This window comes from Lentzea sp. NPDC059081 (assembly GCF_042738015.1).
Lineage (GTDB): Bacteria > Actinomycetota > Actinomycetes > Mycobacteriales > Pseudonocardiaceae > Lentzea.
Window position 1 is genome coordinate 237,189 of record NZ_JBHYGW010000003.1, and the last position, 112,384, is coordinate 349,572.

Genomic DNA, 112,384 nt, shown 5'->3' on the forward strand with positions numbered 1-112,384 from the left:
TTCAAGGGGGGGGTCGGGGGGGTTCGGGGGGGGGAAGCACCGAAACCACTGGCTGGGAGGAAAGGCGGGGGGGAGGGAAGGAGGGTTTGTTCGCCCCCCCCCGCGACGTTCAAGAGGAACGCGAGCCCGCGCCCCCGACAGGGCCCGCACTCCACAGATGCCCACGCCCCCACTGCAAGCGCACGCCCGCTACAAGCCTCCACTCACAGCGAGCACACGCCCGCCACGAGCAATCGCCCAGCACGAGGCCCCACTCACCACGAGCACACCCCCAACACGAGCAATCGCCCGGCACGAGCGCACGCCAGCGACGAGCAATCGCCCGGTGCGAGCGCACGCCAGCGGCGAGCTAGCGCTCATGCGAGTTCGCGCCGGTCGTCCGGTCACCCGCTCACGCCGAAATCGGCGAAGCCCATTTCGGCGTGAGCGAGTCGGCCGGACGACCGGCTAGAAGCGAACTCGCCGTCCCGCCGAAGGCGGGACAGAAAAACACAGCGGGACAGAAAACACAGCCAAGATCAGCTATTACCGTTGCACGCCACGTAAGACGGGTTGTGGTCGACCGTGAAGATCTCCAGCGGGCCGTTCCACTGCCACGGCGCGACGCAGGCGTTGTTCAGGACGCTGATGTCCGAACCGCCGTCGGTGTGGTTGTCGTTGCACGCGGCGTAGCCGGGGGCGTGGTCCTCGTGCAGCAGCGAGAGCGGGCCGTTCCACTGCCACGGCGCCGCGCAGAGGTTGTCGGCGACGCTGATGCCACCATCGCGGTCGTGCTCACCGGCGGAGGCGGGGGCCGCCGCGGCGAGCAGGGCAGCACCGATGACGGCGGTCGCGAAGAGCGTCTTCTTGATCATGAGTCGTGCATCGGGCGGCGGCGGTTTGTCCTTTATGGACATTCACCTCATGGGCTGGAACTTCACACCGGCAGGGTACGAGCGGCCCATTCGCCGTGCGGGATCAGCTGAGCCGTGCGAACGTCGTCGGCTCCGCGTTCGAGGCGGATCAGGAGATGATCCTCGTTGAGGCGCTCGGCGACGCCCTCGCCCCACTCGACCGCGACGACGGCGTCGACCAGGTCGGTGTCCAGGTCGAGGTCGTCCAGCTCGTCCAGGTGGCCGCCGAGCCGGTAGGCGTCGACGTGCACCAGCCGCACGCCCCTGCCGTCCTCGGCGGGCTCGTGGACGCGCGCGACGACGAACGTCGGCGAGGACACCCGGCCCTGCACGCCCAGGCCGCGCGCGAGACCGCGCACGAACGCCGTCTTGCCCGCGCCCAACGGTCCCGCGAGCAGCAGCAGGTCGCCCGCCCGCACGACTTCACCCAGCTTGCGGCCGAACTCCTCGGTGTCCTCCACCAGGGGCAGTTCGACGGTCTTCACGCTCGGCGCCACCACTTCTTCCGACTTCCTCCGCGATCGGTCGCGCAGCGTTCGACGAGCGCGACCAGGTGGTCGTTGACGAGGTCAGCCTGCTCCATCATCACCATGTGCCCGGCACCGGGGGCCCTCACGAGGGTGGCGTGGGGCATCTCCTCGGCCATCCGCTCGGCGTGCGAGAACGGCGTGAGCTTGTCCGCGTCGCCGCTGAGGATCAGCACCTCGCAGTGCCGCAGACCGGCCAGCGCCTTGTAGCGGTCGTGCGTGCCGAGGGTCTCCAGGAACTCGGTGAGCACCTTCACCGACGTCCCGTTGATCATCTGCTCCATCAGGTCCACGAGGGACGGCGCCACCTTGCGGTCGCCGAACGCCCCCAGGCGGATCCCGCTCCACGTCAGGCTCTTCGCGCTCCTGCGGACCCACTCGACGAGACCGGGCTGCACGCCCGCGAGCCGGCCGACGCCCAGCGTCACGGGGTTGTACCGCGACAGCACGGACTTCGGCAGCCCCGCGCCACCGACGGCACCGGCGGCCGTGCCGATCAACGCGACGCCGCGCACCCGTTCCTCGAAGAGCTCCGGCTGCTTCTCGGCCAGCGCCATGATCGTCATGCCGCCCATCGAGTGGCCGACGAGCACGAGCGGGCCGTCCGGCGCGATCGAGCGGATCACCGAGTCGAGGTCGAGCGCGAGCTGGTCGATCGTGCTGTTCTCGGCCGACGACCGCCCCGACCGCCCGTGGCTGCGCTGGTCGTAGAGCACCTGGTGGACGCGCGGGTCGATCAGCTCGGCGAGGTCGCGGCGCTGGAAGTGCCAGCAGCGGCGGTCCAGCGCGAACCCGTGCACCAGCACGACGGTGATGTCCGGCTCGCCACCGTCGGCGGGGTCGACCTCCTCGACGGAGATGGGCACGCCGTCCTCCGCGGCGACCGTCGACTCGCGGTCGGGCCGCAGCTGGCCGAGAGGCTCCTCGGCGAGGCTGTCGGTAGCGGTCTTGCGCTCGTGCGAGACCTTCGCGGTCTGGGCCACGGCCGCACCGGCCACGACGGCACCGACCGCGCCGCCGACCCACCCGACGACCTTCCACACCGGCTTCACGTGTAGATCCTCCGCACCCGCGGCCGGTACATCCCGCAGACGATCTCGTAGTCGATCGTCCCGGTCAGCTCCGCCCACTCCGTCGCCGTCGGCTCCCCCCGGCTCCCGTCGCCGAACAGGACGACCTCCGCACCCTCCGCGACCTGGTCGTCCCCGCAGTCCACGACGACCTGGTCCATGCACACACGGCCGACCACCGGACGGCGCCTGCCCTCCAGCAGCACCTCCATCCGGCCGGAGAGCGCCCTCGGGACACCGTCCGCATAGCCCGCCGGCACCAGTGCCAGCGTCGTGTCCTGCTGCGCGGTCCATGTCATCCCGTAGGAGACGGACTCACCCGCGGGGATACGTTTGGTGAGCGCCACGCGCGACCGGAAGCTCATGACGGGCCGCAGGTCGTGGTCGGTCGGCACGGGGTTGAGGCCGTAGATCGCGATGCCGGGCCGCACGAGGTCGAAGTGCAGGTCGGGCCTGGTCAGCAGGGCCGCGGAGTTGGCGATGTGCCGCTTCGGGTCGAGGCCGTGGGCCCTCGCGACCTCGTAGGCGTCGTCGAACCGCTTGGCCTGCAGGTCGATGGACGGGTCGCCGATCACGTCGGCGGACGCGAGGTGCGACCAGATGGCGACGACCTCGTGCTTGCTCGCCGCCTCGACCAGCTCGGGCCAGTCGTGCGGCTGGCACCCGTTGCGGCTCAGCCCGGTGTCGATCTTGAGGTGCAGCCGCGGCCGCGCGTCGGCCTCCCGCGCCGCCTCCTCGACCCTGCGCAGGTCGGAGAGCGACGAGACGGACATGTCGACGTCCGCGGCGATGCCGGCGGCGAGGTCCTCGTCCGGAGCGTCGAGCCAGGCCAGGATGGGTGCCTGGATGCGCGCCTGCCGCAGCGTCAGCGCCTCCTGCGTGGAACAGGAACCGAGCCAGGTCGCGCCGGCCTCGAGGGCGGCGCGCGCCACCTCCACGGCGCCGTGGCCGTAGCCGTCCGCCTTGACGACGGCCATCGTGTCGGAGGCAGGGGCCAGGCCGGCGAGCAGCGCGACGTTGTGCCGCAGCGCGCCGAGGTCGACGACAACTTCTGAGCGAGCCATAACCTGTTCATCGTTCCACAGCAGCCGCGAACAGGGACTATGGCGCAACTCGCATCCGTCCGGGTTTCACCGAACGCGAAGCGCGCACCGCTGCGGCCTCGGCGACTGGAGGGTCGACCCCGCCGTCCTCCAGGCCGTCGTCGCCCACTCCTCCACCGACGCGCTGATCACCACCGCGGCCGGGGAATGCGGCTCGACCGCTGGCTGCCCACCAGGACGTTCGAGCTTGTCGTGCACGGCTTCGACGTCGCCGCGGGCTTCTCGGTGGTCTAGCGGGCCGTGAGGCTCCTGATCGCGTCCGGGATCCCGCTCATCAACCCGGACGCGGGCACGGGCGCCCCGTCGGCCGCCAGTTCGGATGCCAGCACGTGCGCGTACGCCGCGTACCCGGCGGCCAGGAACGGGTCCAGCCCGCTCGCGAGCAGCGCGCCGATGATCCCGGACAGCACGTCACCCGACCCGGCGGTCGCGGGCCAGGACGACGTCGCCGAGTTCACCAGCGCCCGGCCGTCCGGCGCGGCCACGACCGTGCGGTGGCCCTTGAGCAGCACCACGGCGTCGAAGCGCTGGGCCGCCTTGCGCGCCGCCGCGACCCGGTCGGCGCCGACCGGACCGGCCAGGCGTTCGAACTCGCGGTCGTGCGGGGTCAGCACCAGGGCCGAGTCGGGGTCGCGGGCGTCCCACAGCCGCGGATTCTGTGCCAGCAGCGTGATGGCGTCGGCGTCGGCGACCACCGGGACGTTCGCGTCCAGCACGAACCGCAGCACCTCGGCCGACGAGTTGCCGGTGCCCGTGCCGGGGCCGACGACCCACGCCTGGACGCGGCCCGCGTCGGTGATCGAACCGGTGCAGATGGTCTCGGGCCAGCGGGCGCGGATCGCGTCGGCCGCGGGTCCGGCGTAGCGGACCATGCCCGAGGTCGCGAGCACGGCGGCGCCGGTCGAGAGCACCGCGGCGCCGGGGTAGGTGGAGCTGCCGGCGGCCACGCCCGTGACGCCCTGGGTGTACTTGTCGTCGGTGGGTCCCGGCAGGGGCCAGGCGATGTCGGACCGGTCGAGCAGCACGAAGTCGGGATCTCTCGGCCGCAGTCCGATGTCGACCAAGTGCACCTCGCCGCAGTCCGCCAGCGCGTGCACGGGCTTGAGGCAGCCGAACGTGACGGTGGTGTGCGCGCGGACGTGCGGACCGGAGATCTCGCCGGTGTCGGGGTCGATGCCGGACGGCAGGTCCACGGCCAGGATCGGAGCGGAGACGGACTCGACCAACGACGCCGCGTCCGGGCGCAGCGGCCCGCGTGCCGACAGGCCCACGATCCCGTCGATCACCAGGTCCGGGGTGCCGACCGACGACACGACCCGTCCACCGGCGCGACGGAACGCCGCGAGTCCCTCGGCGTGCGCCTTCTCCGACGCGAGCAGCACCGCGGCCACCGCGACCCCGCGGCGGCGCAGGAAGTACCCGGCCCACAGGGCGTCGCCGCCGTTGTTGCCCGCGCCCACGAGCAACGTGACGCGGCGGCGGCCCTGCAGGAGCCTCAGGGCGTGGGTGGCCACACCGAACGCGGCCTTGCGCATCAACGAGCCCGGCGGGACGACCGCCATGAGCTCCTCTTCAGCGGACTTGACGCGCTCGGTGTGCCAGACGCCTCTCACTCACTCGACGGTAACGGACTTGGCCAAGTTGCGAGGCTTGTCGACGTCGTAGCCGCGGGCGGTCGCGATCTCGGCCGCGAGCACCTGCAACGGGATCGTCGAGATCAGCGGCTGCAGCAGCGTCGGAACCGCCGGGACCTCGATCAGGTGGTCGGCGAACGGGCGCACGGTCTCGTCGCCCTCCTCCGCGATCACGATCGTGCGAGCGCCGCGGGCCTGGATCTCGCTGATGTTCGACACCAGCTTCGAGTGCAGGACGGCACGGCCCTTCGGCGACGGCATGACGACGACGACCGGCAGGCCCTCCTCGATCAGCGCGATCGGGCCGTGCTTGAGCTCGCCGGCCGCGAAGCCCTCGGCGTGCATGTACGCGAGCTCCTTGAGCTTCAACGCCCCTTCGAGGGCCACCGGGTAGCCGACGTGGCGGCCGAGGAACAGCACCGCCTTCGAGTCGGCGAGCTCCCGGCCCAGCGCCTTGACCTGGTCGATGGTCCCGAGCACGCGCCGCACGGCGTCGGGCATGGCCTCGAGCTCGTGGAACTCGCGGGCGACCTCGTCCGGGTACTTGGTGCCGCGGGCCTGCGCGAGGGCCAGGCCCACCAGGTAGTTCGCGGCGATCTGGGCGAGGAACGCCTTCGTCGACGCGACACCGATCTCCGGGCCGGCGTGCGTGTAGAGCACGGCGTCGGACTCGCGCGGGATCTGCGCGCCGTTGGTGTTGCAGACGGCCAGGACGCGGGCCTTCTGCGCACGGGCGTGGCGCACGGCCTCCAGCGTGTCCGCGGTCTCGCCGGACTGCGACACGGCGACGACGAGCGTGTCGCGGTCGAGCACCGGGTCGCGGTAGCGGAACTCCGACGCCAGCTCGACCTCGACGGGCAGGCGGGTCCAGTGCTCGATCGCGTACTTCGCGACGAGACCGGAGTGGTAGGCGGAACCGCAGGCGACGACGAAGACCTTGTCGACGTCGCGCAGGTCCTGGTCGGAGAGGCGCTGCTCGTCGAGGACGATCCTGCCGTTCGCGAAGTGGCCGCGCAGCGTGTTCGCCAGCGCCTCCGGCTGCTCCTCGATCTCCTTGAGCATGAAGTACTCGTGGCCGCCCTTCTCAGCGGCGCTGAGGTCCCAGTTCACCGTGAACGGCTTGGCCTCGGCGGGCACGCCGTCGAAGTCCAGGACCTCATAGCCGTCGCGGGTCAGCACGACCATCTGGTCCTGGCCCAGCTCGACGGCTTCCTTGGTGTGCGCGATGAACGCGGCGACGTCGCTCGCGACGAAGTACTCGTTCTCGCCGACCCCGACGACCAGCGGCGAGTTGCGGCGCGCGGCGACCACCTGGTCGGGCTCGTCGGCGTGCGTGATCACGAGCGTGAACGCGCCCTCGAGCCTGCGCGCGACCTTGCGCACGCTGGCGGGCAGGTCGCCCTTCGTGTCGCCCTCGGCGTAGGCGAACGCGACGAGGTGCGCGACCGTCTCGGTGTCGGTGTCCGACGCCATCTCGACGCCGAGCCCCTCGAGCTCACCGCGCAGCGCGAGGAAGTTCTCGATGATGCCGTTGTGCACCACGGCGACGCGGTTGGACGCGTCGCGGTGCGGGTGCGAGTTCCTGTCGACAGGCGCGCCGTGCGTCGCCCACCGGGTGTGGCCCATGCCGACGGTGCCCGCGAAGTTGTCGCGACCCACCTCGTCGAGCCTCGTCTCCAGGTTCTGCAGACGACCCGCCTTGCGTTCGACGGCGAGATCACCGCCCGCCACGACCGCGACGCCTGCCGAGTCGTAACCCCGGTACTCGAGCCGCCTCAGCCCGTCCAGCACGACGTCGAGCGCCGACTGGTGACCCACGTAACCCACGATTCCGCACACGCAAAACAGACTAGCTAGACCACGCCGCTAACCCTAATGAGTGAGCGACGAGCATCACCGCAGGTCAGCGACACGAGTGGTGTAGACCAATCTCCGGTGTGGGGCGGACGACCCGATCGACTACGGTTCACCCATGGCTCGCCGCGTGATCACGCTGACCGCGAAACAGGCCCTCGAGCAGCTCAGCAGGCCCGGCCCGCACCCCGTGCTGCGCGGCGACCTGGCGCTCGTCGGCCTGCCGGGCGTGATCTTCACGCCGCAGTCCGGGCTGGGCCTGCCGGCCGTCGCGTTCGGGCACGGCTGGATGCAGCCCGTACGCCGCTACCACGGCCTTTTGCGGCACCTTGCCTCGTGGGGCCTGGTCGCCGCCGCACCCGCCGTGGAGCGCGGCCCGCTGCTGTCGTCGCGGGTCCTCGCCGCGAACCTGATGACCACGCTGGACGTCTGCACCGGCGTGCGGCTCGGCGAGGGCGAGATCAGCGTCGACCCGGCCAGGCTCGCACTGGCCGGGCACTCGATGGGCGGTGGCGCCGCGGTGCTGGCCGCGTCCACTTCGGACCGCGTCAGGGCCGTTGTGACTTTGGCCGCAACGGAGACGCGGCCGTCCGCGCTCGACGCGGCCCGCGAGGTCCGCGTGCCCGGCCTGCACCTGGCCGCGGGCGAGGACCGCATCGCACCGCCCGTCGGCCACTCCGAGGCGATCGCCCAGGCGTGGGGCGGGCCCGTGCAGTTCCGGTTGCTGCCCAAGGCTTCGCACCTCGGGTTCACCGAGGGCAGGCACTGGAGCGAGCTCATGCTGGACGGCAGCTCCGAGCGCGGGTCGCACAAGCTCGGCCGCGCGTTCGTGACGGCGTTCCTGCTGCGCGTGCTGACCGGCGACAAGACGTACGACGAGCTGCTCGACGGCGACCTGAAGGCCGCGAACCTCGTCTTCCAGCGGGAAGCGCTGAGCACCCGCTAGGTTGCTCGGCGTGATGCCGGGAGCGCAGAACCAGGGCTGGCACCAGAACCAGCCGCAGCAGCAGTGGGGTCCGCCGCCGCAGCCACCGAGAGGTGGCAGCTTCGCCATGGCCGTCGTCGTCGCGGTGGGCGCGGCCGGGGTCGCCGTGTTCTGGGTGGTCCTGGGGCTGAAGGGGCTGCTCGGCAAGCGGCTGCACGACGTCGACCCCGAGGGCACCGCGGCCCGGCTGGCGAAGACGGGCGGCAACGGCGACCTGCTGGTGCCGCTGAGCGTCGCCGGCAACGTCCTGGACCTGCTCGCCGCGGTGGCGCTGGTCGTGGGCGCGCTGCTGATCGTGCTGCGCAAGAAGCCCGGCTCGTTCATCGTCGCCGGATCCGTCGTCCTGGCGGTGCTCGCCGTGGCGTGCCGGATCGTCTACTACATGCAGCTCGACTGGAGCACGCCGAGCGAGCCGTACATCGCGGCCGCGCTCACGCTCGTCGTCGGGGTGCTCGCCATCCTGCCACCGGTGACCGGCGCACTGCGTCCCGCCGTGCCGCAGTCCGGCCACCCGCAGCAGCAGTTCCCACCGCAGCAGCCGCCGCCCGGTTACGGCCCGCCCCAGGGACCGCCGCCGCACGGCTACGGCCCGCCGCGCTGACAGGCATGAGAACGCCCCCGGACCGCGTGGTCCGGGGGCGTTCCCCGTCTTCAGAGCAGGCACATCTCAGGACAGCCAGCTCTGGTTGCTCAGGTCGTCGTCATCGTCGACCGGCGGGCGCGGGCGCCGCGGCGGCGGAGGCTGGCGGACCGGCGGCGGTGGAGGCGGCTGTGGCGGCTGCTGCACGACCGGCGGCTGCCGCACCGGTGCCTGCGGTGCCGGGTTCGTTCCGCGCATGAAGGCCTCGGACGCGGCGCGCATCTCGCGCTGCTGCCGTTCCTTCTCGATCTGCGCGAGCTCCTCGGCGAGGTCGTCGTGCGGAGCCGCGGTCTCGTCCTCCAGCCCGAACGAGAGCTCCTTGTTCTTCTGCTGGCCCTCGCCGCGCTGGTTGCGGGCCATCTCGCGGAGCCGCGCGGTGAGCCGCTGCTTGCGGTCCGCGAACTTGTCGTGGCTCTCCTGCGTCGCCTTGGTGGACTCGTCGAACTTCTGCCGCGCGTCCGACATGCGCGCGGAGTGCTCCGACTCGATGCCGGAGAGCTTCGCCTTGAACGCGGCGAGGTCGAGATCGCTCACCAGCTACCTCCCCGGTTCCCGTCGTCCCCGCTCAGCACGCCGTGGGCGCCGCTCAGCGGGTTGTTGTCCTCGTCGAACAGCGATCCGGTGGTGCGCCACTGGCTCGCGCCGCGCTCGGAGTCGCCGCCCTGCTGACCACCGCCGGCGCCACCGCCCATCATGCCGCCCCCCATCATCCCGCCGCCCATCATGCCGCCGGACGCGGCACCGGACGTGGGCTGGCCGTGGGCGTCCTGCAGCGACGGCAGGTTCGCCGACCCCGCCTGACCGGCCTCGGAGGCGTTGGTGTCGAACGAGCCGCCGTTGTCGCTCTGCGACGGCGTGCTCCAGGCGCTGTCTGCCTGGGACGACCCGAGCACCGACTCGCCGGAGGAACCGCCGCCGGTGAACGAGACGCCGGACGTCATCGTGCTGTCCGACGAGGCCGCGTGCAGCGGGCCCTCCGCGGAGATCCTGGGCTCGCCGAGGCTCGGCATGATGCCGTTGTCCTCGATGAACCTGCGGGCCATCGAGTCCTGGAAGCGCTCGGCGACGTTCGGCGCGCTGTCCTGGCCGGGCGGGCTCCAGACCTGCTCCGCGGCCTGGGCCGGCATCGTCTGGAAGTCCGCCTGCGCGGGCATCGCCTGGAACTCGCCCTGCGCCGGCATGGTCTGGAAGCCCGCCTGGGCCGTCTCGAACTCGCGCCCGACCGCCTGCGGGAAGTCGCTGTCGCGCAGGTTCAGCGGCTGGCCGACGTCGCCGGACCAGGCCGTGCCCGTGGCGCCGCCGCCACCACCGTTACCGCCACCGCCGCCGTGGGCCGCGGGGTTCTCGTCCTCGCCGAAGGCCACGCCGATCTGGTCGGGCGTGCCGTCGCCGTTGTCCGCGGTCAGGCTGATCTCACCGGTCTGGGCGTTGACCTCGGCGGTGAAGCTGACGCCGTCCTGCTCGATGTGGATCTTGCCGTCGGCGCCGACCTCGACCGGGATCGGGTTCGACTCCGAGCCCAGCGGTCCACCGGCGACGACGCGCTCGCCGGCCATGCCCGCGGCGGGTGCGGCACCGGTCGCCGGGCCGCCCGTGGCCGTCGTGCCGGTGAGCTGGTTCGCCATGGCCGTGATGGCCTGCGTGCCGTTCTGGCCCATCAGCGCCTTGGCGGCCTCGGGGTTCTTGCTGAAGTCGAGGTCGTAGGTCTTCGGCTCGCCCTTCGGCGTGTCGATGGTCATCTTCACGTGCCCGTTCGAGTCGGGCTCCGTGACCTTGATCGTGTTGTCGCCGGCCTTGACCGTGACGGACTCGAGGTTCTCCTCCGGCTTCGGCTGCTGGTTGTCCGGCTTGCCGTCGCCGTCGAGGTCGTCGGGCTTGCCGTCGCCGTCGGTGTCACCGGGCACGTCCGGCTTGCCGTCGCCGTCCTTGTCGAGGCCGGTCTCGGGCTTGCCGATCTCCGGCATGCCGCCACCGCCACCGCCGCCACCGGGCGGGGTCCCGCCGCCGCCACCGCCGCCACCACCGGGCGGAGTGCCGCCGCCACCGCCGCCGTTGTTCTTGCCGCCGCCCCCGGTGCTGTCCCCCGGCTTGTCGGCGGGCTTCTCCTGCTGGGCGGGCTCGAACGGCTTGGTGTTGACCTTGTCGAGCTCGGCGCCGAGCGCGTTCCACGCGTCGTCGACGGACTTCTTGGTGTTCTTGCAGAGCTCGACGAAGTTCTTGTACTTGGTGCTGACGTCGTTGTGGAACGTGGTCTGCAGCCACTCGCGGCAGCCCTTGCGGACCTCGCCCTTCCACACGTCGTCGTCGCACGCGCCGTCGTCGACCTTGATGCCGACGTGCCCGGCGGCACGCTTGAGCAGGCCCTCGTCCTCGCTGTCCGCCGCCTGCACGACCTCGCGGATCTGCGGCGGCGTCTTGCCTGCGATGTCGAACGGGCTGCCCACGCCGTTGAGGACCGTGTTCGCCTTGTCGTTGACCAGCTGCGACACCGTGTGGCACGCCATGCGCGTCGCGTCGGCGATGTGGTTCACACCGTCGGCGACGGCGGCGGCCTTCTTCGAGAAGTCGCCGACGAACGCGCGCGAGTTGTCCGCGGCCTTGCCGTCCCACGAGGACCACAGCTTCGACATCGACTTCTCGGAGTCGGACTGCTGCGTGCGCAGGTCGGTGGAGACCTGCCGCATCTCGACGATGTCCTCGTCGATCTTGTGGAAGTCGATGTCGCGCTGCTCTTCGTAGAGCGTCTTGACGTTGTTGTAGTCGGTGTTGACGTCCGAACCGACGCCGATGACCGACTTCGCCTCCGCGTAGACCGGGAGGAAGTTCTCGAAGTACTTCAGGCCGGGCATGCCCGCGTCGAGCAGCTGGTTCGAGTTGGCGACACCGGCGCCGCCGTCGGCAGCGCGCTGTGCGGACTGGTCGAGGACGTCCTGACCGGACTTCTTCGAGTTGTTGTAGTCGTCGATCTTCTTCTGGCCGGCCTCGCCCGACTTCTTGGCCTCGTCGTAGGCCTTGTCCAGGCGGTCGTCCGAGCTGTCCGACCAGGGCATCGAGTCCTTGAACGCCTGCCACTGACCGTCTCCCCAGGAGACGTCGTAGTCGTCCAGATAGGTCTCGAGCTCGTCGTTGAACGTGCCGAACGGGTTGTCCCTGGCCTCGGTGGCGTAGTACGCCTCGAGCAGCGCCTTCTTCTGGTCGATCGGGACTTCGGGGTTGTCGCAGAGCTTCTTGACTTCTTCCCAGCTGGGCATCCGCGACTACCTTCCCTGCTTGTTCACGTTGGCGGCGTTGGCCTCGTCGGTCCACTCGTAGCCGTTCGCGGACTCGCGGAGCTTGTCCGAGAGACCCTTCATCGCGGCGGAGTAGGCACCGATCGCCTCGGCGATCTTCGGAAGGCCGGCTTTGTACTTGGCGCCGCCTGCGGTGTGCGCGCGACCGAAGTCCTTCTCGCTCACGGCACTCGCGGTGATCTTCGCCTTGTAGTTCTCGATCTCGGTCGCGATGCCCTGGATGGTCGTCGCGGACGACATCATTTCGCCAGCGTTCGCCTGAAAGCCAGACATGTGCTCCTGCCTCCCCTAGTCCCCCATCTGACGCAGTACGGCTCAGCGGGGTTCCGCCATACAGTGCCAGCTCGGATCACGTGCCGACCTGGGCTTCCGCGAGGTCGGTTGCCTTAGTAAACAACCACTCGTCGCAGGCCGCAGACGTTTCAGGGGTGATTGCCCGGTGCGGGCGGCTGCTGGGGCCACTGCTGTCCCGGCGGCGGCGCCTGCTGCGGGTACGGCTGGCCGGGGGGGCGGCCCCTGCTGCCACTGCTGCTGGGGCGGGTACTGCTGCCCGTAGCCGGGCGGAAGCGGGGGCCGGGCCTTGTTCTTCTTCGAGACCGTGACCGCGATGATCACCACCGCGGCCAGTCCGCCCAGAAGCACGATCAGCACCAACATCGACAAGACGGTCATCCGCCGGCCCCCTCAGTCCTCAGTGCACCGAGGAAACCACACCCGCGAGGCGCTGCGCGGCCGACTCGGCCTGTTCGTGGCTGGTGGCCTCGACCATCACCCGCACGAGCTGCTCGGTGCCGGACGGGCGCAGCAGCACGCGGCCGGTGTCGCCGAGCTCGGCCTCGACGGCGGCCACGGCCTCGCTGACCGACTCGGCCTTGGCGACGGCGGCCTTGTCGGACACCTTCACGTTGATGAGGACCTGCGGCAGGCGGCGCATCACCGAGGCGAGGTCGGCGAGCGACCTGCCGGTCTCGGCCATGCGGGCCATCAGGCGCAACGCGGTGAGCAGGCCGTCGCCGGTGGTGGCGTGCGCGGGCAGCACGACGTGACCGGACTGCTCGCCCCCGAGCGAGTAGCCGCCGGCCTTGAGGTCCTGCAGCACGTACCGGTCGCCGACCGCGGTGGTCCGCAGCCTGATGCCGGCGTCCTTCATGGCGAGGTGCAGGCCGAGGTTGCTCATCACGGTCGCGACGAGGGTGTCCTCGTAGAGCTCGCCCGCGTCGCGCATGGCGAGCGCGAGAACGGCGAGGATCTGGTCACCGTCGACCGCGTTGCCCTCGGCGTCCACGGCGAGGCAGCGGTCGGCGTCGCCGTCGTGCGCGATGCCGAGGTCAGCACCGTGCTCGCGGACGGCGGCGGCCACGACGTCGATGTGGGTGGAACCACAGCCATCGTTGATGTTGAGGCCGTCCGGGGTGGCGTTGATCGCGACCACCTCGGCCCCGGCGCGGCGGTACGCGTCCGGTGCGGCCACCGACGCGGCACCGTTCGCGCAGTCCACCACGACCTTGAGGCCGTCGAGGCGGTGCGGCGTGACCTTGAGCAGGTGCTCGACGTACTGGGTCTCGGCGTCGGGGACGTCGCGGACCCGGCCGATCGCGGCACCCGTCGGGCGGTCGAACCCGGTGCCCATGTGCTGCTCGATCTCGTCCTCGACGGTGTCGGGCAGCTTGTGACCACCGGCGGCGAAGATCTTGATCCCGTTGTCCGGCATGGCGTTGTGGGACGCGGAGATCATCACGCCGATGTCGGCGCCGAGCGCGGCGACGAGGTAGGCGACGGCGGGCGTGGGCAGCGACCCGACGCGCAGCACGTCCGCACCGGCCGAGGTGAGGCCCGCGGTGACGGCGGCGTCCAGCATCTCGCTGCTCGCACGGGGGTCGCGCCCGACGACGGCGACGGGGCGGTGGGAGCGGTCGTGCTCGGCGAGCACGCGGGCGGCCGCGGCGGCGACGGACATCGCGAGCTCAGGGGTGAGATCGGCGTTGGCGAGACCGCGCACACCGTCGGTGCCGAACAAGCGGGCCATGGATCCTCCGATATGGACACTGCGAGGCGGCGGGAAAAGACCCGGAAAACACTGCGGGAGCAGCAGTTCGAGGTGAACTGCTGCTCCCGCAGGTACAACTGGTGCGTCAGATCAACGCTTGGAGTACTGAGGCGCCTTGCGGGCCTTCTTGAGACCGTACTTCTTGCGCTCCTTGACCCGCGGGTCGCGGGTGAGGAAGCCGGCCTTCTTGAGCGCCGGGCGGTCCTCGGAGTCGACGGCGATCAGCGCACGCGCGATGGCGAGACGCAGCGCACCGGCCTGGCCGGTGATGCCGCCGCCACGCAGGTTGGCGATGACGTCGAAGGTCTCGGGCTTCTCCGTGGTGACGAGCGGCTCCTTGATGAGCTGCTGGTGCACCTTGTTCGGGAAGTAGTCCTCGAGGGCCTTGCCGTTCAGGGTGAACTTGCCGGTGCCGGGCACGAGGCGGACGCGGACGACGGCCTCCTTGCGGCGGCCGACGGTCTGCGCGAGGTGCGCGGCGCCGTTCAGCGAGGGCGCGACCACCGGTGCGGAGGTCTCCTCGACCTCGGCCTCGGCGGCCTCGGCCTCAGGAGCCTCGACGACCTCGGCCTCGACAACCTCAGCCTCGACCTCGGGGGTCTCGACCTCAGGGGTCTCGTTCTCAGGGGTGGTCACAGGAACTTCCTCGGTGTACTCGTCGCTCACTGGGCGATCTTCTTGATCTCGAAGGCCTGCGGCTGCTGCGCCGCGTGCGGGTGGTTCGGTCCGCTGTAGACCTTCAGCTTGTTCGCGATCTGACGGCCCAGGCGGTTCTTGGGCAGCATGCCCTTGATCGCCTTCTCCACCAGGCGGTCCGGACGGGTGTCCAGGACCTCGCCGAAGGACTGCTTGCGCAGACCGCCGGGGAAACCCGAGTGGCGGTACTGGAACTCCTGGTCCCGCTTCGAGCCGGTCAGGGCGACCTTGTCCGCGTTGACGACGATGACGAAGTCACCGGTGTCAACGTGCGGGGCGTAGGTCGGCTTGTGCTTGCCGCGCAGCAGCGTCGCGGCCTGGGTGGCGAGCCGGCCGAGCACCACGTCCTGGGCGTCGATCACGTGCCAGGTGCGGGTCACCTCACCGGGCTTCGGGCTGTACGTGCGCACGGATCTACCTCGTCGTCACTTGCGTCTGGGGTCACTGCGGCGGTTGCCCCAGACCGATCTTGGACTGGCCAAGCGGTGGTTCCGAGACAGGCGCGGCACACACGGGCGCCAGCTACCGCACAACAACGTCAGAAGATACCGGATGGGTGGTGCGGGGACCAAAACGGGTCCTCCGAAGGCACCTTTTCCCTGGACATACGCGAGCCCCGGACCACGTGGTTCCGGGGCTCGCGAGGGTCTTGCTGCGGTACTACGGGCTTACCAGCGCGAGGCGTTGGTCTGCTCGGCCTGGGCGTACGCCTCGGAGGCCTGCTGCACGGCGACACCGATGGCCGCGAGGACCTGGTTCAGGTCGTCGGACGCCGAGTCCCACGCCTTCTGCGCGCCCTGGTAGGCCTCACCGGCGCTACCTTCCCAGCCCGCGAGGGTCGAGGTGACCTTCTGGCGCAGCTGGTCGTTGATGTCGTCGATCGCCTTCGACGAGCTGGCGATCGTGGAGGCCGCGTTCGAGATCTCACCGAACGTCGCCTTGATCTGTCCACCCATGTCTATCTCCCCTTAAGCAAAGTCTGAAGTCTGGAAAGTTCGAGGTCAGGAAGCGAGCGTCAGAGGCGGTTGGAGATGCCGGTGACGGCCTGCTCCTGCTCCGTCTCGTTGCGGGCGTAGACCTGGGAGGTGCTGGCGATCTGCTCCTGGATCGCCTGCAGGGCCTGGTCGAGCTTGCGGACGTCCTCGTCCATGCGGACCATCAGGTTCTGGAACGCGGTGGCGGCCATACCGCCCCAGGCGCTCGAGACGCCCTCGGCCGCGCCCTTGACCGTGCGGGCCTGCGCCTGGATCTGCTCGCTGATGTCGCCGATGTGCTTGGCCAGCGCGTCGAGCTCTTCCGGCGTAGTGGTAAATGCACCCATGGGATAAGCCCCCTGTTGTCGAGTCCTGCGGGCGGTACTTCTTGCTTCGTACGCCCCTTACGACGGAGACCCTGCCACGCCGGTTCCGGTCTGTCGCGACTTCTTTCGAAGTAGTTGCGCTAGTAAACGCCTCGAAGTGAAACCGAGATGTCAGTAGAGGATTCGCGACTGCGAAAAGTCCTCGTCATCGTCACTCACACGGGGAAGCTGGCCACTCGGACCGGCGACGGCACTGGAACCGAGAGTGGCGGGCTCCGTCTCAACTGGACGGGCGGCTTCCGGGGCGACGAGCTCCGTGGCGGTGGGCACCTGCTCGACGGGCAGCCCGCGATCGTGGCGGAACCCGGTGGCGGAGTCCTTGACGTCGGCAGGAGTGACGCGAGCACCGGGCTCGACATTGCGCTCACGAGCCTGTCGGGCCAGGTCACGAGTGCGTTCCCGGAGCTTGGCATTGCGTTCACCTATGTCGCCGGCGGCGCGGCGGGCTCGGGTGACGGCGGCTCCGACCTCGGCGCGGAACCGGCTCATGGCCTCGGCGGCGGACATCGGCGACTCCCCTGGCAGTGCGGCTACGACTTGATGACCAGCGTGCGAACGACCTGCTCACAGGCGGTGCGGACCTGCGGCTCCGCGGCTTTCGACGCCTGACAGCCGACGCTCACCTGCACCCGGCCCTGGAACTGGATGTACCAGTCGACCCCGGTGGCGCCGACCACTTCGCGATAGTGAACAACAGACTTCCCCGCGAATGTGCGGTTATCGGTGAAGTCGGCGACGCCGTCGCCATTCCCCTTGCGTTCCTGGTACGTGTTCCGCAGCTCACTCAGCGCGCGAACCCGGTCTTTGTCGCTGTCATAAGTGAGGGTTTGCTCCTGCACAGCAATTCGCGCTTCCGGAGATTTGCTATCGGAATTCTTCCGGTCGACCGGTTGCAAGAGCACCTGCCGGTCCTGGGCGGCACCGCCGGTCTGCTCCCAGCCGTCCGGGCGCGTGAAGGCGTAGTCGTAGACGGCGATCTGGTTGCTGGGCGGGTCAGCCTGCTGCTGCGTCTTGTCCCGGTTCAGCCACAGGTAGCCGCCGACACCTGCCGCCACCAGCACCACCACGACGCCTATCGCGACGAACAGGGGCGTCCTGCTCTTCTTCGGCGGAGATGGCGGCGGCACGGGAAACGCGGCCGGGAACTGCGCGACCGGCGGCGGCGTGATCCGGCGGGTGATTTTGCGGGTGGTTTCCTCGGAGACCCGGAGGTTGTGAGTCACATCACCCGAATTGCCCTTCGCGGCTGCCTGCTGCTGGAGCATTCCGCCGGTCCGTTCGGGGTCGAGGCTGACCGCGCGGAGAGCCCCTCGCGCGACCACCGTCTCCGGTTGGTCGATGCTCGTCGGCACCACCCGGATGTGGTCGTGCACCAGCCGGGCGACCAACGGGATCCGGCTCGACCCGCCGACCAGGAACACCCCGGCGAGCTGCTGGGGCGCGAGCCCGGCATCCCGGACCGCGCCGGCCACCAGCGCGGCCGCTCTGCCGAGCGGCGCCGTGACCAGCTGTTCCAGGTCGGACCGCGTCACGTGCGCGTCGGGGAACGGTGGTGGCATCGGCACGTCCGTGTACGCGTGCCGGGACAGCGTCTCCTTGGCACCCCGTACGTCCTGACGCAGCACCCTCCGTTTACGGCGGTCAGCCATCTCCCGGCCCTCGACGAGCTGCCGCCACGCCTCGGGGTCCTTCGCCCCGACGAGCCCGCCGACGTGCTCCAGCAGGGCCTGGTCGATGTCGGCGCCGCCGAAGCTCGGATCGCCCTTCGCGGACAGCACCCGAAAGCTCCTGCCGTTCCGGGCCACGACGCTGGCATCGACCGTGCCGCCACCGAGGTCGAGCACGGCGAGCGCGGCACCGTCCGGAATGGAGTGGCTGGCGGAGTGGAAGACGGCAGCGGCCACGGGCTCCGGCACCAGCACCAGTTCGCGTCCGAGCCCACGCGCCGCCTGAAGCAGAACGCGCGTGCGCACCGTGCCCCAGTCAGCAGGATGCGTCAGCACGAGGAGATCGACGGGCGCACCGCCACCCACGCGCCGTGCCTCACCCACGGCCCGTGTCAGCACCGCGCGCACAACATCCACAACGGGCAGCACGGAACTGCCCAACAACAACTCACCCTCATCGACGCGACGCTTCGGGTGCGGCTCGTACCGGGCGGGGTCGACCGCAGCCTGCCGCTCGGCCTCCTGACCGACGAACAACGTCCCGTCGGCCGCAGCGAACACGGCGGACGGCACCAGCGGCTGGCCGTCGAACACGACGACCTGCGGCTCCCGCCCGTGCGCGGAGATCGCGACGCAGGTGCTCGACGTGCCGAAGTCGACCGCGACGTGCAGGCTCATGCACCTTCCCCTCTTTCGCGCACATGCTTACCCGATGCGACGGGCCGGGACGATACGGATGGCCAACTCGCCTCCTCGCGAACCGGGACAGGAAGGCTGTGCCGGAAAGTCGATCTCACCGCCCGGATCGGACGAACCCGCCATAAGCTGAGGAGGTGCTGGGGGCGGAATATCGCGTGCTGGGACCGTTGGAAGTGCGCTTCGACGGCGAGCCGATCGCCGTTCCGGCAGGCAAGGGTCGTGTCCTTCTGGCAACGCTGTTGCTGCGCCCCAACCAGTTCGTCTCCGTGGACGAGCTGGTCGAACGCCTCTGGGAGGGCGCGCCGTCGTCGATCGACCGAGCCGCGAAGACGTTGCAGATGACCGTTGCGCGACTGCGCCAGTCCCTCGGCCCGGCGAACTGCGTCGTCACCACGACGAACGGCTACCTCGCCCAGGTCGAGAACCTCGACCTGCTCCGGTTCCGCGCGCTGGCGGACCAGCCACATGCCGCGCTGGCCCTGTGGCGCGGCGCCCCGCTGTCGAACGTGAAGTCCGACTCCCTGCACCGCGAGGAAGTGCCGCGACTCGTCGAGGAGCAGCTGTCGGTGCTCGAGGACCGCATCGACAACGACCTCGCCGACGGGCGAGCGGAGGGACTGGTGGTCGAGTTGCGCGCGCTGACCGCTTCCCACCCCTTGCGGGAACGGTTCTGGGCGCAGTTGATGGTCGCGCTGTACCGGTCGGGCCGGCAGGCAGGAGCACTGGACGCGTTTCACCAGGTCCGAGAACTGCTGGCGAACGAGCTGGGCATCGATCCCGGCGTGGCGCTGCGCGACCTGCACCAGTCGATCCTCCGCGCGGACCCCGAGCTGAGGCCTCATCGGAACACCATCGTGCCGAGGCAGCTGCCGCCAGATCTGGCGAGCTTCACCGGCCGCGGCGACGACCTCGCGCAACTGGACCGGCTCCTTCCCAGGGGAGCAGCGGGAAGAGCCGTGGTCATCTCGGCCATCGCCGGCTCGGCCGGGGTCGGCAAGAGCACGCTCGCCGTGCGCTGGGCGCACCAGGTGCGAGACCGCTTCCCGGATGGGCAGCTCGCGGTGAACTTGCGCGGCTACGACCGCGAGGAACCCCTCGCGCCTCACGACGCGCTCGGCCAACTGCTGCGGGGACTCGGCCATCCCGTCAAGGAGATTCCCGACCACACCGACCAGCGGATCGGCCTGTACCGGTCGTTGCTCGCCGATCGCCGTGTGCTCGTGCTGCTCGACAACGCCCGTACGGCAGACCAGGTGAGGCCGCTGCTGCCCGCGAGCGGCCAGTCGATCGTGGTGATCACCAGCCGGTCCGACCTGCGGGGCCTGGTGGCGTTGAACGACGCGAAGGTGCTGGAACTCGGCGTGCTGCCCTTGGCAGAGGCCATGCGGCTGCTGGAGAAGGTGGTCGGCGCGGATCGCACGGATGCCGAGCTCGGGGCCACCGCGGAGCTCGCCCGGCTGTGCGCCTGCCTGCCACTGGCGTTGCGCATCGCCGCGTCGCTGCTCGTGAGCGAACCGCACCTGCGCGTGCGGGACCTGGTGGACAAGCTCAGCACGGGAGACCGGCTCGCGGAGCTGGAGATCGGTGACGACGGCGAGGCCGCGGTCAGAGCGGCGTTCGACCTCTCCTACACGGCGCTCACACCGGAGCAACGCCGAATGTTCCGCGCTCTCGGACTTGCTCCGCGCGCCGAATTCACACCGATGTCCGCTGGTGCGCTGGCACGGGTGCCGAGCAGCGAGGCGCTCAAGACCCTGCGTTTGCTGGCACGGGCGCACCTGGTCGAGGAGCACGCACCCCAGCGGTTCTCCCAGCACGACCTGCTGTGGTTGCACGCCCGCGAACGCGCGGCGGCCGAAGAGCCCGCGGAGGAGCGGCGCGCAGCGGTCGAGCGCTTCCTGGACCACCACCTCCACTCGGCCGACAGCGCCGAGAGCCTGCTCCTCGACAGCCGTGCCGAAAAGCCCCTGACCGAACACGACCCCGTGGTCGAGGTTGTCGAGTTCCGCGACAAGAACGCCGCTGTCGAGTGGAGCCGACGTGACTACGACCTCCTGATCGAGACGTGCGAGTTCGCACTGGCGAACGGGCATTTCGAGCACGCGTGGAAACTGCCCTACTCGTTGATCGGCCACGTGACGCTGTTCGGTTCCAACGACGACCGCCTCCGCATCTTCGGCATCGCGTTGCAGGCCGCCCAGCGGCTGGGCGATCGCCACGCGAAAGCCGTGGCGCTGCACTTGATCGGCATAGCGCACAAGAACAGGCACCAGTTCGACGAGGCCCAGCGCGCGCTGCGCGAAGCGCTCCTCATCCGGCGCGAGATCGGTTACACCCGCGGGGTCGCCATCACGGAGGCCGAGTTGGCGAGCACCTTCCTGTGGCTGGGAGACCACGACCAGGCACTGACGCACTACCGCGAGTCGATCGAGCAATGGCGGCTCACCGGTCATGCCAGGGGGTGGGCTACGTCGATGAACAGCCTCGCCTACACCCTCGTCCGCAAAGGTGACTTCAGCGAGGCGATCGAGGTCGTGACCGAGGCACTCGACATCCTCGGCGACGCCAGTCCTTTCACCATGGACACGCTCGCCCAAGCTCACGCCGGACTGGGCGACCTGGCCCGAGCGGTGCGGATCTACGGCGGCATCTTCGCCTCCGGCTCGCTCGACACCCTGGGCGCCAGGCCCAGGGCGGAGATCCTGTTCCACGGCTCCCAGATCCTCGCCCGTGCCGGCGACCGGGAAACGGCTCTGACCCACGCCCGTGAGGCGTTGACGCGCGCCGAGTCCAGCGCTCTGGCGATGGCGGCCACCATTCGCCGGTTCGTGCGGGAGCTCGAAGAGACACGCGGTTCCGGTACCACCGGGTGAGCTGTCACCGCCCGGCGAGCGGAGTTCGCCGCTCCGGCTCCGGAGAGACATCCGCACGTGGCACTCGGCTCGCTCACGTCCGTTTCATCTCAAACCGGGTGCGTGATCGCTGTGTGAGCGAAGTGTGAGCGGGCTCGTGCACAGTTCTCTTCGAGCGGTGCTGGTGGCAAAGGTTCCTGGGGGGCCACCAGCACCGCTCGTCAGTTGTCGGGAAGGGCGGCGAGCTTGACCCTCACCTTGTCGCCGTGGGGGTGCTGACGTGGCTCGTAGAAGCTCAGAGCCTCGATCCACCAACGGCGTGCCTCAGCCGCCTCCCCTCGTTTGAGGTGTGTGTCACCGAGGAAGTCGTACGTCGCGGCTCGATCCTCCCCACCGCCCATCTGGTCGAACCAACCGAGTGCGCGGTGCAGGAGCTCGACGACACCTTCGGTCTCACCCAGCCCGACCAGTGCCTTGGACCGGACAACCGCGACCTGCCCCATCGAGACGGGGCTCGTCTCGTGCACCCGTTCCAGCGCGTCCCACGCCGCGAGCTGAACAAGCGCCTCGTGGTACCGGCCGGCTTCGACCAGTGCGTACGCGACCTGGAAGAGCGCCATGGCGATCCGGTCCGGCGACGCGTCGGGGGCGCTGCGCTGCAGCTCGAACGCAGCCCGCGCGACCTGCAACGACTCGTGTGGACGTTCCACCAGTCCGAGCACCCACGCGACGCCGCTCCGAGCGCGGACCTGCTCGGCGACCACGCCCAAGACCTCGAAGGCCCGCCCGCAGTCCTCGAACAGCTCCATGCTCTGCTCGTACATTCCGTGCCTGGCGCAGCCGAACGCCTGCAAGAACAGCAGCTTCGCGGCCACCCACGGCTCGCCCGCACGAGTGGCGGCCTGCACGCCACGCCCCATCTGGGCGAGCCAGTCGCTCCAGCTGCCCGACCGGTCGATCTGCGGCGCGGCGAACCACGGGAGCTGCCAAATGCAGCGGTCCAGGCCCCGCCTCTCCGCGAGTGCGACCAGCGCGCGGACCACGGCGTGCTCGGCATCGAACCACCGCACCGACGCCGGTTGGTCGGAGAAGATCTCCGACGTCACCCGCGGATCGGGAAAGCCGTCGATCCGCCGCTCACCCCAGTTGTACTCGCGATCGATCCAGGCGAGCGTGTGGACGTAGTGGTCGAACAGCCTCGTTTCAGCCTCGAGCCGCGACTTGGCGGTCTCCTCCGCCTCCGCTCGATCGGCCGCGTACACGCGCACCAGGTCGTGGCACGAGAAACGGCCGGGCACGTGCTCCACCAGCAGGTTCGCCCGCACCAGCTCCCGCACGGACTCGCGCGTCGCGGCGAGGGGCCACCCGGCGAGGCTCGCTGCCGCCGGCACGGTGATGTCCGGGCCGGGGTGCACGCCGATGAGCCGGAACATCCGGGCCGCCGAAGCGCTGAGCTGCTGGTACGACCACTGGAAGACCGTGCGGACGCTGGTCGTCGCGTCGCCCGTGTCGAGCGTGTCGAGGCGGGTGCGTTCGTCGGCCAGCTCGGCGACCAGGGCGGACAGCGGCAGCTTCGGGGACTGGGCGGCGCGGGCCGCGATGATCGCCAGGGCCAGGGGCAGGCCGCCGCACCACCTGATCAGGTCGTCGGCGGCGCCCACCCGGGCCGCGCCCAGGCGGCTGACCAGCAGGGCGTGGGCCTCGGCTGGACTCAACACGTCCAGTGCCAGCTGCCGCATGCCCTCGTTGACCACCAGGCCGGTCAACCTGTCACGGCTGGTGATCAGCACCAGGCACCCGGAAGGGCCCGGCAGCAGCGGGCGGACGTGGTCGGCGTCGCGGGCGTTGTCCAGCACCACGAGCAGGCGGCGGTCGGCTACGAGTCTGCGGAACAGGGCGGACTGGGCATCGAGGTCCGCCGGGATGCGTTCGGGAGCAACGCCCAGGGCTTCGAGGAACCTGCTCAGCGCGTCGCCCGGCGTCATCGGGTCGCGGTGGCGGTCGAAGCCGCGCAGGTTCACGTGGAGCTGGCCGTCGGGGAACCGGTCGGCCGCCCGCGCGCCCAGTGCACGGCCAGCGTCGTCTTGCCCACGCCCGCGGTGCCGGTGATCGCGGCAACCACCAGGTCGTCGCGCACCAGGCCGGTCAGGTCGTCCAGCTCGGAGGTCCGGCCGACGAACCGCGGCACGGTCGTCGGCAGCTGGCGGGGCACCGGGCCGCGCACCCGCACGGAGCCGGACAGCACCTGCTGGTGCACCGCCCGCAGCTCCGCGCCGGGGTCGACGCCCAGCTCGTCGGACAGCAGCGCGCGCACGTCCTGGTAGACCGTCAGGGCCGCCGCCTGCTGCCCCGCCTGCGCGAGAGCCAGCATCAGCTGACCACGGAAGGTCTCGCGGAACGGGTGCTCGGCGGTCAGCGCGCGCAGCTCGGCGACGAGGTCGGCGGCTCGTCCCGCGTCCAGGTCGGCGGCGATGCGGCGTTCCAGCGCCAGCAGCCACTCCTCGGTCACCGGCGGGACGTCGTGCCGGTGCAGGGCGTCGGAGCGGACGTCCGAGAGCATCGGACCGCGCCACAACCCCGCCGCGGCGGTGAAGTCGCCCCGTGCGACCAGTGAGCGGAACCGCAGCAGGTCGAGCTCGGAGTCGTCGACCGAGGCGCGGTAGCCGCCGCGCGAGGTCTGCACTCGGTTCGCCTCCCCCAGCGCCTGACGCAGCCGGGCGACGACCATCTGCAACGTCTTGGCCGCCCGGTCCGCGGTCGGCGGCACGCCGTCCCACACCCGTTCCACCAGCTCGTCGACGGACACAAACCGGTTGGGGCGCAACAGCAACGTGGCCAGCAGCACCCGGCACCGCCCGGCGGGCACCGCGACCGGGACGCCGTCGTGGAGCACCTCCAACGGTCCGAGGACGCGGTACTCGGCAGCCACGGTCCCCCTTCCAGTGACGTGTGACCGAACTGTGAGCCAGGTCAGCGACTCTAGGGGTGGCCGGTCCCGCCGCAGTCACCTCCCTCTTCGGCTGCGGTGGGGCCGGCCTTCGCCGTGCAGGTGAGAGCACGCGCTCGGTTGTGTGACCGAAGTGTGAGCGCTGTCCGGCAGAGTTCTCCTCAGCCGGAAGACGACGGCGGCAGCGGAACCTGGGGGGTGCCGCGCTCGTCGGACTCCTCCCCGGTCGGCCCTCCCCAGTGGGTCGGCAGGAGAGGAACCGGTCATGGGGGAACCGGACAGTCCCCTGCTGTCCGGTCGGGCCCGCGGCGCACGCCGCGGGCCCATTTTTTGTGCCACAAACGACTCGTGGGTGGCCCCGCCACTCGGCGGAACCACCCACGACGTCGTCGGACGAGACCTAGTCCGGCTGGATCCAGGCGAACTGCATGCGCTGCTGACCGAACTTGCGGGTCACCATCGTGCCCCGGCCGGGAGGCTGCGGCGACGGCTTGAGGTTGCCGACGATGTTGCCCTCCTCCTTCGAACCGGAACCGACGAACAGCGGCGCCGAGATCTCCTTCAGCTTGCCGAGGACCGGGTCGTACATCGCGCGGGACGCACCACCCATGCGGCGGGCCAGGATGACGTGCAGACCGACGTCCTTGGCCTGGGGGATGAACTCCGCGAGCGGCTGCAGCGGGTTCGCCGCGCCCTGCGGGGCCACCAGGTCGTAGTCGTCGACGACGATGAACACCTCGGGGCCGGTCCACCAGGACCGGTTCCGCAGCTGCTCCTGCGTGACGTCCGGGCCGGGCATGCGCTTGGTGAGCGAGCCCTTGACCTCCTGGATGTTCTGCGTGAGCTGCGCGCCGGAGACGGCGTAGCTCAGCAGGTGGTCCGTGTCGATGAAGCCGAGCAGGGTGCGGCGGTAGTCCGCGAGCAGGATCAGCGCCTCCGAGGAGGTGTAGCTGGTCATGATGCCGCGGATGATCGTGCGCAACATGTTCGTCTTGCCGGACTCGCCGTCGGCCAGCGTGAAGAAGTGCGGGTCCGCGTCGAAGTCCATGTAGACCGGCGCGAGCTCGTCCTCGTTGACGCCGACCGGGACCAGGTGGCCGCGGTTCGGGTTCATCTGCTGGACCTGGGCCATGAACTGCCCGTAGTCGAGCAGGTCCGGCAGCATGCGGACCTGCGGCGCGCGCGGGCCCTGCCAGGACTGGTTGAGCTTGTTGCTGAGGTCCTGCACGCCCTGCGAGACCGACGTCGGGTCCTGCAGGGTGTCGATGCGCGGCAGACCGGTGAGGAAGTGCAGCTTGTCACCGGTGAGACCGCGGCCGGGACGACCGGGCGGCACGTTGACCGCGACCTTGCGGTCGATCTCGGACTCGCTCGGGTCACCGAGGCGGAGCTCGAACCGGGTGCCGAGGAGGTCCTTCATCGCGGGCCTGATCTCCGCCCACCGGTTGGCGCCGACGATCACGTGCACGCCGTAGGACAGACCCTGCGCCGCCAGCGCCTGGACCTGGGGCTCGACCATCTCGAACTCCTGGCGGAAGTTCATCCAGCCGTCCACGATCAGGAACGCGTCGCCGAAGGCGTCGTCGTTGATCTCACCGCGGCGCTTGCGGTTGCGGAACTCGCCCATCGAGTCGATGCGCTGGTCGCGCCAGCGCAGCTCGCGCTCGGTGATCAGGGTCTGCAGCTCGGCCACCATGCGGCGGACCTTGTCGACGTCGAGACGACCGGCGAACCCGCCGACGTGCGGCAGGTCCTCCATCGACGCGAGCGTGCCACCACCGAGGTCGATGCAGTAGAACTGCGCCTCCTGCGGGGTGTGCGTCAGCGCCATCGACGCGACGATCGTCCTGAGCAGCGTGGACTTGCCCGACTGCGGACCGCCGACGACCGCGCCGTGGCCGGCCGCACCGGAGAAGTCCGCCCACAGCAGGTCGCGCCGCTGCTCGAACGGCTTGTCGACCACGCCGACCGGGATCTGCAGCGTGCTGTTGGCCGGGTAGCCCGGTGACGTGAGACCGCGGTCCTGCGTCACGTCGAGCGGCGGCAGCATCGTGTCCATCGTCGGCGGCTCGTTGAGCGGCGGCAGCCACACCTCGTGCGCGGGCGGGCCCTGGCCGACGAGCCGGTCTACGATGAGCTCGAGCTGGGTCGGCTCGTTCGCGTCCTCCTTGACCGGCGCGGCCGCGACCGCGACCGGCTCGACCGGGCGCTCCGGCTCCTTCGGGATCTCGATGAAGTCCGGCACGAAGAACCGCGGGCGCTTGTCGCTGCGCACGGCCACCGACTCGCCGGCGGACTGCATGCCCGACGGGCGGTAGGTGCCCGAGACGTAGAGCGCCTTGAACCTGGTCAGCGGCATGCCCTGCACGCTCAGGTAGCCCGAGCCCGGGATCGGCGGCAGCTCGTACGCGTCCGGCACGCCGATCGCCGCACGCGACTCGGCCGCGTTGAACGTCTTCAGACCGATCCGGTACGAGAGGAACGTGTCCAGACCGCGGAGCTTGCCCTCCTCCAGCCGCTGCGACGCGAGGAGCATGTGCATCTGCAGCGACCGGCCGACACGACCGATCTGGAGGAAGATGTCGATGAAGTCCGGCTTCGCCGTCAGCATCTCGGAGAACTCGTCGATGCAGATGAAGAGCGCGGGCAGCGGGTCGAGCTGGGCGCCGTTCTCCCGAGCCTTCTCGTAGTCCCAGACGTTCTTGTAGTTGCCCTTCGCCAGGACCTCCTGGCGGCGCGACACCTCGCCGGCGATGGCGTCCTTCATGCGGTCGACCAGCGTGAGGTCGCCCGCGAGGTTGGTGATCGTCGCGGCGACGTGCGGGGCCTTGTCCAGGCCGAGGAACGTCGCACCACCCTTGAAGTCGACGAGGATCATGTTGAGCGCCGTCGACGAGTGCGAGGCCAGCAGGCCCAGCACCAGGGTGCGGAGGAACTCCGACTTGCCGGAACCGGTCGCGCCGATGCACAGGCCGTGCGGGCCCATGCCGTCTTCCGCCGCTTCCTTGATGTCGAGCTCGACCGACTGACCGTGCTCGCCGATGCCGAACGGGATGCGGTAGCGGTCGCGCTTGGGCCGCGGGCGCCACGCCTGCTGCACGTCGAACGTGATCGGGTCGCCGGGGATGCCCATGAACTCGAGGATCGGCGGGTTGTTGCTCATCGCCAACGGGTCCTCGCCGCTGTCGCCACCGGCCTCACCGGCGGCGCCCATGCGGTACGGGGAGAGCCTGCGGGCCAGTGCCTCGGCCTCGACGACCGACAGCCGGTCGGGTCCGCCGAACCACTCGACACCGCTCGCGGAACGGGCGCCGAGCTGGCCGTTCTCGACGACGAGGCGCAGGCCGCGGCGTGCCGTCAGGTTGCCCAGGCACTCGGAGAGGTCGAGCAGCGTGACGCCGACCAGGCCCTCCTCGAGGATGATCATCTCTTCGCGGCTGATGTCGCCGTCGTCGATGACGATCACGATGTGCGGCTGGTCGGGCGGCGGCGGGGCGTTGCGGGTGAACCGCTGCCGGTCGCGCAGGTTCTCGTCCAGCATCGCCTCGATCTCGGCGAGCGAGTTCGCCATCATGCGGCGCTGGCCGATGCCGTCGATGTCGGTGGGGTGCTGGGCGTGCGGGAGCCACTTCGCCCACTCCCACAGCTGCTTGGTGCGGCCCGCGCTGACGACCGCGATCAGCAGGTCGTCCGGGGCGTGGAACGTGACGAGCTGGGCGATGAGGGCGCGCGCGAGGTCGCGGCGGTCCTCCAGCTCACCGAGCAGGCCGACGGCGGCGAACCCGCGCAGTGCGATCGAGATCGGCAGGTCGGGGACGAGCGAGTGGGCGCGGACGAACCGGCGCAGCGCCAGCGTCGCGATCGGCTCGAGCTCCTCGACGGGACCGGTCTGCGGCGGCACCAGGCGCGTGGCGAGGCGCTGCGAGCCCCGGCCGGCGCGCAGGTGGCAGAAGTCCGGGTCGTTCTGACGGCGTTCCCACATGCGGCGCGTGGTGGCGAGCGACCACAGCATCTGCGGGTCCGGGTGGACCCACTCGCGCTCGGCGCGCTGCTCGTCGGCTGCCTCGCGGGCGCGGTCGCGCATCTGGCCGAGGTACCGCAGGTAGTCCTTGCGGTCCTCGTTCATCTCGGCTTTCTTCTGGCCCTTGCCGGACCCCATGCCGCTCGCCATCATGCCGATGGTCGAGATCATCATCATGCCCGGCATGATCATCGCCGCTGGCTGCCGCGGCGCGAACACGAACATCATGCCCATCATGCCGACGGACGCGATGATCATGACGACGGGCATCGCCTTCATCATGATGTTGCCAGGGATGATCCTCGGGACCTCTGGTGGCGGCTCGAGGTGGACCTCGCCGCCAGGAGGCCGGGGAGCCGCAAGGCGTGCCGTTCGCTTGAACTGCAGCGTGCTCAACTGACAGGCACCTCTTCGACATCTCAATACGCCACCGGTAGCAACCGACACTATTGCGCATTCGCGCGCGTCACGAAGGGCGGGTCGGAAAAAAACCCAGTCGAACGTGTTCTGCGAACCACACGTGCAACAGGCGTCGGTGCGGCCATACTAGGGCCGCCCGTGGACCGCCCCGGTGGGCCAATAGGCTCGGGCCAAGAGTTCGCAACACAGATCTGACTTAGGGGGCCCTGGTGGCGACCGGTACGACGGTGTTCAGCCGTGTCACGGTGGTGGCACCTCGAACGCGTATCGACGTCGCGCTGCCTGCCGACGTGGCGGTGGCCGATCTCCTGCCGATGCTGCTGGACATGGCGAGAGAGGCCACTCCGGACGGTGGCGTCAGGCACGGCGGCTGGTGCCTCGCGAAGCTCGGCGACAGCCCGCTCGACCCCGCGCGCACGCTCGCGTCGCTCGGTGTCGTCGACGGCGAGCTGCTGCAGTTGCGGCGCCGCAACGAGAACCCGCCTCCGCCGCTGTACGACGACGTCGTCGACGCGATCGCGGAGTCCGACCCGGACTCGTTCCGGCCGTGGACCAAGGAGACGGCGCAGCGGTTCGGCCACATCGCGGGCGCGCTCGCGTTGATCGCGGCCGCGGTGGCGCTGTTCCTGTCCGGCCCGATCTTCGCCGGTGACGAGGGCAGTGGCCTGGCCGCCGCCATCGCCGGCGGTGTCGGTGCCGTCGCGGCGCTGGCCGCGGGCGCGACGATCGCGCGGGCGTACTCGGCGGCGTCGACCGGCGTGCTGATCGCCGCGTGCGGTTCGCTGCCGCTGGCGTTCGTGGCGGGCTACCACGCGGTGCCCGGCGTCGGCTTCAACCCGAAGATGCTGCTCGGCTCCGCGCTGCTGATGATCTTCGCGTGGGGCGGCATCCTGCTGATCGGCTACGGCATCACGGTGTTCATCGCCGCGGCCACGGCAGGCACGTTCGTCTCGCTCGCGTTCCTCGTGGCGACGTTCGTCGAGCACCCGCTGCCCGGTGTGGCCGCGGCGACCGGCGCGGTCGCGCTCGGCGCGTTGTCGCTGCTGCCGAGGCTCACGCTGCAGCTGGCCAAGATCCCGCCGCCCGTCGTGCCGTCGAACGCCGAGGACCTCAAGGAGGACACCGGCTTCCCGGAGTACGCGGTCATCGAGCGCCGCACGGCCGTCGCCCACGAGTACCTGACCGGCATGATCATCGGCACCGGCACGGTCGCGGCGCTGGCCGCCATCGTGGCCGCGTCCGCCGGCACGATCTGGGGCCCGATCTACGGCATCGTCGTCGCGATCGTGCTGATGATGCGCGGGCGTGCCTACGCCAACGGCGCCCAGGCCGTGGCCCTGCTGTCGACCGGCATGGTGGCGAGCGCGGGCATCCTGCTCGGCTGGCTGATCTCGTCGTCGGAGTTCAACCGCATCGCGTTCGTCTTCGGCGCGCTGCTGCTGCTCGGCGCCGTCGCGCTGGTGCTCGGCGTCGTCTTCCCCGGCCAGAAGTTCTCGCCGCCGCTGCGCAGGACCGTCGACATCCTCGAGGCGATCCTGATCGCCGCGGTCGTGCCGCTCGCCCTGGCCGTGATGGACCTGTACTCCGTGTTCCGGGGCCTGATCTCGCTATGAGGTCCGGCATCAGGCGCACCACGGCGGCCGCTGCGGCCGGGCTTCTGCTGCTGACGGGAGCGCTTCCCCAGGCGTCCGCACAGCCGTCGTCGTCCGCCCCGGCCTCGGCGCGCCCGAACTCGGTGCCACCGGACCTCCCGCCCGGCACCCCGCCCCCGAACGACGAGGGCAGGCCGGACGTGAAGTACGAGCGCACCAACAAGGGCTGCGTCGAGTCCGACACCAAGAGCGAGCTGATCGAGACCATGCCCTGGGGCCAGGTCCAGCTGAACCTGGAGCAGGCCCACCGGTTCGCCAGGGGCAAGGGCATCAAGATCGCGATCATCGACACCGGCGTCGACCCCCGCAACCCGCGCTTCGGCGGCCGGGTCCAGGGCATCGGCGAGTACGTCGACGGCAACAAGAACGGCACGGACGACTGCGACGGCCACGGCACCGAGGTGGCGGGCGTCGCCGCGGCGGCCAAGACCGAGGGCGACTTCGTCGGCGCCGCACCGGAGGCGACGATCCTCGCGATCCGGCAGACCAGCGACCGCTTCGAGTTCAAGGGCGACGCGAACAACGAGAAGCGCACGTCCGCGGGCAAGGTCGGCACGCTGGCCCAGGCCATCGTCCGCGCGTCGAACCAGGGCGCCAGGGTCATCAACATCTCGCTGACCAACTGCAACCCTCCCAAGGGTTTCAGCGCGGACGACCAGAAGCTGCAGGCCGCGATCCGCTACGCGGTGGACGTCAAGGACGTCGTGATCGTCACCGCGGCCGGCAACAAGAGCGAGCAGGGCACGGGCTGCGGCAGGCAGAACGACAACCTGGACCCGACCAACGTCAACTCGGTGTCGTCGCCGGCGTGGTTCGCCAACGACGTGCTGTCGGTGGCGTCGATCGCCCGCTCGGGCGCGGTGTCGGACTTCAGCATCTGGGGCCCGTGGGTCAGCATCGCGGCGCCGGGCGAGGAGATCATCTCCGTCGACCCCAAGGGCACCGGCCTGACCAACGCCAACGTCACCGCCAACGGCGTGCAGGACATCAAGGGCACGAGCTTCGCCTCCCCGTACGTCGCGGGCATCACCGCGCTGGTGCGCGAACGGTTCCCGGACCTCAAGGCGCGCCAGGTGATGGACCGCCTCAAGGCCACCGCCCTGCACCCCGGCAACGTGTCCGGCAAGGACAACAAGACCGGCTTCGGCATGATCAACCCGGTGGCGGCGCTGACCGCGGTGCTGCCCGCCGAGTCGCCCGGTTTCCAGAAGGCGCAGCCGAAGGAGCTGAACACGGCCGTCTCCCCGCCGCCGGGGCTCGACTGGCCGCCGATCGTCGTGGCGCTGGGCGGCATCGGGGTCGGTGGCGCGCTGCTGATGCTGACCTTGATCGTCCGCAACTCGCTCAGCCGGAAGCGGCGATCACCCGCCTAGAAACGCTCGAACCAAGGCCCCGCCGGAACTGTCCGGCGGGGCCTTCGTCATTGATGTGAAACACATCACCGTCTCATTTGGTCAGCGAAAAGGCCCGCCGCGAAAAGCATTCGGCGGGCCGTTCTCGTCGTCTTGAAAAGATCTTCAGTCGTCGTCGCCGATCGTCTTCGGCGCGGCCTTCTTGGGCTTGCCGAGCAGGTCGTCGATCGAGCCGGTGAGCCGCTGCCGGGGCTTGTGCTCCTTGTCGCCGCCCTGCTGGCCGCCGCCACCGCCCATCATGCCGCCCATCATCGGCATGCCCATCCCGCCGGAAACGCCCCCAGGACGTCCACCAGCGGCCGCGGCGGCCGGAGCGGCGCCGGAACCCTGCTGGGCGGGTGGAGCCTGCTCAGCGACGCCTGTGGAGCCTCCGAACTGCATCGGCTGCGGGGTCGCGGACGCAGCCGGAGCACCGACCGAGCCGACACCGCCGCCGACCCCACCGCCGACGCCGCCAGAAGATCCGCTCGAAGATCCACCGGGAGCACCACCTGAGACACCACCCGCGGCACCGGTGCCCGCGGCCGCCGTCGCCGACGCCTTGGCCGGTTCCGGGAGCGCAGGACCAGCGGGAGCCGCGTAGGTCCAGTCCTTCTCGGGGTAGCGGTGCTCCATCCGCACGGCGTCGAAGCCGTCGTGCTCACCGGAGACCCCGTCGCACAGCTTGAGGAACGCCTCCATCACCTGGCGCGCGGACTCGTGCAGCTCGCGCACCGGGTGCTTGAGCTCCTCGATGTGCTTGACCGCGCGCTGGTCGCCGTCCAGGGGCAGCGACGCCGTGCCGGACACCGAGTCCGCGGCGTCCGCGAGCACGTGCGCCATGTCCTGCACGATGTCGCGCACGCCCTCGGCGGTCTCCTCCAGCGCCTCCGCCATGGCGGTCATCGCGTCGGACATGTCGCCGCCCGCGAGGCCCACCTTGCGCATGTGGTCGAGGAACGCGTCGGCGTCCTTGCCCTGCCACCGCGCGTCCACGCCGCCCAGCGGTGCCGCGACGTGCTTGGTGACCGCCTCGGTCACCTTCGCCGCCTTGCGCCAGCGCTCGGCTTCCTCGCGCAGGTCGTTCCAGTCGCCCACCAGCGGGTCGAAGAAGTCGTGCACGAGGTCCACGACCCCGAGCTTGCGGCTCACCCGCGAGAGGTAGTCGAGCTCGGGACCGACCTCGGCCGCGATCTGCCTGCCGTTCTTGGCCACCACGAGGTTCCCCCTACCGCCGGTCGGCCTTCTTGATGAGCTGCAGGGCCTCGTCGTCCTGGCCGCCGTGCTGCTTCGCGACGGCGTGCAGGCCCTGGGCGGCAGCGTCGAGCGTGTCGCAGGCGCGGGCGAGCTGCGAGTTGAGCAGTTCCGCCGCGCGTGCGTAGGCCTGGGCGGTGCCGACGGTTCTGCCGATCTCGCCGAACGACTGCGGGCGCAGCGGCGACACCTTCATGGCGTCCCGCACGCGCCTCAGGTCGTCCGTCGTGCCGTCGATCCGGTCGGCGTACTGCTCCAACCACTCGGGATCGACGGATATCCGACCGGCCACGGCGTTCCCCCAACAAGGTCCGGGTGCGTTTGTCCCGTTTCGACGGTGACGCACCCGGACCGGTTCCGCTACTTCTGCTGAACCGCCTGCGGGTCCTGGATGGAGCCCTTCGACGTGGTGATCGCGTCGTAGCTGCGGTTCGCCTCGTTCTTGTTGAGCTGCGGCCCCATCGGCAGCAGGCTCAGGATCTGGTTCGGTGCCGGCGGGAAGGTCCCGTCGAGGCCCAGCGCCGACGCGGTACCGGCGTCCGGGACGCCGTAGCGGACGCCACGACCCGTGACGACCTGCACCGGACCGGTCCCGAAGTCGCCCTTGCCCTGGCTCGCCCGCACGACGGCGGCCTTGCCCGGCAGCATCAGGAACTGGTCGACGATCTCGCCCGCCGCACCCGCCGCGTTCAGCGCGACCGGGGTCATCTCCTTCGGGCCGGGGAGCTTCGAGCCGATCGTAACCGAGGTGTGCTCGGCCTTGGTCTGCTCGGTGAAGTTCTCGGCCTTCCAGCCCAGGCACACCACGGTGTTGTTGGCGTTCGCCTCGAGCGTGGTGGGGATCTTCGCCGGGTAGGAGTCGAGCGTGAGCGGGTTCTTCGGGTTCTTGTTGTTCGAGACCGCGTTCGGCGAGACCCGCACCGGCTCCTTGGCGTTCGAGTAGGCGAAGCGCAGCAGGTCGCCGACGGTCTGGTCGACGTCCTGGAAACCGTCCTCCAGCGCCACCATGAACTGCGCGGTGCCGGTCAGGTTCACCTCGACGACCTCGCCGATGTTCACCTTGGTCTCGGTCACGTAGGTGGCCTGCTTGCCCTGGTTGGGGACGTTCGGCGCGGCCAGCGGCGCGACCTCGGGGATGGCGTTGAGCAGCGCGGTGCTGATCGCTCGCGGCTGCTTGCCCTTCAGCCGCAGGGCGTTCACGACCTCGTTGTCCTTGAGGTCGACCTCGGCCCTGACCGTGGACGACGAGATGTCGCGCAGGCTGTTCGGCTTCTTGTAGATCAGGTACGACTTCTTGGCGCCCGTCCGCTGCTGCACCAGCACGGCCTCGTCGCCGAGCTCGGGGTTGCCGCTGCTGACGCCGGCGATCACGGAGGTCTTGATCTGGTTCTCCGCCGCCTGGTTCTCGCGGAACTCGTCCAGGTCGAGCGTGTCGCAGACGGACCACTGCGCGTCGATCCGCAGGTCCGGCTTCGGCAGCACGTCCGGCGCGTCCGGGATGCCCGTGAGCCTGCCGCGCGGCAGGTTGGCGAGCGCCGACTCGCTCACGAGCTTCGGCTCACCGCCGGCCGCACCCTGCGAACTGCCCGTGGTGCCGCCCGGCGCGTCGCCGCCGCCGGACTGCTGGTCCGGGTTGTTGCGCGAGAACCACAGCAGCCGGGCCGACGCCAGGTTCGTCATCGGGATCAGCCGCCGGGGCGACGCGTCCACGACGTAGACCTGGCCGGTCTCCTTGCTGATGGCGATCTGCGTCTGGTCGTCCAGCTTCGGCGCCGGCTTGAAGAGCCCGAACACGAGGAAGCCGAGCAGACCGACGACGCCCAGGACAACACCGACCGCTGTCGCCCGCGAGTGGTTGCGCATGGGGTCATGCAGCATCACCGCGTCTCTGCGGACCAGAGCGGACTGCATCCGCCGCAGGACGAATTGGTAGGCCTGGACCTGTGACTTGGTGGTGGGTGTTGATGCCATTCTCGGCTCGCTGCTCTCCCAGTAGCGGTACGGTTCGGCAGGATAGCCGGACGCAGGTTGCTTCGTGGGCCGGTTCGCCAAGCCCACCGACCGTCGAGGGGAAAGAGACCACAACGGATGTCCGTGACCACTCCACATCCGCCCCGGCCCAACCCGGGGATGGCACGGCCGCAGGGTTCCGGTGGCCCAGGGGGTCCTGGCCAGCAGCCACCCGCGCCTCCTCGTCCGGTCGGGCGTGTCCGCCGCAGAACGGCGAACGTCAGTCTTGGTTCCTTGCCGGTCTCGAACGTAGTCACGATCGAGGTCGGCCTCGCCATTGGACTCCTGGTTCTCACGCTGATGGGCGTGAAGGAGCCGAACGGCGCAATGAACGTCGTCTCCGTCTCAATAGCGGGCGGTGTGCTCTTCATCGCATTGATCCTCGCGTTCGCCCGGTCGAAGGGCCGGTGGCTGACGCAGTGGATCGGGGTCCGGCTGCGCTACAACTTCCGGTCGCACCACCGGACGGCGAAGCGCCAGGACGCGGCGGAGTCCAAGCCCGGTGACGACGAGATGCAGGTGCTCGGCCCGGAGGACCCGCGCGTCGCGCTGCTGCGCCTCGCGATCCCGGACCTGGTGATCGCCAAGGGCGTCGACCACGAACGCCGTCCGCTCGCGCTGTCGTGGCACGACGGCGTGTGGACCGCGGTGCTGCTCGTCGACCCGACCCCGCCGCTGATCTCCGCGATCGGCACCGCGCCGTCGCTGCCCCTGGGCGCGCTCGTGCCGTGCCTCGAGGACCGCGGCGTCGTGCTGGACGCGATCACGGTGATCTGGCACTGCTACCCCGGCAGCGCGGCGCTCCCGCCGAACTCGCCCGCCGTCAGCTCGTACATGGAGGTGCTCGGCCCGCTGCCCGCGGCGGCCAGGCGCACCACGTGGATCACGGTCCGGCTGGACCCGCGCCGCTGCGGCGAGGCGATCCGGGAGCGCGGCGGCGGCGTCGTCGGCGCGCACCGGGCGCTGATCGGCGCGCTGTCCCGCGTCCGCAACGCCCTGGAGTCCGCCGGCGTCACGATCCGTCCCCTCGACTCGGACGAGCTGCTGCGCGCGGCGATCTCGTCGGCCGAGCTGACCGCGGCCGTCGGCGGCACGAACCCCGTGTCGCTGCGCGAGAAGTGGTCGGGCGTCACCGCGGGCGGCGTCGGGCACGCGAGCTACGCGATCACCGGCTGGCCGTCCAAGGGCCTCAAGGGCAACCTGAACTCGCTGACCGGTGTGCGCGCTCTCTCGTCGACGCTCGCGATGTCGATCTCGCCGTCGCGCGAGGACGGCCAGGTGTCGCTGCGCGGCCTGGTGCGGGTGAGCGCCCGCACGCCGAGCGAGCTCGACCGCGCCGAGGACCAGTTGTCGAAGCTGAGCGACAAGCTCGACATCACGCTGACCCCGCTGCGGGGCATGCAGCTCGCGGGTCTCGCCGCGACGCTGCCGCTGGGAGGTGTGGCATGAGCTCGTCCCGACTGCTCGACTCGCGCGGCCGCGGCGCGGTGGCACCGGAGTTCCTGGTGTCGCCGACCATGCTCGACCTGGTCAGCCCCAGCGGCGACCGCGGCGGCATGATGCTCGGCCAGGGCACGAAGGGCGAACCGCTCAGCGTGTCCGTGCTGCGCCCCACGCCCACCCGCATGGTGGTCGTCGGCGGCCTGTACCTGGCCCGCCAGATCGCGTTGCGCGCCATGGCGACCGGAGCGTGGATCATCATCGCGACCGGCCGCCCGCAGGCGTGGCAGCCGGTCGTGCGCGCCGCGGGCCAGGGCCCGGACGGCCGCCCGTCCCAGCTGGTGCAGCTGCGCAGGCTGTCCCCGGCGGACCTCCCGCGCCCGACCGAGGACATGCCGCTGCTCGTGATCCACGACGGCGGCCACGTCCCGCAGGAGCTCTTCCCGCCGCGCGCCCCGTGGCAGACCACGATGTACGTGCTGCCGTACCTGCACCCGCAGGCCTCGTCGACGGCGAACAACGCGGACCTCGTGCTGCTGCAGCGCCTCCCGATGGGCCAGGCGCAGCTCGCGGGCCAGATGTGGCGCCTGCGGCCGCAGATGTTCCAGCAGCTGACCCAGCTGAAGGACGACCAGGTCATCGCCATGGGCCAGGACATGTGGGCGCACCTGCGCCTGTACACGACCCCGGCCGAGCAGCAGATCCTCGGAGCGGTCCGCCGAGGAGATTGAGTTTTGGCCGCTGCTCCGCAGCGGCGGCGAGTTCGTCTCGAGTCGGTCGTCCGGCCCAGCGGCCTCGAACTACTCGCCCAGTTGAGACGTGTGCGCCCCGGACGATGAACCGGCTGTTACTCCGGTTCATCGTTCGGGGCGCAATTGTTTTGTCCATAGCTCAGCGGAACCAACTAATTCACATAGCGCCCAAATCTGTTGATTCGGCATTCGCAGGCAATTTCGTGGACCATCTTGCAGCCAATCAGTCCGCGCCACTAAGAAAACTCTCACCTGCTCAACCCTGCGACGAGGGAGCTTGCTGCTATGGGAGAATCGTGGGCCAGACGAGCGGCTGGAATCGGGCTGGTGGCGAGCGCGGCGCTCGTCCTGTCGTCCGTCTCCGCCACCGCTGCGCCCGAGGGGGAGATTCGTAACCTCGGTGCGTCCAACGCGGTCAAGGACAACTACATCGTCGTGCTGAAGGACGTGAGCACCACCAGCGTCGAGACCCTCAGCGCCAAGTACAGCGCGACGGTCAAGCACACTTACAAGTCCGCTTTGCGCGGTTTCTCGGCGCAGATGTCCGAAACCCAGGCCAAGCGCCTGGCGGCGGACCCCGCGGTCTCCTACGTCGAGCAGGACGGCGAAGTCCACCTGACGGAGACCCAGACCCCGACCCCGTCCTGGGGCCTCGACCGCATCGACCAGCGCGCGCTCCCACTGGACGACAGCTACACCTACCCGAACCGCGGCGCGGGCGTCACGGCGTACATCATCGACACCGGCATCCGCTTCAGCCACAGCGACTTCGGCGGCCGCGCGGTGTCCGGACGCGACACCGTTGACAACGATGACGACGCGACCGACTGCGCAGGCCACGGCACCCACGTCGCGGGCACCGTCGGCGGCACGAAGTACGGCGTCGCCAAGGACGTGAAGCTGGTCGGCGTCCGAGTCCTGAACTGCGCGGGCTCCGGCACGTTCGCGGGCGTCATCGCCGGCATCGACTGGGTCACCGAGCAGGTGACGAACAACCCGGCCAACAAGCCGGCGGTCGCCAACATGTCCCTCGGCGGCGGCGCCAACCAGACCGTCGACGACGCCGTGACGCGCTCCATCGCGGCAGGCGTCACCTACGGCCTCGCAGCGGGCAACGACAGCGGCGGCAACGCCTGCAACACCTCCCCCGCCCGCACCCCGAACGCCATCACCGTCGGCTCGACCGACCGCAACGACACCCGCTCGTCCTACTCGAACCTGGGCACCTGCCTCGACATCTTCGCGCCGGGCCGCGACATCACGAGCGCCTGGCTGACCAACGACGAGGCCACCAACACCATCAGCGGCACCTCGATGGCGACCCCCCACGTAGTCGGCGCGGCGGCCGTCTACCTGGGCTCGTCCCCGAACGCCACCCCGCAGGAAGTCCGCGACGCCCTGGTGGACAACGCCACCAGCGACGTGGTCGGCTCCCCCGGCACCGGCTCCCCGAACAAGCTCCTGCACATCACCGGCACGGCCCCCGGCCACGCCCCCGGCCAGTGCCCGACGGCCACGAACGACACCGACACGGCCATCCCGGACGCCAGCTCGGTGACGTCGTCCATCACCATCGCCGACTGCCTGGGCAAGGCCAGCGCCCCGGCCTCGGTCAGCGTCGACATCAAGCACACCTACCGAGGCGACCTGGAACTGGCCCTGATCACCCCCTCGGGCGCAGTGAAGCTCCTGAAGGTGAGCAACGGCAACGACAGCGCCGACGACCTCAAGGCCACCTACAACGTGAGCGTCTCCTCCGAGGACGCCAACGGCACCTGGCAGCTGCGAGTCCGCGACACCTACCGCCAGGACACGGGCTACATCGACTCGTGGACGCTCGACATCTGATCCCAGCCCCCTGATTCCAGCCTTTCCGCACCACCCCTCGGAGCCCCCGGCCATCGGCCGGGGGCTCCTCCCTTGCGCCGGGCGGGGTTTGCGGCGCTGCGGCGGCCTGAGAGGGCCGTAGCGGCCCAGCAGGCGGCCAGGAGGGTGGGGCAGGGACCGAAGAGGCGGAGGAAGGACTGGAGGGACCGGAAGGGCTGGGAGCCTGAGCGCACACGGTCGGGCCGAGAGGGGCGCACGCGGTTGGGCCGGGAGGGGCGCACGCGGTTGGGCCGGGAGGGGCGCACGAGGGCGTGGCGGGCGAGCGCTTGAGGCGAACGGGGAGGGCGCGGAAGCGGAGGCACGCTGGCGCAAGGGTCCCCTCGGATTTCGAGTCCCCCGCGACCCAACGTACAGACGAGGTCTGACACTTCCGCGAAGCCAACAACGCCCGCAGCACGGCCATGACGCGCGACGCCCAACACGCGGGAGACGGGGCACGAGGCACGGGCTCAACGCTCAACGCACGGGGCACGGGGCACGGTGACAACGATGGCCGCGATGGCGTAGCCGAGCCAACCGCAATGCCGAAGCGAAGGCGAAGCCGAGCCAGCTTTTCCCATACCTGGCTGGTGGGGTGGTCCCGTCACGAGCAGTGCCGGCGTTTAGCCGCGCGCGAGGAGGGGTGTCAACCCGGCACGCTTTTCGCCGGGTTGACACCCCTCCTCGGGTGTGGCTGCATCGAGCACTGCTCGTGACGGGACCACCCCACGGAATCCGCACAACACAACGCAACAGCAAGCCGCCTAACCCAAACAGGCGTGCCATCAACCCGCAGACGGCGCTGGCCGGTCTTTGATCAGTTGGCGGGGTCCGGGGCAGAGCCCCGCGCACGAAACGGGAGCCGACAGAAAAAACGGAACCCAACACACCAAATAAAACCAAAATCAAGACAAAGAACGAACCCGCCGAGTGACCAAAGCCCGAGCCCCCAACTCGGAATCAGCAGGAAAATCCACCCGAACCAAACTCAACCCATGAGCCGGAGCAACAGCCACCCCACTCGCCCGCCCACTCAAACCCAACAAAGACGAAGGCCAGGAAACAGGCTTCCGCCCCTCCCCAACAGCCAACAAAGCCCCAACAAGCGACCGAACCATCGAGTGACAAAACGCATCGGCAGAGACAAACGCCGTGACCACACCATCAACAGCAGACCGCACCAGCTCAAGCCGCTGCAACTCCCGGATGGTCGTAGCCCCCTCCCGCCGCTTGCAAAACGCACAGAAATCCCGCTCCCCCAACAACAGAGCAGCAGCAGCGTTCATCGCAGCGACGTCCAACGGGCGAGGCCAAGCCAGAGTGTCCAACCGCCGCAACGGCGAAGCCCCGAAATCGGCATCGGCCACCCGGTACTCGTAATGCCGACGCAGGGCGGAGAACCGGGCATCGAACTCGACCGGCACAACCCGGGCCGAGAACACCCGGACATCCGCCGGCAGCACCCGAGCCAAGCGCCGCGGCAACCCGGCGACGTCGACCGCAGAAGGCAGATCGACGTGGGCGACCTGCCCGGAGGCGTGCACACCGGCGTCGGTGCGGCCGGCGACGGTCAGCACCACGTCCTCGCGCAGCACCATCGACATGGTGTCCTCGAGGACGCCGCACACGGTCCGGCGCGACGGCTGACGCGCCCAGCCGGAGAACTCGGTTCCGTCGTACCCGAGGTCCAGGCGCACACGAACGAGCCCGCCGCCCTCAGAGAGAGGGACGACGGGCTCGTCAGCTGGAGAACCGCTCAGGACTCGTCCTTCTTGTCCTTGGCCTCTTCCGCCTTGACGTCCTCGGCCGACGGCTCGCCGTCGACCTCGACAGCGCCCTCGGCGGGCTCCTCGGCAGCGTCCTTCGTCGCGGACTCGGGCGCGTCAGCGTCCTGGTCGACGACGGCGGTCTCGGCCGGCTTCTCGTCCTTGGCGAACTTGGTCTTGCGCGCAGCCTCGGCCTCGGTGGAGACGAGCTTCTGCTGCACCAGCTCGATGATGGCCATGGGGGCGTTGTCGCCCTTGCGCGCCAGCGTCTTGGTGATGCGGGTGTAGCCACCGGAACGGTCGCTGAAGAACGGACCGATCTCGGCGATCAGCTTGTGCACGACGTCCTTGTTGCGGATCACCTTCATGATCTCGCGACGGTTGTGCAGGTCGCCGGCCTTGGCCTTGGAAATGATCTTCTCGGCGTACGGACGCAGCCGCTTCGCCTTGGCCTCAGTGGTCTTGATCCGGCCGTGCTCGAACAGCGCCGTCGCCAGGTTGGCGAGCAGCAGCCGCTCGTGTGCCGGAGACCCACCGAGCCGTGGGCCCTTGGTAGGGGTGGGCATCGCTTACTCCTGTAACTGAAAGAGATCCTCTAGCTCTGAGTCAGAGCGTCAGAGCTGCTCGGTCTCCGCGTAGTCCTGGCCGTCGTCGTGCGGGTCCAGGCCGGCGCCGGCACCCCAGCCGGTGTCACCGGCGTGGTAGTCGGAAGCGGCGGCGGACGGGTCGAACCCAGGAGGCGAGTCCTTCAGGGCGAGGCCGAGGCCGACGAGCTTCATCTTGACCTCGTCGATCGACTTCGCACCGAAGTTGCGGATGTCCAGCAGGTCCGCCTCGCTGCGCGACACGAGCTCGCCGACGGTGTGGATGCCTTCCCGCTTCAAGCAGTTGTAGGACCGGACCGTGAGGTCGAGGTCCTCGATCGGCATCGCGAACGCGGCGATGGTGTCGGCCTCGGCCGGCGACGGGCCGATCTCGATGCCCTCGGCGTCGATGTTCAGCTCGCGAGCGAGGCCGAACAGCTCCACCAGGGTCTTGCCCGCGGAGGCAACCGCGTCCCTCGGGGTGATCGAGGGCTTGGTCTCCACGTCGAGGATCAGCTTGTCGAAGTCCGTCCGCTGCTCGACACGAGTCGCCTCGACCTTGTACGTCACCTTGAGAACCGGCGAGTAGATCGAGTCGACGGGGATGCGGCCGATCTCGGCGCCCGCCTGCTTGTTCTGGACAGCCGGGACGTAGCCGCGACCGCGCTCGACGACGAGCTCGATCTCCAGCTTCCCCTTGCCGTTCAGGGTCGCGATGTGCAGGTCGGGGTTGTGCACGGTGACACCGGCCGGAGGCACGATGTCGCCCGCGGTCACCACACCGGGGCCCTGCTTGCGCAGGTACATGGTCACCGGCTCGTCCTCCTCGGACGAGACGACGAGCTCCTTCAGGTTCAGGATGACGTCGGTGACGTCCTCCTTCACCCCGGGAACCGTGGTGAACTCGTGCAGCACGCCGTCGATGCGGATGCTCGTGACAGCAGCACCGGGGATCGACGAGAGCAGCGTGCGGCGGATCGAGTTGCCGAGCGTGTAGCCGAAGCCCGGCTCCAGCGGTTCGATGACGAACCGGGAACGGGTCTCGGAGACCGCTTCCTCGCCGAGCGAGGGGCGCTGGGAAATCAGCACTGGGTTCAACCTTTCTACAACGACGCCCGCTATTTGACGCCGTCAACAACAGCCAGTCGCGGAGACCGGCATGCGCACTCGGCACACCCTTCGCGCCGATGCGGGACCCGACCCGAGCCACCGTCCACAAGAGACGATGGCTCGGAGAGGATCACTTCGAGTAGAGCTCGACGATGAGCTGCTCGGTGACAGGCGTGTCGATCTGCGCGCGCTCGGGCAGCTGGTGCACGAGGATGCGCAGGTTCGAGGAGACGACCTGCAGCCAAGCGGGAATCGGGCGGTCACCGAAGGACGCGCGGGCGGCCTCGAAGGGCAGCGTCGGCATGGACTTCGGCTTCACGTCGATGATGTCGAACTTCGACACCTGGTAGCTCGGGATGTTCACCTTGTGGCCGTTGACCAGGAAGTGACCGTGGCTGACCAGCTGACGAGCCTGGCGACGCGTGCGGGCGAGGCCCGCGCGGTACACCACGTTGTCGAGGCGGGCCTCGAGGATCTGGAGCAGGTTCTCACCGGTCTTGCCCGGGCGACGAACCGCTTCCTTGTAGTAGCGGACGAACTGCTTCTCGAGGACGCCGTAGGTGTAGCGAGCCTTCTGCTTCTCCTGGAGCTGCAGCAGGTACTCGGACTCCTTGACCCGGCCCCGGCCGTGCTGGCCGGGCGGGTACGGACGGCGCTCGAACGCCTGGTCCCCACCAACGAGGTCGACCTTGAGGCGACGCGAGATGCGCGTCGCGGGTCCCGTGTAACGAGCCATTAGTTCTTACTCCTCCCCGTGCCTCAGACCCGGCGCCGCTTGGGCGGGCGGCAGCCGTTGTGGGGCTGCGGGGTCACGTCCTGGATGGTGCCGACCTCGAGACCGGCGGCCTGCAGCGAACGGATCGCGGTCTCACGGCCGGAGCCGGGACCCTTGACGAACACGTCCACCTTGCGCATGCCGTGCTCGGCGGCCTTGCGGGCGGCGTTCTCGGCAGCCATCTGCGCCGCGAACGGCGTGGACTTGCGCGAGCCCTTGAAGCCCACGTGGCCGGCGGACGCCCAGCTGATCACGTTGCCCATCGGGTCCGTGATGGACACGATGGTGTTGTTGAACGTGCTCTTGATGTGCGCCTGGCCGTGCGAGACGTTCTTCTTTTCCTTGCGCCGGATCTTCTTGACCCCGGCTCCCGTGCGGGACTTGGGTGGCAAAACGAACTCCTAAGTCGAGTGCAGTAGACGCGAGGTCTTACTTCTTGCCGGCCTTCTTCTTGCCGGCCACGGTCTTCTTCGGACCCTTGCGGGTACGGGCGTTCGTCTTCGTGCGCTGTCCGCGAACGGGCAGGCCGCGACGGTGCCGAAGACCCTCGTAGCAGCCGATCTCCATCTTGCGACGGATGTCGGCCGCGACCTCACGGCGAAGGTCACCCTCGACCTTGTAGTTCGTCTCGATGTGGTCCCGCAGCTTGGCGAGGTCGTCGTCCGTCAGATCCTTCACCCGGAGGTCCGGGGAGATCTCCGTGGCGGCGAGCAGCTCCTTGGAGCGCGTACGACCGATGCCGAAGATGTAGGTGAGCGCGATCTCCATCCGCTTCTCGCGGGGGAGGTCGACGCCAGCGAGTCGTGCCATGTGGCGGTTAACTCCTGTCGATTACTTCCAGGTCTGCTCCTCGCCCAGTTCCGGTGACTGACTCGCTGTGTGTCATGCCCGGCTGCTCTCACAGCCGGTGTCCCGGCCCCGGCCTGGAATCCGGGGGTGTCCGCACGCATCTGGCCCGTGCGGTAGGTGCGAGGAGTTTCTCTTTACTGCGTCATCGAAGAGGATCTCGACGAGCGCGTGGTGGAGCTGCTCAGCCCTGGCGCTGCTTGTGGCGCAGGTTCTCGCAGATCACCATGACCCGGCCGTGACGGCGGATCACCTTGCACTTGTCGCAGATCTTCTTGACGCTCGGCTGAACCTTCACGCCTGAGATCTCCTGCTACTGGAGGTCACTTGTAGCGGTAGACGATGCGCCCGCGGGACAGGTCGTAGGGCGAGAGCTCCACGACGACCCGGTCCTCAGGGAGGATGCGGATGTAGTGCTGTCGCATCTTGCCGCTGATGTGCGCGAGTACCTTGTGACCGTTCTCCAACTCGACCCTGAACATCGCGTTGGGGAGCGGCTCGACTACGCGGCCCTCGACCTCAATGGCCCCGTCCTTCTTGCCCATGTCCTCCGCGTTTCGTGACGGTGGTAATAACCTTTGGACGCGCGCCAACCCGGTTCGATCTCACCTGCGAGGGCATGACAGAACCGGCGCGACGGATGCGCCACCTGACCAGTGTACGCAGTTCACTCCGGCAACCCAAATCGGGCCCGATCAGGGCCGTCACCCGGCCGTGCGCACCTCTCCAGGAGCACCCGCAGCTTCCCGATCTCGCTGATCTCGGCCTGGTGAGTGCCGAGCACGGACTTGAGCGTGCGGGCGCGTTGAGCGGCGACCGCGGTGCCGTAGCTGGTGCCGTCAGAACACCTCTGAGCTGCGTTGTCGAGCGCCCGGTCGCCGGATCCGACGCCGTAGCTCTCCCGGCTCGGATCGCCGGGACCGCGCTGGATGAACCCCGCCCGGTCGAGGCACCGCAGCAACGTGAGGTCGAGCGCCCTCGTCTGCGCTGCCTCTGGGCCGGACCTCAGCAGGACCGTCCATTCGCGCACCACGGTCGTGTGCAGGGCCGTGATCCGGCTCACGGCGTTCACGTACTCGGGCCCGGCGTCGATCCGGGCCTGGCCACCACACCCGCCGTCGACCGGCGGTGGTGGGCTGACGAAGTTCGGCCGCAGGACCACCACGTCGCCGAACGGCGGTTCGCAGTGCTCGACGGCGGCGATGGAGTCGGCCAGGAAGATCCTGTCGGCGATCTTGTCGGCCGGGAGGTCCTGGTAGGTGAGATCGGTGGCCGGCTTCGTGGCAGCGCAGCCCGAGACGAGAAGCAGCAGAGCGGACAGGACGGAACGGGTTGCCCCCACAATGCCCCCAAGCATTGGACTCGTTCGTCACCTCGACGGTATCCGCGGTGGCAAATGAAATAACCCCGTCCGCCGAATGGCGAACGGGGTTTGTTCCAAGCGGTCGGGGCTTCAGTCCTCCTCGGGCGCGGTGAGCACCCAGGGACCGTTCTCCGTGATCGCGACGCTGTGCTCCCAGTGCGCGGCTCGCGTGCCGTCGAGCGTGATGACGGTCCAGCCGTCCTCGAGCTCCTGCGAGTCGTCGGTGCCGAGCGTCAGCATCGGCTCGATCGCGATGGCCATGCCGACCTTGAGCCGCGGGCCCTTGCCGGGCTTGCCGTAGTTCGGCAGGAACGGGTCCATGTGCATCTTGGAACCGATGCCGTGGCCGCCGTAGTCCGCGACGATGCCGTACTCGATGCCGTCGCGCTCCCCCGACTCGACGGCCGAGGACTCGATGGCGAACGAGATGTCCGTGAGCCGGCCGCCGGGGACCGCCGCCTCGATGCCCGCGAGCATCGACAGCCTGGTCGCCTCGGACAGCTTGTGGTCCGCCGGCGACAGCTCGCCGACGCCGACCGTGACGGCCGAGTCGCCGTGCCAGTCGTCGAGGATCGCGCCGCAGTCGATGGAGATCAGGTCGCCCTCGGCCAGCACCTGGGTCCTGCTGGGGATGCCGTGGACGATCTGGTCGTTCACCGACGCGCAGATGCTCGCCGGGAAGCCGTGGTAGCCCTTGAACGACGGGATGGCTCCCGCGTCGCGGATGGTCTGCTCGGCGATCTCGTCGAGCTCCCACGTGGAGACGCCGGGCTTCACCGCCGCGACGACGTTCTTGAGGGCCTTCGCCACGACCAGGCCGGAGGCGCGCATCGCCTCCAGCTGGCCCGGCGTCTTGATCTCGATCTTGCTCATGCTGTCGCTGCCACCCGTGATGACAGTGCGGAGCCGGTCAAGCAGTCCACCTGTCACTTCTCGTCGCGCAGCTCGTTCAGCGCGGCGAGTGCGCGCGCGCTGATCTCGTCGATCTCACCGACGGCGTCGATGGAGACGACCTTGTCGGAGTAGTAGCTCAGCAGCGGCGCGGTCTCGTTGCGGTACACCTGCTGGCGGTGCCGGATGACGTCTTCCTTGTCGTCCGTGCGCCCGCGTGCGAGCAGCCGCTCCACCACGACGTCCTCGTCGACCCGGAACTCCAGCACCGCGTCGAGCGTGTGCCCGCCGACGGCCAGGAACTCACCCAGCTTGTCCGCCTGGGCGACGTTGCGCGGGAACCCGTCGAGCAGGAACCCGTCCGTCGCGTCGGACTCGGCCAGCCGCTTGCGGACCATCTCGTTCGTGATGGAGTCCGGCACGAGCGCGCCCTCGTCGAGGATGCTCTGCACCTCGAGGCCGAGCTCGGTCTGGTTGCTGATGTGTGACCGGAAGAGGTCGCCCGTCGAGATGTGCGGCACACCGAGCTTGCGGCTCAGCACTTCGGCCTGGGTGCCCTTGCCCGCACCCGGCGGGCCAACGAGAACGAGTCGCATCTAGCGGAGGAACCCTTCGTAATTGCGCTGCATGAGCTGGCTCTCGATCTGCTTCACGGTGTCGAGGCCGACACCGACCATGATCAGAACCGCGGTGCCGCCGAACGGGAAGTTCTGGTTCTGGCCGTCGCCGGTCAGGTCCAGGAACAGGTTCGGCAGGATCGCCACGATGCCGAGGTAGAGCGAGCCGGGGAGCGTGATGCGACCCAGCACGAACTTGAGGTACTCGGCGGTCGGACGACCAGGTCGGATGCCGGGGATGAAGCCACCGAACTTCTTCATCTCGTCAGCGCGCTCGTCCGGGTTGAACGTGATGCCGACGTAGAAGTACGTGAAGAAGACGATCAGCAGGAAGTAGACGCTGATGTGCACCCAGCTCGACTGCTTGACCAGGTAGGTCTGCACGAACGTGGAGAACCAGTTCGGCTCGGTCGAGGAACCCTGGGTGAGGCGGACGATCAGGTCCGGCAGGTAGAGCAGCGACGAGGCGAAGATGACCGGGATGACGCCGGCCTGGTTCACCTTGAGGGGAAGGTACGTCGACGTGCCGCCGTACATGCGGCGGCCGATCATGCGCTTGGCGTACTGCACCGGGATGCGGCGCTGGGCCTGCTCGACGTAGATGACGCTCGCGATGATGATCAGGGCGGCCACGATCACCAGCGCGAAGGTGATGCCGCTCTTCTCGAGGATGTTCTTGCCCTCGGCCGGGATGCGGGCGGCGATACCGGTGAAGATCAGCAACGACATGCCGTTGCCGATGCCCTTCTCGGTGATGAGCTCGCCCAGCCACATGATGACCGAGGTGCCGGCGGTCATGGTGACGACCAGCACGATGAGGGTGAAGATGCTGTCCTTGCCAGGGATGACGTCCTGGTCGCACTCGCCGAACAGCTGCCCGCGCACCGCCAGGGCGACGAGACCGGTGGACTGCAGGATCGCGAGCCCGATGGTCAGGTAGCGCGTGTACTGCGTCAGCTTGCCCTGACCAGCCTGTCCTTCCTTCTTCAGCTGCTCGAACCGCGGGATGACCACGGTGAGCAGCTGGATGATGATGCTCGCGGTGATGTAGGGCATGATCCCCAGCGCGAACACCGACAGGTTGAGCAGAGCGCCACCGCTGAACAGGTTGATCAGCGAGTAGATGTTCTGGCCCTCGAGCTGTTCAGCACACGCCCGCACGTTCTTGAAGGACACGCCCGGCGCGGGCATGGTCGCACCAAGCCGGTACACAATGATGATCCCGAGCGTAAACAGGATCTTCTTGCGTAGATCCGGCGTCGCGAGAGCCGAGCGGAATGCGCCGAGCACGCGAACCTCCTGAGCGTTGCCGACCCCCAGGGACCGGCACATGCGGTAGTTGGCAGGCCGCAGCAGGCAGCCACGACCAAGCAACCCGGAGGACATCCGGGTTCAGCCCGCGACTCTAACAGTCTCCAACGACCCCGCCGTACCCAGTGGCCAATCACAGGTTGCAACTCGTTGATCTCCCACCACACCACTAGGCCATCCGGGGTAGAAACTCCTTCATTTCCGTGCTACGAGCAGCGATTACACGCCCCGCGAACGTTTGCGCCACCGCCCCTGTTCCCACCTCTGGTGCAACTTTTTCAGCTGACCGCAGAACACGCCTGGAGCCCGACTCGCGCACGCCGCCCAGAACGCGGGGCGGCAGGAGGGGGCGGGTGGGCGTACTGGGAGGGAGCGGATGGCGGGGGCAGAGCCGGGGGAAGCGGGTGCCAGGTGGAGGCATCGCGTCCGACGGATGCCAGTTGGAGACGCCGCGTTGGACGGACGCCAACGGAAGGCTCACGTCGGGGAAGCCGAGACGCGCCAGCAGGGCGCTCGTGCAGGCTCTGCGCGCACCTCAGGTGCAGCAGAGGCCGAACACCCCCCAGCGGCGATGCGGAGCGAGCCGGACAGACCCCCGCACCGCCAACGGCGAAGCCGAGGCCCCAAGCGATGCCGAAGGCGAGCAGTGCGGACCTGACGCCGATGGGTAGCGGTGCACCCACTCGTGGTTAGGCGATTGGGGCTTGACTTTGGGTGCGAGGTGCTACCACTTGTGGATCGGCCGGTTGCGAAGCATCCGGCCTTTTCCGGCCGAACCAGCGCCTCGCAAGGGCCCCGAAGTCAAGCCCCAATCGCGGATCGTCGCGGAGCGGCGATGAACCCAGGTCTTCGTCCGAGGTGCACGACCACGCTGGAACAGCCACGAATCCGCAATGGTGACCACGCTGGAACCCGCCCGGCCCCAACCGCAACCAACCCAGGCCAACAAACGCCAAAGGGCCCCGAGGCAACAGCCCCAGGGCCCTTCAGACGAACAACAGCCGTCACGCCACGGTGGAAGACCCACCAGCAGCAGCCAGCTTCTCCACAGCGGTCTTGGAGAACTTGTTGGCGGTGACGTCCAGCTTGACGCTGACGTCGCCGTCACCCAGCACCTTGACGAGCGCGCCCTTGCGGACCAGCCCGGCCAGCACCAGTGCGGCGACGTCCACCGAGCCGCCCTCCGGGAAGGAGGCGGCGATCGAGGAGACGTTCACGACCTGGTACTCGGTGCGGAACGGGTTCTTGAAGCCCTTGAGCTTCGGGAGCCGCATGTGCAGCGGCATCTGGCCACCTTCGAAGCGCGGCGAGACGTTCTTGCGAGCGCCCGTGCCCTTCGTGCCGCGGCCGGCGGTCTTGCCCTTGGAGCCCTCACCGCGGCCGACGCGGGTCTTGGCGGTCTTGGCTCCGGGAGCGGGACGCAGGTCGTGGATCTTGATGGTCACGACTGGACCTCCTCAACAACCACCAGGTGACGCACGGCGTGGATCAGGCCGAGCACCTGGGGGGTGTCCTCGCGCACGACCGACTGGCGGATCTTGCGCAGCCCGAGGGTGCGCATCGACTCGCGGTGGTTGTGCTTGGTACCGATGGTGCTGCGCACCTGGGTGATCTTGAGCTGAGCCATGATCAGACCCCCTGGCCCGCGCGAGCGCGGATCATGCCGGCGGGAGCGACGTCCTCGAGGGGCAGGCCACGACGGGCCGCGACCTCTTCGGGACGCTGCAGGCCCTTGAGGGCCGCCACGGTCGCGTGCACGATGTTGATCGCGTTGTCGGAGCCGAGCGACTTCGACAGCACGTCGTGCACGCCGGCGCACTCGAGGACGGCGCGGACAGCGCCACCCGCGATGACACCGGTACCGGCCGAGGCCGGACGCAGCAGGACCACACCAGCGGCCTTCTCACCCTGGACCGGGTGGGGGATGGTGCCGGCGATGCGAGGAACGCGGAAGAAGTTCTTCTTCGCCTCCTCGACACCCTTGGCGATGGCCGCGGGAACTTCCTTGGCCTTGCCGTAGCCGACGCCGACCATGCCGTCGCCGTCGCCGACCACGACGAGCGCGGTGAAGCTGAAGCGACGACCACCCTTGACCACCTTGGAGACGCGGTTGATCGCAACCACGCGCTCGAGGTGGGGGGTCTTCTCCTGGGCCGCGCCGCCGCGGCCGCCGTCACGACGGTCGCGGCGCTCTCCGCGCTCGCCCCCGCCGCCTTCGCGACGCGTACGTCCTGGCATCAGGCGTCCCTCTCAATTCCAGTGATCAACATTGTCAGAACTCCAGCCCCGCCTCGCGAGCGGCGTCCGCCAGAGCAGCGATCCGGCCGTGGTACGCGTTGCCACCGCGGTCGAACACGACCGCCGTGATGCCGGCGTCCTTGGCACGGGCCGCGGCCAGCTGGCCGACCTTGGCCGCACGGGCCTTCTTGTCGCCGTCCAGGGCACGGACGTCGGCCTCCATCGAGGAAGCGGACGCGACCGTGTGGCCCTTCAGGTCGTCGATGATCTGCACGGTGATGTGCTTCGACGAACGGTGCACGACCAGGCGCGGACGCTCGGCCGTTCCGTTGACCTTCTTGCGGAGGCGGAAGTGGCGACGGGCCTTCGCAACACGACGCCTGGTGGAGATGTCCTTGCCCACCGGCTTGCGCTTCGTAACAGTCGACTCGCTCATGTCACTTACCCGTCTTTCCGACCTTGCGACGGATCTTCTCGCCCGAGTAGCGGACGCCCTTGCCCTTGTACGGGTCGGGCTTGCGCAGCTTGCGGATGTTGGCGGCGACCTCACCGACCAGCTGCTTGTCGATACCCGAGACGGAGAAGCGGGTCGGGGTCTCGACCGCGAAGGTGATGCCCGCGGGGGCCTCGACCTTGACGGGGTGCGAGTAACCGAGCGCGAACTCGAGCTCAGAGCCCTTGAGCGCGACGCGGTAACCGACGCCGTGGATCTCCATCTTCTTTTCGTAACCCTGGGTCACGCCGACGACCATGTTGTGCACGAGCGTGCGCGACAGGCCGTGGAGCGCGCGGTTGCGGCGCTCGTCGTTCGGGCGCTTGACCTCGAGCGTGCCGTCCTCAGCCTTCTCCAGGCTGATCGGCTCAGCGATCGTGATCGTCAGGAGGCCCTTCGGACCCTTGATGCTCACGTCCTGGCCCGCGATGTTCACGTCGACCCCGGAGGGGACAATGATCGGCTGCTTACCGATGCGCGACATGTCTACTCCCCCTTACCAAACGTAGGCGAGGACTTCTCCGCCCACGCCTGCCTTGTTGGCCTGGCGGTCGGTCATGAGACCACCAGAGGTCGAAATGATCGCCACACCGAGGCCACCGAGAACTCGGGGCAGACCGGTGGACTTCGCGTACACGCGCAGGCCCGGCTTCGACACGCGGCGGAGGCCGGCGATGCTGCGCTCCCGGTTCGGGCCGTACTTCAGCTCGACGACGAGGTTCTTCGCGACCTCGCCCTCCTCGTCGCGGTACGAGGCGATGTAGCCCTCGCGCTTGAGGATCTCGGCGATGTTGGCCTTCAGCTTCGAGTGCGGCATCACGACCTTGTCGTGGTAAGCCGAGTTCGCGTTGCGCAGACGAGTGAGCATGTCTGCGATCGGGTCGGTCATCGTCATGGTGACCTGGTCAACCTTTCTCGCTGCGGTTCACCGGCTCAGGGTCCAGACCAGCCCTCCCCGGAGGGAGGGACTGGACGGTCGTGTGCGGGCCTACAGCGAAGTAATGGAGCTTTGAATTACCAGCTGGACTTGCTGACGCCAGGCAGCTCACCGCGGTGAGCCATCTCGCGCAGGCAGATCCGGCAGAGGCCGAACTTGCGGAACACCGCGTGGGGGCGGCCGCAACGCTGGCACCGGGTGTAGCCCCGGACCTTGAACTTCGGCTTCTTCGCGGCCTTGTTGATCAACGCCTTCTTGGCCATCGACTCAGTTCTCCTTGAACGGGAAGCCCAGGTGCTTCAGCAGCGCCCGGCCCTCCTCGTCGTTCGTGGCGGTGGTGACGACGGTGATGTCCATGCCGCGAGGCCGGTCGATAGCGTCCGGGTCGATCTCGTGGAACATCGACTGCTCGTTCAGACCGAACGTGTAGTTGCCGTTGCCGTCGAACTGCTTGCCCGAGAGGCCGCGGAAGTCGCGGATACGGGGCAGCGCGATGGTCAGCAGGCGGTCGAGGAACTCCCACATGCGGTCGCCGCGCAGCGTGACGCGCGCGCCGATCGGCATGCCCTCGCGCAGCTTGAACTGCGCGATCGACTTGCGGGCCCGACGGACCTCGGGACGCTGGCCGGTGATGATCGAGAGGTCCTTGACGGCACCCTCGATCAGCTTGCCGTCACGGGCGGCGTCGCCGACACCCATGTTGACGACGACCTTGACGACGCCGGGGATCTGCATCACGTTGGCGAAGGAGAACTGCTTCTGCAGCTCGCCCTTGATCTCGTCGCGGTAGCGCGTCTTGAGCCGCGGGATGATCTTCTCTGCGGTGGTCATGATCAGATGTCCTTCCCGTTACGACGGGAAATGCGGACCCGCTTGCCCTCGTCGTTCGTCCGGTAACCAACACGGGTCGGCTTGCCGTCCGAGTCGACCACCATCACGTTGGAGACGTTGATCGGGGCCTCCTGGGTCACGATGCCACCAGACTGCGCGCCCCGCTGGGTCTGCGTGATCTTGGTGTGCTTCTTGATCCGGTTGACGCCCTCGACCAGGACCTTGCCGGTCTCCGGGTAGGCCTGGATGACCTTGCCCTTCGCGCCCTTGTCCTTGCCGGCGATGACGACGACCGTGTCGCCCTTCTTCACCTTCATGGTCAGAGCACCTCCGGAGCCAGCGAGATGATCTTCATGAACTTCTTGTCGCGCAGCTCGCGCCCGACCGGGCCGAAGATGCGGGTGCCGCGGGGCTCGTTGTCGTTCTTGATGAGCACGGCGGCGTTCTCGTCGAAGCGGATGTACGAGCCATCCGCGCGACGGCGCTCCTTGACGGTGCGGACGATGACGGCCTTGACGACGTCACCCTTCTTCACGCCGGCACCGGGGATCGCGTCCTTGACGGTCGCGACGATGATGTCGCCGATGCCCGCGTAGCGGCGGCCCGAACCACCGAGAACACGGATGCAAAGGATCTCCTTCGCACCGGTGTTGTCGGCGACACGAAGCCGCGACTCCTGCTGAATCACTTACCTGCTCCTTGACCATTCCTGGCCCGCCGGATTTCCGACCCGACGGGCTCGGTCTGTCTAGAAAGGACTACTTGGCCTTCTCGAGGATCTCGACGAGCCGCCAGCGCTTGGTCGCCGACAGGGGCCGGGTCTCCATGAGCAGGACGCGGTCGCCGATGCCCGCCGCGTTCTCCTCGTCGTGCACCTTCACCTTGGTGGTGGAGCGCATGATCTTGGAGTAACGCGGGTGCTTCTTGCGGTCCTCGAGCGCGACGACGATCGTCTTGTCCATCTTGTCGGACACGACGAGGCCCTCACGGACCTTGCGGTCGTTGCGCTTCTCGGTCTGGACTTCGTTGCTGTCGGTCATGCCGCACCCTCACCAGTGGAATCCGGCGAAGCGGAGAGCCCGAGCTCCCGCTCCCGCATCACGGTGTAGATCCGGGCGATGTCGTGCCGGACCGTGCGCAGCCGCCGGTTGTTGTCGAGCTGGCCCGTGGCCATCTGGAAACGAAGGTTGAACAGCTCTTCCTTCGATTCCTTCAGACGCAGCACGAGCTCTTCCTCGGTGAGCTCACGCAGCTCGGAAGCGGTGGTACCCGCTGCCATCAGAACTCACCACCCTCACGCGTAACGATGCGGCACTTCATCGGGAGCTTGTGGATCGCGCGGCGAAGAGCCTCGCGGGCCACCTGCTCGTTCGGGAAGGCCATCTCGAAGAGGACGCGACCCGGCTTGACGTTGGCCACCCACCACTCCGGCGAACCCTTACCGGAACCCATGCGGGTCTCGGCCGGCTTCTTCGTCAGCGGACGGTCCGGGAAGATGTTGATCCAGACCTTGCCGCCACGACGGATGTGGCGCGTGATGGCGATACGAGCGGACTCGATCTGCCTGTTGGTGACGTAGGCGGGCTCGAGAGCCTGGATGCCGTACTCACCGAAGGTGACCTTCGTGCCGCCCTTGGCAGCACCCGACCGCTTGGGGTGGTGCTGCTTGCGGTGCTTGACCCTACGAGGGATGAGCATGACTCAGCTCTCCGTCTTCTCTGCAGCAGCCGGGGCCTCGGCGGACGCGTTGGCGTCAGCTGCGGCACGACCGGCCTCGGTGCTCGTCGCGGTGGTGCCGCTGGCACCGGAGCGACGGGCCCGGTTCGGACGCTCGCCACGGTCGCGGCGCGGGGCGCGGTCGGCCTGCGAAGGCGCAGCCGCGTCGAGCGCGCGCTTGGCGGAGATGCCACCGACGATGTCGCCCTTGTAGATCCACACCTTCACGCCGATGCGGCCGAACGTGGTGCGGGCCTCGAAGAAGCCGTAGTCGATGTTCGCGCGGAGTGTGTGCAGCGGCACGCGGCCGTCGCGGTAGTGCTCCGAGCGGGACATCTCAGCGCCGCCGAGGCGACCGCCGCACTGCACGCGGATGCCCTTGACCTGCGGCGAACGCATGGCCGACTGGATGGCCTTGCGCATCGCGCGGCGGAAGGCGACGCGGTTGGACAGCTGCTCGGCGACACCCTGTGCCACGAGCTGCGCGTCCGACTCGGGGCTCTTCACCTCGAGGATGTTCAGCTGGACCTGCTTCTTGGTGAGCTTCTCGAGCTCACCGCGGATGCGGTCCGCCTCGGCACCGCGACGGCCGATGACGATGCCCGGCCGGGCGGTGTGGATGTCGACGCGAACCCGGTCACGGGTGCGCTCGATCTCCACCTTGGAGATGCCGGCACGCTCCATGCCGCGCGAGAGCAGCCGACGGATCTTGACGTCCTCGGCCACGTACTCGGCGTACTGCTTGTCTGCGTACCAGCGGGACTTCCAGTCGGTGGTGATCCCCAGCCGGAAGCCGTGCGGGTTGATCTTCTGGCCCACTACCGCGTTCCCTTCGCGCTGGTCTTCTTGGGACGAGACTCCACCTCGATGGTGATGTGGCTCGTCCGCTTGCGGATCCGGTACGCGCGGCCCTGGGCACGCGGGCGGAAACGCTTGAGGGTCGGACCCTCGTCCACGTAGGCCACCGACACCCAGAGGGTGGAGGGGTCCAGGGACAGGTTGTTCTCGGCGTTGGCCATGGCGCTGGCGAGCACCTTCGCGACCGGCTCAGAGGCGGCCTGGGGCGCGAACTGGAGCACGGCCAGGGCCTCGCTGGCGTTACGACCCTTGATGAGCTCGATGACGCGACGCACCTTCATGGGGGTGTCGCGAACGTAACGAGCCCGAGCCACGGCGCGCGGAAACTCCGCTGCCTCAGCGTCCTTACGGGCGTTCATCGCTGCTTTTCCCTTGCTCTTCTCAGTTCGACGCCTAGCGGCGACGAGACTTCCGGTCGTCCTTGATGTGGCCCTTGAAGGTGCGGGTCGGGGCGAACTCGCCCAGCTTGTGCCCGACCATGGCCTCGGTCACGAACACCGGAACGTGCTTACGGCCGTCGTGCACCGCGATGGTGTGGCCCAGCATGTCCGGGATGATCGTGGACCGGCGGGACCACGTCTTGATGACGGTCTTCTTGCCCGCTTCGTTCTGAACGTCCACCTTCTTGAGCAGGTGGTCGTCGACGAAGGGACCCTTCTTAAGGCTGCGAGGCATCCTTCACTCCCTCCCTGCTCAGCGCTTCTTACCGGTGCGACGACGCCGGACGATGAGCTTGTCGCTTGGCTTACGGCGGCGGGTACGGCCTTCGGGCTTACCAGCCGGGTTGACCGGGTGGCGACCACCGGAGGTCTTACCTTCACCACCACCATGCGGGTGGTCAACCGGGTTCATGGCGACACCGCGGACGGTGGGCTTCTTGCCCTTCCACCGCATGCGGCCGGCCTTGCCCCAGTTGATGTTCTGGTGCTCCTTGTTGCCGACCTCGCCGAGCGTGGCGCGGCAGCGCACGTCCACGTTGCGGATCTCGCCCGAGGGCATCCGCAGCTGGGCGTACGGGCCGTCCTTCGCCACGAGCTGCACCGAGGCACCGGCGGAGCGGGCGATCTTCGCGCCGCCACCGGGGCGGAGCTCGATCGCGTGGATCACGGAACCGACCGGGATGTTGCGCAGCGGCAGGTTGTTGCCCGGCTTGATGTCGGCCTTGGGGCCGTTCTCAACCGTGTCACCCTGCTTGAGCTTCTCCGGGGCGATGATGTAGCGCTTCTCGCCGTCCGCGTAGTGCAGCAGCGCGATGCGCGCGGTGCGGTTGGGGTCGTACTCGATGTGAGCGACCTTGGCCGGCACGCCGTCCTTGTCGTGGCGACGGAAGTCGATCAGGCGGTAGGCCCGCTTGTGACCGCCACCCTTGTGCCGCGTGGTGATCTTGCCCGACGCGTTGCGGCCACCCAGCTTGTGCAGCGGGCGGATCAGCGACTTCTCCGGAGTCGACCGAGTGATCTCGGCGAAGTCGGAGACGCTCGCACCGCGACGACCGGGAGTCGTCGGCTTGTACTTGCGAATGCCCATCTCTACGCAGTCCTCGTCATCAGGCGGCAGGGCCGCCGAAGATCTCGATCGGCTTGCTGTCCGAGGACAGGGTCACGATCGCGCGCTTCGTGTCCTTGCGCTTGCCGAACCCGGTGCGGGTGCGCTTGCGCTTGCCCTGCCGGTTGATGGTGTTGACGCTGACGACCTTCACGCCGAAGACCTTCTCCACGGCGATCTTGATCTGGGTCTTGTTCGAACCCGGCGCCACCAGGAAGGTGTACTTGTTCTCCTCGAGCAGTCCGTAGGACTTCTCGGAGATCACGGGCGCGAGCAAGATGTCCCTGTGGTCGGGGATCACTTCGAGGCCTCCTCGTCCACCGCGGTCGCCGTGGCCTCGGCCGAGCCAGCGCCCTGCTGGGACTTGCTGGCCAGGAACACGTCGAGCGAGTCCTTGGTGAACACCACGTCGTCGTTGACGAGCACGTCGTAGGTGTTGAGCTGGTCGGGCGCGATCACGTGCACGTGCGCGAGGTTGCGCACGCTGACCCAGGCGACCTCGTCGGTGCGGTTGAGCACCACGAGAACGCGACGGGCCTGGGTGACCGACTCCAGGACCTTGCGCGCGGTCTTGGTCGACGGGGTGTCCCCGTCCACCAGGCCGGACACGACGTGGACCTGGTTGGCGCGAGCCCGGTCGGAGAGGGCACCGCGCAGAGCGGCGGCCTTCATCTTCTTGGGGGTCCGCTGGGTGTAGTCACGCGGCTGCGGGCCGTGGACGACGCCACCGCCGGCGAACTGCGGCGCACGCGTCGAACCCTGGCGGGCGCGACCGGTGCCCTTCTGGCGGTACGGCTTCTTGCCACCACCGGACACCTCGCCGCGGGTCTTCGTGGCGTGCGTGCCCTGGCGCGCGGCGGCCTGCTGGGCCACGACGACCTGGTGCAGCAGCGCCACGTTGGCCTGCGCGTCGAACACCGCCGAGGGGAGCTCGACCGTGCCGGCGGACTTGCCGTCCGGCGTACGGATCTCAACCGTCGACATCAGGCACCACCCTTCGCGGCAGTCCGGACGAACACCAGACCACCCTTGGGGCCGGGAACAGCGCCCTTGATGAGCAGCAGGCCGTTCTCGGCGTCGATCTTGTGCACCTTCAGGTTCTGGGTCGTGACGCGCACGTGGCCCATGCGGCCGGCCATGCGCAGACCCTTGAAGACGCGACCCGGGGTGGCGCAGCCACCGATGGAACCCGGCGAGCGGTGCTTGCGCTGGGTGCCGTGGCTGGAGCCGAGGCCCCGGAAGTTGTGGCGCTTCATGACACCCGCGGTGCCCTTGCCCTTGCTGGTGCCGGTGATGTCGACAACAGCGCCGGCCTCGAACACCTCGGCGGTGATCTCCTGGCCGACCGTGTACTCGCCGGCGTCCGTCGTGCGCAGCTCCACCAGGTGGCGACGGGGCGTGACCCCGGCCTTGGCGAAGTGGCCCGCGACGGGCTTGTTGACCTTGCGCGGGTCAATCGCGCCGGCCGCCAGCTGGACGGCGGTGTAGCCGTCCTTCTCCTCGGTGCGAACCTGGGTGACGACATTGGGCTCAGCCTTGACGACGGTCACCGGGACGACCCGGTTGTTCTCGTCGAAGACCTGAGTCATGCCGAGCTTGGTGCCCAGGATGCCCTTCATCTGCCTGTCAGACATTGGTCCGTTACTCTCCGCGCCCAACGCTTACTGGATGTTGACGTCGACACTGGCCGGCAGGTCGATGCGCATGAGCGCGTCCACCGTCTTCGGCGTCGGGTCGAGGATGTCGATCAGCCGCTTGTGCGTGCGCATCTCGAAGTGCTCGCGCGAGTCCTTGTACTTGTGCGGCGAGCGGATGACGCAGTACACGTTCTTCTCAGTGGGCAGCGGCACCGGTCCGACGACCCGAGCGCCGGTGCGCGTCACGGTCTCCACGATCTTGCGCGCAGACGCGTCGATCGCTTCGTGGTCGTAGGCCTTGAGCCGGATGCGGATCTTTTGTCCCGCCATGATGGCTTGCCGTTCCTCTGCTTCTCGTAACCGCTGCGGTGCGGTGCCTCGGATGAGGCCTGCTACAGCCTCTTGGCGCGCTCCGCCCCTGTTGAAGTGTCATGGTGCCCGGTCCACGCGGTCGGGCGTGTCGCGCCCGGTGCGCATACCGGTCCCACTCAAGGTCTCCCCGGTGGGATTGGGCCTACCACAGCCCTTGCACCCTGATGCCCATCTCCGCAAGGAGGCGTTCACTAACAGGGCGCGGACGCTCGTGGAAGGGATCGGGAACGCACGAATGCGACCCGGCCTTCGTCGAGCAACCCGTCAAGGATGCCACACGGTCCCGAGGCGTTCCAAATCGGGGTGGTGGACTTGGAGCCAGATCACGTCCGGATCTTGGCCGGTGAGCCGTGCCGTCCGTCGCGAGTGGAGTGACGGGCGCGGTGGTTCCGTTGCCCGGCAACAGGATCCCAGCGGCCGCTCCGCTCCCCCGCGGCCGACGGCGGCTCGGCGTGACCTGACGCACAACTTCGCCGGAGAACGACGAAGGCCGGGACAACGAAGTCGTTGGCCCGGCCTGTCGCCGTACTGGGTCGAGCTAGGTCACTTGACGATCTTGGTGACCGAGCCGGCGCCGACGGTGCGGCCACCCTCGCGGATCGCGAAGCGGAGGCCCTCGTCCATGGCGATCGGCTGGATCAGCTTGACCGACATGAAGGTGTTGTCACCCGGCATGACCATCTCGGTGCCCTCGGGCAGCGTCACAACGCCGGTCACGTCCGTCGTGCGGAAGTAGAACTGCGGACGGTAGTTGTTGAAGAACGGCGTGTGGCGGCCACCCTCGTCCTTGGACAGGATGTAGACCTGCGCCTCGAACTCGGTGTGCGGGGTCGTGGTGCCCGGCTTGACGATGACCATGCCGCGCTCCACCTCCTCGCGCTTGATGCCGCGGAGCAGCAGCGCGGCGTTGTCGCCGGCGCGGCCCTCGTCGAGGAACTTCTTGAACATCTCGATCGAGGTGACCGTCGTCTTCTTCGAGGTCTCCCGAATGCCGACGATCTCGATCTCGGAGTTCACGTTGATGATGCCGCGCTCGATGCGACCGGTCACCACGGTGCCGCGACCGGTGATCGTGAAGACGTCCTCGACGGGCATGAGGAACGGCTTGTCGACCTCGCGCTCCGGCTCCGGGATCGCCGAGTCGACGGCGGCCATGAGCTCGAGCACGGACTTGCCCCAGGTCTCGTCACCCTCCAGCGCCTTCAGCGCCGAAACGCGCACGACCGGCAGGTCGTCGCCCGGGAACTCGTACTCGGAGAGCAGCTCGCGGACCTCGAGCTCGACGAGCTCCAGGATCTCCTCGTCGTCCACCATGTCGGCCTTGTTGAGCGCGACGACGATGTAGGGGACGCCGACCTGGCGGGCCAGGAGGACGTGCTCCTTCGTCTGCGGCATCGGGCCGTCGGTCGCCGCGACCACCAGGATGGCGCCGTCCATCTGCGCCGCACCGGTGATCATGTTCTTGATGTAGTCGGCGTGACCGGGGCAGTCGACGTGCGCGTAGTGACGGTTCTCCGTCTGGTACTCGATGTGCGCGATCGAGATCGTGATGCCGCGCTGCTTCTCTTCCGGCGCCTTGTCGATCTGGTCGAACGCGAACGAGGCGTTCACATCGGGGTACGCGTCGTGCAGAACCTTGGAGATCGCCGCGGTCAGCGTGGTCTTGCCATGGTCGATGTGACCGATGGTGCCGATGTTGACGTGCGGCTTCGTCCGCTCGAACTTCGCCTTGGCCACTGGATTGTCCTCCTGGACTTCTTTTTGCTGGTCCGGCGGGCATCTGTGGCCACCCGCCGGACTTACACGTCAGGGTCTGAAAGTAGCGGACCCCAGGGAGAGACCCCGGAGAGCCCGCGGTGGAACTGCGGTGCTCCGGTGGGGAGTTACTCCCCGGTCGCCTTCGCGATGATCTCCTTCGAGACGTTCGCGGGAACCTCTGCGTAGGAGTCGAACACCATCGAGTAGTTGGCGCGACCCTGGGTCTTGGACCGCAGGTCACCCACGTACCCGAACATTTCCGACAGCGGAACCAGTGCCTTGACGACACGGACGCCGCTGCGCTCCTCCATGGCCTGGATCTGGCCACGGCGGGAGTTCAGGTCGCCGATCACGTCGCCCATGTACTCCTCGGGCGTCGTGACCTCGACGGCCATCAGAGGCTCGAGGATCGCGGGAGACGCCTGACGGGCGGCTTCCTTGAGGGCCATCGAACCAGCGATCTTGAACGCCATCTCCGAGGAGTCGACCTCGTGGTAGGCGCCGTCGAGCAGCGTCACCTTCACGCCGACCAGCGGGTAGCCCGCCAGCACGCCGTACTGCAGCGCGTCCTGCGCACCCGCGTCGACCGACGGGATGTACTCGCGGGGGATGCGACCACCGGTGACGGCGTTGACGAACTCGTAGAGCGCGCCGTCTTCCTTCTTCTCCAGCGGCTCGACGGTGACGAGCACCTTCGCGAACTGGCCGGAGCCACCGGTCTGCTTCTTGTGGGTGTAGGAGTACTTCTCCACCGCCTTGCGGATGGTCTCCCGGTACGCCACCTGAGGCTTGCCGATGTTGGCCTCGACCTTGAACTCGCGGCGCATGCGGTCCACCAGGATGTCCAGGTGGAGCTCGCCCATGCCGGCGATGATGGTCTGGCCGGTCTCCTGGTCGAGGTTGACCCGGAACGTCGGGTCCTCCTCGGCCAGCTTCTGGATCGCGGTGCCGAGCTTCTCCTGGTCCGCCTTCGTCTTGGGCTCGATGGCCACCTGGATGACGGGCTCGGGGAAGGTCATCGACTCGAGCACGATCGGGTGCGCCGGGTCGGCAAGGGTCTCACCGGTCGTGGTGTCCTTCAGACCGATCACGGCGTAGATGTGGCCCGCGATGGCCTCGGTGACCGGGTTCTCCTTGTTGGCGTGCATCTGGAAGATCTTCCCGATGCGCTCCTTGCGGTCCTTGGTCGCGTTGACGACCTGGGTGCCGGAGGCGACCTTGCCCGAGTAGACCCGGATGTAGGTCAGCTTGCCGAAGAACGGGTGCACGGCGATCTTGAACGCGAGCGCCGAGAAGGGCTCGTCGGACGAGGCCTTGCGCGACACGACGGTCTCGCCGTCCTGCAGCGTGCCCTCGACCGGCGGGAGGTCCAGCGGCGACGGCAGCAGGTCGATGACCGCGTCGAGCATGGGCTGGACGCCCTTGTTCTTGAACGCGGAACCGCAGAGGACCGGGTACGCGGTGCCCTCCGAGACGATCTTCCGCAGGCCGGCCTTGATCTCCTCGACGGAGAGGTCGCCCTGCTCGAAGTACTTCTCGGTCAGCGCGTCGTCGGTCTCCGCGACGGCCTCGAGGAGCGCCTCGCGGTACTCCTGCGCCTTGTCGACGAGATCCGCGGGGATCTCCTCGATCGCGTAGTCCTCGCCCTTCTGGACTTCGCCGCGCCACGTGAGGGCGCGCATCTCGACCAGGTCGACGACACCGATGAAGTCGCTCTCGGAGCCGATCGGCAGCTGGATCGGGATCGGCTTGGCGCCGAGCCGGTCCTGGATGGTCTTGATGGTGAAGTAGAAGTCCGCGCCGAGCTTGTCCATCTTGTTGACGAAGCAGATGCGCGGGACGTCGTACTTGGTCGCCTGCCGCCAGACCTGCTCGGACTGCGGCTCGACGCCCTCCTTGCCGTCGAAGACGGCAACGGCGCCGTCGAGGACGCGCAGGTTGCGCTCGACCTCGACGGTGAAGTCGACGTGGCCAGGCGTGTCGATCAGGTTGATCTGGTGGTTCTTCCAGTAGCAGGTCGTCGCGGCCGACGTGATCGTGATGCCGCGCTCCTGCTCCTGCTCCATCCAGTCCATCACGGCAGCGCCGTCGTGGACCTCGCCGATCTTGTAGCTGATCCCCGTGTAGAAGAGGATCCGCTCAGTCGTCGTGGTCTTGCCCGCGTCGATGTGGGCCATGATCCCGATGTTGCGGACCTTGGCAAGATCAGTGAGCACGTCCTGTGCCACGGGTCTTTCCCCTGTCTTGAGCTTGTGAGCTCACTAGGGCTGGGAGAGCCCGGCATGTCGCCAAACCGGGCGTCGGATCACCAGCGGTAGTGGGCGAAGGCCTTGTTGGACTCGGCCATCTTGTGCGTGTCCTCACGGCGCTTGACGCTCGCACCGAGACCGTTGCTCGCATCGAGCAGCTCGTTCATCAGACGCTCGACCATGGTCTTCTCACGGCGCTGCCGGGAGAAGGTGATCAGCCAACGCAGCGCCAGCGTGGTGGAACGGCCGGGCTTGACCTCGACCGGGACCTGGTAGGTCGCGCCACCGACGCGGCGGCTCTTGACCTCGAGAGCCGGCTTCACGTTGTCGAGCGCGCGCTTCAGCGTGACGACCGGGTCGGTGCCGGTCTTCTCGCGAGCACCCTCGAGCGCTTCGTAGACGATCTTCTCGGCCACGGAACGCTTGCCGTCGACCAGCACCTTGTTGATGAGCTGGGTCACGAGCGGCGAGCTGTAGACCGGGTCGGAGATCAGCGGCCGCCTGGGGGCCGGTCCCTTGCGGGGCATCAGCTCTTCTCCTTCTTCGCGCCGTAGCGGCTGCGAGCCTGCTTGCGGTTCTTGACACCCTGCGTGTCGAGAGAACCACGGATGATCTTGTAGCGAACACCCGGCAGGTCCTTCACACGACCGCCGCGCACGAGCACCATCGAGTGCTCCTGGAGGTTGTGGCCCTCACCGGGGATGTAGGCCGTGACCTCGATACCGCTGGTCAGCTTCACGCGAGCGACCTTGCGCAGTGCGGAGTTCGGCTTCTTGGGGGTGGTGGTGTAAACGCGGGTGCACACACCGCGCCGCTGCGGCGAGCCCTTGAGGGCCGCCGTCTTCTGCTTCGCCACCTTGTCCTGGCGGCCCTTGCGGACCAGCTGCTGGATCGTTGGCATTCGCCGGCTGCTTCTTCCGTCTTTTTGAGGGATCTCCTTGCGGTTCACCCTCGTTTTTCTTGATCCCTCTCTGCACCCGAGGTCGGGCGTGTCGCCCGCTCCCCAGGTCCGCGAGCACCAGCTTCAGACCAGCAAGGGCCTCAACTGCCACTGCGAGTGGAGGACACCGCGGCCTCACGGGCACGCGGAGCGGCCCGACATGGGTCGGGCACGAGTAGCAAAGATACCCGCCCACGTCTACCCGGGTCAAAACGGGGGTACCACGCGTCCGCCTGCAGTAGACATGTCGCCGTGTGGCGGCAATGGATCGTGCCTGGTGTGCTCACGGCGCTGCGCGTGGCGGGACTCACAGTGCTCACTCAGGAGCGGGACCACGACGAACCGCCGTCGGCGGGCATCGGTGACTGCTACGCGGTGCGCGGGACGCGCAAGGAGGTCAACGTGGGCCCTGCCGACTGCGCCGCCGACAACGCGACGTACCGGACGGCGGTCGTCACCGGTTCGCCCCAGTGGTCCCTGGACCCCGGGGCGTGCCCCGACGGCGCCTACCGCGCGGTCCGGGAGGGCACCGGCGACACGCAGTGCCTGATGTTCCACGTCCGGGTGGGCGACTGCCTCAACCGCGTCAGCAACCAGATCGGCACCCGCCACGACCTGGGGAAGGGCCGGTGCGGGCCCGAGTCCGAGTCGAAGGTCCGGTCGATCACCACCGGCCCCCGCGAGACGTGCGGCCCCGCCGAGACCACCACGTTCTACTCCGAGCCCGCCACGACGATCTGTCTGGGGAAGCCATGAGGGTCACCGCTCTGCTCGCCTCGCTCGTCCTGGCGCTGGCCGCGTGCGCCGGCTGCACCGGCCAGGCGAGCGTCGGCGAGTGCGCCAAGCAGACCGACCTCGACGACACCAGCGTCGACATGGCCGAGGTCGACTGCTCGGCGCAGGACGCGACGTACCGCGTTTCATCGCGCGAACGGCGGACCATGTGCCCGCCCGGCGACTACCTGGACGAGTCGTCGGGACGCACGCGGGGTACCGGCAAGACGCGCTACTGCTACGTGCTCAACGTCAAGGAGGGCGACTGCCTCAAGGCGGTCAACCAGTACTTCGAACGGGTGGCGTGCGGCACGGACACGCGCAAGGTCACGAAGGTCGTCGAGGGCGAGTCCGACCGGACGCTGTGCGCCGGCGACGACTCGAAGGTGTACTCGCAGCCCGTGAAGACCATCTGCATCTCCCGGTGAGCCTCCTGCTTCACTGTGCGCGTGGACGACCTGATCGCGGCGATGGCCTCGCTGACCGGCTCCTCCGCCGATCCCGAGGTGCTCGCTGGTGACCGCGGCGACGTGGTCGTCGTGCGCGTCGGCGACGTGGTGGCCAAGGCGCACCCGGCGGACACCGACGTCGAGGCGTTGCGACAGCGGGTGGAGATCGCCGCGGCGCACCCCGAGCTCCTGCTGCCGCCGCTGAAGCCGGTGCAGTTCGTGGAGGACCGCCCGGTGACGGTGTGGCCGTACGGGACGCCGGTGAGCCAGGCGGACCCCGACGCGGCGCCGTGGGAGGAGAGCGCGCAACTCCTGGCGAGGCTGCACGCGTTGCCGGTGCAGGGACCGGTCGCCGGTGCGCCGGAACGGATCGTGCGGGCCATCGAGGCCCTGCCGCCGGACCTGCCGCACGCCGACGTGGTGCTCGCCGCGTTCGACGCGCTGCCGCCGCTGACCACGAGCGGCAAGGCCCTGATCCACGGCGACTGGCACCTCGGCCAGCTCGTGCACCGGGGCGCGTGGCGGTTGATCGACGTGGACGACCTGGGCGTGGGCGACCCGGTGTGGGACCTGGCGCGACCAGCGGCGTTGTTCGCGGCGGGAATCCTGCCGGGAGACCTCTGGGCGAGGTTCCTCTGGACCTACCGTGAAACGGGAGGTGTGGCCGTGACGACATCGGAATGGGATGCCCTCAACATTCCGGCTCAGGCGTACGTTGTGCAAATGGCAGCGCGGGCACTAGTGACCGGTCTGCAGGCAGTGGAACCGCTGGTCGAGGCATGTCGTCGAATCGTCGCGACGCACGGCAACGGCGACCGCGGCTAATATCGTATTTGTCCGGTCCCACCCAGGAGGCTCACCACGATGCAGTGTCCCAAGTGTCATGCGAACATGCGCACGTTCGACCGCATGGGCGTTCACATCGAGCAGTGCGACGGCTGCCGCGGGGTCTTCCTCGACTACGGCGAGCTCGAGTCCATCACGCGCCTCGAGGCCCAGATGCACACGCCGCCGCCCGCCGCGCCGGCCCCTCCGCCCGTCGCCTACCCGCAGCCGGCCCAGCCCGCCTGGGGCGCCGCGCCGCAGCAGATCCACCACCACCACGGCGGTCACCACGGCTACGGCTACGGCCACCGCAAGCACCACGGCCTGGCCGGCCTCTTCTTCTCCTCCTGATCGCGCGACGGCCCCGGATCCCTGCTCCGGGGCCGTTGACGACTACCGAATTTACGCGCGATAATTGGTAGTCAACGGGAGGAGCCACCATGTCCGTCGCGACCGAGGCCGCTCAGATCCGGGATCTCTTCGACACGATCGAGGAGATCGAGTCCGTCGCGTCGTCCCTGGCCGTCGACGACGAACGCCGCCGCAAGCTCGACGGAGTGGTGGCCCGCACGCTCCGCCAGGCCCCACCGGTACGCCCCGTGGTGGCGGGCGAGCTGCTCGACCTGACCGAGAAGACCGTGAAGGCCTGGGCCAGAGAAGGCGTACTGGCCATCCACAGCCAGGAACCCCGCATGCTCCTCGACACCGTGCGCCTGCACGAGGTCCTCCACCTCGTCTCCGACCTCCGCCGCGCGGGCAAGACCCGCGGCCTGATCGACGAGGTCCACCGCCGCCTGAGCGACCGGTCACTGCTGGACCGTCCCGACCTCGCCACCTCGTTGGACGAGATGCGCAGCGGCAAGGGACGCGTGGTCCGCACAGCTTGATCCAGGTAGTAGAGACCCACACCGCACACGCCCAGGCCAACGGCCTGCGCGGCCGTGCCCGCCTGGCCTACGAACGCTTCCTCGACGAGCTCTCCCACTCGGGCTGCGCAGCCCTCGGCTACCGGGTCACCGGCCCGGAACCACTCCCCCGCCTCTGCGTGAAACACCTGCGAGGCGCCGACCGCGTGGTGGTCGCCTTCCCGTCCCCGGACGTCGTGTGGGTGCTCCTCGTGGGCCCGCACGACGACGACCCCGGCCTGGACCTGTACGAGGCCCTCTACGAGATGGCCGGCGTCCGCCCCAGACTCTCCGAGAAGCGCACCAAACCCCGCTGCTGCACCGACGAGTCCGGCATCCCGCCTCTGGTGGACGAGCACCTGGTGGACGACCTCGTGATCAGAGCGAGAGCATTGGCCAGAGCCCGCCGCCGCTGATCACTGCCAGACTCGCCTGATGCGCGCGGAAGTCGTCCTGGTCCGGCATGCCCGATCGACGCCACCCCGCCCCGGCGGACGGAACGAGCGACTGCGGTCCCTGACCACAGAAGGCCTCGCCCAGGCCGAACACCTCGCCGCGCACCTCGCCGAGCTCGCACCCAGCCTCATCGTCTCCAGCCCGTACTTGCGGGCGGTCCAGACCGTCGAACCGCTGGCCCGCAAGCTGGGCATGCCGGTCCGCACCAGCAACGAACTGAGGGAGTGGGACTCGGGAATCGTCCCCACGCCGGACTCCGCGCGGCACCACGCCGAAAGCTGGGCCAACCCGCACGCGGCCAGACCCGGCGCGGAGAGCCTGCACCAGCTCACGTCCCGCGCCACAGCAGCCCTCACCTCACTCGCCCGCGGACACCAGGACGAACTCATCGTCGTGGGCAGCCACGGCACCTTCATCTCCCGAGCCTTGGTCGGCTTCGGCGTCGACACCGTGGACCACTCGTTCGCCAAGACCATGCCGACACCCACGATCTACCGCCTCCGCTTCACCGGCCGAGGCGTCGAGATCATCGGCCCGGGCCTCTGAGTCACCCACCGACAATTTTTCTTGTCAAGACAGCCCGAGTTGTCCTACGCTCGCTCCAACGACGACGAACGGAGACCGCGATGTCCTTCCAGGCCTACCTCGACGGCGCGGAGAAGAAGACCGGCAAGACCCCGGCCGACCTGCTCGCGGAAGCGACGGAGCGGGGCTACGACGGCACGACGAAGGCCGGCGTGTTCCTGGAATGGCTGAAGACCGACTACGACCTGGGCAGAGGCCACGGCATGGCGCTGTACCACGTGCTGAAGAACGGCCCGGAGATCAGCGAGAAGCACGTGGGCACAACGGGCACCCACCGAGACGAGTCGACAACGCTGCGCCTGGACGGCATCGCCAACCGCTAGCGAGCAGGCCAAAGCAGGGGTCCCCTGCGATTTGAGCTCCCCCGCGACCCAAAGTACAGAGCAGGTCTGACAGTCCGCGAAGCCGAAGGCAAGCAGTCCGCGAAGCCGAAGGCGAGCCGCTTTTCACCAGACCCGCCGGTGGGGTGGTCCCGTCACGAGCCGTGGCACAGCACTCGCTGCACCAGGTCAGGGGTGTCAACCCGGCACGCTGGAGTTGTCCCCGAGGTCCGGACACCTTGATCCCTGACAGCTTGAGCTGTCTGGGGAGAGGATGTCGTTGTGCCTGGTGCGTCGAGTTATCCGGAGGCGTTCCGTCGGGACGCTGTGGAGTTGGTGTTGTCGTCTCCTGATCGGTCGTTGCGGCAGATCGCGCTGGAGTTGGGTGTCTCGCACGAGACGCTGCGGGGCTGGGTCCGGACGGCCCGCAAGCAGGCTGATCCGGCGCAGGTCGCGGCGGCGGAGCAGGCCGGTGAGACGCGGGCGCTGCGCAAGCGGCTGGCGGAGCTGGAGAAGGAGAACGAGATTCTCCGGAAAGCGGCCGCCTATTTTGCTCGCGAGATGGATCGATGATCCACCGCTACCGATTCATCTCCGAGCACCGCGCCGACTATGGCGTGCAGCGGTTGTGTCAGGTCCTGAAGTTGCGGCGGCAGGGCTTCTACGAGTGGGCGGCCGCGGAGCCCGCCCGCCGGGAACGAGCCGGGCGGGATGAGGAACTGGCGTCGGTGATCACCGAGATCCACCGTGCTCATCGCGGTGCCTACGGGCGGCCGCGGATCACTGTTGAGCTGCGGCGACGCGGGTGGGTGGTCAACCACAAGCGGGTCGGACGGGTCATGCGAGGGCATGGGGTGGCGGGGATCAGTCGGCGGCGGCGCTGGTTGCTGACCACCGTCGCGGCCGATGCCGCGGTGGTGGCGCCGATGCCGGACCTGATCAGCCGGGACTTCACCGCCGGCACGCCCGGAACCCGGCTGGTCGGGGACATCACCTACCTGCCCACCGGACAGGGAACGCTCTACCTGGCGACCGTGATCGACCTGCACAGCCGTGAGGTCATCGGCCACGCCATGTCCGCGCAGATGCGCGCCGACCTGGTCAGCGACGCCGTCGACCTCGCCGCCGCACGCGGCCTGATCAGCGGTGACGCGGTGTTCCACTCCGACCGCGGCACCCAATACACCTCCCGCGACTTCCGCGACACCCTCACCCGGCACGGGATCCGATCCTCGGTCGGACGCAAAGGCTCCTGCTACGACAACGCCGTCGCCGAAGCCTTCTTCGCCACCCTCAAAACCGAGATCGGCACCACCACCTGGACCACCCGTGACCAGGCACGATCCGACGTTTTCCGCTACCTGCACTACTACAACCACGACCGTCTACATTCGACAGTCGGCTACCGAAGCCCCGCCGAAACACGCATCACCTACGCTGCGTGAACACCCCGTGTCCGGGAACAAGGGACAACTCCACGCTTTTCGCCGGGTTGACACCCCTGACCTGGTGTGGCTCGCTCTTGCCTCGGCTCGTGACGGGACCACACCACGGAATCGCGCCCCACCTACGCAACAGCAAGCCGCCCAACACAAACAGGCGTGCCATCAACCCGCAGGCGGCGCTGGCCGGTCTTTGATCAGTTGGCGGGGTCCGGGGCAGAGCCCCGCGCTTGAAACGGGACAGGCACCGCAGAAAGCGACCAACAACGAGAACGGCCCCTGGAAGCCAAAGGCTCCAGGGGCCGTTCTCAGCAACTAAGCAACGACTAGCGGTAGTCCCGCCCGAAGTCGTAGTCATCCAGCGGCACAGCCGCACCAGTCCCAGTCCCGAAGACGTCGGGCGTGTAGTACCCGTCGTCGTACGAAGGAATCGCGTACGCAGCGGCACGCGCCTCCTCGGTCGGCTGGACCTGGATGTTGCGGTACCGGTTGATGCCCGTACCAGCCGGGATCAACTTACCGATGATCACGTTCTCCTTGAGACCGATGAGCTTGTCCGAACGCCCGTTGATGGCAGCGTCCGTCAAAACTCGCGTGGTCTCCTGGAACGACGCCGCGGACAACCACGAGTCGGTCGCGAGCGAGGCCTTCGTGATACCCATCAGCACCGGACGACCGGCAGCCGGCTCGCCACCCTCGGCGACGACCGCGCGGTTGCCCGACTCGAAGTCGGCACGCTCGACCAAAGACCCGGGCAGGAACTCGGTCGCGCCGGAGTCGATGATCGTCACCCGGCGGAGCATCTGCCGGACGATGACCTCGATGTGCTTGTCGTGGATGGCCACACCCTGGGCGCGGTACACCTTCTGCACTTCCTGCACCAGGTGCAGCTGGGCCTCGCGCGGGCCCATGACGCGCAGGACCTCGTGCGGGTCCGGAGTACCTTCCAGCAGCTGCTGGCCGACGGCCACGTGGTCGCCGTCCTGCAGCGGGCCGGTCGCCGTGTTGGCGAGACGCTGACGCTTGGACAGCTTCTCGAACACGATCTCCTCGGAGCCGTCGTCCGGGATCAGCGTGATCTTCCAGAAGCGGTCGCCGTCCTCGATGCGGACGCGGCCGTCGACGTCGGCGATCGGCGCCTTGCCCTTCGGGACGCGGGCCTCGAAGAGCTCCTGGACACGGGGCAGACCGGTCGTGATGTCGTCACCGGCCACACCACCCTGGTGGAACGTGCGCATCGTCAGCTGCGTGCCCGGCTCACCGATCGACTGGGCGGCGACGATGCCGACGGCCTCGCCGACGTCGACCAGCTGGCCGGTGGCCATCGAGCGGCCGTAGCAGGACGCGCACACGCCGACCGCGGACTCGCAGGTCAGGACCGAGCGGACCTTGACGCGGACGATGCCCGCCTCGACCAGCGACTGCATCGCCGGGTCGCCGAGGTCGTCGCCGCGGCCCAGGACCAGGTTGCCCTGCGCGTCGGTGATGTCGTCCGCGACCGTGCGGGCGTAGACCGACGTCTGCGCGAACTCGTGCAGGCCGACCTTGTCGCCCAGCTGCTCGCCGACGGTCATGTTCACGCCACGCGTGGTGCCGCAGTCGACCTCGCGGATGATGACGTCCTGCGAGACGTCCACCAGACGACGGGTCAGGTAACCCGAGTCGGCGGTGCGCAGCGCGGTGTCGGCCAGACCCTTGCGGGCACCGTGCGTCGCGATGAAGTACTCCAGCACCGACAAGCCCTCGCGGAACGAGTTCTTGATCGGGCGCGGGATGTACTCACCCTTCGGGTTGGTCACGAGACCACGCATACCCGCGAGCGAACGGACCTGCGTCATGTTGCCGGCGGCGCCGGACTGCACGATGACGCGGATCGAGTTGTCCTCGGGGAAGTTGTCTTCCATGATCTCGTGGACCTGCTCGGTGGCCTTGGTCCACACCTTGACCAGCTCGGAGTTGCGCTCCTCGTGGGAGAGCTGACCGCGCTGGTAGCGCTTCTCGACGGCGTCCGCGAGGCGCTCGTGCTCGTCGAGGATGCCCTGCTTCGCCTTCGGGACGAGGACGTCCGAGATCGCGACCGTCACGCCGGAGCGGGTGGCCCAGTGGAAACCGGCGTCCTTCAGCTTGTCCAGCGTCCGGGCGACGGTGACCATCGGGTACCGCTCTGCGAGGTCGTTGATGATCACGGCCTGCCGCTTCTTGGGCATGACCTCGTTGATGAAGGCGTAGTCCTGCGGCAGGATCTCGTTGAACAGCACGCGACCCAGCGTGGTCTCCGCGAGCCACGGCTGACCGGGCTCCCAGCCCTCGGGCTCCTGGCCCTTCGGCGGGTTCTTGTCGGAGACGCGGATCTTCACCATCGCCTGCAGGCCCAGGACCTTGCGGTCGAACGCCATGAGCGCCTCGGCCGGCGACGAGTAGAAGTGGCCCTCGCCGATGTCGTCCTTCTTGTGCCGGGTCAGGTGGTACAGACCCGTCACCATGTCCAGGCGCGGCATGGCCAGCGGCTTGCCGGACGCCGGGGACAGGATGTTGTTCGACGACAGCATCAGGACGCGGGCTTCCGCCTGCGCCTCGGCGGACAGCGGCAGGTGGACCGCCATCTGGTCACCGTCGAAGTCGGCGTTGAACGCTTCACAGACCAGCGGGTGCAGCTGGATGGCCTTGCCCTCGACCAGCTGCGGCTCGAAGGCCTGGATGCCGAGGCGGTGCAGCGTGGGTGCGCGGTTGAGCAGCACCGGGTGCTCGGTGATGACCTCTTCCAGCACGTCCCACACGGCCGGGCGCGCACGCTCGACCATCCGCTTGGCGGACTTGATGTTCTGCGCGTGGTTGAGGTCCACGAGCCGCTTCATCACGAACGGCTTGAAGAGCTCCAGGGCCATCTGCTTGGGCAGACCGCACTGGTGCAGCTTGAGCTGCGGGCCGACCACGATGACCGAACGGCCGGAGTAGTCGACGCGCTTGCCGAGCAGGTTCTGGCGGAACCGGCCCTGCTTGCCCTTCAGCAGGTCGGACAGCGACTTGAGCGGGCGGTTGCCGGGACCCGTGACCGGGCGGCCGCGGCGGCCGTTGTCGAACAGCGCGTCGACGGCCTCCTGCAGCATCCGCTTCTCGTTGTTGACGATGATCTCGGGCGCGCCGAGGTCGATCAGTCGCTTGAGGCGGTTGTTGCGGTTGATGACGCGGCGGTACAGGTCGTTCAGGTCGGACGTGGCGAAGCGGCCACCGTCGAGCTGCACCATCGGGCGCAGGTCCGGCGGGATGACCGGGACGCAGTCCAGCACCATGCCCTGCGGGTTGTTGCGGGTCGCCTGGAAGGCGGCAACGACCTTGAGGCGCTTGAGCGCACGCAGCTTCTTCTGGCCCTTGCCGCTGCGGATCGTCTCGCGCAGGACCTCGGCCTCGGCGTCCACGTCGTAGTCACCCAGGAGCTTCTGGATGGCCTCGGCGCCCATGGCACCGGTGAAGTAGTCGCCGTAGCGGTCGTACAGCTCGCGGTAGAGCAGCTCGTCCGCGATCAGCTGGGCGCGCTCGAGCTTGGTGAAGGTGGACCAGATCTCGTCGAGGCGGTCCAGCTCGCGCTGGGCGCGGTCGCGGAGCTGGCGCATCTCACGCTCGCCGCCCTCCTTGACCTTGCGGCGCACGTCGGACTTGGCACCCTCGGCCTCGAGCTCGGCCAGGTCGGCCTCGAGCTTCTGGGCGCGGGCCTCCACGTCGGCGTCGCGGCGGTTCTCGACGCGCTTGCGCTCGACCTGCATCTCGCTCTCGAGCGTCGGCAGGTCGTTGTGGCGCAGCTCGGCGTTCACGCCCACGATGACGTAGGCGGCGAAGTAGATGATCTTCTCGAGGTCCTTGGGGGCCAGGTCGAGCAGGTAGCCCAACCGGCTGGGGACGCCCTTGAAGTACCAGATGTGCGTGACCGGAGCGGCGAGCTCGATGTGGCCCATGCGCTCACGACGCACCTTCGCACGGGTCACCTCGACGCCGCAGCGCTCACAGATGATGCCCTTGAAGCGCACGCGCTTGTACTTGCCGCAGTAGCACTCCCAGTCCCTGGTGGGACCGAAGATCTTCTCGCAGAACAAGCCGTCCTTCTCGGGCTTGAGCGTGCGGTAGTTGATGGTCTCGGGCTTCTTGACCTCGCCAAAAGACCACTGGCGGATGTCGTCCGCGGTCGCGAGACCGATGCGGAGCTCATCGAAGAAGTTGACGTCGAGCACGTCTACTCTCTTCCCCTTTTTAGATCGGTGGCAAAAGGAGCTGGTCGGGAAGGCTGGGGAGCACTACGCGGGAGGCACGGTGCTCCCCAGCCGGCGAGGTGACTAGTTGACGACGTCGTCCACGGAGGGCGACTCGGACCTCGACAGGTTGATGCCGAGGTTCGCGGCCGCGCGCTCCAGGTCCTCGTCGTCGCCGTCGCGCATCTCGATCGCGGCACCGTCCGAAGACAGGACCTCGACGTTGAGGCAGAGCGACTGCAGCTCCTTGAGCAGCACCTTGAAGGACTCCGGGATACCGGGTTCCGGGATGTTCTCGCCCTTGACGATGGCCTCGTAGACCTTCACGCGGCCGAGCACGTCGTCGGACTTGATGGTGAGAAGCTCCTGCAGGGTGTATGCGGCGCCGTACGCCTGCATCGCCCAGCACTCCATCTCACCGAAGCGCTGACCACCGAACTGCGCCTTACCACCCAGCGGCTGCTGCGTGATCATCGAGTACGGACCGGTCGAACGCGCGTGGATCTTGTCGTCGACCAGGTGCAGCAGCTTCAGGATGTACATGTAGCCGACGGACACCGGGAACGGGTACGGCTCGCCGGAGCGGCCGTCGAAGAGCTGCGCCTTCCCGTTCTCCTTGACCATCCGCTCGCCGTCGCGGTTCGGGATCGTCGAGCCCAGCAGGCCCGTGATCTCCTCTTCCTTCGCGCCGTCGAACACGGGGGTCGCGGTCTTGGTGCCGGGCTCGACCTCCAGCAGCTCCTCGGACAGGTTCTTCGCCCAGTCCGGGTCGCCGTTGATGGACCAGCCCTGCTTGGCGATCCACCCGAGGTGGGTCTCCAGCACCTGGCCGATGTTCATACGACGCGGCACACCGTGGGTGTTCAGGATGATGTCGACCGGCGTGCCGTCCTCGAGGAACGGCATGTCCTCCACGGGGAGGATCTTGCCGATGACGCCCTTGTTGCCGTGGCGGCCGGCGAGCTTGTCACCGTCCTGGATCTTGCGCTTCTGGGCCACGTAGACGCGCACGAGCTCGTTGACGCCCGGAGGCAGCTCGTCGTCGTCCTCACGCGAGAAGACGCGGATGCCGATGACCTTGCCGTACTCGCCGTGCGGCACCTTCAGCGACGTGTCGCGGACCTCGCGCGCCTTCTCACCGAAGATCGCGCGGAGCAGGCGCTCCTCCGGCGTCAGCTCGGTCTCGCCCTTGGGCGTGACCTTGCCGACGAGGATGTCGCCCGGCTGGACCTCGGCACCGATGCGGATGATGCCGCGCTCGTCCAGGTCGGCCAGGACCTCCTCGGAGACGTTCGGGATGTCCCGGGTGATCTCCTCGGCGCCGAGCTTCGTGTCGCGGGCGTCGATCTCGTGCTCCTCGATGTGGATCGAGGTGAGAACGTCGTCCTGCACGAGGCGCTGCGACAGGATGATCGCGTCCTCGTAGTTGTGGCCTTCCCACGGCATGATCGCCACGAGCAGGTTCTTGCCGAGCGCCATCTCGGCGTTCTCGGTGCACGGGCCGTCGGCCAGGACCTGGCCGGACTCGACGCGGTCGCCCTCGTTGACGATGGGCTTCTGGTTGATGCACGTGCCCTGGTTCGAGCGACGGAACTTGTGCAGCGCGTAGGTGTTGCGCGCACCGTCGTCGGCCATGACGGTGATGTAGTCGGCGGAGACCTCCTCGACCACACCGGTCTTCTTCGCGACGACGACGTCACCGGCGTCGACCGCGGCGCGCAGCTCCATGCCGGTGCCGACGAGCGGCGACTCGGAGCGGAGCAGCGGCACGGCCTGGCGCTGCATGTTCGCACCCATCAGGGCGCGGTTGGCGTCGTCGTGCTCGAGGAACGGGATCATGGCGGTCGCGGCCGACACCATCTGGCGCGGCGAGACGTCCATGTAGTCGACGTCGGTCGGGTCGATGAACTCGACCTCGCCGCCCTTCTTGCGGACCAGGACGCGGTCGTCGGTGAAGTTGCCCTCGTCGTCGGTCGGCGAGTTCGCCTGCGCCTTGACGTAGCGGTCTTCCTCGTCCGCGGTCAGGTAGTCGATCTGGTCGGTGACCCGGCCCTCGACGACCTTGCGGTACGGCGTCTCGATGAAGCCGAACGGGTTGACCCGCGCGTAGGACGACAGCGAGCCGATCAGGCCGATGTTCGGGCCTTCCGGCGTCTCGATCGGGCACATGCGGCCGTAGTGCGACGGGTGGACGTCGCGGACCTCCATGCCGGCCCGCTCACGGGACAGACCACCGGGACCCAGCGCCGACAGGCGGCGCTTGTGGGTCAGACCCGCGAGCGGGTTGGTCTGGTCCATGAACTGCGACAGCTGCGAGGTGCCGAAGAACTCCTTGATCGCCGCCACGACGGGACGGATGTTGATCAGGGTCTGCGGCGTGATGGCCTCGACGTCCTGCGTGGTCATGCGCTCGCGGACGACGCGCTCCATGCGGGACAGGCCGACGCGGATCTGGTTCTGGATCAGCTCGCCGACCGTGCGCAGGCGACGGTTGCCGAAGTGGTCGATGTCGTCGACCTCGACCGGCACGTCGCCACCGGCGGCGGCGTCCATCTGCGTCTCACCCGCGTGCAGGCGGACGAGGTACTCGATCGTCGTGACGATGTCGTCCTCGGTCAGCACACCGGTGTTGATGTCGGTGTCCAGGCCCAGCTTCTTGTTGACCTTGTAGCGGCCAACCTTCGCCAGGTCGTAGCGCTTGTCCTTGAAGAACAGGTTCTCCAGCAGGGCCTGCGCGGACTCCTTCGTGGGCGGCTCGCCCGGACGCAGCTTGCGGTAGATGTCGAGCAACGCCTCGTCGGTACCCGCGGTGTGGTCCTTCTCGAGCGTGGTCAGCAACGTCTCGCTGAACGCGAACCGCTCGCGGATCTGCTCCGTGCTCCAGCCCAGAGCCTTCAACAGCACCGTCACCGGCTGGCGACGCTTGCGATCGATGCGGACACCGACGGTGTCGCGCTTGTCGACGTCGAACTCCAGCCAGGCACCCCGGGACGGGATGATCTTGACGCTGAAGACGTCCTTGTCGGTCGTCTTGTCGACCGCGGTGTCGTAGTAGACACCGGGCGAACGCACGAGCTGAGAGACCACCACGCGCTCGGTGCCGTTGATGATGAACGTGCCCTTGCTCGTCATCATCGGGAAGTCACCCATGAACACCGTCTGGCTCTTGATCTCGCCAGTGGTGTGGTTGGTGAACTCCGCAGTGACGAACAACGGTGCCGCGTACGTCATGTCCTTGTCCTTGCACTCTTCCGTCGAGGCCTTGACCTCGTCGTAGCGTGGGTCGGAGAAGGACAGTGACATGGAGCCGGAGAAGTCCTCGATCGGCGAGATCTCGTTGAGGACCTCTTCGAGGCCGCCCGTCGGGTTCTCGTCTCCGGCGTCGATGCGGCGCTGGAACCACGCCTCGTCGCCGGTCAACCACTCAAAGGACTGGATCTGCAGGTCAAGCAGGTTGGGCGTCGAAAGCGGCTCATGAATCTTCGCGAACGAGACCCGCTTCGGCGCTCCAGGGATCCCCGACGTGGAGTTGGTCGCAGCAGTGGCCTTGGTCGCGCGAGAGATCGCCAAGATGCGTCCTTCCAGGGACAGGTAGCTGGCTAGAGCGAACTAGCACGGCTGTCAAGGGTGCGGCGATGCCCGACTAATCCACGCTCTCGGCGAAGGGCAAGCGGAAAATGGGCAGCGCAAAGGGGCAGTCTAGCCACGCGCACGGCGACTGTCGAGAGGCACCTGGAAGGACCCTCCTCTTGCTCACCGACAGAGTGACCCTGCATGAGCGCGCAGTCAAGATGTTGAAGACCGATCCACCCTGTGGATGGAGCGCCGTTTACTTTCAGCCACTCATTTGACCTGCGCAAACACGCGTGCGGCCGATTTGGTGGGAAGTTGGCGGCTTCAAGTGGTCTTACAGAGCGCCACGAGTTTTGTGTGACTGAGATCACGCGTGTCGGGACTGGCGAGAGGTGTGTTCCTGGTGCTTCCGGGGCACTTCCCGGGGTTGTTGATCTTAGGACAACGGCGTGGGCGGGCCCGCACCGGGCCGGGCCAAACGACCTCGCGGAGTGAGAGGCGGGTGGCGGGGTTTGCCGGGGCGGGGTTTGCCGGGGCGGGGTTTGCCGGGGCGGGGTTTGCCGGAGCGAGGTTGCCGGAGCGGGGTTGCCGGAGCGAGGTTGCCGGCGCGAGGTTGCCGGCGCGAGGTTGCCGGCGCGAGGTCACCCAGGCAGGTGGAACTGGGCCGAGTTGTCCACATGTCGCCGAGCGGCCGGTTGACAGCGCGTTCTCGTCGATACGCTCGTCTGAGTGGCGGTCTGCCCCCGGGGTGGGCGGGGCCTGTGCCCGCCCGCGAAAACGCCGGTCAGCAGGTCTGCAGCTGGCGGTTCTGCTCCGCCGTCGCCCCGAACATCTCCATGTTGTCGATCTTCCACCGGCCGCCGTCGTCGAGGGCGCTCACGCGGAGCATGGCGGTGCCGCCGCCCGTCTGGTTGTCGGTCGTGCGGGTGGTGACCTGGTCGGCGAAGACCAGCACGGTGGCCCGGTCGTCCTTCAGGGACGACACGGCCGAGGAGACGACCCGGACGGTCACCACCAGCTTCTGCTGGGGTGCGACCTCCTTCACCGGACCGAACACCGCGTTGTACTGGCACAGGGCCTTGCCGGTCAGGAGCTCGCGGGCGGCCTTCTCGGTGGCGGCCACGTCGGCGAAGTTGTAGGAGAACGACTTCTCCACGGCCTCGCGGATCTGGCCGTTCACCGCCGAGGTGGTGCCGGCGTCGACCAGGGCCGCGTCGTAGGACACCGCGCGCGACTTAACCAGGAAGAACGTGCCCAGCGCGCCCAGCAGCACGGCGACCACCAGCAGAGCCGACGGGAGCAGCCAGGCGTTCTTCGCGGGGGTCTGCTCCTCCTCGGCCGGCTCGTCCCGGACCGCGGCGGACGGCTCGTCGGCGGAGGCCTCGACCGAGGCGGGAGGTTCGTCGGCCTGCGGCTCCTCGGCGGGGGCCGACGGCTCCCACTCGACCGCCTCCGGGGCCTTCAGCTCCTCGGCTGCCGAGTCCGGCGCGACAGGAGGTTCCGCGACGGCGGGGTCCACCACACCGGGTTCCGCGACAGCGGGTTCCACGACAGCGGGCTCCACGACAGCGGGTTCCGCGACGGCGGGGTCCGCGGGCGTGCGGCGGTTCAGGCCGGCGACCTTCGGGCGGCCTCCTGCCGGTGGCGTGGGGATGGGGCGGCGGCGAGTTGGGGGCACGAGCGCTCTTCCAATCAGCTCTGGCCGGGTCAGACGCCTGCCCGCAGCGGGCCCAGCTGGCTCAGCTTCCAGCCGTCGTCCGTGCGGGTGAGCTTGGTCAGGTACCGGTTGATCTTGGTGACCTGCTGGCCGCCGTCCGGGGTCACGGTGCTCTGGACCACGGCGATCATCGACGCGGTGCCGGTGCGGTCGTCGAGCTCGGTGATGGCCGAGTCGAGGACCTTCGACGTCGTCACGGACTTGGCGTCGACCAGCTGCTTCTTGCGCGAGTCCTTGTCCTTGTCGATCTCGGCGCGCAGCTCGCCGGTGGACGAGTTGAGCCAGCGCTGCAGGTCCTCGTCGACCTTCTTGTAGTCCAGGGTCAGGAAGTTCGCGACGCCGACCTGGCCGGAGCGCAGGGCCTCGTCGCGGGTCGAGGCGAACGACGACTCCGACGAGTGGGAGGTCGAGTACCAGGCCACGCCGAAGTACGCGGCGTAGCCGAACGTCAGCACCGCCAGCACGGCGGCGACCACAGTGAAGATCCGCACTACTTCTTCTCCTCCGGCAAACCCAGCAGCTGGCCCAGCGACGTCAGCAGCGGCAGCTCCGGCACCGCCTGCTGCCCGGTCGGCTCCTGGCCCGGCTGCGTCGTCGCGGTGCCCACCGGCGTCGTCGGCGTCCCGCCGTAGGGCGCGTTCTGCGAGCCTCGCACCGACGTCGCCGACCCGCGCGCCAGGGCGCAGTAGGCCTGCGTGTTCAGCGGCGCGGCCGACGTGTCGTTGCCCGTCCGGATGGTCGTGCCCTCGTACCCGACCGTGCACGGCATCGGGTCGAAGACGTTCAGGGCCAGCCCGAAGTGCGCCGACCCGTCCCCCGGCGCCACGGTGAAGCCACCGCCGACGGCGATGGGGTACGTCACCGCGATCTGCTCCAAACCGTCACGCCTGGTCACGAGGATGTTCGAGGTGGTCAGCAGGTTCGCGAAGACCACCCCGAGGTTCGGCCCGCTCTCCTTGAGCAGCGCCGAGACCTGCTCCGACGCCGGCGGCACGGCCACGATCAACCGCCGCAGGTCGCCGTCGGAGGCCTTCAGCTGCTCGGCGAGCAACCGCAGGTCACCGCTGAACGACCGGATGGCGCCGCCCTGCGCGGCCTGCGTGGCCAGCACGATCCGGCCGTCCTGCAGCAGCTGCGTCGTCTGCGGGAGGTGCTCGCGGGCCGCGGCCGTGAACGCCGCGGTGTTGTCGATCAGCACCTGCAGGTCGCCGCCGGTGCCGTTGAACGCGTTGTGCAGCTCGTCGACGACGGTCCTCAACGAGTCTGTGGGCACCGACGAGGCGAACGCGTCCAGGTTCGACAGCAGCCCGTCGACCGGCGGCGGCGTGCGGGTGGCCGAGCGCGGGATGACCGAGCCGGCCTCCAGGTACGGGCCGTCGTCCGACTTCGGCCGCAGGTCCACGAACTGCTCGCCGACGGCCGACCGGTTGGCCACCACGGCCTCGGTCGCGGCGGGCACGCGCGGCGCGTCCGCGTCGAGCTCCAGGTCGGCCTCGATGCCGTCCGAGGTCAGCCGCAGCTGGCCGACCCGGCCGATCGTCACGCCGCGGTAGGTGACCTCGGCGTTGGTGAAGATGCCGCCGGAGTCGGCCAGCTGCATCGTCACGACCGTCGAGGCCGACTTGAACAGGCCGATGTAGGTGGCGCTGACGTACGAGATGCCCAGCAACGCGACCAGCACGAACGCGCCGATCTTGAGCTTCGTCGACCGCAGGATCACTTGCGACCACCTCCCAGCAGACCGCCGAGCAGGTCGCCCAGCCCTGACCCCGTCCCCTGCCCGAGGTTCGGCAGCGGGATGTTCGGCAACGGGATGTTGGGCAGCGGCAACGGCGTGCCCGGCGTCGGCAGCAGCGAGTCGATCGGCGACTGCCGCGACCGCCCCAGGTTGTCGACGATCGAGCCGAGGTTCAGGTCGAGGTCGATGAACGCGTTGGTGTAGTCGCCCTTGATGCCGTCGAGCGCCTCGTCCGGGAACGGGTAGGTCAGCAGCAGCTCGAGCGACTTCGGCAGGTTCTGCCCCGACTCGGCGAGCTTCGTCAGCGTCGGCTGCAACGCCTTCAAGTCCGCGACGATGTCGTCACGGCTCTTGTTCACCGTGTCCGTCGCGACGTCGGAGAGGGTGTTGAGCGACTTCAGCAACGTCACGAGCTGCGTGCGCTGTTCGGCCAGCACGCGCAGGCCGGGCTCCAGGTCCGTGAGCGCCACCGCGATCTTGTCGCGCTGCTGCGCCAGCGTCCCGCCGAGCCGGTTGATCGAGTCGAGGGCGCGGACGATCTCCGCCTTGTGCTTGTCGAGCTCCCCGACGAACGTGTCCAGGTTGCCCAGCAACGAGCGGATCTCCTTCTCGTTGCCCTCCATCGCCGCGTTGAGCTCCTTGGTGATGTTCTGCAGCTGCGCCACACCACCACCGTTGAGCAGCATCGACAACGCGCCGAAGACCTCTTCGACCTCGGGGTTGCGGTTGGTCTTCGACAACGGGATAACGGCGTTGTCCGCGAGCGTGCCACTGGCATCGGAGGGCTTGCCCAGCTCGACGAACTTCTCGCCCAGCAGCGCGGACTGGCGCAGCTTCGCGAACGCGTTGGCCGGCAGCCGCACGTCGCCGTTGACCAGCATGGTGACCTCGGCGGTCCAGCCGTCGGAACCCAGGTCGATCTTCTCGACCCGCCCGACCGGCACGTCGTTGACCTTCACGCCGGCCTGCGGCACGAGGTCGAGGACGTCCTGGAACTGCGCCTTCACCCGGTACGGGTGGTCACCGACGTCCGCGCCGCCGGGCAGCGGCAGGTTGTAGACGCCGTCGAACCCGCCCGAGCCGCAGCCCGAGACCAGCAACACCGCGGTAAGACCCACCACGAGTCGTTTCACTGGGGCACCCCCGCGAGCGGCAGGGGCAGCGGCAGCTTGCCCGCGTTGAGGTCGCCGATCACCTCGGCGGGCGACTTGAGCGGGATCGCGCCCGTCAGCAACGGCTCCAGCTGCTTGCACGTCTGCGCGAGCACCGGCGGCACGTTGTTCGGCGTCGCCTGCTGCACCAGCTTGCAGACCAGCACGATCGGCGGCTGGTTCAGCTCGTTGATGTTCGCGCGGGTGTCGAGCGTGCCGGACGCCGCGTTGTAGGAGTTCTGCAGGTTGCCCAGGGCCAGCGGCGCGACGTCGAGCGTCTCGGCCAGCGCGGCCCGCTGGTTCACCAGCACCTGGGTCACCGCGGCCAGCTTGTCCACATTGGACTTCAGCACCTCGCGGTTGTCCTTGATGAAGCCCTGCACCTGTCCGAGCGCGGTCGCCAGCTCGGCCAGCGCCGCGCCGAGGTCGCCGCGTTCGTCCGCGAGCATCTTCGACACGTCCGCGAGCTGCTGGTTGAAGTCGCGCACCTGGCTGTCGTTCGCGGCCAGCATCGCCGTGAACTTCTGCAGGTTGTCGACGGTCGCGAAGAGGTCCTCCTTGGACCCCGAGAGCGTCCGCGTGGCCTGGCCGAGGTTCTTCAACGTGTCGTTGAGCGCCTGGCCGTTGCCCTCGAGGTTCCTCGCCGCCGAGTTCAGCAGGTCCGCCAACGCGCCGTCGGCGTTCGCGCCGTTGGGGCCCAGCGCGGTCGTGAGCTTGTCGAGCGACGAGTACAGCTCGTCCAGCTCGACCGGCGTCGCGGTGCGCTCCCGCGGGATCACCGCGTCGTCGGCCAGCGCCGGACCGCCGGTGTAGGCGGGCGTGAGCTGCACGTACCGGTCGCTGACCACGCTCGGCGCGACCACGACGGCCTGCGCGTTCTCGGGCACCCGCACGTCGCGGTCGAGGGTGAACACGACCTTCACGGTCTTGCCCTCCGGCGTGACCTCGTCGATCGTGCCGACCTTCACGCCGAGCACCCGCACGTCGCCGCCGGGGTAGACGCCGACGGCCGCGGCGAAGTGCGCGGTGACCTTGCGGCCGTTCATCCCCGCGAACACCCACCAGAGCGCCGCCGTCACGACCAGCGCCAGCACGCACGCGATCGCGATGAACCGGCCGACCTTGGACGTTGCCACGTCAGTCATCGCTGCACCCCCGGAGGCAGGCAGCCTTCCTCGTTGAACCCGACGACGCCGAGGTTCACCGCGGGCGGCAGCAGACCGCAGATGTAGGTGTCGAACCAGCGCCCGTTGCCCAGGGTGTTCGCGAACACCCGGTAGAACGGCGCCATCAGCGCGAGGCTGCGGTCGAGGTTGTCCTGGTTGCGCTGCAGGATCCCGGTGACCTTGCCCAGCTGCTCCAGCGCGGGCTTGAGCTGGTTTTGGTTGTCCTGCACCAGACCGCTGAGCTCGCGGGCCAGGTCGCGCGTCCCGGTCAGCAGCGCGCTGATCGCCTCACGGCGCTTGCGCAGCTCGCCGAGCAGCAGGTTGCCGTCGGAGAGGAGCTTCTCGAACTCGGCGTTGCGGTCGGCCAGCGTCTTGGTCAGCTGCCGGGTGTTCTCCAGCAGCTTCGCCAGCTGCTCGTCGCGCGAGGAGATCGTCTTCGACAACGCCGACAGGCCGTCGAGCGCGCCGCGGACGTGCTCCGGCGAGTTCTTGAAGGTGTCGGACAGGACCGTGAAGCTGTCGGCCAGCTGCTTGGTGTCGATCTGGCCGACGGTCGTCGCGAGCCCGTTGAACGCCTCGTTCACGTCGTACGGCGCGAGCGTGCGCTCCTTCGGGATCGGGTCGCCCGGCGACAACGGCGAGCTGCCCTGCGGGTCGAGCGCCAGGAACTTCTGACCCAGCAACGTCTTGATGCGGATCATCGCGGTCGTCCGGTCGCCCACCCAGGCGTCCTTGACCTTGAACGTGACCCGCACGCGGTCGCCGTTCAGCTTGACCTTGGTGACCTTGCCGACCTTCACGCCGGCGACGCGGACCTCGTTGCCCGGCACCAGTCCCGCGGCCTCGCTGAAGTCCGCGGCGTAGCTCGTGCCGCCACCGACGATCGGCAGGTCGTCGGAGTAGAACGCGGCCAGCAGGAGCAGGACGATCAGCGTCAGGCTGATCGCGCCGGTCCTGATCGGGTTCGAGGTCTTCATCGGCGGCACCTCTGCTGGGTCACCGGCAACGCCGTGATCGGGATCGGGTTGGCGATGACCGGCGGCACGGCGACCTGGCCGCTGGCCTCGCACAGGTAGAAGTTGAACCACGAGCCGTAGGTCGCGGTCCTGGTGATCGTCTCCAGCTTGTTCGGCAGGCGCTGCAACATGCCGTCGACCACCGCCTCGCTGTCGCCCAGCGTCTTCGACACGATGCCGAGCTGCGCGATGTCGTTCTTCAACGGCTCGCGGCCCTGTTCCAGCAGCCCGGACGTCGCCTGCGTCAGGTCGCCGAGGGCGGTGATCGCGTCACCGATCGGCTGGCGGTCCTGCGCGAGGCCGGAGACCAGGGTCTGCAGCGTGATCACCAGGTTGTTGAAGTCCTGGTCGCGCGAGTTCACGGTGTCGAGCGCGGTGTTGAGGTTGTCGACGACCTCGCCGATCACCTTGTCCTTGCTCGCGAGCGTGCTGGTCAGCGACGCCGTGTGCTGCAGCAGGCTGTCGATCGTGCTGCCTTCTCCCTGCAGCACCTGGATGATCTCGAACGACAGCTTGTTCACGTCCTCCGGCGACAGCGCCTGGAAGAGCGGCTTGAAACCGTTGAACAGCACGGTGAGGTCGAGCGCCGGCTTGGTGCGGTCCACCGGGATCGTGCCGCCCTCCGGCAGCACGGCCTGGGTGTCACCGGTGCCGGACTCCAGCGCGATGTACCGCTGGCCCACCAGGTTGCGGTACTTGATGGTCGCGGTGACCGACCCCGGCAGCTTGCGGTCGCCGTCGATCGAGAACTCGACCTCTGCGGTCTTGCGGTCGACCACCTTGATGCCGTCGACCTGACCGACGCGGACGCCGGCGATGCGGATGTCGTCGCCCTCGTTGAGCGCGGTGACGTCGGTGAACTGGGCCTTGTAGTCCGTGGCACCGCCCAGGTTCACGTTGGCGATGGTCACCGCGAGCAGCGTCGTGGCGAGGATCGTGACGACCGCGAAGGTGATCAGCTTGAGCAGCGGGGCGAGCAGGCCTTTCACTCGACCGTCACCTCCGTCCCGCGGACGAGCGGTCCGAGCAGCAGGCTCGACCAGCCGGGCATGTCCTGCGGGTCGACGCCGACGCGCGGGCCGAAGAGCGCCGCGATCAGCCGGGCCTCCTCGGGCGAGTTGGCCAGGTTGACGGCGTCCTGGGCGGACGAGGGGATGGTGGAGCCGGGCGGCAGGACGCCGTCGTTGGCGGAGCGGGCGGGCGGCGGCGAGCTGGAGCCGTCCTGCACCGGGCCGTCCGGCGGGTACTGCGGGAACGGGTCGGGCCGCGGCACGAGGTCGTAGCAGCGGGGGCCGCGCTTGTCCCGGTACTCCGGCTCGTCGAGGTTGGGCTTGTACTTGCCGCGGTCCTTCGTGATCTCCAGCGTGATGTGCAGGCCGGGCTCGTCGGTGCCCTGGCCGAACGCCTTGCTGATGATCGGTTCGAACTCCGCGAGCCCCTTGATCAGGCAGGGGTACTCAGGCGCGTACTTGGCGAGCAGCTCCAGCGTCGGGCGGCTCGTGTCGGCGAGGCCGATGATGTTGTTCTTGTTGACCGTGACGAAGCTGGTGAGGTCCTGCGACGTCGTGGTCAGCGTCCCGTAGAGCGACAGCAGGTTGTCGCGCTGCTCGACGACCGTCCTGGTCGTCGTGGTCATGTCGTTGAGCGCCTGCAACAGGTCCGGCGCGGCGTCGGCGTAGACGTTGGAGACGTCCGCGAGCTTGGAGATGTTCTCCTTCAGCGCGGGCAGCTGCGGGTTGAGCTCGCCGAGGTAGGCGTCGAGCGACACCAGGGTCTCGCCGAGCGGCTTGCCCCGGCCGTCGAGGGCCTGCGACAGCGCGGTGAGCGTGGTGGCGAGCTTCTCCGGCTGGATCGCCTGCAGCACCGGCATCAGGTTGTCCAGCACGCGTTCCAGCTCGATCGCGCTGCTGGTGCGGTCCTGCTCGATGACCGCGCCCTCCTTGATCGCGGCCTGCTTCTGCTGCGGCAGCACGAGGTTCACGTACCGCTCGCCGAACAGCGTCTTCGGCAGCAGGCGGGCGCTGACGTTGCCGGGAATCTGCTCGACCTTGTCCGGCAGCAGCGCGAGCTCCAGCTCGGCGCCGTCACCGCTGGTGCGCACGGCCTTCACCGACCCGACGATCAGCCCGCGCACCTTGACGTCGCTCGCGGTCTGCAGCTGGTTGCCGATGTGGTCCGTCTTGAGGGTGACCTTCACGTAGTCGCCGAAGGCGTCCTTGTAGAGCGCCACCGTGAGGGACAGGAACATGGCGATCGCGAGGAGGAAGGCGATGCCCAGCACGCGCTTCTTCATCCGGCGATCCTCACCGTCGTCGTGGCGCCCCAGATCGCGAGGCTCAGGAAGAAGTCGAGCAGCGCGGTCGTGACGATCGCGGTGCGCACCGCCCTGCCGACCGCCACGCCGACACCGGCGGGACCACCGGACGCGCGGTAGCCGTAGTAGCAGTGGGTCATGATGATCACGACCGCGAAGACCAGGACCTTGCCGAACGACCAGAGCACGTCGATCGGGGGCAGGAACAGGTTGAAGTAGTGGTCGTAGGTGCCCGCCGACTGCCCGTAGAACTCCACCGTGATGGTTCTGGCCGCCAGGTAGCTGGTCAGCAGGCCGATCACGTACAGCGGGATGATCGCGACGAACCCGGCGATGATCCGCGTGGTCACGAGGAACGGCAGGCTGGGGATGCCCATGACCTCCAGCGCGTCGATCTCCTCGGAGATCCGCATGGCGCCGAGCTGGGCCGTGAAGCCGGACCCGACCGTCGCGCTCAGGGCGAGCCCCGCGACCAGGGGAGCGATCTCACGGGTGTTGAAGTACGCGGACACGAAGCCGGCGAACGCGCTCGTGCCGATCTGGTTGAGAGCGGTGAAGCCCTGCAGACCGACGACCGTGCCCGTGAAGACGGACAGGCCGACCATCACGCCGATGGTGCCGCCGATGACCGCGAGCGCGCCCGACCCGAAGCTGACCTCGGCCAGCAGCCGCAGCGTCTCCTTGGAGTACCGCTTGAGCGCGCGCGGGGTCCAGGCCAGCGCCTTGAGGTAGAACGCCAGCTGGTCGCCGAAACCGTCCAGAGTGGACAGCGCCTTGTTCGCCATCAGCTCCCCTTCGCGGGCACGACCTGGAGGTAGATCGTGGTGAGGACGAAGTTGACGAAGAACAGCAGCAGGAACGTGATGACCACGGCCTGGTTGACCGCGTCGCCCACGCCTTTCGGCCCGCCGGACGGGTTGAGCCCCCGGTACGCGGCCACGATGCCCGCGATGAACCCGAAGATCAGCGCCTTGATCTCGCTGATCCACAGGTCGGGCAGCTGCGCCAGCGCGCTGAAGCTCGCGAGGTAGGCGCCGGGCGTGCCGTCCTGCATGACCACGTTGAAGAAGTACCCACCCATCACGCCGACGACGCTCACCATGCCGTTGAGCAGCACGGAGACCAGCATCGCGGCGAGCACCCGCGGCACGACCAGCCGGTGGATCGGGCTGACGCCGAGCACTTCCATGGCGTCGATCTCTTCGCGGATCTTCCGCGACCCGAGGTCCGCGCAGATCGCGCTGCCGCCCGCACCCGCGATGAGCAGCGCCGTCACGATCGGGCTGGCCTGCTGGATGATCGCGAGGACGCTGGCCGCGCCGGTGAACGACTGCGCGCCGATCTGCCGGGTCAGCGAGCCGAGCTGCAACGCGATGACCGCGCCGAACGGGATGGAGACCAGCGCCGTCGGCAGCACCGTCACGCTGACGATGAACCAGCTCTGCTGGATGAACTCCCGCAGCTGGAACGGCCGGCGGAACGACGTCCGCACGACGTCGATGCCGAGCTGGCAGAGCTTCCCGGTCTCCCGCAACGCTCCCGCGCCGGGAAAGGTGGTCGGCGTGCTCACAGCACACCACCCCGCCGCGGCCAGGGGCTCGGCGTGGGAGCAGCGACCGGCGCCCCGGCGTGCACGCCGTAGCGCATCTGCTCCTCGGCCGTGAGGCTCGCGATGATGCCCTGCTGGGCCTCCTGCGGCAGCTGGTGGATGATCGACATGACCCGGTCCTTGCGCCGGCGCACCGCGTCCCGGTACGGCAGCCCCGGCGTCGGCTCGATCTGCGGCACGACCCCGCGCATGTCCTCGTCCGGCGACCCGTCCGAGTGCCCGGCGTCCGCGTGGGCCTGCTCGGCGGCCATGGTGGCCTGGTCCTTCTCCTCGGACATGCCGATCGGCCCGAGCCGCCGGCCGTTGAGGAACTGCTCGACGACGGGCTCGTCGCTGGTCAGCAACACCTCGCGCGGCCCGAACATGACGAGCTCGCGGCGGAACAGCATGCCGAGGTTGTCCGGCACGGTCCTGGCGATGTTGATGTTGTGCGTGACGATCAGGATGGTCGCGTCGATCTGGGCGTTCAGGTCGATCAGCAACTGACTCAGGTAGGCGGTCCTGACGGGATCCAGCCCGGAGTCCGGCTCGTCGCACAGGATGATCTCGGGGTCGAGCACCAGCGCACGGGCCAGTCCGGCCCTCTTGCGCATGCCGCCGGAGATCTCACCGGGGAGCTTCTTCTCCGCGCCGACGAGACCGACCATCTCCATCTTCTCGAGGACGATCCGGCGGACCTCGGCCTCGGTCTTGCGGGTGTGCTCGCGCAGCGGGAACGCGATGTTGTCGTAGAGGTTCATCGACCCGAACAGCGCGCCGTCCTGGAACAGCACGCCGAACATCTTCCGGATCTCGTAGAGCTTGTGCTCGGAGCACCGCACGAGGTCCGTGCCGTTGATGACGATCTTGCCCTGCTCCGGCTTGAGCAGGCCGACCAACGACTTCAGGAAGACGCTCTTGCCCGTGCCCGACGGCCCGAGCATCACGCTGACCTCACCCGGCGGCAACGTGAGCGTGACGTCCTGCCAGATGGTCTGTTTGCCGAAGGACTTGGTCAGACCCTCGACGACCACCTCGACACCCATCCACGCACCTCCGCACACGCCCGAGGACGCCGCGATCGGCGTCACACCTGGGCAACGAGTTCGTTCGCGGCAGGTTACTCACCAGTTGGCCTAACACCGGTTGCGTTCAGATAACAGCACGCAGCGTGACCTCGCAAAACGGGCGCGATGGACTGAACCACTGCCCGTTGGAGAAAACTTTCGAGACTGATGTGACCCTGAACACAAGCCGCCGCGCACTGACCCCGGACACGCAAAACGGGCGTGCACCCCCGTTGAGGTGCACGCCCGTTCAGGCACTGCGAGGCAGAGCGCCGGCCCCCGGAGGGGCCTCAGATCACTTGAGCGAGATCTTGGCGCCGGCGGCCTCGAGCTTCTCCTTGGCGGCGTCGGCGACGTCCTTCGCCACGTTCTCGAGGAGCGGCTTCGGAGCGGACTCGACCAGCTCCTTGGCCTCCTTCAGGCCCAGGCCCGAGACGACCTCGCGGACGACCTTGATGACCTGGATCTTCTTGTCGCCGGCGCCCTCGAGGACGACGGTGAACTCGTCCTTCTCCTCGGGAGCCTCAGCGGCGGCACCGGGGCCCGCAACAGCGGCAACGGCGACGGGCGCGGCGGCGGTGACCTCGAAGGTCTCCTCGAACTGCTTCACGAACTCCGACAGCTCGAGGAGGGTCATCTCCTTGAACGCGTCGAGCAGCTCTTCGGTGCTGAGCTTCGCCATGATCGGCGGTCCTTTCTAATCTCCCGCGCGAAAGCGCCGGGCGTGTCTTCGGGTGATCAGCTTTCGGCGGGAGCGTCGGCCTCGGCGGCGGGAGCCGCAGCGGCCTTCTTCTCCTGCAGGGCAGCAGCCAGGCGAGCGACCTGGGAAGCCGGGGCGTTGAACAGACCCGCGGCCTTGGCCAGGTTGCCCTTCATCGCGCCCGCGAGCTTCGCGAGCAGCACCTCACGGCTCTCGAGGTCCGCGATAGCGGTGACCTCTTCGACCGAGAGCGGGCGGCCATCCATGTAGCCGCCCTTGATGACCAGGGCCTTGTTGTCCTTCGCGAAGTCGCGGATCGCCTTGGCGGCGTCGACGGGCTCGCCCTCGACGAACGCGATGGCGGTCGGACCGGCCAGGAGAGCCTCGAGGCCCTCGACTCCGGCGTCCGCAGCGGCCAGCTTGACCAGCGTGTTCTTCGCGACGGTGTACTTGGTGCCCGCGCCGAGAGCGCGACGCAGCGTGGTGAGCTGCGCCATGGAGAGGCCACGGTACTCGGTGACAACCGCTGCCGAGCTGGTGCGGAACTGGTCCGCGAGCTCAGCGACCGCCGTAACCTTGCTGGGCTTCGCCATGATCGCCTCCTCTCTGGGCTGGGTTAGACCGCCGGCTGGAGAAGGTCCCGAAACAACAAAAACGCCCTCGCGCACAAGCAGCACGGGGCGTCACAAGAAGCTTTGCCTCGTCCTCCCTGCGCGGGCCGCCCGTGTTGCAACGGGGCCTTCGTTCTCCTCGCGGAGAAAACCTGCGGTCTTCGGTAGAACCTCGTGAAGACTAGCCGACGCCCCAGCGGCTCTCCAAATCGGTTCCCGGCCGCCCCGACCAGCGCGGTCGGAGACGGCATGATGTGACGTGTGACCGACGAGCCCGGCAAGGACCTCGCGCCCCGCCAGCCGCAGCCGCCGCAGCCGCCCGCTCCGCAGATGGACCCGGAGCAGCTGCGGCAGTTCCAGGAGTTCCAACGCTTCCAGGAGTACCAGCGCTACCAGGAGGCGACCGGCCAGGCACCCCAGCCGTTCAAGCCGCAGGGCAAGCGCTGGTGGCTGGTCGTGCTGGGCAGCGGCATCTTCTGGCGAGCGCTGTTCTTCCTCCTGGTCGTCTTCAGCGCCGTGTGGGCCTACAACCACTTCTTCGGCACCGACGACCCCGGCGACATCGCCCAGGACAGCGGCGGACTCACCGGCGCGGCACAGGGCCCGCGCACCCCCGCAGGCTTGCAGGGCACGATCGGCCTCTTCTACAAGCACGTTTCGTTCGCCGACTCGAAGCGCGCGTGCGCGCTATTCCACCGGCCCGACGCCGCTCAGAAGTTCGCCGACGGCTTCGGCGCAAGCGATTGCGAATCGGCGGTAAAGGACTTGAAGACCAAGGTGAAAAACGTCGACAAGTACCAGCTCCTTATCTTCCCGCCGGAGGTGCAGAACCCGCCCCCAGCCATCACCAAGATCACGATCGACTCGTGTCTCATGACGGTCGAGGGTGGGCCTCGTCTCGGCACCTTCATCGTCGAGAAAATCGACGCCGGCTGGCTCATCACCGACTGGTCACCGAGCACCTGTAGTTGATCGGGCTGCATGACCAAGGCAGCGGGAGTGCCCAGCATCGACAAGGTCGCGTACATGGACAACGTCGCCGCAGTAGCCGGCGACTACAAGCGCCAACTGCTGGACCTCCTGGAACTGCGCCCAGGCCTGAGCGTCCTGGACCTGGGCTGCGGCCCAGGAGCAGACATACCGTCAATAGCGGACGCCGTCACACCCACCGGCCGAGTAGTGGGCGTGACATCGAACCGCGCATGGTTGAGGCCGCCACCGCCCGCTTCCACCGCTGCCCCGAAATCGAGATCCTCCTGGGCGACGGCCACGTACTGCCATTCGAAGTCGCCACCTTCGACCGCGCACTACAACACGTGGCAGACCCCGCAGCTGTCTTGGCCGAACTCTTCCGAGTCCTCAAACCAGGCGGCCTGCTGCGCATGGGCGAACCGGACTGGGACTCGACAGTCGTGGACTGCGACCTGGAAACGACCAGAGCTTTCAACCGCTTCATTTGCGCAAAAATCGTCCGCAACGCTACATCGGCCGCCAACTCCCCCGCCTGGCGAGAGCAGCGGGTTCGAAGTGGACACCGTGCGCACGGCAGCACCGGTGCTCCGCGACTTCACCGAGGCAGGGCGGGGCGAGCCGAGCAGGCTGACGCAAGGGTCCCCCGGCACCCTGGATCCCCCACGACCAAACCTACTCAGCAGGTCTGACAGTCCTGCCACGCCGACACTCTCACGCGATGCCGAAGGCGAGCAGTGGCAGCCCCCGCACTTCCAACCGCGATGCCGAAGGCGAGCCGTGCGGACCTGACGCCGATGGGTAGCGGTGAACCCACTCGTTTTTTGCGATTGGGGCTTGACTTTGGGTGCGAGGTGCTACCACTTGTGGATGGGCCGGGTGCGGAGCATCCGGCCTTTTCCGGCCGACAGAGCGCCTCGCAAGGGCCCCGAAGTCAAGCCCCAATCGCGGATCGTCGCGGAGCGGCGATGAACACCCTCGCTTCGTCCGAGGTGCACGCCCACGCTGGAACAGGCACGGTCTCGGCTTTGGGTGACCACGCTGGAACTCGCACAGCACAGCCCAACAGAAAAGGCCCCCGGCAAAAACCGGGGGCCTTCCTCACAACAAAACCGGAGGCTCAGGCCTCATCCACCAGCATGTTGCGGGTGCGGTTCGGGTCAACCGGGATACCAGGCCCCATCGTCGTGGAGACGGTGACCTTCTTGACGTACCGGCCCTTGGCCGCGGACGGCTTCGCACGAAGGACCTCGTCCAACGCCGCCGCGTAGTTCTCGACCAGCTTCTCGGGGTCGAACGACACCTTGCCGATGACGAAGTGCAGGTTGGCCTGCTTGTCAACGCGGAAGTTGATCTTTCCGCCCTTGATGTCGTTGACGGCCTTGGCGACCTCGGGGGTCACGGTGCCGGTCTTGGGGTTCGGCATCAGGCCACGCGGGCCCAGGATGCGGGCGATGCGACCGACCTTGGCCATCTGGTCGGGGGTGGCGATCGCGGCGTCGAAGTCGAGCCAGCCACCCTGGATGCGCTCGATCAGGTCCTCGGAGCCGACGGCGTCCGCACCGGCGGCCTCGGCCTCTGCGGCCTTGTCACCGGTTGCGAAGACGATCACGCGGGCGGTCTTGCCCGTACCGTGCGGCAGGTTCACGGTGCCGCGGACCATCTGGTCGGCCTTGCGAGGGTCGACGCCGAGGCGAATCGCGACCTCGACGGTCGAGTCCAGCTTCACCTTGGACGTTTCCTTGGCGAGCTTGGCGGCCTCCAGCGGCGAGTACAGCCGCTCCCGGTCCACCAGCTCGGCTGCGGCCTTATAGGCCTTGCTGCGCTTCATGACTTCTGTCCTTACCGTGGATCAGTTCGTGGTGAATGAGCCGCGCTCGGCTCTCCCACGCTTGCGAAAGAGAAAGATCAGCCTTCGACCGTGATGCCCATGGAACGGGCGGTGCCGGCGATGATCTTCGCCGCCTGGTCGATGTCGTTCGCGTTCAGGTCGACCATCTTGGTCTGCGCGATCTGACGCACCTGCTCCATGGTCACCTTGGCGACCTTGACGCGGTGCGGCTCGCCGCTGCCCTTGTCGACGCCCGCGGCGGCGAGGATGAGTCGCGCGGCCGGAGGGGTCTTCAGCTTGAAGTCGAACGAGCGGTCTTCGTACACGGAGATCTCGACCGGCACGACCTGACCGCGCTGCGACTCGGTCGCGGCGTTGTAGGCCTTGCAGAACTCCATGATGTTGACGCCGTGCTGACCAAGCGCGGGACCGACGGGCGGCGCCGGGTTGGCGGCACCAGCCTTGATCTGCAGCTTGATGATCGCTGACAGCTTCTTCTTCTTGGGTGGCATTGTCCGTACTTCCTGTTATTGCGGTGTCCGCGCGCGGCCCTGCCAGCCGCAGCGTGGCCGATCGGTCCCCTCGCGAGAGGGAACCGCTCAGATCTTGGAGACCTGGCTGAACGACAGCTCGACCGGCGTCTCCCGGCCGAAGATCGACACCAGGACCTTCAGCTTCTGGCCGTCCGCGTTGACCTCGCTGATCGTCGCGGGCAGCGTGGCGAACGGTCCGTCCATGACCGTGACCGACTCGCCGACCTCGAAGTCGACCTCGATGGTCGGCTTCGGCGCGGCCGTGGACGCGGCCTTCTTGCCCTCGGCGGGCTTCTGCTCACCCTGCGGGAGCAGGAACTTCAGCACCTCGTCGATGGTGAGCGGCGAGGGCTTCGAGGTGGCTCCGACGAACCCGGTCACGCCCGGCGTGTTGCGGACGGCGCTCCAAGACGCGTCGGTGAGCTCCATGCGGACCAGGATGTAGCCGGGCAGCACCTTGCGCTGCACCAGCTTGCGCTGGCCGTTCTTGATCTCGGTGACCTCTTCGGTCGGCACCTCGACCTGGAAGATGTAGTCCTCCATGTCGAGCGTGTGGATGCGCGTCTCGAGGTTCGCCTTGACCTTGTTCTCGTAACCGGCGTACGAGTGCACGACGTACCAGTCGCCGGGCGCGTGGCGCAGGGCCTGACGCAGCTCTTCGGCGGGGTCGGCGATCTCTTCGTCGATCGGGGTCTCGTCGATCGCGAGGACGTCGACGTCCTCGTCGTCCGCGGTCTCGACGTCTTCGGAGTCCACAGCCTCCGACTCGACCGTCTCGTCGGCCGCGATGTCCTCGGACACCTCGTCGTCGATGAGGTCGGTCTTCTCCTGGGCGTCAACGCCGTTGTCGGAGCTCACTGTGGATCTCGCTTCCTGGTTGCAGCGGCAGCTGTCCGGCTCAGCCGAACAACTCGAAAACAGCCGCGCCGAAGCCGAGGTCGAGAGCCCACACCAGCGCAACCATGAAGACCACGAACACCAGCACGACGCCGGTGTAGGTGACGAGCTGCTTGCGCGTCGGCCAGATCACCTTGCGGAGTTCGCCGATGACCTCGCGGATGTAGCGGAAGAACCGCCCGATCAGCGAGGGACGCTTCTCCTGTCCGTCACGGGTCTTGGTCGGGCGACCCTTCTTCGCGTCCTCGTCCGAGGAGTCGGACTCGGCGACGCTCTTCTTCGACTCAGCGCTGCTGCCGTCCTTGCGGGCGGCCGGGCGAGAGGAGGCACGACGTTCACGTCGCGCCGCAGCAGTGGACGGCCGGACAGCGCCTTCGCGCTCCTCCGGCTGGTCCTGCTCGCGGCCCTCGCTCATGCCGTCCTCCACTCCACCCATGACGCTTCGACAGCAGGGGCGACAGGACTTGAACCTGCAACCTGCGGTTTTGGAGACCGCTGCTCTGCCAGTTGAGCTACACCCCTTCGAGATCCCGATCGGGATCCCCTGGCCAAGCAGGAAGTGTACGGGAGCCTGTCCCGTCCATTCCAACCAGACCGCTCAAGCACTTATCGAGCGGCCTGTCGCACAGCCTACCCACACGACGCACGAGAAGACGAATCAGGGTCGTTCAACTGAGGGGCGCTCGGGTACCGAAATCTCTCGTGAGCACGGCAAACACCACCGGACCGGGTCGCCCGGTGGTGTTCTTGATCACAAGATCAACCGACGCGCACGCGGGCGAAAGCACCTGTCAACACCGACTTGCCGTCAAAAGCCGCGGTGATGTTGACCTTCACAGTTCCGTCCTCGAAGTCCTTGGTGACCTTCGCGGAGACCTCGACCAGCGCGCCCTCGTCGTCGTTGGGCACCACGACCGGCCGGCCGAACCGGCAGCCGTACTCGACGATCGCACCGGGGTCGCCGATCCACTCGGCGACGATCCGCGAGGCGACGGCCATGGTGAGCATGCCGTGCGCGATGACGTCCGGCAGGCCGACGTCCTTCGCGGTCTTCTCGTTCCAGTGGATGGGGTTGAAGTCCAGCGAGGCGCCCGCGTAGCGCACCAGGTCGGCGCGCCTGAGGCGGACGGACAGCGCCGGCAGCTCGGTTCCCACAGCGGCGTTCGTCATGCGTCCTCTCCCCTCACGACGAGCATCGACTTGGCGACGGCGACGAGTTCGCCCTCGACGGTGCTGATCTCGGTCCGCACGGTCACCATGTCGTTGCCCATGCGGGACGTGATGGCGTCGATGTGCGCCACGCTGACGAGCTGGTCGCCCGCGGTGATGGGCCGGTGGTGCGTGAAGTTCTGGTCGCCGTGCACGACGCGGCTGTAGTCGAGCTCCAGCTCCGGGTCGAACATCACGGTCTCGTTGGTCTTCATCGACACGACGATCGCGAACGTCGGCGGGGCGATGACGTCCCTGTGCCCCAACGCCTTCGCGGCTTCGGCGTCGCGGTAGGCCGGGCTGGTCGCGCCGATCGCGTCGGCGAACTCGCGGATCTTCTCGCGGCTCACGTCGTACGGCTGCGACGGCGGGTAGCTGCGTCCGGTGAAACTGGGGTCGAGAGGCACCTGAGCAGCCTATAGGGCGTGCGGAGAGCCACCGAAAACACCGAAGCCCGCCCCGGCGTGCGGGACGGGCTTCGGTGAAGATCTACGCGCTCAGCGGGTTTCCTTGTGCGAGCGGTGCGTCTTGCAGTTCGGGCAGAACTTCTTCATCTCCAGGCGGTCCGGGTCGTTGCGCCGGTTCTTCCTGGTGATGTAGTTCCGGTGCTTGCACTCCTCGCACGCGAGGGTGATCTTCGGGCGTACGTCGGTTGCAGCCACGGTCCTTGCCTTCCTGAGAGCACGCGAACCCCCGAGGATCCCAGTCCGGGCTTACCGTCTGGCGGGGGTGGGCGACGAAGCCGCCCGGGATCTTGCTGAGTAGCGGTGGCCGGACTTGAACCGGCGACACAGCGATTATGAGCCGCTTGCTCTACCAACTGAGCTACACCGCTTTAACACAACTGCTTTACACAACTACAAGCCGCAGCGCTCAGCACTGCGGCCAGTAGTGGAGCCCCTTTACGGAATCGAACCGTAGACCTTCTCCTTACCATGGAGACGCTCTGCCGACTGAGCTAAAGGGGCTTGCTCTTTCGTTCTTGCTGAGCTGTGGAGAACTCTACAACACGCGGCAACCAAGAACGAAATCCGGGGGTCCCCTCAGTGCACGAGCGTGAGCACCGTCTCATCGCGAGCACCCCTGACCTGCACCGTTCGTGCCCGCAGCCACGCCTCGAAGCGATCTTCGGAGAGCGGCCGGGAGATCAGGTACCCCTGTGCCACGTCGCAGCCCATGCCGACGAGCTGGTCGCGTGCGGCGTCGTCCTCCACGCCCTCGGCGACCACGACGAGACCGAGCGAGTGCCCGAGCTCCACGATCGACCGGACCACGGCCATGTCGCCGAGGTCCGTGCCCATCCCGAGCACGAACGACTTGTCGATCTTCACCTCGTCGACCGGCAGCTGGCGCAGGTACGCGAGTGACGAGTAGCCCGTGCCGAAGTCGTCGACGGCCAGCACGACGCCGATCGCGTGCAGGCGCCGCAGCACCGGCAGGGCGCGCTCGGGATCGGCCATGACGCCCGACTCGGTGAGCTCGAAGGTCAGCAGGCCCGAGGGCACGTCGTGGCGCCGCAACGCGGCCTCGACGCGGTTCGGGAAGTCCTCGTCGCCCAGGGTCCGCACGGACAGGTTCACCGCGATGGACATCCGCAGGCCGCGGTCGAGCCAGCGGCGCACGCGTTCGAGGGCCCGGTCCATCACGAAGTCCGTCAGCACGTCCACGAGACCGGTGGCCTCGACGGCCGGCACGAACTCGTCCGGGTCGACGCGACCGAACTCCGGGTGCGTCCAGCGCACCAACGCCTCCGCGCCCACGACCTGACGGGACGGCAGGGCGACCTTCGGCTGGTAGTGCACCGAGATCTGCCCGGTCTCGACGGCCTGGCGGAACTGCGTCACGAGCTGGAAGCGGCGCAGGAACAGGTGGCCCATCGACGGCGCGTAGGCCTTCACCGGCGTGCCCTCGGTCGTGGCGCGCACCGCGACGTCCGCGCGCTGCAGCAACACGTCCGGGTCCGGGTCCTCGGTCTCGGAGTCCGCCTTCGACGCGTAGCCGACGACGGCCGAGGCCTCGACGGTGAGCCGGTCGACGGGGTACGGCACGGACAGGCCGGCGCGCAGGCGTTCGGCGATCTCGTGGGCCTCACCGGACCGCGAGTCGTCGAGGAAGGCCGCGAACGCGCCGCCCTCCAGCCGGGCCAGCGGCACGTCGGCCCCGAGGGCGTCGCGCAGCCGGCGTCCGGCGGCGACGACCATCCGGTTGCCCCAGGCCTGGCCCAGCGCGTCGGAGACCGTGGAGAGGATGTCGAGGTCGATGCGGAGCACCACGCCCCGCTGGGAGTCGCGCAACGGCTCGGCGCACGCCTCGCGCAGGCCCGCGCGGTTCAGCAGGCCGGTCAGCGGGTCGTGGTAGGCGTCGTGGCGCAGGCGGGCCAGCAGGCGGCGGTTGTCCACGGCCGTCGCGAGGTGCGAGGCGAGCGTGCGGAGCAGCTGGATGTCGGCCTTGCCGAAGCCGCGCCAGCGGGAGAGCCGGTCGTGCGCCTCGACGGCGCCGAGCAGCTGGGTCGCGCCGCGCAACGGGACGACCAGGGCCTCCTGCGCGTCGCGGCGCAGCAGGGCCTCGGTGACGTCCTCGGTCGCGTCGGCGACGCGGTAGTAGCGGACGTGCGTGCCGGGCAGCTGCAGGACGGGGTCCTCGCGCACGGCCCGCGGGTCCGTCGCGGTCATCTCCTCGGGCAGCGGTTCGCCGGCGACGAGGGTGATCATGGCTTCCTGCGGGTCGGTGCGCAGGCGCAGCACGACCCTGTTCGCGTTGAGCTGCTCGCGGATGCGTTCCGCGATCTGCTGCCACTCGTCCTCTTCGACGTTCGCCGTGAGGTCGTCCTCCGGCTGGCGGGGTCCGGTGCCGTGCTGGCCCGACCTCGCGACGCGGAGGCTGACCTCGCTCAACGCCTCCAGGTCGCGCTGCTCGCGCAACAGGCCGGAGTAGGCGAGGTAGGTGGCCACGATGCCGGCGAGCACCAGCAGGACGAGCACGCCGCCCCACTCGGTGGTGGCGACGATCTGGTAGCCGACGAGACCGATCGAGGTGTTCAGCAGCGCCACGACCAGCGTCTGCAGGACGAGACGGAGGCTGTTGCCGACGCGCATCGACTTGCCCATGAGCCGCAACGCGCAGAGGCCCAGCACGCTCGCGAGCATCGGCACGGTGATCGTGCCGACGAAGGCACCCGCCCAGAACGGACCGCCCTCGCCGATCATCCGGTTCACGGCCTCCGCGGCGGCGAACGCCACGGAGATCTCCATGAACATCAGACCCGCGTTGTAGACGGCCCTGTCGAGGATCCGCCTGCCGAGCAACGTGCCCACGCCCGCGACCACGTGCGCGGCGAGCACGATCTCGAACGGTGCCGCCAGCAGGCCCAGGACCAGCGGGATCTCGGTGAAGGAGATCGTCCACGCGACGCCGCTGCGGACGTCGACGTTGATCGCGAGCTGCTCGGCCAGCAGGAAGCCGACGACGAGCAGCGGGCCGATCCAGTAGAGGGAGGTGTTCTCCTTCTCCGGCAGCCAGGCCGCGACCATGCCCGCGCAGACGACGCCGGCCACCAGGAGGGTGACGGCGAACGCGCTGAACGCGCGGTTGGTCGACTTGGCCGACCAGGCGGCCGAGTCCGACACGGGGGCCGACGCTCGGTCGGACATCCAGCCTCCTCGTCGGCCTGGGTGGGGGGAACCTCTAGGCGTGACTGAGGGGTCCCGCACTTGGCGATCAGGACCCCTCCAGGGGCACCAATGTACCCCGCTCGGGGGACAAAATGGCAGGTCGAGCACCCTTGGTGACGTCGATTCACCCAGACGTGGTTAGACGGTGAGGCGCCCGTGGAGCACCGTCACGGCCCGCCCCGACAGCCGCACGCGATCTTGGGCGAGGGTCGCCCTGACCACCCCGCCGCGCGGCGACGCTTGCTCCGCCAGCAGGTCAGCGCGGTGGAGCCGGGGCACCCAATAGGACGCCAGCGTGCAGTGGGCCGAACCGGTGACGGGGTCCTCCGCGATGCCGACGGCGGGGTAGAAGCAGCGGCTGACGATGTCCGCCTCGCCGTCTCCGACCGCCGTCACGATTACTCCGCGTGACGGAAATTGTGCCACTCTCTGGACGTCGGGTCGCACGGAACGGACCTCCGCGGCGCTCCCCAGCTCGACCAGCAGGTCGTACCGTCCACGCGCCACGGACTTGATCGTCGCATGTGGCAGCGCTTCCGCTAGTCCGATTGGCGGGTCAATCAACTCTGGCGGGTCCGCGGGGAAGTCCATGTGGACCCACCCGTCGTCGTTCGTGCATGTGAGGACGCCGCTACGCGTGGTGAACTCCTGTTCACCGCCGAGCACGTGAGCGGTGGCGAGCGTGGCGTGCCCGCACAGGTCGACCTCGACCTCCGGCGTGAACCAGCGGAGGTGGTTGTCGGGGGTGACGAAGGCCGTCTCGGCGTGCTTCATCTCGGCCGCGACGGCCTGCATCCAGGCGTCCTCGCGCGGTTCGGTCAGGAGGACGACGCCGGCGGGGTTGCCCGCGAACGGCCGGTCGGTGAACGAGTCCACGACGTAGATCTCCACAAGCCGACCCTGCCATGGTCGGATGGGGCGTGGCCGAGATCTTTTCCCTCACCGAGACGGATCCGGATTCGCTGGGGGCGACCTGGGGACCGCTGCGCACGCACAGGCTCGCCTGGCAGCCGGGCTGCGACCTGCCCGCGTTGCTCGACGAGTGGGAGACCCGGCTGACCGGGCTCGACGACCCCGACACCGCGGCGCTGGTGACCGTGCCGAGCCACGAGGTCACGGCGACGCTGCCGTTGATCCACCACGGCTTCGCGCCGCTCACCGTGATCGCCGAACGCTCCGCCGGCACGTCGGCGGCCGCACGGCCGACCGAGGTGAGCGTGCGGCCGGCGACCAGGGCCGACCTGGACGTGGCGGTCGAGCTGAACATGCACACCGTTCGGTACGACTCGGCGTTCGGCATGGTCAACGAACGCCCGAACTCCGCGGAACACCTTCGTACGGCTTTGGCCGAGGTGCTCGACCGCGACCACGAGGCGATGTGGCTCGCGGTCCACGGCGACACGCCCGTCGGGATGCTCTACGTCGACATGCCGCAGGACGCCGGATGGATGGACCGGTTCGCCGCCGCGCGCCCGTTCGCCTACCTCGGGCACCTCGGCGTCGCACCCGACGCACGCGGGACGGGCGCGGGCAGTGCGCTCACGGCGCACGCGCACGACGTCCTGGACCGCGCCGGTGTCGCGTCGACGTTGCTCCACCACGCGCTGCCGAACCCGCGCTCGACGCCGTTCTGGTACTCGCACGGCTACCGGCCGCGGTGGACCGTGTGGACCCGCCGCCCGGCGCTGCGCTCGTCCCCCGGCGTGTCACCGCTGCTCGAACGGCCTAATGAGACATGATCCACCTGTTCACACAAGCGAAGAACTCGAACGGCACCGTACTTGTGGAACGAATCCGGGCTCTATTTCGACAAAGGGGTAACGGATTCGGACACCACACTGGGGGGTCGAGATGGAGCTCAGCGGAAGAGCGAGATCGATGTTGCGGGCTGTCGAGGCGGGCCGCGCCGAGGTCACGGGCGGTATCGAGCCCGAGCTCTACGTCGACGGACTGCCCTGCTGCGACCAGATGGCGACGCACGACCTCGTGCACGCGGGACTGCTGCGCCCCACGCAGCCCACGAGTTTCGGCCACCGCGTCTGCGCCGAGCTGACCGAGGACGGCCGCGCGGCTCTCGCCGCGATCTGACAGCGCACCGACCGTCGTGATCGAACATTTGTTCGACATGGGGTATGCTGCGCGCGGAGACCGGCACGCAAGAGAGAGGAAGCTCTTGCGCGCCGGTCTCTTCTGTTCGTTCCCGCTGCACCCGTCCTGTGGCGCCCGTCCTGGTGGGACTGTCCTAGGCGGACACCTTCTGCCGCGAGCCGACGTTGAGCCGGTTCCAGGTGTTGATCGCGCAGATCGCCAGCATCAGCCCGGCCAGTTCCTGCTCGCTCCAGTGCTTCGCCGCCTCGTCCCACACGGCGTCGCTGACGTGCACGTGGGTCATCTCCTCGGCGAGCGCGAACGCCGCCTTCTCCGCGTCGGAGTAGTACGGCACGTCCCGCCAGCCGGCGACGGCCCAGATCCGCTCGTCCGCCACGTCCGCCTCGCGCAGCAGCTTGGTGTGGTAGTCGATGCAGGCCCCGCAGCCGTTGACGATGCTGACCCGCAGGCAGATCAGCTCCACGAGGTCCTTGTCGACACCGGTGGTCGCCGCGGCCGCGGACAGGTCGAGCATGGCCTTCATCGCGCCGGGCACCGACATGACCGGGTTGGTGATCCTCATCTTCGTTCTCCTGTCTCGTCGTCTGCCTGGTCGACCCGGCGGGCGCGCGATGTGTGACAGGTGAGCCGAAGAATTTTCCTCAGGCGCTCACGCCCTGGCCGAGGCCGCCGTCGACGGGCAGGTCGGCGCCGGTCGTGAAGGTCGCGTCGAACGCGAGGAACAGGACGGCGTCGGCGACCTCGTCCGGGGTGCCGTGGCGCTTGAGCGGCGTCGTCTCGTCGCCTTCGTGCTTGAACGCGTCGAGGACGTCCTGCGGCACACCGGTCACGCCCATGGACGGCGTGTCGATGAAGCCGGGGCTGACGACGTTGACCCTGATCTTGCGCGGTGCGAGCTCCGTGGCGAAGGAGCGGCCGAACGACCGCACTGCCGCCTTGGCGCCGGAGTAGACGCTCATCCCGCGCGCACCGCCGGTCTGCGCGACGCTCGTCGTGAAGACGATCGCACCGCCCTCCTCGACCAGCGGCGCGAGGCGTTGCGCGGTGAAGAAGGCGCCCTTGGTGTTCACGTCGAACGTGCGGACGTAGTCGTCCTCGGTGACGTCGTGGAACTCGTGCAGCGTGGCGTAGCCGACGTTGATGAAGAGCAGGTCGATGCTGCCGAGCCGCTCGCGGACCTCGGTCTCGAGCCTGACGATGTCGTCGAGGTTCGCCGCGTCGGACGCGATGGCGTGGGCCTTGACGCCCGCGGCCTTCTCGGTCGTGCGGCCGGTCAGCAGCACCTCGGCGCCGCCGTCGACCAGCTTGTCGACCACCGCGCGTCCCATGCCGTGCGTGCCGCCGGTGACGACGGCCTTCTTGCCCAGGTACTTCACTTCCGGATCTCCTCGATGACGCTCGCGATGCCGTGTGCGCCGTGGCCGTTGAGCTTGGCGCGTTCGAACAGGTGGTGCAGGACCTGCGGGAGACTCGTGTCGAGCCCCTGCTCCGCGTTGGCCTCGGTGAGCAGGCGCAGTCCGGACACGTTGATGTCGAGCGCGGACACGTCGGTCTCGTAGTTCCTCGTGTGCGTCTCCTCCCCCATCGGTGGCAGGAGGGTGCTGACGACGGCGAGCCAGTCGGTGGCGAGCGGCGTGAACCGCTCGGGCGTGACTCCGGCGCTGCCGACGAGCGCGAGCGCCTGGAGGTAGCCGCCGAAGGTCGACCACATGAGGCCGAGCAGCGCCAGGTCGTAGAGCGCCGCGAGACCGGCGTCCTCGCCGAGGTGCACGGGTTCGCCGAACGCCTGCAGGACGTGGTGGTCTTCGCTGCCGCTGAACAGGATCCGCGCCTGGTCCGTGCCGATCTGCTGCGGCACGGCCATGATCACGCCGTCGACGTACTCGACGCCGTTCTCCTTCGCCCACCGCGCGGTGGCACGTGCCTGCTCCGGCGTGCCGGACGTCAGGTTGACGAGGGTCTTGACGCCGTTGGTGAGCAACGGCTGCTGAACGTCGTAAGTGGACAGACAGGTGACGACGACGTCGGCGGCGAGCGCTTCCTCCAGCGTTGCCTCGACCGTGCCGGCCGGCCGCGGTTTGGCCGACCTGTTCCAGACCCGCACTGCGAAGCCCTCGTGCGCGAGGGCGGTGGCGAGCGCGCTGCCCATCCGGCCGAGGCCGAGCACGCTCACGGTTTTCGTGTTCCCCATGCCGGCAATGCTCGTTCCGACACTGTCGAGGCGACAAGTACCTACTATTTTGTCAGGTACCCACTTTTCGGTAAGGATCCTGGATGAAGCCTCGGCAGTACGCGTGCGGCCTCGACGCGGCGATCGACGTGATCGGCGGACGCTGGAAGGCACTGGTCCTGTGGGCCCTGCACCACGGCCCGATGCGCACCGGTGAGCTGCGCAGGTCCGTCTCCGGCATCAGCGAGAAGATGCTGATCCAGGTGCTGCGCGAGATGGAGGCGGACGAGATCGTGCACCGCGAGGTGTTCCACGAGGTGCCGCCGCGCGTCGAGTACTCGCTGACCCCGTTGGGAGCGCGCCTGAACGAGGCGCTGCTCCCCCTGGGCGACTGGGGCGAGGACAACATGAGGGCGATCGCCCGCCGCCGCGGCGTGGAACCGGCGCCGCGGCACTGACCTACCGCTCGAGGTAGACGACGGTGGCGTCGTCGGAAACCTTCGCCCGCGGCCAGTCGACGGCCTTGGCGTCTTCCTTCTCGACAGCGCGCATCCTGCGGATCAGGTCGTCCGGCCCGTTCGCCGCCATCAGTTCGAGCGCCTGACGCCAGTCGAAGAGGTTGAACAGGTCCACCGCCCGCGCCGCGCCGTCGGACAGGATCGCCACCCGCCGCACATCACCCAGCGGGATCTCACCGGTCACGGCGTGGTCCACGTCAACGGGATCGGCACCGGCCGTGCGATTGGTGCTCGTGTCACTCACCACGCGCAGCTCGCCCTTGGTCTCGACCACCACGGTCGCGTCCCCGAGCACCAGGTAGCGCAGCACGTCGTCCTTGACCTGGACGAGCCCGACCGTCGCACTGGGACTGTCCGGGTGCTCGAGGTCGCACCCACCCCCGTGCAGCTCGCGGGTCTGCTTGATGGCCTCCGCCAGCGCCGGAGCGGGCCCGAGGTGCGCGGACCGCAACAGCTCCGCGGCCAACTGGTCGGCGAACCACCCGACCCCGTGCGCGCATCCGTTCTCGGGCTTGGCCGTGACGCCGTCGAGCACGGCGAGCAGGTTCGGCCCGACCAACGCGCGGTCCTCGCTCGGAGCGGTCGTCCGGCCGGCCTCGGTCGCCATCTGCGTGCGCACGGAGATTCCCCTCGTCTGCGTACGACGACGGGCCCCCGACCAGTCCGGTCAGAGGCCCATCGATCCTGCGCGGAGCCTACAGGCGCGGTTTCGCGGTCCGCTCCCTCTTCCGGCAACCGGCTTCAGACGGTCGGAACGGTCCCGCCGTCGATCACGTACTCGGCGCCCACGATCGCCGAGGCGCGGTCCGAGACCAGGAACCCGACCAGGTCCGCGATCTCCGCGGTGGTCGCGAACCGTCCCAGCGGCACTCCCCCGAGGGAGTCGTAGACGCTCTGCTTGGCTGCTTCACGGGTGATTCCGCCGCCCTCGGCGATCCGGTCCACGAACCTCTCGTAGGCCTCGGTCTCGATCCCGCCGGGGCTGATCGCGTTGACCCGCACACCCCGCGGCGCCAGCTCGTTGGCGAGGCCCTTGCTGTAGGTGCGCAGAGCGGCCTTCGCCGCCGCGTACGCCAGGGTCGCGTCGTGCAGGGGCAGCTCGCGCTGGATCGAGGTGAAGTGCAGCACCACGCCCGTCCCGGACTCGGCCATCGCCGGGAGGAGGGCGCGGTCGAGCCGCACCGCTCCCAGGAAGTTGAGGTTCAGCTCGGTGAGCCACTGGTCGTCCGTGATGACCGCGAACCCACCGGCCGGCGTCGACGAACCTCCGACGACGTGCACCAGGACGTCGAGCGCGCCGCCGTCCTCAGCGATCCGAGCGGCCACCGCGGCGGTGCCTTCGACCGTCGTGACGTCCGCCTCGATGAACCGGTCGGGGTGCTCGTACCCGTCGGGCATCGTCCGCGCCGTCACGTACACGTCGGCGCCTATCTCCCGCAGCCTCTCCGCGACCGCCTTGCCCGAGCCCTTGGACCCGCCCGTGACCAGCGCCCGTCGACCGTCGAGACGATCGCGATCCGAACCAGACATTTCGCTCTCCGTTGAAGATCGACGCGATCAGGACGCGTGGTTGGCGATGACGAGCTCGGCGACGAGGCCGTCCCGCACGGTGAACCGGTAGTCGAGCTCGGCGACACCGCCGGGGAAGGTGCCCTCGAGCCGCACGATCACCACCCAGCGGGTGTCGTCGACGCGGTGAGCGCCGACCTGTTCGGTCGTGTACTCGAACTCGGACCCGGCGTCCCGCAGGAAGACGCGGGCCTCCTCCCGGCCGCGGACGGTCTCGCCCTGGTCGACGAGCACCACGTCCTCGGTGAGGAACGACGAGGCGGTGTCGGCGTCGCGGACGAAGTGGGCGGCGAGGAACTCGCGGACGGTGGCCGGGAGCAGATCGGTGTGCTGTGTCATGAGCCCACCGTGCGACCTCGCGGCGAGGGAGGGTCAAGCCGTGGACTCTCCCCCTGGGAGAGAGTCCACAATGGCCGGGTGCTGACCATCGGGGAGTTCTCGCGCCTGACCCAGCTGAGCGTGCGGACCCTCCGCCGGTACCACGAGGCCGCCCTGCTGGAACCCGCCGTGGTGGACGAGAGCTCCGGCTACCGCTACTACGCCGTCGACCAGATCCCGACCGCACAGGTCATCCACCGGCTCCGCGACCTCGACGTCCCCCTCAGCGACGTGCAGCGAATCCTGCGAACCCCCGACCCAGAAGTCCGGGCCGCCCTGGTCGCGGACCACCTGCAACGCCTGGAGAACGTGCTCGACCGCACCAGAGCCGCGGTCGTGTCACTGCGACGCCTGCTCCGGCCCGACCCCGCACCGATCGACGTCGAACTGCGCGCCGAACCCGCCAGGACAGTCGCCGCAGTGGAGGCCGTGGTCGAGCACGGCGAAGTCGACGCGTGGTTCGCCGGCGCGATGGCCGAACTGGAAGCGGCCGTCGGCCCCGCCGCCACCGGACCACCGGGCGGCAACTACGACAACGCCCTCTTCGAACAGGAACGCGGCCACGCACTCGTCTACCTGCCGACCGCCACACCGCCACGCACAGGACGCGTGCATCCCGTGACTCTCCCGGCCGCCGAACTGGCCGTCACCACCCACGTGGGCGAACACGACGGCGTCGAGGTCACGTACGGCGCACTCGGAACCTGGGTCGTGGAGAACGCGATGTCGGTCGCCGGCCCGGTGCGGGAGGTCTACCAGGTCGGCCCGCGCGACTCGGCCGACCCCGCCGCGTGGCGCACGGAGATCGGCTGGCCGGTCTTCCGCGTCGGCTGAGGTGGTGAGTCCCAGAACGACGAGGCACCGGCACGCACTGAAGTGCCAACGATCCGCCACTGAGGCTGTGCCGAACTTCGGTGCGTATTCGGCACAGCGGGTTGGAAACGGGATCGAGCCATATGCGCTCGAACAGTACGACGAAGGCCCTGTGACCAGATCTCGCTGGTCACAGGGCCTTCGGTCTTGCTGTGGCGGGTAGAGGATTCGAACCTCTGTAGCTTTCGCGACGGATTTACAGTCCGCTCCCATTGGCCGCTCGGGCAACCCGCCCCGCACCGCCGTAACGGTGCGGGCAGAACAATACATAACCCCTTCGGGAGCACCCAAATCGGGGTACCCCAGTAGCATCGACGCAGGCTGTGACCCCGAGATCGTTGAGGAGTGAAGTCGTGGCGGACCCGTCGTTCGACGTGGTGAGCAAGGTGGACCGGCAGGAGGTCGACAACGCGCTCAACCAGGCGGCCAAGGAGCTGAGCACGCGCTTCGACTTCCGGGGCACCAACACCACGGTGGCCTGGGCCGGCGAGGAGGCGATCACCTTCACGTCCGAGACCGAGGAGCGGTGCAAGGCGGCGATCGACGTCTTCCAGGAGAAGCTGGTCAAGCGCAACATCTCGATGAAGGCCTTCGAGGTGGGCGAGCCCGCGGTGTCCGGAAAGGTGTTCAAGGTCACGGGAAATCTCGTGCAGGGCATCACGTCCGAGAAGGCCAAGGAGATCGCCAAGAAGATCCGCGACGAGGCGCCCAAGGGCGTGCAGGCGCAGATCCAGGGTGACCAGCTGCGGGTGTCCGGCAAGAAGAAGGACCACCTGCAGGACGTCATCGCCCTGCTGAAGGGGTCGGACTTCGGGATCGCCCTGCAGTTCACCAACTACCGGTGAAGGGCATCGTCCTCGCCGGTGGCAGCGGGACGCGCCTGCACCCGATCACGCAGGCCGTCTCCAAGCAGCTGTTGCCGGTGTACGACAAGCCGATGATCTACTACCCGCTGTCGGTGCTCATGCTGGCCGGCATCCGGGAGGTGCTGATCATCAGCACGCCGGTCGACCTGCCGTTGTTCCGGCGGCTGCTCGGTGACGGATCCCAGTGGGGCATGGCCTTCTCCTACGCGGAGCAGGCCGCGCCCAACGGGCTCGCGGAGGCGTTCGTCATCGGCGCGGACTTCGTCGGGGACGACGACGTGGCGCTGGTGCTGGGCGACAACATCTTCTACGGCCAGGGCTTCTCGTCCACGCTGCAGCAGCACGCGTCCTCTTTGGACGGCTGCGTGCTGTTCGGGTACCAGGTGAAGGACCCCGAGCGGTACGGCGTGGGCGAGGTCGACGCGACCGGGAAGCTGCTGTCCATCGAGGAGAAGCCGGCCGAGCCGAAGTCGAACCGGGCGATCACCGGGCTCTACTTCTACGACAACGGCGTGGTGGACATCGCGCGGAACCTCAAGCCGTCGCCGCGCGGCGAGCTGGAGATCACCGACGTCAACCTCGCGTACCTGCGTGAGGGACGGGCCCGGCTGGTCGACCTCAGCCGCGGGTTCGCGTGGCTCGACACCGGCACGCACGACTCGATGCTCGAGGCCGGGCAGTTCGTGCAGGTGCTGGAGCACCGGACCGGCGTGCGCATCGCGTGTCCCGAGGAGATCGCGCTGCGGATGGGCTTCATCTCCGCCGACGAGTGCTACGCGCTCGGCGAGAAGCTCGGCAAGTCCGGCTACGGCGAGTACCTCATGGCGGTGGCGCGGGCAGGCCGTTAACGGGCCCTGCGCGCCATCTCCTCGAGCCTGCGGACGCGGTCGGCGATCGGCGGGTGGGTCGAGAACCACCTCGCGAACTGCTCTCCCGAGCGGAACGGGTTCGCGATCATCAGGTGGCTCTGCGACACCACCTCCGGCTCCGGTGCGAGCGGCGCCGCCCGCGTCCCCAGCTCGATCTTGCGCAGCGCGTTCGCCAGTGCGAGCGGGTCGCCGGTGAGCTCGGCGCCCGACTGGTCGGCCTGGAACTCGCGCGACCGGCTCACGGCCAGGCGCACCACCGTGGCCGCGACCGGGCCGAGCAGCGCGATCAGCAGCAGGCCGAGCGGGCCGGGGCCGTCGTCGTCCCCGTCGCCGCCGAAGATGCCGGCCAGCAGCGCCAGGTTCGCGAGCATCGTGATCACGCCCGCCAGCGCGCCGGCCACGCAGCTGATCAGGATGTCGCGGTTGTAGACGTGCGCGAGCTCGTGGCCGAGCACCGCGCGCAGCTCTCGTTCGTCCAGCAGGTCGAGGATGCCCGTGGTGCAGCAGACGGCCGCGTTGCGCGGGTTGCGGCCCGTCGCGAACGCGTTGGGGGCGACCGTCGGGCTCAGGAAGAGCCTCGGCATGGGCTGGCGCGCCTTCTGCGACAGCTCCCGCACGATCGCGTAGAGCACGGGCTGCTCCACCTGCGACACGGGCCGCGCCCGCATCGCCCGCAGCGCGAGCTTGTCCGAGTTGAAGTACGCGTAGGCGTTCACGCCCAAGGCCAACACCAGGCCGATGACCAGTGCGGTGCGACCGAACAGGCTGCTGACCAACACGATCAGCGCGCTCATCCCGCCGAGCAGCACGGCCGTCTTCAACCCGTTGAAGTGCTTGTGCACGGTTACGCCTCCGGGTCTGCTACGTCCTACCCCTCAACGATCCTGGGCGCCTGCCAGTTCCTGTCGCCGTCTCCGGCGCGGCCTCGGCGGCCGGGTCGAGCGGCGGTGGCGGCGGGACCTTCTCCACCCACGTGGCGAGCACGTCCCGTTCGTGGACCAGCTCCGCGACGGCACCGTCGCCCTCGAGCGAGCCCGTTCCCGGATAACCGAACTCCGGCGCCCAGTGCAGGGCGTCGAACGGGCAGACCTCGACGCAGATGCCGCAGTAGAGACACTGGCCGTAGTCGATCGCGAACCGGTCGAGCACGTTGCGGCTGCGCGGGCGGGCGCTGCCGGGCTGCTCCTCGACCTCGGTGTGGCTGGTGATGTGGATGCACCAGTCGGGACACTCGCGCGCGCAGATCATGCAGACCGTGCAGTTGGCGTCCAGCAGCGCGATGACGCCCCTCGTCCGCGGTGGCAGGTTCGTCACGGCGTGCTCTCCTCTTCACGGCGCGGGCCCCACGACGGGTCCGGCACGCCAGGTGGTGCGGTGCGGCGGCGGCTCGGGGCGCTCGTGTTGTCCTCGCCGGGCTCGAGACGGCCCGGCCAGGGGCGCACGACGCGGGACGCGAGCACGAAGTCCTTGCGCAGCGGGTGGCCCTGGAAGGTGTCGGGCAGCAGCAGATGCTCCGGCTCGTCGGCGACGGCGATCCCGAACATCTCGGCGGCCTCGCGCTCGTGCCAGCGCGCACCCTTCCAGAGGTGGGCGACGCTCACGAGGGAGTCGTTCGTGCCGACCTCGGTCCTCAGCATCACGCCCTCGCGCGTGCGCGGGTCGATGACGTGCAGGAACACCGCGTGGCGCTGACCGACGGCACCGGGGCGGCCCGCGTCCTCGACGCCGAGCCAGTCGAACATGGTGTGCCCGCCGCTGTGCAGCTCGGTCGCGGCCGCGAGCCAGCCGGCGAGCTCCACGTGGTGGATCGTCTGGCCGAAGGCGGTCTTCGGGGTCGTCACGCGTTCACCAGCCCGTGCAGCGCCTTGAGGCCTTCGAGCAGCGCCTCGGGACGGGGCGGGCAGCCGGGGACGGCGACGTGGACGGGCAGGGCCTGGTCGATGCCCTTGGTGACGCTGTAGGAGTCCCAGTACGGGCCGCCGGTGTTGCTGCAGGCGCCCACGGAGATCACGTAGCGGGGTTCGGGCATGGCCTCGTAAGTGCGGAGGACAGCGGGCAACATGACGTCCGTGACGGTGCCGGAGACGACGAGGACGTGCGCCTCGCCCGCGCCGTCCACCGGCGTGACGCCGAGATCGGGAAGGCGGTCGAGAGCTGCCATCACTTCGACTCCGCAGCAGGCGAGTCCGAGTTCGAGCACGGTGACCTGGTAGGTGGTGCCCCATTCCAGGCGAGCGGAAGCCGTCACAACGGCTGAGGGTAATACTTGGGGGTCCGCCGGCTTGCGCCTGGCGGACCCCCACCCCCCAATGATTCCCCCCGGAATCGGCTCCCACGCGTGGTTGCCGGAGATAGTTTTGTACAGCTCCAGATAAGTGTCCAGCGATTCGGCAAGAGCATCTGCAGAAAACTTGCGCGCGAAATGCGGTCAAGTTCAGTTCAACTGATCGGCAGAACACCAGAGAGGGTCTCGATGTCCGGCTCGTCCCAGTTGGTGCTTCCCACCAGCACCTCGCTGCACCGCCTGCTGAACATGCCCGGCGCTCTCCTGGATACCACATTGGACCAGCTCAGGACTCTGTTGACCGTTCACGAGACCCGTTCGGCCCTGCGTGCCGCCCGCGCGCTGGGACGGGAGCAGTCGAGCGTGCAGAAGCAGCTCGACACGTTGAACAGGAACTTTCAGGAACTGTGCGGCGAACAGCTCGTGGTGAAGCAGGGCCGCGGAAAAGACGTGCTGTTCACGCCCACTGGTGAGTCGCTCGTCGAATTGGCGAGGGAGACGCTCGCGGAGTGGCTCGACGGAATTCACGAGTGCCGCCGCAAGCTCGGCACGACCGTCACCGTCGGGACCACGCGATACATGCTGGACACGCTCGCGAAGGCGTGGCACCACGTCGCCGACGAGTTCCGGGAGCGGGACGTGGACCTCAAGGTCGTGCACATCCGCACCAAGGACATCTGGACGAAGCTGGAGACGAAGGAGGTCGACGTCGTCTGCGGCAGCGTCGTGACGCACGCCGGCGCGGGCTGGGAGCGGCCGGAGTTCGACGTGATCGAGTGGCGGCGCGGCGGACTGGCGTTGCTGACGAACCTGCCCGCCTCGGTCGTCGGCGACCGGGTGCGGGTGCCGCAGCTGCGCTCGGTGCCGTTGGTGGTGCCGGGGGCTGGGCTGATCGCGGAGTTCCTGCGCGGCTGGTTCGGTCCCGACTACCGGCAGAGCATCGAGATCGCGGCCGAGATCGACGAGATCCAGTACGGCATCTCGCTGCTGCGCTCGAACCTCGTCCAGGGAGCCATGATCGTGACGTCTGGTTTGGGCGTGGTGGCGTCGAACAACGAGCTCCGGGAGGGCGGGGGCCTCCGCGTCGTCGAGC

At 68.5% G+C, this 112,384-nt stretch carries 120 protein-coding genes, 4 tRNA genes and 1 pseudogene (1 of these 125 running past the window's edge); 28 read left to right on the plus strand and 97 right to left on the minus strand.

What is annotated here, in order from left to right:
* Positions 1-518: 518 nt before the first annotated feature.
* From ACFWV3_RS08665 to glmS, 6 genes are all read right to left on the minus strand, one after another.
* Positions 519-854, minus strand: a complete 336-nt coding sequence (locus ACFWV3_RS08665; RefSeq protein WP_382409826.1) for a hypothetical protein — start codon at positions 852-854, stop codon at positions 519-521.
* Between the two features lie 62 nt (positions 855-916).
* Positions 917-1,378, minus strand: a complete 462-nt coding sequence (tsaE, locus tag ACFWV3_RS08670; RefSeq protein ID WP_382409828.1) for a tRNA (adenosine(37)-N6)-threonylcarbamoyltransferase complex ATPase subunit type 1 TsaE — start codon at positions 1,376-1,378, stop codon at positions 917-919.
* The gene (locus ACFWV3_RS08675; protein WP_382409830.1) at positions 1,375-2,472 is read right to left on the minus strand and encodes an alpha/beta fold hydrolase; all 1,098 of its coding nucleotides are present in this window, start codon (positions 2,470-2,472) and stop codon (positions 1,375-1,377) included. The genes tsaE and ACFWV3_RS08675 overlap by 4 nt, the downstream gene beginning before the upstream one ends.
* Positions 2,469-3,554 carry an alanine racemase gene (gene alr, locus ACFWV3_RS08680; RefSeq protein WP_382409832.1) on the minus strand — a complete coding sequence of 362 codons (1,086 nt, stop codon included), beginning with the start codon at positions 3,552-3,554 and terminating at the stop codon, positions 2,469-2,471. The genes ACFWV3_RS08675 and alr overlap by 4 nt, the downstream gene beginning before the upstream one ends.
* Positions 3,555-3,823: 269 nt before the next feature.
* Complete coding sequence (locus tag ACFWV3_RS08685; RefSeq protein ID WP_382409834.1) at positions 3,824-5,206, minus strand: NAD(P)H-hydrate dehydratase; 1,383 nt, start codon at positions 5,204-5,206, stop codon at positions 3,824-3,826.
* On the minus strand, positions 5,207-7,066 hold the full coding sequence (gene glmS / locus ACFWV3_RS08690) for a glutamine--fructose-6-phosphate transaminase (isomerizing) (protein ID WP_382409836.1): 1,860 nt from the start codon (positions 7,064-7,066) through the stop codon (positions 5,207-5,209).
* A 133-nt stretch (positions 7,067-7,199) separates the two neighbouring features.
* On the opposite strand from glmS, the gene ACFWV3_RS08695 reads away from it, so the two are divergent.
* Together ACFWV3_RS08695 and ACFWV3_RS08700 are read left to right on the plus strand one after the other, a co-directional pair.
* Positions 7,200-8,027, plus strand: coding sequence for a dienelactone hydrolase family protein (locus tag ACFWV3_RS08695; RefSeq protein WP_382409838.1), 828 nt, complete (start codon positions 7,200-7,202; stop codon positions 8,025-8,027).
* Between the two features lie 10 nt (positions 8,028-8,037).
* Complete coding sequence (locus tag ACFWV3_RS08700; RefSeq protein WP_382409840.1) at positions 8,038-8,667, plus strand: hypothetical protein; 630 nt, start codon at positions 8,038-8,040, stop codon at positions 8,665-8,667.
* Positions 8,668-8,733: 66 nt separating this feature from the next.
* Here ACFWV3_RS08700 and ACFWV3_RS08705 read toward each other — a convergent pair whose 3' ends face one another.
* From ACFWV3_RS08705 to ACFWV3_RS08750, 10 genes are all read right to left on the minus strand, one after another.
* Positions 8,734-9,240, minus strand: coding sequence for a hypothetical protein (locus ACFWV3_RS08705; RefSeq protein WP_382409842.1), 507 nt, complete (start codon positions 9,238-9,240; stop codon positions 8,734-8,736).
* Positions 9,237-11,957 (minus strand): hypothetical protein, encoded by a 2,721-nt coding sequence (locus ACFWV3_RS08710; protein WP_382409844.1) that lies wholly within the window; start codon positions 11,955-11,957, stop codon positions 9,237-9,239. The genes ACFWV3_RS08705 and ACFWV3_RS08710 overlap by 4 nt, the downstream gene beginning before the upstream one ends.
* A gap of 6 nt (positions 11,958-11,963) precedes the next feature.
* Positions 11,964-12,269: a type VII secretion target gene (locus ACFWV3_RS08715; protein WP_382409846.1), complete on the minus strand. Its 306-nt coding sequence runs from the start codon at positions 12,267-12,269 to the stop codon at positions 11,964-11,966.
* Between the two features lie 418 nt (positions 12,270-12,687).
* Positions 12,688-14,022, minus strand: coding sequence for a phosphoglucosamine mutase (glmM, locus tag ACFWV3_RS08720; protein ID WP_382409849.1), 1,335 nt, complete (start codon positions 14,020-14,022; stop codon positions 12,688-12,690).
* Between the two features lie 111 nt (positions 14,023-14,133).
* Positions 14,134-14,679, minus strand: coding sequence for a 30S ribosomal protein S9 (rpsI, locus tag ACFWV3_RS08725; RefSeq protein WP_382409851.1), 546 nt, complete (start codon positions 14,677-14,679; stop codon positions 14,134-14,136).
* Positions 14,680-14,705: 26 nt separating this feature from the next.
* The gene (rplM, locus tag ACFWV3_RS08730; RefSeq protein WP_363779188.1) at positions 14,706-15,149 is read right to left on the minus strand and encodes a 50S ribosomal protein L13; all 444 of its coding nucleotides are present in this window, start codon (positions 15,147-15,149) and stop codon (positions 14,706-14,708) included.
* A 258-nt stretch (positions 15,150-15,407) separates the two neighbouring features.
* Positions 15,408-15,695: a WXG100 family type VII secretion target gene (locus tag ACFWV3_RS08735; RefSeq protein ID WP_382409854.1), complete on the minus strand. Its 288-nt coding sequence runs from the start codon at positions 15,693-15,695 to the stop codon at positions 15,408-15,410.
* 59 nt (positions 15,696-15,754) lie between these two features.
* On the minus strand, positions 15,755-16,060 hold the full coding sequence (locus tag ACFWV3_RS08740; protein WP_382409856.1) for a WXG100 family type VII secretion target: 306 nt from the start codon (positions 16,058-16,060) through the stop codon (positions 15,755-15,757).
* Positions 16,061-16,210: 150 nt separating this feature from the next.
* Positions 16,211-16,606 carry a hypothetical protein gene (locus ACFWV3_RS08745; protein WP_382409859.1) on the minus strand — a complete coding sequence of 132 codons (396 nt, stop codon included), beginning with the start codon at positions 16,604-16,606 and terminating at the stop codon, positions 16,211-16,213.
* A gap of 23 nt (positions 16,607-16,629) precedes the next feature.
* On the minus strand, positions 16,630-18,444 hold the full coding sequence (locus tag ACFWV3_RS08750; RefSeq protein ID WP_382409861.1) for a type VII secretion-associated protein: 1,815 nt from the start codon (positions 18,442-18,444) through the stop codon (positions 16,630-16,632).
* 155 nt (positions 18,445-18,599) lie between these two features.
* On the opposite strand from ACFWV3_RS08750, the gene ACFWV3_RS08755 reads away from it, so the two are divergent.
* The gene (locus ACFWV3_RS08755; protein ID WP_382409863.1) at positions 18,600-21,338 is read left to right on the plus strand and encodes a BTAD domain-containing putative transcriptional regulator; all 2,739 of its coding nucleotides are present in this window, start codon (positions 18,600-18,602) and stop codon (positions 21,336-21,338) included.
* A gap of 200 nt (positions 21,339-21,538) precedes the next feature.
* Here ACFWV3_RS08755 and ACFWV3_RS08760 read toward each other — a convergent pair whose 3' ends face one another.
* The 3 genes from ACFWV3_RS08760 to eccCa form a co-directional block, all read right to left on the minus strand.
* Positions 21,539-23,338 (minus strand): NB-ARC domain-containing protein, encoded by a 1,800-nt coding sequence (locus ACFWV3_RS08760; RefSeq protein WP_382409865.1) that lies wholly within the window; start codon positions 23,336-23,338, stop codon positions 21,539-21,541.
* A complete protein-coding gene (locus tag ACFWV3_RS08765; protein WP_382409867.1) occupies positions 23,335-24,246 on the minus strand; it encodes a BTAD domain-containing putative transcriptional regulator in 912 nt (303 codons plus the stop codon). Before ACFWV3_RS08765 ends, ACFWV3_RS08760 begins: the two co-directional genes overlap by 4 nt.
* A 418-nt stretch (positions 24,247-24,664) precedes the next feature.
* The gene (gene eccCa, locus ACFWV3_RS08770) at positions 24,665-28,681 is read right to left on the minus strand and encodes a type VII secretion protein EccCa (protein ID WP_382409869.1); all 4,017 of its coding nucleotides are present in this window, start codon (positions 28,679-28,681) and stop codon (positions 24,665-24,667) included.
* A 233-nt stretch (positions 28,682-28,914) separates the two neighbouring features.
* Here eccCa and eccD point away from each other — a divergent pair, with 233 nt between their 5' ends.
* Together eccD and mycP are read left to right on the plus strand one after the other, a co-directional pair.
* A complete protein-coding gene (gene eccD, locus ACFWV3_RS08775; RefSeq protein WP_382409871.1) occupies positions 28,915-30,318 on the plus strand; it encodes a type VII secretion integral membrane protein EccD in 1,404 nt (467 codons plus the stop codon).
* Positions 30,315-31,730 (plus strand): type VII secretion-associated serine protease mycosin, encoded by a 1,416-nt coding sequence (gene mycP / locus ACFWV3_RS08780; RefSeq protein WP_382409873.1) that lies wholly within the window; start codon positions 30,315-30,317, stop codon positions 31,728-31,730. The genes eccD and mycP overlap by 4 nt, the downstream gene beginning before the upstream one ends.
* Positions 31,731-31,874: 144 nt before the next feature.
* Here mycP and ACFWV3_RS08785 read toward each other — a convergent pair whose 3' ends face one another.
* The 3 genes from ACFWV3_RS08785 to eccB form a co-directional block, all read right to left on the minus strand.
* Positions 31,875-32,966: a WXG100 family type VII secretion target gene (locus ACFWV3_RS08785; RefSeq protein ID WP_382409875.1), complete on the minus strand. Its 1,092-nt coding sequence runs from the start codon at positions 32,964-32,966 to the stop codon at positions 31,875-31,877.
* A gap of 10 nt (positions 32,967-32,976) precedes the next feature.
* A complete protein-coding gene (locus ACFWV3_RS08790; RefSeq protein ID WP_382409878.1) occupies positions 32,977-33,294 on the minus strand; it encodes a type VII secretion target in 318 nt (105 codons plus the stop codon).
* Between the two features lie 68 nt (positions 33,295-33,362).
* On the minus strand, positions 33,363-34,973 hold the full coding sequence (gene eccB, locus ACFWV3_RS08795; RefSeq protein WP_382409880.1) for a type VII secretion protein EccB: 1,611 nt from the start codon (positions 34,971-34,973) through the stop codon (positions 33,363-33,365).
* 159 nt (positions 34,974-35,132) lie between these two features.
* On the opposite strand from eccB, the gene eccE reads away from it, so the two are divergent.
* The 3 genes from eccE to ACFWV3_RS08810 all read left to right on the plus strand — a co-directional run bounded on the left by eccE (position 35,133) and on the right by ACFWV3_RS08810 (position 39,052).
* Positions 35,133-36,461, plus strand: a complete 1,329-nt coding sequence (gene eccE / locus ACFWV3_RS08800; protein ID WP_382410476.1) for a type VII secretion protein EccE — start codon at positions 35,133-35,135, stop codon at positions 36,459-36,461.
* The gene (locus ACFWV3_RS08805) at positions 36,458-37,183 is read left to right on the plus strand and encodes a hypothetical protein (RefSeq protein ID WP_382409882.1); all 726 of its coding nucleotides are present in this window, start codon (positions 36,458-36,460) and stop codon (positions 37,181-37,183) included. Before eccE ends, ACFWV3_RS08805 begins: the two co-directional genes overlap by 4 nt.
* A 306-nt stretch (positions 37,184-37,489) precedes the next feature.
* Complete coding sequence (locus tag ACFWV3_RS08810; protein ID WP_382409884.1) at positions 37,490-39,052, plus strand: S8 family serine peptidase; 1,563 nt, start codon at positions 37,490-37,492, stop codon at positions 39,050-39,052.
* Between the two features lie 923 nt (positions 39,053-39,975).
* On the opposite strand, the gene truA is transcribed toward ACFWV3_RS08810, so the two are convergent.
* From truA to rpsL, 37 genes are all read right to left on the minus strand, one after another.
* Complete coding sequence (gene truA / locus ACFWV3_RS08815; protein ID WP_382409886.1) at positions 39,976-40,767, minus strand: tRNA pseudouridine(38-40) synthase TruA; 792 nt, start codon at positions 40,765-40,767, stop codon at positions 39,976-39,978.
* 59 nt (positions 40,768-40,826) lie between these two features.
* Positions 40,827-41,402 (minus strand): 50S ribosomal protein L17, encoded by a 576-nt coding sequence (gene rplQ / locus ACFWV3_RS08820; protein ID WP_382409888.1) that lies wholly within the window; start codon positions 41,400-41,402, stop codon positions 40,827-40,829.
* Positions 41,403-41,450: 48 nt separating this feature from the next.
* On the minus strand, positions 41,451-42,509 hold the full coding sequence (locus ACFWV3_RS08825; RefSeq protein WP_382409890.1) for a DNA-directed RNA polymerase subunit alpha: 1,059 nt from the start codon (positions 42,507-42,509) through the stop codon (positions 41,451-41,453).
* 151 nt (positions 42,510-42,660) lie between these two features.
* Positions 42,661-43,266: a 30S ribosomal protein S4 gene (rpsD, locus tag ACFWV3_RS08830; RefSeq protein ID WP_090074346.1), complete on the minus strand. Its 606-nt coding sequence runs from the start codon at positions 43,264-43,266 to the stop codon at positions 42,661-42,663.
* Positions 43,267-43,289: 23 nt separating this feature from the next.
* Positions 43,290-43,697, minus strand: coding sequence for a 30S ribosomal protein S11 (rpsK, locus tag ACFWV3_RS08835; protein WP_086669042.1), 408 nt, complete (start codon positions 43,695-43,697; stop codon positions 43,290-43,292).
* Positions 43,698-43,734: 37 nt separating this feature from the next.
* Positions 43,735-44,115 (minus strand): 30S ribosomal protein S13, encoded by a 381-nt coding sequence (gene rpsM / locus ACFWV3_RS08840; protein WP_045309821.1) that lies wholly within the window; start codon positions 44,113-44,115, stop codon positions 43,735-43,737.
* A 220-nt stretch (positions 44,116-44,335) separates the two neighbouring features.
* Entirely contained in the window at positions 44,336-44,449 is a 114-nt protein-coding gene (rpmJ, locus tag ACFWV3_RS08845; RefSeq protein ID WP_010148647.1) for a 50S ribosomal protein L36, read from the minus strand.
* 25 nt (positions 44,450-44,474) lie between these two features.
* Positions 44,475-44,696, minus strand: coding sequence for a translation initiation factor IF-1 (gene infA, locus ACFWV3_RS08850; protein WP_005166804.1), 222 nt, complete (start codon positions 44,694-44,696; stop codon positions 44,475-44,477).
* Between the two features lie 122 nt (positions 44,697-44,818).
* A complete protein-coding gene (locus ACFWV3_RS08855) occupies positions 44,819-45,493 on the minus strand; it encodes a hypothetical protein (RefSeq protein WP_382409894.1) in 675 nt (224 codons plus the stop codon).
* Between the two features lie 111 nt (positions 45,494-45,604).
* Entirely contained in the window at positions 45,605-46,387 is a 783-nt protein-coding gene (gene map, locus ACFWV3_RS08860) for a type I methionyl aminopeptidase (RefSeq protein WP_382409896.1), read from the minus strand.
* Between the two features lie 53 nt (positions 46,388-46,440).
* Positions 46,441-47,001: an adenylate kinase gene (locus ACFWV3_RS08865; RefSeq protein ID WP_382409898.1), complete on the minus strand. Its 561-nt coding sequence runs from the start codon at positions 46,999-47,001 to the stop codon at positions 46,441-46,443.
* Positions 47,002-48,312, minus strand: a complete 1,311-nt coding sequence (gene secY / locus ACFWV3_RS08870) for a preprotein translocase subunit SecY (RefSeq protein WP_382409900.1) — start codon at positions 48,310-48,312, stop codon at positions 47,002-47,004. It lies immediately after the preceding gene.
* A 1,025-nt stretch (positions 48,313-49,337) separates the two neighbouring features.
* Positions 49,338-49,778 carry a 50S ribosomal protein L15 gene (rplO, locus tag ACFWV3_RS08875; protein ID WP_382409902.1) on the minus strand — a complete coding sequence of 147 codons (441 nt, stop codon included), beginning with the start codon at positions 49,776-49,778 and terminating at the stop codon, positions 49,338-49,340.
* Positions 49,775-49,960, minus strand: a complete 186-nt coding sequence (gene rpmD, locus ACFWV3_RS08880) for a 50S ribosomal protein L30 (protein WP_045309828.1) — start codon at positions 49,958-49,960, stop codon at positions 49,775-49,777. The genes rplO and rpmD overlap by 4 nt, the downstream gene beginning before the upstream one ends.
* 2 nt (positions 49,961-49,962) lie before the next feature.
* Positions 49,963-50,571: a 30S ribosomal protein S5 gene (rpsE, locus tag ACFWV3_RS08885; RefSeq protein ID WP_030473451.1), complete on the minus strand. Its 609-nt coding sequence runs from the start codon at positions 50,569-50,571 to the stop codon at positions 49,963-49,965.
* A 34-nt stretch (positions 50,572-50,605) separates the two neighbouring features.
* Positions 50,606-51,007 (minus strand): 50S ribosomal protein L18, encoded by a 402-nt coding sequence (rplR, locus tag ACFWV3_RS08890; protein ID WP_330854397.1) that lies wholly within the window; start codon positions 51,005-51,007, stop codon positions 50,606-50,608.
* Between the two features lies 1 nt (position 51,008).
* The gene (rplF, locus tag ACFWV3_RS08895; protein ID WP_382409905.1) at positions 51,009-51,548 is read right to left on the minus strand and encodes a 50S ribosomal protein L6; all 540 of its coding nucleotides are present in this window, start codon (positions 51,546-51,548) and stop codon (positions 51,009-51,011) included.
* Between the two features lie 12 nt (positions 51,549-51,560).
* Positions 51,561-51,959 carry a 30S ribosomal protein S8 gene (gene rpsH, locus ACFWV3_RS08900; RefSeq protein ID WP_030473454.1) on the minus strand — a complete coding sequence of 133 codons (399 nt, stop codon included), beginning with the start codon at positions 51,957-51,959 and terminating at the stop codon, positions 51,561-51,563.
* A gap of 119 nt (positions 51,960-52,078) precedes the next feature.
* Complete coding sequence (locus ACFWV3_RS08905; protein WP_030473455.1) at positions 52,079-52,264, minus strand: type Z 30S ribosomal protein S14; 186 nt, start codon at positions 52,262-52,264, stop codon at positions 52,079-52,081.
* A gap of 4 nt (positions 52,265-52,268) precedes the next feature.
* Complete coding sequence (gene rplE, locus ACFWV3_RS08910) at positions 52,269-52,832, minus strand: 50S ribosomal protein L5 (protein WP_382409907.1); 564 nt, start codon at positions 52,830-52,832, stop codon at positions 52,269-52,271.
* Positions 52,833-52,834: 2 nt separating this feature from the next.
* Positions 52,835-53,149 (minus strand): 50S ribosomal protein L24, encoded by a 315-nt coding sequence (gene rplX, locus ACFWV3_RS08915; protein ID WP_045309812.1) that lies wholly within the window; start codon positions 53,147-53,149, stop codon positions 52,835-52,837.
* A 2-nt stretch (positions 53,150-53,151) separates the two neighbouring features.
* Complete coding sequence (rplN, locus tag ACFWV3_RS08920) at positions 53,152-53,520, minus strand: 50S ribosomal protein L14 (RefSeq protein WP_030473458.1); 369 nt, start codon at positions 53,518-53,520, stop codon at positions 53,152-53,154.
* Between the two features lie 70 nt (positions 53,521-53,590).
* Positions 53,591-53,872: a 30S ribosomal protein S17 gene (gene rpsQ / locus ACFWV3_RS08925; protein ID WP_030473459.1), complete on the minus strand. Its 282-nt coding sequence runs from the start codon at positions 53,870-53,872 to the stop codon at positions 53,591-53,593.
* On the minus strand, positions 53,869-54,111 hold the full coding sequence (rpmC, locus tag ACFWV3_RS08930; protein WP_090094705.1) for a 50S ribosomal protein L29: 243 nt from the start codon (positions 54,109-54,111) through the stop codon (positions 53,869-53,871). Before rpmC ends, rpsQ begins: the two co-directional genes overlap by 4 nt.
* Positions 54,111-54,530: a 50S ribosomal protein L16 gene (rplP, locus tag ACFWV3_RS08935; RefSeq protein ID WP_030473461.1), complete on the minus strand. Its 420-nt coding sequence runs from the start codon at positions 54,528-54,530 to the stop codon at positions 54,111-54,113. The genes rpmC and rplP overlap by 1 nt, the downstream gene beginning before the upstream one ends.
* Before the next feature lie 3 nt (positions 54,531-54,533).
* The gene (gene rpsC / locus ACFWV3_RS08940; protein ID WP_382409910.1) at positions 54,534-55,367 is read right to left on the minus strand and encodes a 30S ribosomal protein S3; all 834 of its coding nucleotides are present in this window, start codon (positions 55,365-55,367) and stop codon (positions 54,534-54,536) included.
* Positions 55,367-55,765, minus strand: coding sequence for a 50S ribosomal protein L22 (gene rplV / locus ACFWV3_RS08945; protein ID WP_089915295.1), 399 nt, complete (start codon positions 55,763-55,765; stop codon positions 55,367-55,369). The genes rpsC and rplV overlap by 1 nt, the downstream gene beginning before the upstream one ends.
* 34 nt (positions 55,766-55,799) lie before the next feature.
* Positions 55,800-56,081: a 30S ribosomal protein S19 gene (gene rpsS / locus ACFWV3_RS08950; RefSeq protein WP_030478300.1), complete on the minus strand. Its 282-nt coding sequence runs from the start codon at positions 56,079-56,081 to the stop codon at positions 55,800-55,802.
* A gap of 18 nt (positions 56,082-56,099) precedes the next feature.
* On the minus strand, positions 56,100-56,933 hold the full coding sequence (gene rplB / locus ACFWV3_RS08955; protein ID WP_030473464.1) for a 50S ribosomal protein L2: 834 nt from the start codon (positions 56,931-56,933) through the stop codon (positions 56,100-56,102).
* Positions 56,934-56,952: 19 nt separating this feature from the next.
* Positions 56,953-57,252 carry a 50S ribosomal protein L23 gene (gene rplW / locus ACFWV3_RS08960; RefSeq protein WP_030473465.1) on the minus strand — a complete coding sequence of 100 codons (300 nt, stop codon included), beginning with the start codon at positions 57,250-57,252 and terminating at the stop codon, positions 56,953-56,955.
* On the minus strand, positions 57,249-57,935 hold the full coding sequence (gene rplD, locus ACFWV3_RS08965) for a 50S ribosomal protein L4 (protein ID WP_382409913.1): 687 nt from the start codon (positions 57,933-57,935) through the stop codon (positions 57,249-57,251). Before rplD ends, rplW begins: the two co-directional genes overlap by 4 nt.
* Positions 57,935-58,585, minus strand: coding sequence for a 50S ribosomal protein L3 (gene rplC / locus ACFWV3_RS08970; RefSeq protein WP_030473467.1), 651 nt, complete (start codon positions 58,583-58,585; stop codon positions 57,935-57,937). Before rplC ends, rplD begins: the two co-directional genes overlap by 1 nt.
* 27 nt (positions 58,586-58,612) lie before the next feature.
* Positions 58,613-58,918 carry a 30S ribosomal protein S10 gene (rpsJ, locus tag ACFWV3_RS08975; protein ID WP_003938093.1) on the minus strand — a complete coding sequence of 102 codons (306 nt, stop codon included), beginning with the start codon at positions 58,916-58,918 and terminating at the stop codon, positions 58,613-58,615.
* A gap of 585 nt (positions 58,919-59,503) precedes the next feature.
* Entirely contained in the window at positions 59,504-60,697 is a 1,194-nt protein-coding gene (tuf, locus tag ACFWV3_RS08980; protein WP_382409915.1) for an elongation factor Tu, read from the minus strand.
* Between the two features lie 146 nt (positions 60,698-60,843).
* On the minus strand, positions 60,844-62,946 hold the full coding sequence (gene fusA, locus ACFWV3_RS08985; protein ID WP_355300276.1) for an elongation factor G: 2,103 nt from the start codon (positions 62,944-62,946) through the stop codon (positions 60,844-60,846).
* 77 nt (positions 62,947-63,023) lie between these two features.
* Positions 63,024-63,494, minus strand: coding sequence for a 30S ribosomal protein S7 (gene rpsG / locus ACFWV3_RS08990; RefSeq protein ID WP_030473470.1), 471 nt, complete (start codon positions 63,492-63,494; stop codon positions 63,024-63,026).
* A complete protein-coding gene (gene rpsL / locus ACFWV3_RS08995; RefSeq protein WP_030473471.1) occupies positions 63,494-63,868 on the minus strand; it encodes a 30S ribosomal protein S12 in 375 nt (124 codons plus the stop codon). Before rpsL ends, rpsG begins: the two co-directional genes overlap by 1 nt.
* A gap of 318 nt (positions 63,869-64,186) precedes the next feature.
* Here rpsL and ACFWV3_RS09000 point away from each other — a divergent pair, with 318 nt between their 5' ends.
* The 10 genes from ACFWV3_RS09000 to ACFWV3_RS09045 all read left to right on the plus strand — a co-directional run bounded on the left by ACFWV3_RS09000 (position 64,187) and on the right by ACFWV3_RS09045 (position 69,666).
* A complete protein-coding gene (locus ACFWV3_RS09000; RefSeq protein WP_382409918.1) occupies positions 64,187-64,663 on the plus strand; it encodes a hypothetical protein in 477 nt (158 codons plus the stop codon).
* Positions 64,660-65,109: a hypothetical protein gene (locus ACFWV3_RS09005; RefSeq protein WP_382409920.1), complete on the plus strand. Its 450-nt coding sequence runs from the start codon at positions 64,660-64,662 to the stop codon at positions 65,107-65,109. Before ACFWV3_RS09000 ends, ACFWV3_RS09005 begins: the two co-directional genes overlap by 4 nt.
* A 21-nt stretch (positions 65,110-65,130) precedes the next feature.
* Positions 65,131-65,955 carry a phosphotransferase family protein gene (locus ACFWV3_RS09010; RefSeq protein ID WP_382409922.1) on the plus strand — a complete coding sequence of 275 codons (825 nt, stop codon included), beginning with the start codon at positions 65,131-65,133 and terminating at the stop codon, positions 65,953-65,955.
* A 39-nt stretch (positions 65,956-65,994) separates the two neighbouring features.
* Positions 65,995-66,306: a zf-TFIIB domain-containing protein gene (locus tag ACFWV3_RS09015; protein WP_382409924.1), complete on the plus strand. Its 312-nt coding sequence runs from the start codon at positions 65,995-65,997 to the stop codon at positions 66,304-66,306.
* Between the two features lie 89 nt (positions 66,307-66,395).
* Positions 66,396-66,842, plus strand: a complete 447-nt coding sequence (locus tag ACFWV3_RS09020; protein ID WP_382409926.1) for a hypothetical protein — start codon at positions 66,396-66,398, stop codon at positions 66,840-66,842.
* A complete protein-coding gene (locus ACFWV3_RS09025) occupies positions 66,839-67,276 on the plus strand; it encodes a hypothetical protein (protein ID WP_382409928.1) in 438 nt (145 codons plus the stop codon). The genes ACFWV3_RS09020 and ACFWV3_RS09025 overlap by 4 nt, the downstream gene beginning before the upstream one ends.
* Before the next feature lie 19 nt (positions 67,277-67,295).
* Positions 67,296-67,862: a histidine phosphatase family protein gene (locus ACFWV3_RS09030; RefSeq protein WP_382409930.1), complete on the plus strand. Its 567-nt coding sequence runs from the start codon at positions 67,296-67,298 to the stop codon at positions 67,860-67,862.
* A gap of 80 nt (positions 67,863-67,942) precedes the next feature.
* Entirely contained in the window at positions 67,943-68,224 is a 282-nt protein-coding gene (locus tag ACFWV3_RS09035) for a DUF4287 domain-containing protein (RefSeq protein ID WP_382409932.1), read from the plus strand.
* Between the two features lie 279 nt (positions 68,225-68,503).
* On the plus strand, positions 68,504-68,794 hold the full coding sequence (locus ACFWV3_RS09040) for a transposase (protein ID WP_382409934.1): 291 nt from the start codon (positions 68,504-68,506) through the stop codon (positions 68,792-68,794).
* Positions 68,791-69,666, plus strand: coding sequence for an IS3 family transposase (locus ACFWV3_RS09045; protein WP_382409936.1), 876 nt, complete (start codon positions 68,791-68,793; stop codon positions 69,664-69,666). Before ACFWV3_RS09040 ends, ACFWV3_RS09045 begins: the two co-directional genes overlap by 4 nt.
* A 323-nt stretch (positions 69,667-69,989) precedes the next feature.
* Here ACFWV3_RS09045 and ACFWV3_RS09050 read toward each other — a convergent pair whose 3' ends face one another.
* The 15 genes from ACFWV3_RS09050 to rplJ form a co-directional block, all read right to left on the minus strand.
* Positions 69,990-73,886, minus strand: a complete 3,897-nt coding sequence (locus ACFWV3_RS09050; RefSeq protein WP_382409938.1) for a DNA-directed RNA polymerase subunit beta' — start codon at positions 73,884-73,886, stop codon at positions 69,990-69,992.
* Between the two features lie 102 nt (positions 73,887-73,988).
* Positions 73,989-77,474: a DNA-directed RNA polymerase subunit beta gene (locus ACFWV3_RS09055; RefSeq protein ID WP_382409940.1), complete on the minus strand. Its 3,486-nt coding sequence runs from the start codon at positions 77,472-77,474 to the stop codon at positions 73,989-73,991.
* A 787-nt stretch (positions 77,475-78,261) separates the two neighbouring features.
* Positions 78,262-79,155 (minus strand): hypothetical protein, encoded by an 894-nt coding sequence (locus ACFWV3_RS09060; RefSeq protein ID WP_382409942.1) that lies wholly within the window; start codon positions 79,153-79,155, stop codon positions 78,262-78,264.
* 29 nt (positions 79,156-79,184) lie between these two features.
* Complete coding sequence (locus ACFWV3_RS09065) at positions 79,185-79,685, minus strand: nuclear transport factor 2 family protein (RefSeq protein ID WP_382409944.1); 501 nt, start codon at positions 79,683-79,685, stop codon at positions 79,185-79,187.
* The gene (locus ACFWV3_RS09070) at positions 79,685-80,914 is read right to left on the minus strand and encodes an MCE family protein (protein ID WP_382409946.1); all 1,230 of its coding nucleotides are present in this window, start codon (positions 80,912-80,914) and stop codon (positions 79,685-79,687) included. The genes ACFWV3_RS09065 and ACFWV3_RS09070 overlap by 1 nt, the downstream gene beginning before the upstream one ends.
* Entirely contained in the window at positions 80,911-82,065 is a 1,155-nt protein-coding gene (locus tag ACFWV3_RS09075) for an MCE family protein (protein ID WP_382409948.1), read from the minus strand. The genes ACFWV3_RS09070 and ACFWV3_RS09075 overlap by 4 nt, the downstream gene beginning before the upstream one ends.
* On the minus strand, positions 82,062-83,228 hold the full coding sequence (locus ACFWV3_RS09080; RefSeq protein WP_382409950.1) for an MCE family protein: 1,167 nt from the start codon (positions 83,226-83,228) through the stop codon (positions 82,062-82,064). The genes ACFWV3_RS09075 and ACFWV3_RS09080 overlap by 4 nt, the downstream gene beginning before the upstream one ends.
* Positions 83,225-84,226 (minus strand): MCE family protein, encoded by a 1,002-nt coding sequence (locus tag ACFWV3_RS09085; protein ID WP_382409952.1) that lies wholly within the window; start codon positions 84,224-84,226, stop codon positions 83,225-83,227. The genes ACFWV3_RS09080 and ACFWV3_RS09085 overlap by 4 nt, the downstream gene beginning before the upstream one ends.
* Positions 84,223-85,254, minus strand: a complete 1,032-nt coding sequence (locus tag ACFWV3_RS09090; protein WP_382409954.1) for an MCE family protein — start codon at positions 85,252-85,254, stop codon at positions 84,223-84,225. The genes ACFWV3_RS09085 and ACFWV3_RS09090 overlap by 4 nt, the downstream gene beginning before the upstream one ends.
* Positions 85,251-86,558 carry an MCE family protein gene (locus ACFWV3_RS09095; protein ID WP_382409956.1) on the minus strand — a complete coding sequence of 436 codons (1,308 nt, stop codon included), beginning with the start codon at positions 86,556-86,558 and terminating at the stop codon, positions 85,251-85,253. The genes ACFWV3_RS09090 and ACFWV3_RS09095 overlap by 4 nt, the downstream gene beginning before the upstream one ends.
* Positions 86,555-87,364 (minus strand): ABC transporter permease, encoded by an 810-nt coding sequence (locus ACFWV3_RS09100; protein ID WP_330851382.1) that lies wholly within the window; start codon positions 87,362-87,364, stop codon positions 86,555-86,557. Before ACFWV3_RS09100 ends, ACFWV3_RS09095 begins: the two co-directional genes overlap by 4 nt.
* Entirely contained in the window at positions 87,364-88,149 is a 786-nt protein-coding gene (locus tag ACFWV3_RS09105) for an MlaE family ABC transporter permease (RefSeq protein ID WP_382409959.1), read from the minus strand. The genes ACFWV3_RS09100 and ACFWV3_RS09105 overlap by 1 nt, the downstream gene beginning before the upstream one ends.
* Positions 88,146-89,213 (minus strand): ABC transporter ATP-binding protein, encoded by a 1,068-nt coding sequence (locus ACFWV3_RS09110; RefSeq protein WP_382409961.1) that lies wholly within the window; start codon positions 89,211-89,213, stop codon positions 88,146-88,148. Before ACFWV3_RS09110 ends, ACFWV3_RS09105 begins: the two co-directional genes overlap by 4 nt.
* Positions 89,214-89,529: 316 nt before the next feature.
* Positions 89,530-89,916: a 50S ribosomal protein L7/L12 gene (gene rplL, locus ACFWV3_RS09115; RefSeq protein ID WP_382409963.1), complete on the minus strand. Its 387-nt coding sequence runs from the start codon at positions 89,914-89,916 to the stop codon at positions 89,530-89,532.
* A 56-nt stretch (positions 89,917-89,972) separates the two neighbouring features.
* Positions 89,973-90,527 (minus strand): 50S ribosomal protein L10, encoded by a 555-nt coding sequence (gene rplJ / locus ACFWV3_RS09120; RefSeq protein ID WP_382409965.1) that lies wholly within the window; start codon positions 90,525-90,527, stop codon positions 89,973-89,975.
* A gap of 279 nt (positions 90,528-90,806) precedes the next feature.
* On the opposite strand from rplJ, the gene ACFWV3_RS09125 reads away from it, so the two are divergent.
* The 3 genes and pseudogenes from ACFWV3_RS09125 to ACFWV3_RS09135 all read left to right on the plus strand — a co-directional run bounded on the left by ACFWV3_RS09125 (position 90,807) and on the right by ACFWV3_RS09135 (position 92,206).
* Positions 90,807-91,517: a hypothetical protein gene (locus ACFWV3_RS09125; protein WP_382409967.1), complete on the plus strand. Its 711-nt coding sequence runs from the start codon at positions 90,807-90,809 to the stop codon at positions 91,515-91,517.
* 54 nt (positions 91,518-91,571) lie between these two features.
* Positions 91,572-91,727, plus strand: a pseudogene (locus ACFWV3_RS09130) (ubiquinone biosynthesis protein UbiE); the annotation flags it as partial.
* Positions 91,728-91,735: 8 nt separating this feature from the next.
* Entirely contained in the window at positions 91,736-92,206 is a 471-nt protein-coding gene (locus ACFWV3_RS09135) for a methyltransferase domain-containing protein (protein ID WP_382410478.1), read from the plus strand.
* Between the two features lie 428 nt (positions 92,207-92,634).
* Here the strand turns inward: ACFWV3_RS09135 and rplA are convergent, their stop codons facing one another.
* The 12 genes from rplA to ACFWV3_RS09195 form a co-directional block, all read right to left on the minus strand.
* The gene (gene rplA, locus ACFWV3_RS09140) at positions 92,635-93,345 is read right to left on the minus strand and encodes a 50S ribosomal protein L1 (RefSeq protein WP_030473499.1); all 711 of its coding nucleotides are present in this window, start codon (positions 93,343-93,345) and stop codon (positions 92,635-92,637) included.
* Positions 93,346-93,422: 77 nt separating this feature from the next.
* A complete protein-coding gene (gene rplK, locus ACFWV3_RS09145; protein WP_065915943.1) occupies positions 93,423-93,857 on the minus strand; it encodes a 50S ribosomal protein L11 in 435 nt (144 codons plus the stop codon).
* Positions 93,858-93,944: 87 nt separating this feature from the next.
* The gene (gene nusG / locus ACFWV3_RS09150) at positions 93,945-94,736 is read right to left on the minus strand and encodes a transcription termination/antitermination protein NusG (protein WP_382409970.1); all 792 of its coding nucleotides are present in this window, start codon (positions 94,734-94,736) and stop codon (positions 93,945-93,947) included.
* Between the two features lie 40 nt (positions 94,737-94,776).
* Complete coding sequence (gene secE, locus ACFWV3_RS09155) at positions 94,777-95,190, minus strand: preprotein translocase subunit SecE (RefSeq protein WP_382409972.1); 414 nt, start codon at positions 95,188-95,190, stop codon at positions 94,777-94,779.
* Between the two features lie 34 nt (positions 95,191-95,224).
* Positions 95,225-95,297 (minus strand) — tRNA-Trp (locus ACFWV3_RS09160).
* Between the two features lie 237 nt (positions 95,298-95,534).
* Entirely contained in the window at positions 95,535-95,945 is a 411-nt protein-coding gene (locus tag ACFWV3_RS09165) for a MaoC/PaaZ C-terminal domain-containing protein (protein ID WP_382409974.1), read from the minus strand.
* Complete coding sequence (locus tag ACFWV3_RS09170) at positions 95,942-96,391, minus strand: MaoC family dehydratase N-terminal domain-containing protein (RefSeq protein ID WP_382409976.1); 450 nt, start codon at positions 96,389-96,391, stop codon at positions 95,942-95,944. The genes ACFWV3_RS09165 and ACFWV3_RS09170 overlap by 4 nt, the downstream gene beginning before the upstream one ends.
* A 90-nt stretch (positions 96,392-96,481) precedes the next feature.
* A complete protein-coding gene (gene rpmG / locus ACFWV3_RS09175; protein WP_325510362.1) occupies positions 96,482-96,646 on the minus strand; it encodes a 50S ribosomal protein L33 in 165 nt (54 codons plus the stop codon).
* A 100-nt stretch (positions 96,647-96,746) separates the two neighbouring features.
* A tRNA-Met gene (locus ACFWV3_RS09180) sits at positions 96,747-96,819 on the minus strand.
* Positions 96,820-96,876: 57 nt separating this feature from the next.
* A tRNA-Thr gene (locus tag ACFWV3_RS09185) sits at positions 96,877-96,952 on the minus strand.
* A gap of 75 nt (positions 96,953-97,027) precedes the next feature.
* Positions 97,028-99,634, minus strand: coding sequence for a putative bifunctional diguanylate cyclase/phosphodiesterase (locus ACFWV3_RS09190; RefSeq protein ID WP_382409978.1), 2,607 nt, complete (start codon positions 99,632-99,634; stop codon positions 97,028-97,030).
* Positions 99,635-99,793: 159 nt separating this feature from the next.
* On the minus strand, positions 99,794-100,546 hold the full coding sequence (locus ACFWV3_RS09195) for a PhzF family phenazine biosynthesis protein (RefSeq protein WP_382409980.1): 753 nt from the start codon (positions 100,544-100,546) through the stop codon (positions 99,794-99,796).
* A gap of 29 nt (positions 100,547-100,575) precedes the next feature.
* Between ACFWV3_RS09195 and ACFWV3_RS09200 the strand changes: the two genes are divergently transcribed.
* Both ACFWV3_RS09200 and ACFWV3_RS09205 read left to right on the plus strand, forming a co-directional pair.
* Entirely contained in the window at positions 100,576-101,394 is an 819-nt protein-coding gene (locus ACFWV3_RS09200) for a GNAT family N-acetyltransferase (protein WP_382409982.1), read from the plus strand.
* Between the two features lie 139 nt (positions 101,395-101,533).
* Positions 101,534-101,743: a hypothetical protein gene (locus ACFWV3_RS09205; protein WP_382409984.1), complete on the plus strand. Its 210-nt coding sequence runs from the start codon at positions 101,534-101,536 to the stop codon at positions 101,741-101,743.
* 154 nt (positions 101,744-101,897) lie between these two features.
* Here the strand turns inward: ACFWV3_RS09205 and ACFWV3_RS09210 are convergent, their stop codons facing one another.
* The 3 genes from ACFWV3_RS09210 to ACFWV3_RS09220 all read right to left on the minus strand — a co-directional run bounded on the left by ACFWV3_RS09210 (position 101,898) and on the right by ACFWV3_RS09220 (position 103,955).
* Positions 101,898-102,326, minus strand: coding sequence for a carboxymuconolactone decarboxylase family protein (locus ACFWV3_RS09210; RefSeq protein WP_382409986.1), 429 nt, complete (start codon positions 102,324-102,326; stop codon positions 101,898-101,900).
* Positions 102,327-102,405: 79 nt separating this feature from the next.
* The gene (locus ACFWV3_RS09215) at positions 102,406-103,140 is read right to left on the minus strand and encodes an SDR family NAD(P)-dependent oxidoreductase (protein WP_382409988.1); all 735 of its coding nucleotides are present in this window, start codon (positions 103,138-103,140) and stop codon (positions 102,406-102,408) included.
* Positions 103,137-103,955 (minus strand): NAD(P)-dependent oxidoreductase, encoded by an 819-nt coding sequence (locus ACFWV3_RS09220; RefSeq protein ID WP_382409990.1) that lies wholly within the window; start codon positions 103,953-103,955, stop codon positions 103,137-103,139. The genes ACFWV3_RS09215 and ACFWV3_RS09220 overlap by 4 nt, the downstream gene beginning before the upstream one ends.
* An 83-nt stretch (positions 103,956-104,038) precedes the next feature.
* Here ACFWV3_RS09220 and ACFWV3_RS09225 point away from each other — a divergent pair, with 83 nt between their 5' ends.
* On the plus strand, positions 104,039-104,392 hold the full coding sequence (locus tag ACFWV3_RS09225; protein ID WP_382409992.1) for a winged helix-turn-helix transcriptional regulator: 354 nt from the start codon (positions 104,039-104,041) through the stop codon (positions 104,390-104,392).
* 1 nt (position 104,393) lies between these two features.
* Here the strand turns inward: ACFWV3_RS09225 and ACFWV3_RS09230 are convergent, their stop codons facing one another.
* From ACFWV3_RS09230 to ACFWV3_RS09240, 3 genes are all read right to left on the minus strand, one after another.
* Positions 104,394-105,071, minus strand: a complete 678-nt coding sequence (locus tag ACFWV3_RS09230) for a protein phosphatase 2C domain-containing protein (protein ID WP_382409994.1) — start codon at positions 105,069-105,071, stop codon at positions 104,394-104,396.
* A gap of 122 nt (positions 105,072-105,193) precedes the next feature.
* Positions 105,194-105,982: an SDR family oxidoreductase gene (locus ACFWV3_RS09235; RefSeq protein WP_382409996.1), complete on the minus strand. Its 789-nt coding sequence runs from the start codon at positions 105,980-105,982 to the stop codon at positions 105,194-105,196.
* A 27-nt stretch (positions 105,983-106,009) separates the two neighbouring features.
* The gene (locus ACFWV3_RS09240; RefSeq protein WP_382409998.1) at positions 106,010-106,360 is read right to left on the minus strand and encodes a nuclear transport factor 2 family protein; all 351 of its coding nucleotides are present in this window, start codon (positions 106,358-106,360) and stop codon (positions 106,010-106,012) included.
* A gap of 78 nt (positions 106,361-106,438) precedes the next feature.
* Between ACFWV3_RS09240 and ACFWV3_RS09245 the strand changes: the two genes are divergently transcribed.
* Positions 106,439-107,233, plus strand: coding sequence for a MerR family transcriptional regulator (locus ACFWV3_RS09245; RefSeq protein WP_382410000.1), 795 nt, complete (start codon positions 106,439-106,441; stop codon positions 107,231-107,233).
* Positions 107,234-107,425: 192 nt separating this feature from the next.
* On the opposite strand, the gene ACFWV3_RS09250 is transcribed toward ACFWV3_RS09245, so the two are convergent.
* Positions 107,426-107,506 (minus strand) — tRNA-Tyr (locus tag ACFWV3_RS09250).
* Positions 107,507-107,625: 119 nt separating this feature from the next.
* Between ACFWV3_RS09250 and ACFWV3_RS09255 the strand changes: the two genes are divergently transcribed.
* Positions 107,626-108,117: a YajQ family cyclic di-GMP-binding protein gene (locus ACFWV3_RS09255; RefSeq protein ID WP_086666415.1), complete on the plus strand. Its 492-nt coding sequence runs from the start codon at positions 107,626-107,628 to the stop codon at positions 108,115-108,117.
* The gene (gene rfbA, locus ACFWV3_RS09260; RefSeq protein ID WP_382410002.1) at positions 108,114-108,986 is read left to right on the plus strand and encodes a glucose-1-phosphate thymidylyltransferase RfbA; all 873 of its coding nucleotides are present in this window, start codon (positions 108,114-108,116) and stop codon (positions 108,984-108,986) included. The genes ACFWV3_RS09255 and rfbA overlap by 4 nt, the downstream gene beginning before the upstream one ends.
* Here rfbA and htpX read toward each other — a convergent pair.
* From htpX to ACFWV3_RS09280, 4 genes are read right to left on the minus strand one after another with little or no spacing between them, the layout of a single operon-like run.
* Positions 108,983-109,849, minus strand: a complete 867-nt coding sequence (htpX, locus tag ACFWV3_RS09265) for a zinc metalloprotease HtpX (protein WP_382410004.1) — start codon at positions 109,847-109,849, stop codon at positions 108,983-108,985. The genes rfbA and htpX overlap by 4 nt on opposite strands.
* A gap of 19 nt (positions 109,850-109,868) precedes the next feature.
* Positions 109,869-110,321, minus strand: a complete 453-nt coding sequence (locus tag ACFWV3_RS09270) for a 4Fe-4S binding protein (RefSeq protein ID WP_382410006.1) — start codon at positions 110,319-110,321, stop codon at positions 109,869-109,871.
* Positions 110,318-110,848: an NADH-quinone oxidoreductase subunit C gene (locus ACFWV3_RS09275; protein ID WP_382410007.1), complete on the minus strand. Its 531-nt coding sequence runs from the start codon at positions 110,846-110,848 to the stop codon at positions 110,318-110,320. The genes ACFWV3_RS09270 and ACFWV3_RS09275 overlap by 4 nt, the downstream gene beginning before the upstream one ends.
* A complete protein-coding gene (locus tag ACFWV3_RS09280) occupies positions 110,845-111,255 on the minus strand; it encodes an NADH-quinone oxidoreductase subunit B (protein ID WP_382410009.1) in 411 nt (136 codons plus the stop codon). The genes ACFWV3_RS09275 and ACFWV3_RS09280 overlap by 4 nt, the downstream gene beginning before the upstream one ends.
* A 225-nt stretch (positions 111,256-111,480) precedes the next feature.
* Here ACFWV3_RS09280 and ACFWV3_RS09285 point away from each other — a divergent pair, with 225 nt between their 5' ends.
* On the plus strand, positions 111,481-112,384 hold the 5' portion of the coding sequence (locus tag ACFWV3_RS09285; protein ID WP_382410011.1) for a LysR family transcriptional regulator. Its footprint extends 128 nt past the window's final position; 904 of the gene's 1,032 nt are visible here — the first part of the coding sequence; it begins with the start codon at positions 111,481-111,483; the stop codon falls past the right edge of the window.

Excerpts from the sequence above, each read along its gene's own strand:
- ACFWV3_RS09165 (WP_382409974.1), bottom strand. The coding sequence starts at position 95,945 with ATGACGAACGCCGCTGTGGGAACCGAGCTGCCGGCGCTGTCCGTCCGC.
- ACFWV3_RS09085 (WP_382409952.1), bottom strand. The coding sequence starts at position 84,226 with ATGAAGACCTCGAACCCGATCAGGACCGGCGCGATCAGCCTGACGCTG.
- ACFWV3_RS08735 (WP_382409854.1), bottom strand. The coding sequence starts at position 15,695 with ATGGGTGGACAGATCAAGGCGACGTTCGGTGAGATCTCGAACGCGGCC.
- ACFWV3_RS09015 (WP_382409924.1), top strand. The coding sequence starts at position 65,995 with ATGCAGTGTCCCAAGTGTCATGCGAACATGCGCACGTTCGACCGCATG.
- mycP (WP_382409873.1), top strand. The coding sequence starts at position 30,315 with ATGAGGTCCGGCATCAGGCGCACCACGGCGGCCGCTGCGGCCGGGCTT.
- ACFWV3_RS09100 (WP_330851382.1), bottom strand. The coding sequence starts at position 87,364 with ATGGCGAACAAGGCGCTGTCCACTCTGGACGGTTTCGGCGACCAGCTG.
- rplD (WP_382409913.1), bottom strand. The coding sequence starts at position 57,935 with ATGTCGACGGTTGAGATCCGTACGCCGGACGGCAAGTCCGCCGGCACG.
- rpsL (WP_030473471.1), bottom strand. The coding sequence starts at position 63,868 with ATGCCAACGATCCAGCAGCTGGTCCGCAAGGGCCGCCAGGACAAGGTG.
- secE (WP_382409972.1), bottom strand. The coding sequence starts at position 95,190 with ATGAGCGAGGGCCGCGAGCAGGACCAGCCGGAGGAGCGCGAAGGCGCT.
- eccB (WP_382409880.1), bottom strand. The coding sequence starts at position 34,973 with ATGGCATCAACACCCACCACCAAGTCACAGGTCCAGGCCTACCAATTC.
- ACFWV3_RS08665 (WP_382409826.1), bottom strand. The coding sequence starts at position 854 with ATGATCAAGAAGACGCTCTTCGCGACCGCCGTCATCGGTGCTGCCCTG.
- glmM (WP_382409849.1), bottom strand. The coding sequence starts at position 14,022 with ATGGCCCGCTTGTTCGGCACCGACGGTGTGCGCGGTCTCGCCAACGCC.
- ACFWV3_RS09030 (WP_382409930.1), top strand. The coding sequence starts at position 67,296 with ATGCGCGCGGAAGTCGTCCTGGTCCGGCATGCCCGATCGACGCCACCC.
- ACFWV3_RS09035 (WP_382409932.1), top strand. The coding sequence starts at position 67,943 with ATGTCCTTCCAGGCCTACCTCGACGGCGCGGAGAAGAAGACCGGCAAG.
- rplA (WP_030473499.1), bottom strand. The coding sequence starts at position 93,345 with ATGAAGCGCAGCAAGGCCTATAAGGCCGCAGCCGAGCTGGTGGACCGG.
- rplQ (WP_382409888.1), bottom strand. The coding sequence starts at position 41,402 with ATGCCCACCCCTACCAAGGGCCCACGGCTCGGTGGGTCTCCGGCACAC.
- rplP (WP_030473461.1), bottom strand. The coding sequence starts at position 54,530 with ATGCTCATCCCTCGTAGGGTCAAGCACCGCAAGCAGCACCACCCCAAG.
- rpmD (WP_045309828.1), bottom strand. The coding sequence starts at position 49,960 with ATGGCTCAGCTCAAGATCACCCAGGTGCGCAGCACCATCGGTACCAAG.
- rpsS (WP_030478300.1), bottom strand. The coding sequence starts at position 56,081 with ATGCCTCGCAGCCTTAAGAAGGGTCCCTTCGTCGACGACCACCTGCTC.
- ACFWV3_RS08745 (WP_382409859.1), bottom strand. The coding sequence starts at position 16,606 with ATGTCCGCCGCCGAGGCCATGAGCCGGTTCCGCGCCGAGGTCGGAGCC.
- ACFWV3_RS09095 (WP_382409956.1), bottom strand. The coding sequence starts at position 86,558 with ATGAAGAAGCGCGTGCTGGGCATCGCCTTCCTCCTCGCGATCGCCATG.
- ACFWV3_RS09045 (WP_382409936.1), top strand. The coding sequence starts at position 68,791 with ATGATCCACCGCTACCGATTCATCTCCGAGCACCGCGCCGACTATGGC.
- rplX (WP_045309812.1), bottom strand. The coding sequence starts at position 53,149 with ATGAAGGTGAAGAAGGGCGACACGGTCGTCGTCATCGCCGGCAAGGAC.
- eccE (WP_382410476.1), top strand. The coding sequence starts at position 35,133 with ATGGCACGGCCGCAGGGTTCCGGTGGCCCAGGGGGTCCTGGCCAGCAG.
- ACFWV3_RS09080 (WP_382409950.1), bottom strand. The coding sequence starts at position 83,228 with ATGACTGACGTGGCAACGTCCAAGGTCGGCCGGTTCATCGCGATCGCG.
- ACFWV3_RS09225 (WP_382409992.1), top strand. The coding sequence starts at position 104,039 with ATGAAGCCTCGGCAGTACGCGTGCGGCCTCGACGCGGCGATCGACGTG.
- rplR (WP_330854397.1), bottom strand. The coding sequence starts at position 51,007 with ATGAGCGAGTCGACTGTTACGAAGCGCAAGCCGGTGGGCAAGGACATC.
- ACFWV3_RS08865 (WP_382409898.1), bottom strand. The coding sequence starts at position 47,001 with ATGCGACTCGTTCTCGTTGGCCCGCCGGGTGCGGGCAAGGGCACCCAG.
- ACFWV3_RS08740 (WP_382409856.1), bottom strand. The coding sequence starts at position 16,060 with ATGGGTGCATTTACCACTACGCCGGAAGAGCTCGACGCGCTGGCCAAG.
- rpsQ (WP_030473459.1), bottom strand. The coding sequence starts at position 53,872 with ATGACCGACAGCAACGAAGTCCAGACCGAGAAGCGCAACGACCGCAAG.
- rplJ (WP_382409965.1), bottom strand. The coding sequence starts at position 90,527 with ATGGCGAAGCCCAGCAAGGTTACGGCGGTCGCTGAGCTCGCGGACCAG.
- rplV (WP_089915295.1), bottom strand. The coding sequence starts at position 55,765 with ATGAACGCCCGTAAGGACGCTGAGGCAGCGGAGTTTCCGCGCGCCGTG.
- rplC (WP_030473467.1), bottom strand. The coding sequence starts at position 58,585 with ATGTCTGACAGGCAGATGAAGGGCATCCTGGGCACCAAGCTCGGCATG.
- ACFWV3_RS09110 (WP_382409961.1), bottom strand. The coding sequence starts at position 89,213 with ATGGGTGTCGAGGTGGTCGTCGAGGGTCTGACCAAGTCCTTCGGCAAA.
- ACFWV3_RS09240 (WP_382409998.1), bottom strand. The coding sequence starts at position 106,360 with ATGACACAGCACACCGATCTGCTCCCGGCCACCGTCCGCGAGTTCCTC.
- ACFWV3_RS09190 (WP_382409978.1), bottom strand. The coding sequence starts at position 99,634 with ATGTCCGACCGAGCGTCGGCCCCCGTGTCGGACTCGGCCGCCTGGTCG.
- rpsJ (WP_003938093.1), bottom strand. The coding sequence starts at position 58,918 with ATGGCGGGACAAAAGATCCGCATCCGGCTCAAGGCCTACGACCACGAA.
- rpsH (WP_030473454.1), bottom strand. The coding sequence starts at position 51,959 with ATGACGATGACCGACCCGATCGCAGACATGCTCACTCGTCTGCGCAAC.
- rpsM (WP_045309821.1), bottom strand. The coding sequence starts at position 44,115 with ATGGCACGACTCGCTGGCGTCGACCTCCCCCGCGAGAAGCGGATGGAG.
- rplK (WP_065915943.1), bottom strand. The coding sequence starts at position 93,857 with ATGCCACCCAAGAAGAAGAAGCTGTCAGCGATCATCAAGCTGCAGATC.
- rpsD (WP_090074346.1), bottom strand. The coding sequence starts at position 43,266 with ATGGCTCGTTACACGGGACCCGCGACGCGCATCTCGCGTCGCCTCAAG.
- infA (WP_005166804.1), bottom strand. The coding sequence starts at position 44,696 with ATGGGCAAGAAGGACGGGGCCATTGAGGTCGAGGGCCGCGTAGTCGAG.
- ACFWV3_RS09210 (WP_382409986.1), bottom strand. The coding sequence starts at position 102,326 with ATGAGGATCACCAACCCGGTCATGTCGGTGCCCGGCGCGATGAAGGCC.
- rplB (WP_030473464.1), bottom strand. The coding sequence starts at position 56,933 with ATGGGCATTCGCAAGTACAAGCCGACGACTCCCGGTCGTCGCGGTGCG.
- rplF (WP_382409905.1), bottom strand. The coding sequence starts at position 51,548 with ATGTCGCGCATCGGTAAGCAGCCGATCATTGTCCCCTCCGGGGTCGAC.
- ACFWV3_RS08710 (WP_382409844.1), bottom strand. The coding sequence starts at position 11,957 with ATGCCCAGCTGGGAAGAAGTCAAGAAGCTCTGCGACAACCCCGAAGTC.
- map (WP_382409896.1), bottom strand. The coding sequence starts at position 46,387 with ATGAGCAAGATCGAGATCAAGACGCCGGGCCAGCTGGAGGCGATGCGC.
- ACFWV3_RS09205 (WP_382409984.1), top strand. The coding sequence starts at position 101,534 with ATGTTGCGGGCTGTCGAGGCGGGCCGCGCCGAGGTCACGGGCGGTATC.
- ACFWV3_RS08695 (WP_382409838.1), top strand. The coding sequence starts at position 7,200 with ATGGCTCGCCGCGTGATCACGCTGACCGCGAAACAGGCCCTCGAGCAG.
- ACFWV3_RS09020 (WP_382409926.1), top strand. The coding sequence starts at position 66,396 with ATGTCCGTCGCGACCGAGGCCGCTCAGATCCGGGATCTCTTCGACACG.
- rpsE (WP_030473451.1), bottom strand. The coding sequence starts at position 50,571 with ATGCCAGGACGTACGCGTCGCGAAGGCGGCGGGGGCGAGCGCGGAGAG.
- ACFWV3_RS08805 (WP_382409882.1), top strand. The coding sequence starts at position 36,458 with ATGAGCTCGTCCCGACTGCTCGACTCGCGCGGCCGCGGCGCGGTGGCA.
- ACFWV3_RS09235 (WP_382409996.1), bottom strand. The coding sequence starts at position 105,982 with ATGTCTGGTTCGGATCGCGATCGTCTCGACGGTCGACGGGCGCTGGTC.
- ACFWV3_RS08905 (WP_030473455.1), bottom strand. The coding sequence starts at position 52,264 with ATGGCCAAGAAGGCGTTGATCAACAAGGCCGCGAAGAAGCCGAAGTTC.
- rplL (WP_382409963.1), bottom strand. The coding sequence starts at position 89,916 with ATGGCGAAGCTCAGCACCGAAGAGCTGCTCGACGCGTTCAAGGAGATG.
- ACFWV3_RS08715 (WP_382409846.1), bottom strand. The coding sequence starts at position 12,269 with ATGTCTGGCTTTCAGGCGAACGCTGGCGAAATGATGTCGTCCGCGACG.
- ACFWV3_RS09220 (WP_382409990.1), bottom strand. The coding sequence starts at position 103,955 with ATGGGGAACACGAAAACCGTGAGCGTGCTCGGCCTCGGCCGGATGGGC.
- ACFWV3_RS08810 (WP_382409884.1), top strand. The coding sequence starts at position 37,490 with ATGGGAGAATCGTGGGCCAGACGAGCGGCTGGAATCGGGCTGGTGGCG.
- rpsG (WP_030473470.1), bottom strand. The coding sequence starts at position 63,494 with ATGCCCCGCAAGGGACCGGCCCCCAGGCGGCCGCTGATCTCCGACCCG.
- ACFWV3_RS08750 (WP_382409861.1), bottom strand. The coding sequence starts at position 18,444 with ATGAGCCTGCACGTCGCGGTCGACTTCGGCACGTCGAGCACCTGCGTC.
- rpmC (WP_090094705.1), bottom strand. The coding sequence starts at position 54,111 with ATGGCAGCGGGTACCACCGCTTCCGAGCTGCGTGAGCTCACCGAGGAA.
- ACFWV3_RS09005 (WP_382409920.1), top strand. The coding sequence starts at position 64,660 with ATGAGGGTCACCGCTCTGCTCGCCTCGCTCGTCCTGGCGCTGGCCGCG.
- rplE (WP_382409907.1), bottom strand. The coding sequence starts at position 52,832 with ATGACCACCGCAGAGAAGATCATCCCGCGGCTCAAGACGCGCTACCGC.
- alr (WP_382409832.1), bottom strand. The coding sequence starts at position 3,554 with ATGGCTCGCTCAGAAGTTGTCGTCGACCTCGGCGCGCTGCGGCACAAC.